This is a genomic window from Streptomyces sp. NPDC059201 (assembly GCF_042754585.1).
Taxonomy (GTDB): Bacteria; Actinomycetota; Actinomycetes; order Streptomycetales; family Streptomycetaceae; genus Streptomyces.
The window spans coordinates 110,285-221,258 of sequence record NZ_JBHZBB010000013.1 but is presented as its reverse complement, the minus strand read 5'-3'; the positions used below and the strand labels follow the sequence as shown (position 1 = coordinate 221,258).

109 protein-coding genes and 2 pseudogenes (2 of these 111 cut by a window edge) are annotated in these 110,974 nt (G+C 73.7%); 55 read left to right on the top strand and 56 right to left on the bottom strand.

Translation table 11 applies throughout. The features are described 5' to 3' along the window. On the top strand, nt 1–853 hold the 3' portion of the coding sequence (locus ACFXMG_RS33575; protein ID WP_383828632.1) for a hypothetical protein. The gene continues 560 nt to the left of window position 1, outside the view; the window shows 853 of its 1,413 coding nt (coding positions 561–1,413); the start codon falls outside the window, past its left edge; the stop codon is at nt 851–853. Between the two features lie 43 nt (nt 854–896). Here ACFXMG_RS33575 and ACFXMG_RS33570 read toward each other — a convergent pair whose 3' ends face one another. Next, entirely contained in the window at nt 897–1,220 is a 324-nt protein-coding gene (locus tag ACFXMG_RS33570; protein ID WP_383828634.1) for a GH32 C-terminal domain-containing protein, read from the bottom strand. Here ACFXMG_RS33570 and ACFXMG_RS33565 point away from each other — a divergent pair. Then, nucleotides 1,162–1,551: pseudogene (locus ACFXMG_RS33565) on the top strand (substrate-binding domain-containing protein); the annotation flags it as partial. The gene ACFXMG_RS33570 and the pseudogene ACFXMG_RS33565 overlap by 59 nt on opposite strands. Nucleotides 1,552–1,596: 45 nt before the next feature. Here ACFXMG_RS33565 and ACFXMG_RS33560 read toward each other — a convergent pair. Next, nucleotides 1,597–2,130: a MarR family winged helix-turn-helix transcriptional regulator gene (locus tag ACFXMG_RS33560; protein WP_383828636.1), complete on the bottom strand. Its 534-nt coding sequence runs from the start codon at nt 2,128–2,130 to the stop codon at nt 1,597–1,599. Between the two features lie 95 nt (nt 2,131–2,225). On the opposite strand from ACFXMG_RS33560, the gene ACFXMG_RS33555 reads away from it, so the two are divergent. Further along, complete coding sequence (locus tag ACFXMG_RS33555) at nt 2,226–2,684, top strand: SgcJ/EcaC family oxidoreductase (RefSeq protein WP_383828638.1); 459 nt, start codon at nt 2,226–2,228, stop codon at nt 2,682–2,684. Here ACFXMG_RS33555 and ACFXMG_RS33550 read toward each other — a convergent pair. Further along, nucleotides 2,644–3,525, bottom strand: coding sequence for an alpha/beta fold hydrolase (locus ACFXMG_RS33550; protein WP_383828640.1), 882 nt, complete (start codon nt 3,523–3,525; stop codon nt 2,644–2,646). The two genes, ACFXMG_RS33555 and ACFXMG_RS33550, sit on opposite strands and share 41 nt — an antisense overlap. Before the next feature lie 86 nt (nt 3,526–3,611). Here ACFXMG_RS33550 and ACFXMG_RS33545 point away from each other — a divergent pair, with 86 nt between their 5' ends. Then, nucleotides 3,612–4,088 (top strand): MarR family winged helix-turn-helix transcriptional regulator, encoded by a 477-nt coding sequence (locus ACFXMG_RS33545; RefSeq protein WP_383828645.1) that lies wholly within the window; start codon nt 3,612–3,614, stop codon nt 4,086–4,088. Here the strand turns inward: ACFXMG_RS33545 and ACFXMG_RS33540 are convergent. Continuing rightward, nucleotides 4,063–4,686, bottom strand: coding sequence for a hypothetical protein (locus tag ACFXMG_RS33540; protein ID WP_384119998.1), 624 nt, complete (start codon nt 4,684–4,686; stop codon nt 4,063–4,065). The genes ACFXMG_RS33545 and ACFXMG_RS33540 overlap by 26 nt on opposite strands. Between ACFXMG_RS33540 and ACFXMG_RS33535 the strand changes: the two genes are divergently transcribed. Next, nucleotides 4,679–5,149, top strand: a complete 471-nt coding sequence (locus tag ACFXMG_RS33535) for a MerR family transcriptional regulator (protein WP_383828649.1) — start codon at nt 4,679–4,681, stop codon at nt 5,147–5,149. The genes ACFXMG_RS33540 and ACFXMG_RS33535 overlap by 8 nt on opposite strands. Nucleotides 5,150–5,173: 24 nt before the next feature. Here the strand turns inward: ACFXMG_RS33535 and ACFXMG_RS33530 are convergent. Further along, nucleotides 5,174–5,284 (bottom strand): annotated as a pseudogene (locus tag ACFXMG_RS33530) (IS630 family transposase); the annotation flags it as partial. A 68-nt stretch (nt 5,285–5,352) separates the two neighbouring features. Between ACFXMG_RS33530 and ACFXMG_RS33525 the strand changes: the two are divergent. Both ACFXMG_RS33525 and ACFXMG_RS33520 read left to right on the top strand, forming a co-directional pair. After that, nucleotides 5,353–5,760: a hypothetical protein gene (locus ACFXMG_RS33525; protein WP_383828642.1), complete on the top strand. Its 408-nt coding sequence runs from the start codon at nt 5,353–5,355 to the stop codon at nt 5,758–5,760. A gap of 501 nt (nt 5,761–6,261) precedes the next feature. Continuing rightward, a complete protein-coding gene (locus ACFXMG_RS33520) occupies nt 6,262–6,546 on the top strand; it encodes a cupin domain-containing protein (protein ID WP_383831060.1) in 285 nt (94 codons plus the stop codon). A gap of 134 nt (nt 6,547–6,680) precedes the next feature. Here the strand turns inward: ACFXMG_RS33520 and ACFXMG_RS33515 are convergent, their stop codons facing one another. Both ACFXMG_RS33515 and ACFXMG_RS33510 read right to left on the bottom strand, forming a co-directional pair. Next, nucleotides 6,681–7,055, bottom strand: coding sequence for a PRC-barrel domain-containing protein (locus ACFXMG_RS33515; RefSeq protein WP_383831057.1), 375 nt, complete (start codon nt 7,053–7,055; stop codon nt 6,681–6,683). 67 nt (nt 7,056–7,122) lie between these two features. After that, nucleotides 7,123–7,347: a DUF6458 family protein gene (locus ACFXMG_RS33510; protein ID WP_383831054.1), complete on the bottom strand. Its 225-nt coding sequence runs from the start codon at nt 7,345–7,347 to the stop codon at nt 7,123–7,125. A gap of 305 nt (nt 7,348–7,652) precedes the next feature. Here ACFXMG_RS33510 and ACFXMG_RS33505 point away from each other — a divergent pair, with 305 nt between their 5' ends. Beyond that, entirely contained in the window at nt 7,653–7,796 is a 144-nt protein-coding gene (locus ACFXMG_RS33505) for a hypothetical protein (RefSeq protein WP_383831051.1), read from the top strand. 202 nt (nt 7,797–7,998) lie between these two features. On the opposite strand, the gene ACFXMG_RS33500 is transcribed toward ACFXMG_RS33505, so the two are convergent. From ACFXMG_RS33500 to ACFXMG_RS33485, 4 genes are all read right to left on the bottom strand, one after another. Continuing rightward, entirely contained in the window at nt 7,999–8,394 is a 396-nt protein-coding gene (locus ACFXMG_RS33500; protein ID WP_383818480.1) for a hypothetical protein, read from the bottom strand. Nucleotides 8,395–9,194: 800 nt separating this feature from the next. After that, nucleotides 9,195–9,749, bottom strand: a complete 555-nt coding sequence (locus tag ACFXMG_RS33495) for a hypothetical protein (RefSeq protein WP_383818478.1) — start codon at nt 9,747–9,749, stop codon at nt 9,195–9,197. A gap of 447 nt (nt 9,750–10,196) precedes the next feature. Continuing rightward, entirely contained in the window at nt 10,197–11,426 is a 1,230-nt protein-coding gene (locus ACFXMG_RS33490) for a glycosyltransferase (RefSeq protein ID WP_383818477.1), read from the bottom strand. 49 nt (nt 11,427–11,475) lie between these two features. Next, on the bottom strand, nt 11,476–12,354 hold the full coding sequence (locus ACFXMG_RS33485; protein ID WP_383818475.1) for a LysR family transcriptional regulator: 879 nt from the start codon (nt 12,352–12,354) through the stop codon (nt 11,476–11,478). Between the two features lie 126 nt (nt 12,355–12,480). Between ACFXMG_RS33485 and mgrA the strand changes: the two genes are divergently transcribed. Continuing rightward, nucleotides 12,481–13,473 carry an L-glyceraldehyde 3-phosphate reductase gene (gene mgrA, locus ACFXMG_RS33480; RefSeq protein ID WP_383818490.1) on the top strand — a complete coding sequence of 331 codons (993 nt, stop codon included), beginning with the start codon at nt 12,481–12,483 and terminating at the stop codon, nt 13,471–13,473. 37 nt (nt 13,474–13,510) lie between these two features. Here mgrA and ACFXMG_RS33475 read toward each other — a convergent pair whose 3' ends face one another. Next, nucleotides 13,511–13,933: a subtilase-type protease inhibitor gene (locus tag ACFXMG_RS33475; protein ID WP_383818473.1), complete on the bottom strand. Its 423-nt coding sequence runs from the start codon at nt 13,931–13,933 to the stop codon at nt 13,511–13,513. Nucleotides 13,934–14,394: 461 nt separating this feature from the next. On the opposite strand from ACFXMG_RS33475, the gene panD reads away from it, so the two are divergent. The 3 genes from panD (at nt 14,395) to ACFXMG_RS33460 (ending at nt 17,093) form a co-directional block, all read left to right on the top strand. Then, on the top strand, nt 14,395–14,820 hold the full coding sequence (panD, locus tag ACFXMG_RS33470) for an aspartate 1-decarboxylase (protein WP_383818471.1): 426 nt from the start codon (nt 14,395–14,397) through the stop codon (nt 14,818–14,820). Between the two features lie 25 nt (nt 14,821–14,845). Beyond that, nucleotides 14,846–15,205 (top strand): GNAT family N-acetyltransferase, encoded by a 360-nt coding sequence (locus tag ACFXMG_RS33465; RefSeq protein ID WP_383818470.1) that lies wholly within the window; start codon nt 14,846–14,848, stop codon nt 15,203–15,205. A gap of 418 nt (nt 15,206–15,623) precedes the next feature. Next, complete coding sequence (locus ACFXMG_RS33460; RefSeq protein WP_383818468.1) at nt 15,624–17,093, top strand: transglycosylase family protein; 1,470 nt, start codon at nt 15,624–15,626, stop codon at nt 17,091–17,093. Here ACFXMG_RS33460 and ACFXMG_RS33455 read toward each other — a convergent pair. Next, nucleotides 16,974–18,005 carry a DMT family transporter gene (locus ACFXMG_RS33455; protein WP_383818466.1) on the bottom strand — a complete coding sequence of 344 codons (1,032 nt, stop codon included), beginning with the start codon at nt 18,003–18,005 and terminating at the stop codon, nt 16,974–16,976. The genes ACFXMG_RS33460 and ACFXMG_RS33455 overlap by 120 nt on opposite strands. A 315-nt stretch (nt 18,006–18,320) precedes the next feature. Between ACFXMG_RS33455 and ACFXMG_RS33450 the strand changes: the two genes are divergently transcribed. The 4 genes from ACFXMG_RS33450 to ACFXMG_RS33435 all read left to right on the top strand — a co-directional run bounded on the left by ACFXMG_RS33450 (nt 18,321) and on the right by ACFXMG_RS33435 (nt 21,084). Further along, complete coding sequence (locus ACFXMG_RS33450; protein WP_383818464.1) at nt 18,321–19,094, top strand: IucA/IucC family C-terminal-domain containing protein; 774 nt, start codon at nt 18,321–18,323, stop codon at nt 19,092–19,094. A 67-nt stretch (nt 19,095–19,161) separates the two neighbouring features. Next, nucleotides 19,162–20,637, top strand: a complete 1,476-nt coding sequence (locus ACFXMG_RS33445; RefSeq protein ID WP_383818462.1) for an SDR family NAD(P)-dependent oxidoreductase — start codon at nt 19,162–19,164, stop codon at nt 20,635–20,637. A 125-nt stretch (nt 20,638–20,762) separates the two neighbouring features. Further along, nucleotides 20,763–20,891 (top strand): hypothetical protein, encoded by a 129-nt coding sequence (locus ACFXMG_RS33440; RefSeq protein ID WP_383818460.1) that lies wholly within the window; start codon nt 20,763–20,765, stop codon nt 20,889–20,891. Nucleotides 20,892–20,913: 22 nt separating this feature from the next. Further along, a complete protein-coding gene (locus ACFXMG_RS33435) occupies nt 20,914–21,084 on the top strand; it encodes a hypothetical protein (protein WP_383818459.1) in 171 nt (56 codons plus the stop codon). Between the two features lie 121 nt (nt 21,085–21,205). Here the strand turns inward: ACFXMG_RS33435 and ACFXMG_RS33430 are convergent, their stop codons facing one another. Genes ACFXMG_RS33430 through ACFXMG_RS33420 form a run of 3 tightly spaced genes read right to left on the bottom strand, consistent with a single transcriptional unit; the run spans nt 21,206 to nt 24,073 of the window. After that, nucleotides 21,206–22,615 carry a lipase maturation factor family protein gene (locus ACFXMG_RS33430; RefSeq protein WP_383818457.1) on the bottom strand — a complete coding sequence of 470 codons (1,410 nt, stop codon included), beginning with the start codon at nt 22,613–22,615 and terminating at the stop codon, nt 21,206–21,208. A 22-nt stretch (nt 22,616–22,637) separates the two neighbouring features. After that, nucleotides 22,638–23,180 (bottom strand): DUF1990 family protein, encoded by a 543-nt coding sequence (locus tag ACFXMG_RS33425; protein WP_383818455.1) that lies wholly within the window; start codon nt 23,178–23,180, stop codon nt 22,638–22,640. After that, a complete protein-coding gene (locus ACFXMG_RS33420) occupies nt 23,177–24,073 on the bottom strand; it encodes a YndJ family protein (RefSeq protein ID WP_383818453.1) in 897 nt (298 codons plus the stop codon). Before ACFXMG_RS33420 ends, ACFXMG_RS33425 begins: the two co-directional genes overlap by 4 nt. A 203-nt stretch (nt 24,074–24,276) precedes the next feature. On the opposite strand from ACFXMG_RS33420, the gene ACFXMG_RS33415 reads away from it, so the two are divergent. The 7 genes from ACFXMG_RS33415 to ACFXMG_RS33385 all read left to right on the top strand — a co-directional run bounded on the left by ACFXMG_RS33415 (nt 24,277) and on the right by ACFXMG_RS33385 (nt 32,912). Beyond that, entirely contained in the window at nt 24,277–25,608 is a 1,332-nt protein-coding gene (locus tag ACFXMG_RS33415) for a DUF6777 domain-containing protein (protein ID WP_383818451.1), read from the top strand. 48 nt (nt 25,609–25,656) lie between these two features. Beyond that, nucleotides 25,657–27,741, top strand: coding sequence for a SpoIIE family protein phosphatase (locus ACFXMG_RS33410; RefSeq protein WP_383818449.1), 2,085 nt, complete (start codon nt 25,657–25,659; stop codon nt 27,739–27,741). Between the two features lie 74 nt (nt 27,742–27,815). Continuing rightward, nucleotides 27,816–28,688 (top strand): Fpg/Nei family DNA glycosylase, encoded by an 873-nt coding sequence (locus ACFXMG_RS33405; protein WP_383818447.1) that lies wholly within the window; start codon nt 27,816–27,818, stop codon nt 28,686–28,688. Nucleotides 28,689–28,698: 10 nt separating this feature from the next. Next, the gene (locus tag ACFXMG_RS33400; protein WP_383818445.1) at nt 28,699–29,454 is read left to right on the top strand and encodes a LytR/AlgR family response regulator transcription factor; all 756 of its coding nucleotides are present in this window, start codon (nt 28,699–28,701) and stop codon (nt 29,452–29,454) included. 76 nt (nt 29,455–29,530) lie between these two features. Beyond that, nucleotides 29,531–29,914 carry a hypothetical protein gene (locus ACFXMG_RS33395; RefSeq protein WP_383818443.1) on the top strand — a complete coding sequence of 128 codons (384 nt, stop codon included), beginning with the start codon at nt 29,531–29,533 and terminating at the stop codon, nt 29,912–29,914. A gap of 20 nt (nt 29,915–29,934) precedes the next feature. Further along, nucleotides 29,935–31,704, top strand: a complete 1,770-nt coding sequence (locus tag ACFXMG_RS33390; RefSeq protein WP_383818441.1) for a cation acetate symporter — start codon at nt 29,935–29,937, stop codon at nt 31,702–31,704. Next, a complete protein-coding gene (locus ACFXMG_RS33385; protein ID WP_383818439.1) occupies nt 31,701–32,912 on the top strand; it encodes a histidine kinase in 1,212 nt (403 codons plus the stop codon). The genes ACFXMG_RS33390 and ACFXMG_RS33385 overlap by 4 nt, the downstream gene beginning before the upstream one ends. A 4-nt stretch (nt 32,913–32,916) precedes the next feature. On the opposite strand, the gene ACFXMG_RS33380 is transcribed toward ACFXMG_RS33385, so the two are convergent. The 4 genes from ACFXMG_RS33380 to ACFXMG_RS33365 form a co-directional block, all read right to left on the bottom strand. Next, a complete protein-coding gene (locus ACFXMG_RS33380) occupies nt 32,917–33,390 on the bottom strand; it encodes a hypothetical protein (RefSeq protein ID WP_383818438.1) in 474 nt (157 codons plus the stop codon). Nucleotides 33,391–33,484: 94 nt separating this feature from the next. After that, the gene (locus ACFXMG_RS33375; RefSeq protein ID WP_383818437.1) at nt 33,485–34,057 is read right to left on the bottom strand and encodes a hypothetical protein; all 573 of its coding nucleotides are present in this window, start codon (nt 34,055–34,057) and stop codon (nt 33,485–33,487) included. 83 nt (nt 34,058–34,140) lie between these two features. Further along, nucleotides 34,141–34,554, bottom strand: coding sequence for a PaaI family thioesterase (locus ACFXMG_RS33370; protein WP_383818489.1), 414 nt, complete (start codon nt 34,552–34,554; stop codon nt 34,141–34,143). Between the two features lie 25 nt (nt 34,555–34,579). After that, a complete protein-coding gene (locus ACFXMG_RS33365) occupies nt 34,580–35,137 on the bottom strand; it encodes a sigma-70 family RNA polymerase sigma factor (protein WP_383818488.1) in 558 nt (185 codons plus the stop codon). A gap of 350 nt (nt 35,138–35,487) precedes the next feature. On the opposite strand from ACFXMG_RS33365, the gene ACFXMG_RS33360 reads away from it, so the two are divergent. Further along, entirely contained in the window at nt 35,488–36,729 is a 1,242-nt protein-coding gene (locus tag ACFXMG_RS33360) for a CapA family protein (RefSeq protein ID WP_383818435.1), read from the top strand. A gap of 13 nt (nt 36,730–36,742) precedes the next feature. Here ACFXMG_RS33360 and ACFXMG_RS33355 read toward each other — a convergent pair whose 3' ends face one another. Then, entirely contained in the window at nt 36,743–37,225 is a 483-nt protein-coding gene (locus tag ACFXMG_RS33355; protein WP_383818433.1) for a universal stress protein, read from the bottom strand. Between the two features lie 69 nt (nt 37,226–37,294). Here ACFXMG_RS33355 and ACFXMG_RS33350 point away from each other — a divergent pair, with 69 nt between their 5' ends. Beyond that, nucleotides 37,295–38,167 (top strand): polysaccharide deacetylase family protein, encoded by an 873-nt coding sequence (locus ACFXMG_RS33350; protein WP_383818431.1) that lies wholly within the window; start codon nt 37,295–37,297, stop codon nt 38,165–38,167. A gap of 222 nt (nt 38,168–38,389) precedes the next feature. Beyond that, a complete protein-coding gene (locus ACFXMG_RS33345; RefSeq protein ID WP_383818429.1) occupies nt 38,390–39,670 on the top strand; it encodes an extracellular solute-binding protein in 1,281 nt (426 codons plus the stop codon). A 64-nt stretch (nt 39,671–39,734) separates the two neighbouring features. Here ACFXMG_RS33345 and ACFXMG_RS33340 read toward each other — a convergent pair whose 3' ends face one another. Continuing rightward, the gene (locus ACFXMG_RS33340; RefSeq protein ID WP_383818428.1) at nt 39,735–40,397 is read right to left on the bottom strand and encodes a class F sortase; all 663 of its coding nucleotides are present in this window, start codon (nt 40,395–40,397) and stop codon (nt 39,735–39,737) included. A 469-nt stretch (nt 40,398–40,866) separates the two neighbouring features. On the opposite strand from ACFXMG_RS33340, the gene ACFXMG_RS33335 reads away from it, so the two are divergent. Next, nucleotides 40,867–41,352 (top strand): hypothetical protein, encoded by a 486-nt coding sequence (locus tag ACFXMG_RS33335; RefSeq protein ID WP_383818427.1) that lies wholly within the window; start codon nt 40,867–40,869, stop codon nt 41,350–41,352. A gap of 74 nt (nt 41,353–41,426) precedes the next feature. Here the strand turns inward: ACFXMG_RS33335 and ACFXMG_RS33330 are convergent, their stop codons facing one another. From ACFXMG_RS33330 to ACFXMG_RS33320, 3 genes are all read right to left on the bottom strand, one after another. After that, complete coding sequence (locus tag ACFXMG_RS33330) at nt 41,427–41,987, bottom strand: hypothetical protein (protein WP_383818426.1); 561 nt, start codon at nt 41,985–41,987, stop codon at nt 41,427–41,429. A gap of 164 nt (nt 41,988–42,151) precedes the next feature. Continuing rightward, on the bottom strand, nt 42,152–42,916 hold the full coding sequence (locus tag ACFXMG_RS33325) for a hypothetical protein (protein ID WP_383818424.1): 765 nt from the start codon (nt 42,914–42,916) through the stop codon (nt 42,152–42,154). Between the two features lie 85 nt (nt 42,917–43,001). After that, a complete protein-coding gene (locus ACFXMG_RS33320; protein ID WP_384903034.1) occupies nt 43,002–43,643 on the bottom strand; it encodes a hypothetical protein in 642 nt (213 codons plus the stop codon). Between the two features lie 554 nt (nt 43,644–44,197). Here ACFXMG_RS33320 and ACFXMG_RS33315 point away from each other — a divergent pair. Together ACFXMG_RS33315 and ACFXMG_RS33310 are read left to right on the top strand one after the other, a co-directional pair. Beyond that, a complete protein-coding gene (locus ACFXMG_RS33315) occupies nt 44,198–45,010 on the top strand; it encodes an SAM-dependent methyltransferase (RefSeq protein WP_383818421.1) in 813 nt (270 codons plus the stop codon). After that, nucleotides 45,007–47,190 carry a putative bifunctional diguanylate cyclase/phosphodiesterase gene (locus tag ACFXMG_RS33310; protein ID WP_383818420.1) on the top strand — a complete coding sequence of 728 codons (2,184 nt, stop codon included), beginning with the start codon at nt 45,007–45,009 and terminating at the stop codon, nt 47,188–47,190. Before ACFXMG_RS33315 ends, ACFXMG_RS33310 begins: the two co-directional genes overlap by 4 nt. Before the next feature lie 143 nt (nt 47,191–47,333). Here ACFXMG_RS33310 and ACFXMG_RS33305 read toward each other — a convergent pair whose 3' ends face one another. From ACFXMG_RS33305 to ACFXMG_RS33290, 4 genes are all read right to left on the bottom strand, one after another. Continuing rightward, nucleotides 47,334–49,508 carry a hypothetical protein gene (locus tag ACFXMG_RS33305; RefSeq protein WP_383818418.1) on the bottom strand — a complete coding sequence of 725 codons (2,175 nt, stop codon included), beginning with the start codon at nt 49,506–49,508 and terminating at the stop codon, nt 47,334–47,336. Between the two features lie 86 nt (nt 49,509–49,594). Next, a complete protein-coding gene (locus ACFXMG_RS33300; protein WP_383818486.1) occupies nt 49,595–51,424 on the bottom strand; it encodes an NAD-binding protein in 1,830 nt (609 codons plus the stop codon). A gap of 51 nt (nt 51,425–51,475) precedes the next feature. Further along, complete coding sequence (locus tag ACFXMG_RS33295) at nt 51,476–52,714, bottom strand: cation:proton antiporter (protein ID WP_383818416.1); 1,239 nt, start codon at nt 52,712–52,714, stop codon at nt 51,476–51,478. 3 nt (nt 52,715–52,717) lie between these two features. Further along, a complete protein-coding gene (locus ACFXMG_RS33290) occupies nt 52,718–53,188 on the bottom strand; it encodes a cation:proton antiporter regulatory subunit (protein ID WP_383818484.1) in 471 nt (156 codons plus the stop codon). Nucleotides 53,189–53,446: 258 nt separating this feature from the next. On the opposite strand from ACFXMG_RS33290, the gene ACFXMG_RS33285 reads away from it, so the two are divergent. Together ACFXMG_RS33285 and ACFXMG_RS33280 are read left to right on the top strand one after the other, a co-directional pair. Next, nucleotides 53,447–54,490 carry a HAMP domain-containing sensor histidine kinase gene (locus tag ACFXMG_RS33285; protein WP_383818414.1) on the top strand — a complete coding sequence of 348 codons (1,044 nt, stop codon included), beginning with the start codon at nt 53,447–53,449 and terminating at the stop codon, nt 54,488–54,490. Continuing rightward, entirely contained in the window at nt 54,487–55,155 is a 669-nt protein-coding gene (locus ACFXMG_RS33280) for a response regulator (RefSeq protein WP_383818412.1), read from the top strand. The genes ACFXMG_RS33285 and ACFXMG_RS33280 overlap by 4 nt, the downstream gene beginning before the upstream one ends. 39 nt (nt 55,156–55,194) lie before the next feature. On the opposite strand, the gene ACFXMG_RS33275 is transcribed toward ACFXMG_RS33280, so the two are convergent. Continuing rightward, nucleotides 55,195–56,100 (bottom strand): LysR family transcriptional regulator, encoded by a 906-nt coding sequence (locus ACFXMG_RS33275; RefSeq protein WP_383818411.1) that lies wholly within the window; start codon nt 56,098–56,100, stop codon nt 55,195–55,197. Nucleotides 56,101–56,299: 199 nt separating this feature from the next. Between ACFXMG_RS33275 and ACFXMG_RS33270 the strand changes: the two genes are divergently transcribed. From ACFXMG_RS33270 to ACFXMG_RS33255, 4 genes are all read left to right on the top strand, one after another. Continuing rightward, complete coding sequence (locus ACFXMG_RS33270) at nt 56,300–56,926, top strand: succinate dehydrogenase (RefSeq protein WP_383818483.1); 627 nt, start codon at nt 56,300–56,302, stop codon at nt 56,924–56,926. Nucleotides 56,927–56,928: 2 nt separating this feature from the next. Next, nucleotides 56,929–58,869 carry a fumarate reductase/succinate dehydrogenase flavoprotein subunit gene (locus ACFXMG_RS33265; protein WP_383818409.1) on the top strand — a complete coding sequence of 647 codons (1,941 nt, stop codon included), beginning with the start codon at nt 56,929–56,931 and terminating at the stop codon, nt 58,867–58,869. Further along, nucleotides 58,866–59,609, top strand: coding sequence for a succinate dehydrogenase/fumarate reductase iron-sulfur subunit (locus tag ACFXMG_RS33260; protein WP_383818408.1), 744 nt, complete (start codon nt 58,866–58,868; stop codon nt 59,607–59,609). Before ACFXMG_RS33265 ends, ACFXMG_RS33260 begins: the two co-directional genes overlap by 4 nt. A gap of 80 nt (nt 59,610–59,689) precedes the next feature. After that, nucleotides 59,690–60,370 carry a DUF5701 family protein gene (locus ACFXMG_RS33255; protein WP_383818407.1) on the top strand — a complete coding sequence of 227 codons (681 nt, stop codon included), beginning with the start codon at nt 59,690–59,692 and terminating at the stop codon, nt 60,368–60,370. On the opposite strand, the gene ACFXMG_RS33250 is transcribed toward ACFXMG_RS33255, so the two are convergent. The 12 genes from ACFXMG_RS33250 to ACFXMG_RS33195 form a co-directional block, all read right to left on the bottom strand. Next, nucleotides 60,367–62,787, bottom strand: coding sequence for an ATP-binding cassette domain-containing protein (locus tag ACFXMG_RS33250; protein WP_383818405.1), 2,421 nt, complete (start codon nt 62,785–62,787; stop codon nt 60,367–60,369). The genes ACFXMG_RS33255 and ACFXMG_RS33250 overlap by 4 nt on opposite strands. Before the next feature lie 88 nt (nt 62,788–62,875). Next, the gene (locus ACFXMG_RS33245) at nt 62,876–64,402 is read right to left on the bottom strand and encodes a long-chain fatty acid--CoA ligase (RefSeq protein ID WP_383818404.1); all 1,527 of its coding nucleotides are present in this window, start codon (nt 64,400–64,402) and stop codon (nt 62,876–62,878) included. Nucleotides 64,403–64,440: 38 nt separating this feature from the next. Further along, entirely contained in the window at nt 64,441–64,836 is a 396-nt protein-coding gene (locus ACFXMG_RS33240; RefSeq protein WP_383818402.1) for a PaaI family thioesterase, read from the bottom strand. Continuing rightward, nucleotides 64,833–65,519, bottom strand: coding sequence for a 4'-phosphopantetheinyl transferase (locus ACFXMG_RS33235; protein ID WP_383818400.1), 687 nt, complete (start codon nt 65,517–65,519; stop codon nt 64,833–64,835). The genes ACFXMG_RS33240 and ACFXMG_RS33235 overlap by 4 nt, the downstream gene beginning before the upstream one ends. Beyond that, on the bottom strand, nt 65,519–66,916 hold the full coding sequence (locus ACFXMG_RS33230; RefSeq protein ID WP_383818398.1) for an MFS transporter: 1,398 nt from the start codon (nt 66,914–66,916) through the stop codon (nt 65,519–65,521). Before ACFXMG_RS33230 ends, ACFXMG_RS33235 begins: the two co-directional genes overlap by 1 nt. Next, the gene (locus ACFXMG_RS33225) at nt 66,874–67,761 is read right to left on the bottom strand and encodes an alpha/beta fold hydrolase (protein WP_383818397.1); all 888 of its coding nucleotides are present in this window, start codon (nt 67,759–67,761) and stop codon (nt 66,874–66,876) included. Before ACFXMG_RS33225 ends, ACFXMG_RS33230 begins: the two co-directional genes overlap by 43 nt. Next, nucleotides 67,758–68,702 carry a beta-ketoacyl-ACP synthase 3 gene (locus tag ACFXMG_RS33220; protein WP_383818395.1) on the bottom strand — a complete coding sequence of 315 codons (945 nt, stop codon included), beginning with the start codon at nt 68,700–68,702 and terminating at the stop codon, nt 67,758–67,760. The genes ACFXMG_RS33225 and ACFXMG_RS33220 overlap by 4 nt, the downstream gene beginning before the upstream one ends. Further along, nucleotides 68,699–69,535 (bottom strand): enoyl-ACP reductase FabI, encoded by an 837-nt coding sequence (fabI, locus tag ACFXMG_RS33215; RefSeq protein WP_383818393.1) that lies wholly within the window; start codon nt 69,533–69,535, stop codon nt 68,699–68,701. Before fabI ends, ACFXMG_RS33220 begins: the two co-directional genes overlap by 4 nt. Then, nucleotides 69,535–70,761, bottom strand: coding sequence for a beta-ketoacyl-[acyl-carrier-protein] synthase family protein (locus ACFXMG_RS33210; RefSeq protein WP_383818391.1), 1,227 nt, complete (start codon nt 70,759–70,761; stop codon nt 69,535–69,537). Before ACFXMG_RS33210 ends, fabI begins: the two co-directional genes overlap by 1 nt. Continuing rightward, complete coding sequence (locus ACFXMG_RS33205) at nt 70,758–71,012, bottom strand: acyl carrier protein (protein WP_383818389.1); 255 nt, start codon at nt 71,010–71,012, stop codon at nt 70,758–70,760. The genes ACFXMG_RS33210 and ACFXMG_RS33205 overlap by 4 nt, the downstream gene beginning before the upstream one ends. Before the next feature lie 49 nt (nt 71,013–71,061). Continuing rightward, on the bottom strand, nt 71,062–72,183 hold the full coding sequence (locus ACFXMG_RS33200) for a radical SAM protein (protein WP_383818387.1): 1,122 nt from the start codon (nt 72,181–72,183) through the stop codon (nt 71,062–71,064). Nucleotides 72,184–72,221: 38 nt separating this feature from the next. Further along, entirely contained in the window at nt 72,222–72,935 is a 714-nt protein-coding gene (locus ACFXMG_RS33195; protein WP_383818385.1) for a Phenylacetic acid catabolic protein, read from the bottom strand. A 582-nt stretch (nt 72,936–73,517) separates the two neighbouring features. Here ACFXMG_RS33195 and ACFXMG_RS33190 point away from each other — a divergent pair. The 11 genes from ACFXMG_RS33190 to ACFXMG_RS33140 all read left to right on the top strand — a co-directional run bounded on the left by ACFXMG_RS33190 (nt 73,518) and on the right by ACFXMG_RS33140 (nt 88,276). Further along, on the top strand, nt 73,518–73,772 hold the full coding sequence (locus ACFXMG_RS33190; protein WP_383818383.1) for a phosphopantetheine-binding protein: 255 nt from the start codon (nt 73,518–73,520) through the stop codon (nt 73,770–73,772). A 52-nt stretch (nt 73,773–73,824) separates the two neighbouring features. After that, the gene (locus tag ACFXMG_RS33185; RefSeq protein ID WP_383818382.1) at nt 73,825–74,988 is read left to right on the top strand and encodes a cytochrome P450; all 1,164 of its coding nucleotides are present in this window, start codon (nt 73,825–73,827) and stop codon (nt 74,986–74,988) included. Continuing rightward, nucleotides 74,985–79,331: an amino acid adenylation domain-containing protein gene (locus tag ACFXMG_RS33180; protein ID WP_383818381.1), complete on the top strand. Its 4,347-nt coding sequence runs from the start codon at nt 74,985–74,987 to the stop codon at nt 79,329–79,331. The genes ACFXMG_RS33185 and ACFXMG_RS33180 overlap by 4 nt, the downstream gene beginning before the upstream one ends. Then, nucleotides 79,328–80,569, top strand: coding sequence for a hypothetical protein (locus ACFXMG_RS33175; RefSeq protein WP_383818380.1), 1,242 nt, complete (start codon nt 79,328–79,330; stop codon nt 80,567–80,569). Before ACFXMG_RS33180 ends, ACFXMG_RS33175 begins: the two co-directional genes overlap by 4 nt. After that, a complete protein-coding gene (locus tag ACFXMG_RS33170; protein ID WP_383818378.1) occupies nt 80,554–81,837 on the top strand; it encodes a trans-sulfuration enzyme family protein in 1,284 nt (427 codons plus the stop codon). Before ACFXMG_RS33175 ends, ACFXMG_RS33170 begins: the two co-directional genes overlap by 16 nt. A gap of 43 nt (nt 81,838–81,880) precedes the next feature. Then, complete coding sequence (locus ACFXMG_RS33165) at nt 81,881–83,107, top strand: OsmC family protein (protein WP_383818376.1); 1,227 nt, start codon at nt 81,881–81,883, stop codon at nt 83,105–83,107. Next, on the top strand, nt 83,104–84,657 hold the full coding sequence (locus ACFXMG_RS33160; protein ID WP_383818375.1) for an AMP-binding protein: 1,554 nt from the start codon (nt 83,104–83,106) through the stop codon (nt 84,655–84,657). Before ACFXMG_RS33165 ends, ACFXMG_RS33160 begins: the two co-directional genes overlap by 4 nt. Further along, the gene (locus ACFXMG_RS33155) at nt 84,654–85,589 is read left to right on the top strand and encodes a 3-oxoacyl-[acyl-carrier-protein] synthase III C-terminal domain-containing protein (protein ID WP_383818374.1); all 936 of its coding nucleotides are present in this window, start codon (nt 84,654–84,656) and stop codon (nt 85,587–85,589) included. The genes ACFXMG_RS33160 and ACFXMG_RS33155 overlap by 4 nt, the downstream gene beginning before the upstream one ends. Next, a complete protein-coding gene (locus ACFXMG_RS33150; protein ID WP_383818373.1) occupies nt 85,586–86,560 on the top strand; it encodes a 3-oxoacyl-[acyl-carrier-protein] synthase III C-terminal domain-containing protein in 975 nt (324 codons plus the stop codon). Before ACFXMG_RS33155 ends, ACFXMG_RS33150 begins: the two co-directional genes overlap by 4 nt. A gap of 97 nt (nt 86,561–86,657) precedes the next feature. After that, complete coding sequence (locus ACFXMG_RS33145) at nt 86,658–87,872, top strand: cytochrome P450 (RefSeq protein ID WP_383818371.1); 1,215 nt, start codon at nt 86,658–86,660, stop codon at nt 87,870–87,872. Beyond that, complete coding sequence (locus ACFXMG_RS33140) at nt 87,869–88,276, top strand: hypothetical protein (protein WP_383818369.1); 408 nt, start codon at nt 87,869–87,871, stop codon at nt 88,274–88,276. Before ACFXMG_RS33145 ends, ACFXMG_RS33140 begins: the two co-directional genes overlap by 4 nt. On the opposite strand, the gene ACFXMG_RS33135 is transcribed toward ACFXMG_RS33140, so the two are convergent. The 6 genes from ACFXMG_RS33135 to ACFXMG_RS33110 all read right to left on the bottom strand — a co-directional run bounded on the left by ACFXMG_RS33135 (nt 88,244) and on the right by ACFXMG_RS33110 (nt 95,817). Beyond that, nucleotides 88,244–89,545 carry an MFS transporter gene (locus tag ACFXMG_RS33135; RefSeq protein WP_383818368.1) on the bottom strand — a complete coding sequence of 434 codons (1,302 nt, stop codon included), beginning with the start codon at nt 89,543–89,545 and terminating at the stop codon, nt 88,244–88,246. The two genes, ACFXMG_RS33140 and ACFXMG_RS33135, sit on opposite strands and share 33 nt — an antisense overlap. A 100-nt stretch (nt 89,546–89,645) precedes the next feature. Further along, the gene (locus ACFXMG_RS33130) at nt 89,646–90,917 is read right to left on the bottom strand and encodes an ATP-grasp domain-containing protein (protein ID WP_383818366.1); all 1,272 of its coding nucleotides are present in this window, start codon (nt 90,915–90,917) and stop codon (nt 89,646–89,648) included. Next, on the bottom strand, nt 90,914–92,155 hold the full coding sequence (locus tag ACFXMG_RS33125) for a cytochrome P450 (protein ID WP_383818364.1): 1,242 nt from the start codon (nt 92,153–92,155) through the stop codon (nt 90,914–90,916). The genes ACFXMG_RS33130 and ACFXMG_RS33125 overlap by 4 nt, the downstream gene beginning before the upstream one ends. Then, nucleotides 92,152–92,940, bottom strand: coding sequence for a thioesterase II family protein (locus ACFXMG_RS33120; RefSeq protein ID WP_383818362.1), 789 nt, complete (start codon nt 92,938–92,940; stop codon nt 92,152–92,154). Before ACFXMG_RS33120 ends, ACFXMG_RS33125 begins: the two co-directional genes overlap by 4 nt. Continuing rightward, entirely contained in the window at nt 92,940–93,980 is a 1,041-nt protein-coding gene (locus ACFXMG_RS33115) for a methyltransferase (RefSeq protein WP_383818361.1), read from the bottom strand. Before ACFXMG_RS33115 ends, ACFXMG_RS33120 begins: the two co-directional genes overlap by 1 nt. 31 nt (nt 93,981–94,011) lie before the next feature. Next, complete coding sequence (locus tag ACFXMG_RS33110; RefSeq protein ID WP_383818360.1) at nt 94,012–95,817, bottom strand: amino acid adenylation domain-containing protein; 1,806 nt, start codon at nt 95,815–95,817, stop codon at nt 94,012–94,014. A 456-nt stretch (nt 95,818–96,273) separates the two neighbouring features. On the opposite strand from ACFXMG_RS33110, the gene ACFXMG_RS33105 reads away from it, so the two are divergent. The 4 genes from ACFXMG_RS33105 to ACFXMG_RS33090 are packed head-to-tail and all read left to right on the top strand — an operon-like array spanning nt 96,274 to nt 98,977. Continuing rightward, nucleotides 96,274–96,951, top strand: coding sequence for a 2OG-Fe dioxygenase family protein (locus tag ACFXMG_RS33105; protein WP_383818359.1), 678 nt, complete (start codon nt 96,274–96,276; stop codon nt 96,949–96,951). Continuing rightward, the gene (locus ACFXMG_RS33100; RefSeq protein WP_383818357.1) at nt 96,945–98,261 is read left to right on the top strand and encodes an acetyl-CoA carboxylase biotin carboxylase subunit family protein; all 1,317 of its coding nucleotides are present in this window, start codon (nt 96,945–96,947) and stop codon (nt 98,259–98,261) included. Before ACFXMG_RS33105 ends, ACFXMG_RS33100 begins: the two co-directional genes overlap by 7 nt. Beyond that, nucleotides 98,258–98,479, top strand: a complete 222-nt coding sequence (locus ACFXMG_RS33095; RefSeq protein ID WP_383818356.1) for an MbtH family protein — start codon at nt 98,258–98,260, stop codon at nt 98,477–98,479. Before ACFXMG_RS33100 ends, ACFXMG_RS33095 begins: the two co-directional genes overlap by 4 nt. A gap of 9 nt (nt 98,480–98,488) precedes the next feature. Continuing rightward, nucleotides 98,489–98,977, top strand: coding sequence for a hypothetical protein (locus ACFXMG_RS33090; protein ID WP_383818355.1), 489 nt, complete (start codon nt 98,489–98,491; stop codon nt 98,975–98,977). A gap of 59 nt (nt 98,978–99,036) precedes the next feature. Here ACFXMG_RS33090 and ACFXMG_RS33085 read toward each other — a convergent pair whose 3' ends face one another. Further along, a complete protein-coding gene (locus ACFXMG_RS33085) occupies nt 99,037–99,255 on the bottom strand; it encodes a dodecin (protein ID WP_383818353.1) in 219 nt (72 codons plus the stop codon). A 277-nt stretch (nt 99,256–99,532) separates the two neighbouring features. Between ACFXMG_RS33085 and ACFXMG_RS33080 the strand changes: the two genes are divergently transcribed. The 3 genes from ACFXMG_RS33080 to ACFXMG_RS33070 all read left to right on the top strand — a co-directional run bounded on the left by ACFXMG_RS33080 (nt 99,533) and on the right by ACFXMG_RS33070 (nt 102,819). Continuing rightward, nucleotides 99,533–100,783: an extracellular solute-binding protein gene (locus ACFXMG_RS33080; RefSeq protein ID WP_383818352.1), complete on the top strand. Its 1,251-nt coding sequence runs from the start codon at nt 99,533–99,535 to the stop codon at nt 100,781–100,783. A 183-nt stretch (nt 100,784–100,966) separates the two neighbouring features. Further along, entirely contained in the window at nt 100,967–101,815 is an 849-nt protein-coding gene (locus ACFXMG_RS33075) for a GNAT family N-acetyltransferase (protein ID WP_383818350.1), read from the top strand. Next, on the top strand, nt 101,812–102,819 hold the full coding sequence (locus tag ACFXMG_RS33070; protein WP_383818348.1) for a lysophospholipid acyltransferase family protein: 1,008 nt from the start codon (nt 101,812–101,814) through the stop codon (nt 102,817–102,819). Before ACFXMG_RS33075 ends, ACFXMG_RS33070 begins: the two co-directional genes overlap by 4 nt. Here ACFXMG_RS33070 and egtD read toward each other — a convergent pair. From egtD to egtA, 4 genes are read right to left on the bottom strand one after another with little or no spacing between them, the layout of a single operon-like run. Continuing rightward, nucleotides 102,714–103,679: an L-histidine N(alpha)-methyltransferase gene (gene egtD / locus ACFXMG_RS33065; protein WP_383818347.1), complete on the bottom strand. Its 966-nt coding sequence runs from the start codon at nt 103,677–103,679 to the stop codon at nt 102,714–102,716. The two genes, ACFXMG_RS33070 and egtD, sit on opposite strands and share 106 nt — an antisense overlap. After that, the gene (gene egtC, locus ACFXMG_RS33060) at nt 103,676–104,428 is read right to left on the bottom strand and encodes an ergothioneine biosynthesis protein EgtC (RefSeq protein WP_383818345.1); all 753 of its coding nucleotides are present in this window, start codon (nt 104,426–104,428) and stop codon (nt 103,676–103,678) included. The genes egtD and egtC overlap by 4 nt, the downstream gene beginning before the upstream one ends. Next, nucleotides 104,428–105,783 carry an ergothioneine biosynthesis protein EgtB gene (egtB, locus tag ACFXMG_RS33055; protein ID WP_383818481.1) on the bottom strand — a complete coding sequence of 452 codons (1,356 nt, stop codon included), beginning with the start codon at nt 105,781–105,783 and terminating at the stop codon, nt 104,428–104,430. The genes egtC and egtB overlap by 1 nt, the downstream gene beginning before the upstream one ends. Before the next feature lie 14 nt (nt 105,784–105,797). Further along, nucleotides 105,798–107,057, bottom strand: coding sequence for an ergothioneine biosynthesis glutamate--cysteine ligase EgtA (gene egtA, locus ACFXMG_RS33050; RefSeq protein WP_383818343.1), 1,260 nt, complete (start codon nt 107,055–107,057; stop codon nt 105,798–105,800). A 212-nt stretch (nt 107,058–107,269) separates the two neighbouring features. On the opposite strand from egtA, the gene ACFXMG_RS33045 reads away from it, so the two are divergent. Continuing rightward, nucleotides 107,270–108,112: a TIGR02452 family protein gene (locus ACFXMG_RS33045; RefSeq protein WP_383818341.1), complete on the top strand. Its 843-nt coding sequence runs from the start codon at nt 107,270–107,272 to the stop codon at nt 108,110–108,112. 88 nt (nt 108,113–108,200) lie between these two features. Further along, nucleotides 108,201–108,371, top strand: a complete 171-nt coding sequence (locus tag ACFXMG_RS33040) for a hypothetical protein (RefSeq protein ID WP_383818340.1) — start codon at nt 108,201–108,203, stop codon at nt 108,369–108,371. 129 nt (nt 108,372–108,500) lie between these two features. On the opposite strand, the gene ACFXMG_RS33035 is transcribed toward ACFXMG_RS33040, so the two are convergent. From ACFXMG_RS33035 to ACFXMG_RS33025, 3 genes are all read right to left on the bottom strand, one after another. Further along, nucleotides 108,501–109,922: a flotillin family protein gene (locus ACFXMG_RS33035; protein WP_383827342.1), complete on the bottom strand. Its 1,422-nt coding sequence runs from the start codon at nt 109,920–109,922 to the stop codon at nt 108,501–108,503. Nucleotides 109,923–110,016: 94 nt separating this feature from the next. Continuing rightward, complete coding sequence (locus ACFXMG_RS33030) at nt 110,017–110,220, bottom strand: hypothetical protein (protein ID WP_383827345.1); 204 nt, start codon at nt 110,218–110,220, stop codon at nt 110,017–110,019. Between the two features lie 90 nt (nt 110,221–110,310). Further along, nucleotides 110,311–110,974: the 3' portion of an MFS transporter gene (locus ACFXMG_RS33025; protein ID WP_383827340.1), read on the bottom strand. The gene runs 632 nt beyond the window's last position; 664 of the gene's 1,296 nt are visible here — the last part of the coding sequence; the start codon falls outside the window, past its right edge; its stop codon occupies nt 110,311–110,313.

Below are 110,974 nucleotides of genomic sequence, written 5' to 3'. Positions count from 1 at the left end.
GAACGCGCTCGTCGGCAAGCTCCGCGCCAACCAGCACAACGACGGCGGCTGGACCTTCCAGAAGGTCGAGGGCAACCCCACCGGCCTCGCCTCCGCGAGCGACATCGACATGACGGGCGCCGCCCTCGCCGCCCTCTGCGTCTCGGGCGTGCCGAACACCGATGCCGACGTCGTGGAGGCCAAGACCTTCCTCAAGGGCAAGCTGGTCGACATCACGGGCGCGTTCAACTCCCTCTACGGCGTCAACACCAGCTCCAACGGCTGGGGCGTCGCCGGTCTGAACGCCTGCGGCATCGACCCGCAGTCCGCCGACTTCACCACGCCCAGCGGCAAGACGCCGGTCGACTTCCTCATCGCCAACCAGTACAAGCCCGCCGGCGGCTTCAAGTACAAGCCCACGGACACCAGCCCCTCGGCCTACTCGTCGATCGACGCCCTGCGCGCCGTCGCCGGCGGCGGCTTCACCTCCGCCCCGCCCGTCCCGGTCACCCCCGGCGCGCCCCAGTGGGTCGCCCAGTCCGCCTTCACCTCCGGCACCGCCACCAAACTGGCCCTCACGGTCGACGACGGCGCCGGCAACCTCAAGGTCTGCTCGGTCGCCCTCACCCCCACGGGCACGACGACCACCCTGGGCGCAGTCCTCGACGCCGCCCTCACCGCAAGCACCCCCTCCGCCTGCGTCACCGGCCTCACCCCGTCCTCCGGAACGGGCACCATCACCACCCTCAACGCCAAGGCCAACAGCGGACCGAACACCTGGAAGGCAAGCGTCGACGGCTCCACCTTCACCTCGGCCACCCGCGAGAAGCCCATCGCCATCGGCGACACGATCGCCCTGCGCTGGGGCGCGTAGCGTCCTGGGCGGCATCAACAGGCGGGCTCAGGCGGTCAGTTGCTCAGGCGGCCTGTTGCGGTACGGCCGCACTGCCGGACGGTGGCGCTGCCCAGGCGGGCCGCGCCGCCTTCCGCGAAGAGTTGGATGCCGTCAGCGGGGCGCGGTGGAAGTCCACTGCGCCCGAGCGCGTCCGGTCGACGTACAGCTCCTGGGTCTTCCTGTCGTAGCCGATGACGGTCTCCTCGCCTTCGCCGGTGCGCACCTTGAATCCGAAGCGCTCGGCGTCGGCGAGGGCGAACGTGGCGCAACCGCTTCCTCGGAACCGTCGGGCGCCGCGCGCGGCCGGGCTGCCGGTGGTGTTCCTCGACTGCGTGGTCAGCTCCAACCGTACGGGCGTCCACGAGGGCGTCGCGCACCTCGTCGCCCGAGGCCACCGCCGGATCGGTTTCGTCGGAGACCTGCCCGCCAAGCGCTACACCCAGCGCGAGCGGCTCGCCGGCTACAAGTCGGCGCTCGCCGAAGCCGGCCTGCCCTACGACCGCACCCTGGTGACCGGCGCCCGCAACCAGGCCGGGGCCGCCGCCGAGACTACCCCCCTCCTGAACCTCCCGAACCGCACCCGCGCCCGAACCGTCATGGTCCCCACCCACCTGGTCGTCCGAGGCTCTAGCGAACTCCCACCCCACCCGGCGAAGCGGACACCGGCCGGAGGCTGACCGGCGAAGCCCCTGCTCAGAAGGGGTTACGGGGACCGGCCCCGGTCACTCGCTCGCCGAAGCCCCGGGGGCCGCGCCGTCCGCCTTCGGTTTCGGTTTCCGGCCCGGGCGGCGGTGGCGTGCGGCGGCGGCGCGGATCTCCTCGGTGGCCGCGCGGTAGGCGGGGGCGGCGCGGGTGAAGTAGTCGAAGAGGAGGGCGCGCTGTTCGGGCGTGTAGTGGTCGAGGACCTCGGCGACGCGGCGGCGGGCGGGTGCGACGACGTCCTCGATGTCGGGGAAGGTCTCGGCCGACGCTTCGACCATGACCCGCCTCCGGTCCGCCGGGTCCGTGGCGCGGCGTACGTAGCCGGCCTTCTCCAGGCGGTCGATCAGCCGGGTCGTGGCTCCGGTGGTCAGCCCGGTCCGGCCGGCGAGGTCGCCGGAGGTGACGCGACCGGCGAGCGTGATCAGGCTGAGCGCGTACCACTCGGTGGGCTGTAGCCCCGCCGCCTCCGCCCCGGCCATCGCGTGCAGCCCCACGGCGTCCAGGTACTCGCGGAAGATCACGTGCGGATCGGTGGGCGGCGTCTCGTTTGCCATCGTCCCGGGTTCCTCTTACGGTTATATCTGCATGCATGCAGATAATGCACTGAAGCAGGTTCTGCTTCAGCTTAGCGAACGGAAGGACGGGCGGCATGACCGCACAGAACCAGAAGGCCGAGATCAGCGCGGTGATGGACCGCCTCGACGACGCGTGGGCCCGCCACGACGCCGACGCCTACGGCGCGCTGTTCACCGAGGACGCCACGTACGTCACCTTCGTCGGCACGTACTACAGCGGCCGCGCCGACATCGTGGAGAGCCATCGCGCGCTCTTCTCGAAGTTCCTCAAGAACACCCGGCTCGCCGGCGAGATCACCGACATCCGCTTCTACGGCCCGGACGCCGCGGTGGTCACGGGTCGCGGCGACACCTACAAGGGCGGAACGTGGCCGAAGGCGTCGAAGCTGTCCAAGGTGCAGACCACTACCCTCGTCCGCGAGGCCGACGGACAGTGGCGCATCGCCGCGTTCCAGAACACCCAGCGCAAGCCGCTCATGGAAGCCGTCTCGTTCAGGACCGCGCCGGGCCTGATCCCCGCCGCCCGGAAGTAGGCGGGCCGTCCGCCAGGAAGTCGGCGATCCGCCGGTTCGTCGCGGCGGTCAGGGCGGTGGGCATGGCGAAGTGGGTGAGTTCGGCGAGTGTCTCGATCCGCGCGTCCGGTACGGCTGCGCGGGCGCGGGCCGCGACCTTGGCGGCGTCGTGCGCGCCACTGCGCCCGGCGAGAAGGACCAGGAGCGGACCGCTCAGCGCCGTAGGGTCGGGCCGGCGGCCGACGACCGGCTTCCGGCTCGCGAAGTCGGAGGCGGCCAAGGCGTACAGCTCCTTCCAGCCCAGGTCGGTGTCGGTCCCGGCGGTCTCGTGGTCCAGGTAGGCGCGTGCGCGGGCCCGCGTCGGGCGGAGCAGGACCGGCAGCGAACGCAGCAGAAACCCGGGACGGAAGCCGGCGAAGCACTGCGTCGGGTCGAGCAGAACGAGCCGATCGACCCGCCGCGTGGCGTGCAGGGCGTAGGTCAGGGCGATCCAGGCGCCGTACGAGTGCCCCACCAGATGCGCGCGGGACACGCCGAGGCTGCCGAGCAGCACATCCAGCCAGGCCATCAGATCGGCGGTCGTCCGCAGCGGCCGCCCGCCGGGCACGCTACGCCCGGCGTCGCCCACGATGTCGACGGCCAGCACCCTCCGGTGCGCGCCGAGAGCCGGGGCGTTGGAGAACCAGACGGCCCCGGTGGAACCACCGCCATGGAGAAGGACGACGGGCGTGGCGCCGGAGGGCCCGTAGGCATGGACCCGGGTGGTCCCGTACGGGGTGGGCACGTCGATCTCGTCGGCACCACGGGGCCAGCGGGCGAGCAGAGCGTCGTAAGCGGCGAAGAACTCTTCGGAAGAGGACACGGTGAACCCCCAGTGGAATCGTCTCGTTGACCGAGTATCTCGCTCGGCGAGATACTTGCCCAGTGAGCGACGACACCATCCCCGCGATGCGCCTGATCCACCTCCTGCGCGCCGTCACGGTGGAACTCGACCTGAGAGGCGCGGAGTTCGCCTCCCGCAACGGCCTGCACCCCACCGACGTGCGAGCCCTCATCCACCTCCTCGACGCCCACCGAGCGGCCACCGACGTCACCCCAGGGCGCCTGGGCGCAGCCCTACGCCTCAACTCGGCCGGCACCACGGCCTTGCTCGACCGCCTGGAACGCCTGGGCCTGATCCATCGAGCCCGCGACGAACACGACCGCAGGCGCGTCGTTCTGACGGTCCAGCAGAAAGCGCTAGAACTGGGCCAGTCCTTCTTCGGCCCGCTCATCACCCACCTGGTTGAGGCGTCCGAGGACTTCACCCCAGCTGAACTAACCGTGGTAAAGCGCTACTTGACGGCAGCCCTACAAGCAGCCACTCCCGGCGATGAATCGGAGACGACGTCGTATGAGGTCACGAAGCGTGTGTCACCTTCTTGAAGACTTCGAACACGGCCAGGTAGTTCTTGCCGCTGTAGCCCTCGGCGATCGCCTGCTCGGTGAGGGTTGAGTCCAGCCGCGAGGGCCTGAACCAGTTGAGTGCGAGATCGGCGAACGTGACCGCCGAGACGTTCGCCGACCCGACCAGCGCGGTGGCGTGCAGAAAGCCGTTCATGGTCGCGTACATCATGTCGAGCAGTGCCGCGTTGTACAGCACCGCCAGCCTGGGGTCGGAGCCGAGGTACCGGGGGGCGCCCATGGACGCCAGCGTCACCCGATGCTTGTCGAAGACATCCTGTGAACCGCTGTAGAGGAAGACGGAGTCAGGCTGCCCGACGAGCGGCGGCGGCAGCGTGATCGCGCCGTCCAAATAGGCGGCGCCTCGCTCGGTTGCCCAACTGACCGCTGCGTGCGCCTCGTTCGGGGTACCGGAGTTGAGGTTCACCAGTGCGCGGCCCTTCAAGGCGTCACCAGCGGAGTCGAGGACCGCGTACATGGTCTCGTAGTCCTTCAGGTACGTGATCGTGACAGGGCTCGCGGACACCGCCTCGGCGACGGTGCCCGCGCGGTGGACGCCCTTGGTGACGAGGCTGCGTATGGGGGAGTTCTCTCGGCGGACCGGGGTCAGCCAACGCCTGCTGCGCTCTTACGAGGAGCAGGGGCTGCTCAAGCCCTCGCGGCGGCCCAGCGGATATCGCGAGTTCGCGGAAGAGGACATCGCCACAGTGCGGGGCATCCGCATGCTGCTCGGCGCCGGTCTCAACACCGCCACGATCGCCGAACTAATGCCGCCCTGCATGGTCGACGACGGGCAGACCCTGGCGCCGGCCTGTTCTGGCATGTTGCCCGACCTGAACCGGGAACGTGAACGCATCGACGAGGCCGTGGCCGGCCTGCTGGCCGCACGGGACACGCTGGACGCCGTCATCGCCGCCACGGCGCCGACCGGAGGCGACGATCCGGAAGCCTGCTACGCGGCCGGTGCCGCAAAGACGCCCGGCGACGCCACTGCGGAACCGCTCGGCATCGGGTCTGACCAGCACCGGATCAGGCGACGCTGACCCTGTTCACGACGGCGCGAAGGCGCCTTCCTCGTGGAGCAGAGCGCGTAGGCCCTCGTGGCCGATGTCGTCGACCACCCCCTCGGCGACCAGGAAGTCCGCCGGCTTGGTCGGACTCCAGGCCGAGAACGGGACCAGGACCCGGATGGCGCGTCACTCCACAACGGGGCGAACGTCGCCTGATGCGGCACTAGAGTCCGGCCATGGTGAATCAGAGCCCTGAGGCATGGGAGGCATTGCTCGACTCCGCGAGCGAGGAGGTGGCGACCATCGCGCGGCGGGCGCGTGAAGTGGTACGGAAGGCGGTGCCCGACGCGGTGGAGGAAGTCGACACCTCCGCCCGACTCCTGGCGTTCACGTTCGCGCCCGGAACGTACAAGGGCATCGTCACCGGCCTCATCCTCCACTCCCAGCACGTGAACCTCCAGTTCGGCGAGGGAGTGGAACTGGCGGCACACGACCCCGACGGACTTCTCACCGGCACGGGGAAGAAGGCCCGGCACGTCAAACTCCGCGACCCCCAAGCCCCGGAGGACCCACGCGTGGTGCGACTGGTACGGGCGGCCGCCACCCGCCGGCGAGACCAGCTGACGACCGGAACCGAGGACTGAGAGCCCCTCTGACGGGTCACGGCCAACCGTCTGCATGCTGACACCCATGGCGTTGGACGTGAAGGGCGCCCGGGTGAGGAGATACACCACGTCTCCGGCAAGACGCGGACGAGAGCGGGGACAGCTCGGGCGCACCTGGCGAAGAGTCGCTCCGGGCGACAGCCGTCATGCTCGCCGCCGAGGCGGAACCCGGAGGATTCGGAGAGGGTTCTCGGCTGTCCCGCCCGCCAGGGCGGGCTGTCCGTGCGGCGTGCGGGCGGCCCGCGCCTCGTGGAGGCGCGGGCCGCACACGGTGGCCGCCGACCCACGGCAAGGGGGGGAACCGCGGATCGTCCGGCGTGAGCGTGTCCCTTCGCTCGACACCCGCCTGCCCCGCCTTCCGGGATCCATGCCACCCGGTCCGGTTTCGCCCGGGGCGGGCCGGGCGGCTAGCCTGCCGCGCGGGGGCGTCGGCGGCTCGTCCCCGGCGCCCGGAGACCGCGACGCCGAAAGGAGCGCCCCGTGACCACCACGGCCCGCGCGAGCATCCAGCACGAGGACGACCGGACCCGAGTGACCCGCTGGGACTTCGAACCCGGTCAGTCCACCGGCCGCCACGTCCACGCGTACGACTACGTCGTCGTCCCCGTCACCGACGGGCGGACCCGGGTGGTCGGCGCCGACGGCACGGTCAGCGTCTCCGAGCTCCGGGCGGGCGAGTCCTACGCCCGCCCGGCGGGCGGCGAACACGAGGTCGTCAACGCGGGCACCGCTCCGCTCGCCTTCGTGGAGATCGAGCTGAAGTAACCGCGGAGGCGTACTCCGGACGACGTCCCCGGACAGGGGACCGCCCCGCGACGGGAGGGGGCCCGTGCGGGGCGGTCGCCAGGCCGACGGCGCGTGGCGTGGGGGGTGGGGGGTGGCCGCGGACCGGCGGCCGGTCAGAGGCGGCCCGCGCCTCCCGGGAAGGGCCAGGACATGTGGTAGTACTGGGCGATCTCCTCACGGTACTGGCGGTCCGCGAGGTGCTTGTCGGAGACGAACTCGGGCGAGTCCTTCACCTGTTCCTTCGACAGGGCGAGATGGAGGGTCTGTTCCTCCAGGTCGACGCGGGTCACGGCCCGCGCCGGGATGAGCACCTCCTTGCCGAAGATCCATACGCCCGTGTCGACGACGAGGTAGGAGTCGTCCACCTCGTCGGAGTGCTTGTCCACCTTGCCGATGTGCCCGTCGCACGCCTCGACGCGCCATCCGGTGAGGTCGGTACCCGCCAGGTGGCCGGAGTCCGTGCTGTAGGACCACAGATGTTCGGTCATCGCTGTCACTCCTCTGTCGCGTGTCGCGTTGTTCGTACAGGGCGTGGCACCCGCCGTGGGGGACGCCTCAGAGCAGGCCACGACGGTCGTCGTCGGTGGCCGTGGGCGCCACCGGCGGGACCACCAGCCGGCGGCGGCGCAGAACGCTGGTGTACACGGCGGTCCCGAGCAGGCCGACGCCCATCAGGATCAGGCCGACCAGATCGAGGTCGACCGCTTCGAGCTCCCAGTCGGACGCGAACGTGAGGATGGCGCCGACGGCGATCATGATGATGAACAGTCCCAGACCCATGGTTGTTCGCTCCTCCCTGTGGGTTGGACAGTGTCCGCGTACCCGGCACTCCTGAGACCATTCCGCATTCCTCGGAGACGCAGCCGACTCCCGGCCCGTCGGCAGAGGGCCGGCCTCCCCGCGAACGACCGCCCGGAGTCCCTTGCCTGACGACTGGTCGGAGCACGGAGGGTGTGAGACGGCGGCCTCGGGCAACACGGAGTGTCAGGACACGGAAGGCGCGGGCACCCCCGCGGCAACCGTCCCGTGCGGCAACCGTCCCCTGCGGCAACCGTCCCGCCCGTTCGACATCGGAGGAGAATCCCATGACCGCACTGCTGGCCCGCATCAAGCGACTCGCCCGCAGCCCTCAGGGCCGCGGCGCGGCGGCGTCCCTTCGTCGGGCCGCCGCCGACCCGGGCAGGCGCGCCCAGGCGCGCCGCCTGCTGGGCAGGCTGCGCCACCGCTGACACCGCTGACACCTGCTCGCCCGGCCCGAAGACCGGACAGCCGACGCCACAGCCGACGCCACAGCCGACGCCCCGCGCGAGAGACCGCGCGGGGCGTCGGCGTGTGCGTGCGGACTCGGGGTCGGACATGCCGCCGGCCCGGCGGTGCGGGCCGCGAGGCCGATCGCACCGCCGGGCACGGGAGAGGGGGGCGTCCGGTACGTCAGGTGGACAACAGGCGCTGGAACAGCGCGCGGTACTGGCAGAGGGCGAGGCGCAGGCTCTCGGTGTCGGCCTCCAGCCCCTGGCTCCACTGGCCCTCCAGGGTCTGCCGGTGCCGGGCGAAGGTGTCCGTCAGGGAATTCATCACGTCACCGACGAGGGCGTCGGCGGCATGGACCGCCTGGCGGGGGTCGTCGACGAACCTGCCCTGGACCTCGTGCCAGCGGCGCATGAACTCCCCTTCCTCCGCCGGGCCGAGCAGGTCGGGGATCCCCTCCGCCTCCATCCCGGCGCCACTGTCCGGACGGCCCTGGGGCCGCTCCTGCGGGGCAGGCGCGGCGTGTCGCCCGTGACCGCCGTGGGTGGTGGACGCCGGGTCCGGAGGCGCGGAGGGCATGGGCGGAGGGCCGGCGGAAGGTGTCCGCTGGGCCGGGACCTGTGGGGACGCGGGGGGCGGGGTGCTTCCGGGACCGGCGGGCCAGGGCTGATCGAGCCGATGCCCGTCGGGTCGTGCCTGGTCCGGCCGCGGCCCGCCCGGCTCGGGCCGGGCGTAAGGGTTTCCGCCCGGCTGGGGTCGTTCATGCCGCGGCCCGCCCTGCTGAGGTCGTTCACGCCACGGCCCGCCCTGCGAAGGCCGATCGGGCTGCGGCTTCTCCTGCTCAGGCCGATCGGGCCGAGGCTTCTCCTGCTCAGGCCGGCCGTGCTGCGGCGGGGTCGGTGCGACCGTCGGACTGCCCGGGGCCGCCGAACGGGTCGTGGGGCCCGACGGCGTGGGCGGTACGGAGGACGGGGCCTGAGGCGCGGCCTGCCGACGCCTGTCCGCCTCCTCCGTTCCGGGCTGCCTGGGCGGGGTCGGCGCGACCGTCGGACTGCCCGGGGCCGCCGAACGGGTCGTGCGGCCCGAAGGCGTGGGCGGGACGGAGGACGCGGCCTGTCGACGCCTGTCCGCCTCCCCCGTTGGGCTGGGCGGGGTCGGCGCGACCGTCGGGCTGTGGTCCGGCGCCGGCTTCCCGTCGCCACCGGTCGGTGCGAGCCCGGGGCGGCGAGAGCCGGTTCGGTCCTGTCCGGTCCGCGGCTCGGGGCGGTTCTCCGACCGGTCGGGGTACTCGCCCGTCGGGTCCGCGTAGTGTCGTCGACCCGGTGCCCGGGTCGTGCGCTCGGGCGTCTCGTGGTGTCGCATCTCTCCTGCCTTCCGCGTCAGGACCGGCGGGTGCCGGTCGGCTCGCCGTCGGCGAGCAGGTCGTCGAAGAGGGTGCGGTAGCGCATCATCGCGCCCCTCAACTGTTCGGTCGTGGCGGCGTTGTGGGTGCTCATCGCGTGGACCTCCAGGGCCGCGCGGTAGTCCTCCAGGGTGCGGCCGTGTCGCACGGACAGGTCGCGCAGCCGCTGTTCGTAGCCCTCGTCGGGGTAACCCCGGTCGCGCATCAGGGCCGCCACGAGTTCGTCGGCGTCGTGGACGGCGCCCTCGGGCCGGTCCACGAACTCCTCCTGGACGCGCATCCACCGTCGCGCGTACTGCTCCCGTGCCTCACCAGGCACCGGCTTGATCTCCAGGTCGGCGAAGCGGCGTTCGCGGGCGTCCAGTTCCTGTTCCGCGGCCCGTCTGCTGCCGGTCGCCTCGACGGCCCGTTCGTACTCGGGCCCGAAGCGGTCGCGCAGTCGCGCCCGCCGTCGGCGGTCCACCGCCACGCCGGCGGCGAACCCGCCCACGACGACGACCGCGACGACGACCAGGACGATTCCGGTCGACATCGGCTCTCACCCTTTCGCGTTCTCCGTCCGAGTCGCGCTCTTCCGTCCCGGCCCCCTCAAGGGCCCGGAACTCATGGAGGTCCGCGTGCCCCCCACTCCGGAACGCAAACCGGGCATCAGGGACGGGCGCCGGGTCGGCAGGGGAAAGACAGGTGTGGGGGTGGGGGTGAAGCGCGGGTGGGCGACCGCCCGCCTCGCCCTGGACGGCGCGACGGCCCCCGCGCCCGTACCGGTACATGACGGGAGGCGCACCGGGGCCGGCCGGTGACCGGCGGCGAAGGGCGGCCTGGTGCCTGCGGTCACCGGTCAGCCGGTCAGCCGCTCAGCCGGCAGCCGGTCAGCCGGTCGGCCGGTCACCGGTCAGCCGGTCAGCCGCTCAGCCGGCAGCCGGTCAGCCGGTCAGCCGGTCAGGCGGTCAGTCGGTCAGCCGGTCAGTCGGTCAGCCGGTCAGTCGGTCAGCCGGGCGAGCGCGGCCAGCACCGGTGCCACGCCGTCCTCCCTGGCGAGGTCCTCGGCCAGCGCGCGGGCGCGCGTGGTGTGGGAGCCGTCCTGCGTCGCCCGGCGCAGGGCCTCGGCCAGGGCGCCCGCGGTCAGCCGGCGCAGCGGCACCGCACCGGGCGAGGTGCCCAGGGCGGTCAGCCGGGACGCCCAGAACGCCGCGTCGAACTGGACCGGCACCGGGACGGAGGGCACGCCGGCCCGCAGGACGGCGCCGGTGGTGCCCGCTCCCGCGTGGTGGACGACGGCGGCGGTCCTGGGGAACAGCAGGGAGTGCGGCACCTCGCCGACGGTCAGGAGGTCGTCGCCCCGGGCGGCCAGGCCCGCCCAGCCGCTCTGCACGATCCCGCGCACCCTCGCCGCCCGCAGGGCGGTGACGATGTCGCGGCTCAGCCGCTCGGGGTCGGGGACGGTGGCGCTGCCCAGGCCGACGAAGACCGGCGGGGGCCCGGCGGCGAGGAAGTCCTCCAGCTCTCCGGGAAGGCGGGCGCCGGGTGTCTCGTGGGGCCACCAGTACCCCGACACCTCAAGGCCCGCGGGCCAGTCCCGGGGGCGGGGGACGACGCGTTCGCTGTAGCCGTGGAGCACCGGCCGAGGCCGACGCCGGGACCGGCTCGGCGCCACGAGCCCGTGCCGCCGGGGCAGGGAGCGTACGGCGTCGGAGAACATCAGCTCCACCGACATCATGACGGCCCGTCCGCTCAGCCTGTTCCCCACGGCGCCCAGGGGCCGGGTTCCGAGGACGGGGGCGGGGAACTCGGCGGTCGGGTGGAGCGGTTGGAGGTGCAGTCCCAGGGCGGGTACCGACAGGGCGTCCGCGAGGGCGTACCCGAGCGGGCCCAGTGCCCCGCCGACGAGCAGGACCTCGCCCTCGCGCGCCGCCGCCACGAGCGTCCCGGTCATCTCGTCGACCGCTCGGTGGGCCATCGACGCCAGCCGTACGAGCTTGCCGGCGCCGGTCCTCGCGTTGTGGAGCCGCGACCCGCGCGCGGAGTGCAGCTCGGCGCGGGGGTCCACCGGAAGCGCGCGGAACCGCACCCCGGACCCCGCTACCAGCGGCTCGAACACGCCGTGCGTGGCCAGGGTCACCTCGTGCCCGGCCCGTACGAGACCGGCACCCAGACCCGTGTACGGCGCGACGTCGCCGCGCGACCCCGCCGTCATCATCACGATGCGCACGCCGCCAGTCTGCCCCGCCCGGGACGCGACCACGCGCGGGACCTGCCCTTCAGGACCGTTCGAGGATCGCCATCAGGGCGCGGGCGGCGGGGCTGGTGGCCTGCGGGGGCGGCAGCAGCGCGACCGTCTCGTAGACGGTGTCGGGCACGCCCTTCACGGGCAGGGCGCGCAGGGTCTCGCGCTTCTGCCGGAAGTGGCGGGGGACGGCCGCCACGCCCAGGTTCTCGTCGACCAGGTCGAGCAGGCTGTGGACGTCGTTGACCTCCAGCGCCACCTTGCGCCGGACGCCGGCGGCGGCGAAGGCGGCGTCGGTGGCCCGGCGGGGTCCCCAGTCGGGGTGGAAGTCGACGAAGACCTCCGCGGCGAGGTCGGCGGGCGCGAGGGGCGCCCCGGCCGTCGCGAGCGGGTGCCCGGGGTGGCACAGCAGGGTCATCGGCTCGGTGGCGAGCGGTACGGCGCGCAGCTGGTCGGAGTCGGCGCACGTGCGGTAGGCGAAGGCCAGGTCGAGACGCCCGCCGGAGACCTCCTCGGCCAGGTCGAGGGAGGCGGACTGGCGCAGCCGGATCTCCACGTCCGGGTGCCGCCGGTGGAACGCGGCCAGAAGTCCCGCCGCGTACACGCCGGCGACGCACTGCTCGGTGCCCAGCGTCAGGGTGCCGCGCAGCACGCCCTGCACGGCGGCCACCGCCTCCCGCGCGGTCCGCACCTGGGTCAGGATCCGCTCGGCCTCCCCCAGCAGCGCCCGTCCGGCCTCCGTCAGGGTCACCTGGCGGGTGGTCCGTACGAACAGGGGGGCGCGCAGCTCGCGCTCCAGCGCCCGGACGGACGCGGACAGGCCGGACTGGGAGACCATCAGGCGTTCGGCGGCCCGGGTGAAGTGCCGTTCCTCGGCGACGGCGACGAAGTGCTGGAGGTGGCGCAGTTCCATGATTGAGAAGCGTATCCACTGAATCCCATCGGATTCTCCTGTTGGACCGATGGCGACGGGTGGGTGCAGATTGGTTCGGGTCCGGCCCCTCGGGCGGCCGGCACCCCTCGACCTCATGGAGCCGTGTTGTACGCCGCACACCCCGACCGTTACGCCCACATGCCCTACCGCCGCGCCGGGAACAGCGGCCTCAAGCTGCCCGCGCTGTCGCTGGGCCTCTGGCACAACTTCGGCCCCGACCGTACGGCGGAGGGTCAGCGGGCCATCCTGCGCCGCGCCTTCGACCTCGGGATCACCCACTTCGACCTGGCGAACAACTACGGCCCGCCGCCCGGCGCCGCCGAGTCCGCCCTCGGCGCGGTCCTCGCGACGGACTTCGCGCCGCACCGCGACGAGCTGGTCGTCTCCACCAAGGCCGGGTACCTGATGTGGCCGGGCCCGTACGGCGAGTGGGGATCGCGCAAGTACCTCCTGTCGTCGCTGGACCAGAGCCTGACGCGCCTCGGCCTGGAGTACGTGGACGTCTTCTACTCGCACCGCTTCGACCCGGAGACTCCCCTGGAGGAGACGATGGGCGCCCTGCACTCGGCGGTCCAGCAGGGCAAGGCGCTCTACGTCGGCGTCTCCAACTACTCGGCCGAGCAGACCCGCGAGGCCGCCCGCATCCTGGGTGAGCTGGGCACCCCGCTCCTCATCCACCAGCCGCGCTACTCGATGCTCGACCGGCGCCCGGAGTCCGAGGGACTGCTGGACGCGCTCGACGACCTGCGGGTCGGCTCCATCGCCTACTCCCCGCTGGAGCAGGGTCTGCTCACCGGGCGCTACCTGGACGGCATCCCCGAGGACTCCCGGGCCGCGAGCGACAGCCCCTTCCTGCGGCGGGACGCCGTCACCGAGGACCTGGTGGACCGGCTGCGCGCCCTGAACGCCCTCGCCGAGGACCGCGGCCAGACCCTGGCGCAGCTCGCCCTGGCGTGGGTGCTGCGCGGGGGGCGGGTGACCTCGGCCCTGATCGGCGCGAGCAGCACCCGCCAGCTCGACGACAACGTGGCCGCCCTCGCGAACCTCGACTTCGACGCCGAGGAGCTGGCCCGCGTCGACGCCCTGGTCGGCCCATGAGCGGGCGGGGCCGATGCCCCGCCCCTCGGTCCGCCCGTCAGAACGCGAACACGCCGTTGCCCCTCAGCGTGACGGACATGGCGCAGGTGTTGGAGAACGTGTGCCGCCAGCTGACGCGCTTGCCCTGCCACACGCCGTCCACGGAGACGGTGATCGGGTCGTAGTGCAGAGGACAGAGGCGGTCCGGCGAGGGGGCGGCCAGCAGGCGGTCGAGGGAGCCGGAGGTGGCGGCGAGCGCCGCGCAGGCGGCCTGGGGGTCGGGGTGGGTGCCCTGAGCCGTCGGTGCGCAGCTGAGGGTGGACGCCCGGACCACCGTGGCCGCCCGCTCGTCGCCCTGGGCGACGGTCAGCACGAGGGCCGAGGGGGCGTACAGGCTGTCCGGCGCGGCCTCCGCCACGCCGGCGGTGCCGGCGAGGACGAGGAGGGCGGAGGCGGATAAGGCGGCGATGCGGTGACGCACGACAGGATGCTCCTTCGAAGAAGAGGTATCTCGCAGAGAATCTCCACGAGTTAGAGGTTCAACGTCGCGGATCCTGCCGTAAACGAAGGTCGATCACACCTCGATGGCCTACTTAAGGACAAGTCCGCCGACGCACGGCTACCGACCGAACGTTCTGCCTGTTCGACATGGTGACGGTTCCTCGCGGGCGCCCCGGCGCAGGCCCGCCGCCCGGGGGCGCGAGCCCGGAATCCCGGGCCCGCGCTCCCGCTCCGGGCGTCCGGTGTTTACCTTCCGTGCATCGAAGATGACCGATTGCCATCACTTTTGAACCCGCTCTGCGAGGGTGACGGTGATCACGAGGGCTCTTGAGCGCGTGCTGCGTAGGCTGGCTGCCTGAACCCGCGACTCGTCGTAGGGTGTGGAAACAGCCCTTGACCTGCAAAAACGCAGGCAGGGAGCCTATCTCCTGGAGTGCCTCCATGATGCGTACGATGTTTAAGTCCAAGATCCACCGGGCCACCGTCACCCAGGCTGACCTGCACTACGTCGGCTCTGTGACCGTCGATGCCGATCTGCTGGATGCCGCCGATCTGTTGCCGGGTGAGCTCGTGCATATCGTCGACATCACCAACGGGGCTCGCCTGGAGACGTACGTCATCGAGGGGGAGCGGGGGTCCGGGGTCATCGGGATCAACGGTGCCGCCGCTCATCTGGTTCACCCCGGGGACCTGGTCATTCTCATCAGTTACGGCCAGATGGACGATGCCGAGGCGCGTGCGTACGTGCCGCGTGTGGTGCATGTCGACGGTGAGAACCGCATCGTAGAGCTGGGTGCCGATGCCTCGGCGCCCGTGCCGGGGAGTGACACGGTGCGGCCGCCGCACGCGGTGCCGGCGGTCTTCTGAGGTTCTGAGGTGAGGAGTGGGCGGTATGGCGGAGCAGCGGGCGGTCGAGCCGGTCATGCGGGACGTGCGGGAGGCGGGGCGGCTTGAGGCGTACGTCGGTGACGCGTTCGCCGGGGTGATCGTCTACTTCGCGCTGGACGAGGAGCCGCACGCGCTCGTCGCCGTCCACACGGTCGTCGACGCCGACCACGAGGGGCGGGGGATCGCGGGCGCGCTCGTCCGCGAGTTCTACGCCATCGCCGCCCGCGAGGGCGTCCCCGTCGTGCCGCTCTGCCCGTACGCCGCCAAGTGGGCCGAGCGGCATCCGGAGGAGGCTCCACCGGCGCCCGCCGAGGTGGTGCGTGCGGCGAAGCGGCAGCTGGCCGCCACTCCCGGGCTGTGGTGAGCGGGTCACCGCGCGTGCGGCTCCGAGGGGCGCGCGCGGTGCCACTCTGGTAGGGAGGGGAGACCGAGGGGGGCCGTCGACCGGGAGGTCCGTCATGACCCATCCGTATCCCGACCCAGTGCCGCCCTCGCCCATCCCGCCGCCGGTGCCCACGCGGCCGCCGGTGCCGCCGCCGAACCCGGTGCCCGTGCCGCCCGATCCCGCCCCGCCCGGGCCTCCGCAGCCCGGCGGGCCCGTACCGGCCCCCGAACCGCAGCCGCAGCCCGGCCCCGCCGGATCCGGCGGCGGAACGGCGTAGGCGCCAACGGCCCGGTGACGTACGGGAGTCCACCTCCGTGGCGGACTTCCGCATCCGGCTTGTCACACAGTGTGCGACCCCCGTAACTTGGACCGCTGTCGCTGTGTTCTAGGGGGGCCCATGGCCGGACGTCACCGCCGCCACCAGCCGAGCCGGATAAACCGCGCCTCGCTCACCGTCACCGCAGGAGGGGCCGGCCTCGCGCTGCCGCTCGTCGGCGCGGGCGCCGCCCAGGCGGCCTCGCTCGACGTCTGGGAGAAGGTCGCGAAGTGCGAGTCCTCCTCCAACTGGCGGATCAACACCGGGAACGGCTACTTCGGCGGCCTCCAGTTCAGCCAGTCCACCTGGGTCGCCTACGGCGGCCCCGAGTTCGCGCCCCGCGCCGACCTCGCCTCCAAGGACCAGCAGATCGCCGTCGCCGAGCGGGTCCTCAAGGGCCAGGGCCCCGGCGCCTGGCCCACCTGCGGCAGCCGCGCCGGACTCGCCCGCGGCGGCCCCGCGCCGGACGTCTCCAGGAGCGGCAGCGGCGGCAGCGACGTAAAGACCGCCTCGCTGCCCGCGCAGCGCGCGTTACCGCAGGAACCGGCCCCCAAGCCCGGTCCGACGACCGTCCCCACCGTCCGCGAGATGTACACCGTCACGCCCGGCGACTCGCTCTCCGCCATCGCCCGCGACGAGCGGGTCCGCGGCGGCTGGCAGCGCCTGTACGAGATCAACCGCAAGGTCGTCGGCGACGACCCCGACCTGATCCGGCCCGGCCAGCGCCTCACCCTGCGGATCGCCGCCCCGCCGCGCCCCGCCGCCACGCCGACCGCCCGCCCGACGACCCCGCGCCTGCCCGCCGCCAAGCCGCCCACCACCCCGAAGCTCCCGGCCGCCCAGGCACCCGCCGTGAAGCCGCCCGCCGTCCGGACACCCACGCCGAGGCCCCCGGCGACCCAGCCGCCCGCCGTGAAGCCCCCGGCGGTCAAGACCGCCGCGCACCAGCCCACGACCAAGCCGGCGGCCAAGCCCGCCGCCAAGCCCCCGGTCAAGCAGGCCCAGAAGCCGCAGAACAAGCCGCAGGACAAGCCGGCGGACCGGCCCCAGGCCAAGCCGAAGCCGAAGCCGCAGGCCACTCAGGAGAGCAGGCCGAAGCCCAAGCCCCAGAGCAAGCCCAAGCCCAAGCCAGCCGAGGCCCGCGAGGACCGGTACTCGGCCCCCGTCTCCGCCGACACCGGCACCCGCTACGGCAAGCCCGGCTCGTCCTGGTCCAGCGGCTACCACACCGGCGTCGACTTCCCCGTGCCCACCGGCACCACCGTCAAGTCCGTCTCCGACGGGAAGATCGTCTCCGCCGGGTGGGGCGGCGCGTACGGGTACCAGATCGTCGTCCGCCACGACGACGGCCGCTACAGCCAGTACGCCCACCTCTCCGCCGTCTCCGTCCGCGAGGGGCAGCGCGTCACCGGCGGCCAGCGCATCGGGCGCTCAGGCTCGACCGGCAACAGCTCGGGGCCGCACCTCCACTTCGAGGTGCGGACGGGTCCCGGGTACGGCTCCGACATCGACCCCCTCGCCTACCTCAGGGCCCGCGGGGTCTCCATCTGACCCGGCTGACCCGCCTGACACCGGCCCACCCGACGCCGACCCGCCTGAAACCGACCCGCCCGGCGCCGAGGGCCCGTCCGCGCCGGGGCGGGCCAGCCGGTCCAGGGTCAGCTCGATCAGGCCGCCCGCCGCGACCGCGCCGCAGACCAGCGCGGCGACCGTGCCGGCCGCCCCGTACCGGAAGCCCTCGCCGAAGAGGGTGAGGCCGACGGTGGCGGCCACCACGGGGTTGACGACCGTGACCGTGGCGAGCGGAGCGGCGAGCCCGGCGCCACGGTAGGACGCCTGGGACAGCAGCAGTCCGGTGATCGCCAGCGCCGACAGGACCAGCACGGAGCCCCACTCCGCGAACGGCGCGTCCGCCGTCCACTCCTCCGCGACCGCCTTGGTGAAGACCGAGGCCACCCCGAAGGCCACACCCGCGGCCGCGGCCAGCGCCACCGCGCGCAGCGCGGACCGCCCGGCGAGCCGCGCCAGCAGGAACAGCGCCACCACCGCCGCGGCGGTGACCGTGGCCAGCAGCCAGCGCTCCCGGGCGTCGGGGACGAGGCCCTCGCCGCCGCCGGTCACGCTGAGCAGACCGGCGAGCCCGGCCGTGGCCATCAGCGCCCCGTGCCAGGCCCGCCGCCCCGCCCGGCGGCGTACGAACAGGGCGGCCATCGGCAGCGCGAACACGATCGTCAGGGCGCCCAGCGGCTGCACCACACTCAGCGGCCCGTAGGCGAGGGCGGCCACATGCAGCGTCGCGCCCAGCCCGTTGAGCAGCACGGAGCCCCACCAGACCGGATTGCGCAGCGGCGCGTAGGCCGGCCCGCCGGCGGTCGCGGCGACCCGTTCCTGCACGATCGCCGCGCCCGCGTACGCGACCGCGGAGACCAGCGAGAGGACGACGGACAGCAGCAGGGGACTCATACATTCCACGATCGCTCGCCCGACCGCTCCCGTCGTCAGACCAGGGAACGCCTTCGCCGGTACCGCCGACGCAGTACGCGCCCGTCCCGTACAACCGGAGTCGTACGCCACCGCAGGTCACAGCGGGTGGAACCAGGGCGAACCGGGCTCGCGAAGCGGTACCGGCACCGCCCGCCGGCCGGGCCCGAGCGGCAAACCCGAGCCAGTCGCCGGGCCGGCCGGTCCACTTTGGCCCGGAAGATCGTCCGGGCCGCTCCGGGATACCGTGGGGCCGCGCCGCCGGGCCGTACCGGCGGGTGAACCCGAGGGGGATCGGTGGAGCCCGACGAGAGCACGGTCGCACCCCTGGGCGGCTTCTTCGCCCTGCGGACCTCCCCGCCGCCCACCGGCGGCGACCACCGCCCCCTCGCCCGCCTCTACGCGGGCGCGGGCACAGGCACGGGCGCGTGCGCGCGCGAAGACAAGGGCGAGGGCCCGGCCGGTGACGCACCCCTCCACGCGCGCGTGGACCGGGTCGTCGCCCGGCTCGACGCGCGCGAGCGGCGCGTCGGCGCCTCCGTCGCCCACCTGGGGCTCGCCGCCCGCCTCTGGTCGACGGCGCTCGGCCCCGCCGCCCTCTCCGGGCGCTTCCCCGTCCTCGACCCCGCCGAGCTGTACTGGGACCCGGCCCTCACCTCCCCGGACGACCTCTGGTGGGCGGGCGCCGACACCCGCCCGGGCACCGTCGCCGCCCTCCGCGAGGCCGTCCAGGAGGCGCACCTCGTCCCGCTGCACGCGGCCTTCGCGCGCGACGGGCGGATCTCGCCCCGGCTGCTGTGGGGCAACGCGGGCTCGGCGCTCGCCGGGGCCCTGCGCGAGCTGACCCGCTGGGCCCGCGCCCACGACCGGCCCGAGGCCGCCGAGCGGGCCGCCGCCCTCGTCCAGGGCCTCCTCGACCACCCGGACCTCGCCGGCACCGTCCGCGGCCCCGCCCTGCGCCGTACCAGTTGCTGCCTCTACTACCGCTGCCCCTCCGGCGGCCTCTGCGGCGACTGTGTGTTCGACCACGCCCCGGGAACGGGTTTGGAGCGGCGGCCCCCGGCTCCGTAAAGTTGACTCTTCGGAACCCACGGCGGCAGCACGCCCGCCCGCGAGCGATCGAGGAACGACGAAGGCCATGACGGTGACTGAAGAAACCCAGGTGTACGGGCCGGGCATCGACCCCGAGCGCCTGGCCGTCTGCCTGAGCGTGCTCGACGAGCTCGACAAGATCGACGTCGACCACCCGGACGCCATCGCCGTCCGCCGTGCCACGGCGGGCATCTACCGCACGGTCAAGCAGCGCCGCCGCCAGGACCGCCGGGCCGCCAAGACGGCCCACGACCGGTCCGTCACCGAGGCGACCGCGACCGGCTCCGCCCAGCGCATCGACGACGAGACCGAGGGCATCCTGCCCTCCTCCGTCACCGAGGCCGGCAAGATCGCGGGCATACTCCAGCGCCCCCGGTCCTGCTACACCTGCAAGACCCGGTACGTCGAGGTCGACTACTTCTACCACCAGCTCTGCCAGGACTGCGCGGCCCTGAACCGCTCCAAGCGGGACGTCCGCGCCGACCTCACCGGCAAGCGCGCCCTGCTCACCGGCGGGCGCGCCAAGATCGGCATGTACATCGCGCTGCGGCTGCTGCGCGACGGCGCGCACACCACGATCACCACCCGCTTCCCCAAGGACGCCATCCGCCGCTTCAAGGCGATGGAGGACTCGGCGGAGTGGATCCACCGCCTGGAGGTCGTCGGCATCGACCTGCGCGACCCGGCCCAGGCCGTGGCGCTCGCCGAGCAGGTCTCCGCGGCGGGCCCGCTGGACATCCTGATCAACAACGCCACCCAGACCGTGCGCCGCCTGCCCTCCGCGTACGCGGCGCTGGTCGACGGCGAGACCGCGCCGCTGCCGGCCGGCGAACTGCCCGCCCACCACGTCATCGGCGCCTTCAACTCCGGCGCCGTCGACGGCCTCGCCGCGCTGCCCGTCGGCACCAGCGGCCTCGACGCCCAGAAGGTCGCCGACCTCGCGCTCGTCGCGGGCAATGCGAGCCTGGAGCGGCACCAGGCCGGCACGGCGATCGACGCGGGCGGCCTGCTGCCCGACGTGGTGGACTCCAACACGTGGGTGCAGACCATCGACCAGATCTCCCCGGTGGAGCTCCTGGAGACCCAGCTCTGCAACTACACCTCGCCGTTCATCCTGATCAGCGCCCTGCGCCCGTCGATGGCCGAGGCCGCCGCCAAGGCCGCGAGCGGCCGGGCGTACGTCGTCAACGTCTCCGCCATGGAGGGGGTCTTCTCCCGCGGCTACAAGGGCGCCGGGCACCCGAACACCAACGCCGCGAAGGCCGCCATGAACATGGTGACCCGGACCAGCGCGCAGGAGATGTTCGAGGCCGACAAGATCCTCATGACCTCGGTCGACACCGGCTGGATCACCGACGAGCGCCCGCACTTCGAGAAGCTGCGGCTCGCCGAGGCGGGCTTCCACGCCCCGCTCGACCTGGTCGACGGCGCGGCCCGCGTCTACGACCCGGTCGTCCGCGGCGAGGCCGGCGAGGACCTGTACGGCGTCTTCATGAAGGACTACGCCCCCGGCAAGTGGTAGTCCCTCCCCGCCCGCCGTCACGAGCGCCCTTCCCTCCAGGAAGGGCGCTCTTTCGGTCTCCGTCACCCGAACGCGTCACACTTTGGAGCCCGGTAGAGCGCGGGCGCGCTCATTTGGTTACTCTGATGTCCACGGTCGGCCACCGGAGCGACACACCGCTCCACGGCCGTCCAGGGGACTGGCCACTCACCTCGGCCGCGGTCCCGCCCAAGAACGGCGCCACCGCGACCGAACGGCCCTACGTCCTCACCTGAACGCGACACAAAGGAGTGCGCGGTGACACCCGAACTGACGAAGCAGGAACCGCTGCCCGCGGAACCCACCGAACGGCAGCGGCGCAACGGCGAGCTGGGAAGCCTTGAGGTCTGGGCCCGCTCGGCCCCGATCCGGCTCGCGGGCTACGAGGACGACCTCGCGGAGCCCCACATCCTGCCGGGCATCGACTGACCGCTGCCCTCGACGTAAGGCGTCGTCCCCCGGCCGCACCGGCGCGGCCCGTACGACCCCGGTGCCCCCGCTCCCTCCCGGAGCGGGGGCACCGTCGCGTCCGGATCAGGGTCTGCGCGGCTCACCCCCGCAGCCGGACCGGCGGCAGGTACTCGCGCAGGAGCCGGCGCTGCCACCACGCGCCGGTCGTCCGCAGTTCGCGCCAGGTGGAGAAGCGGTAGCGGTAGAGGCGGGCGCGGACGTGGGTCGGCGGGGCGTCCGGGAACGGGTTGTGCGCGAGGAGGCGCAGGGTGTCCCGGTCTCCGGCGAGCAGCCGCTCCACGAAGGGCCCGAACCACTCGCGCGCGTAGCCGGGGGAGAGCGCCGCGAACCACATGAGCCAGTCCAGCCGCAGGTGGTACGGGGCGAACTGGCGGGGGAGCCGGCGGGGGTCGCCGGGCTTGCCCTTGAAGCCGTACTCCCGCCACTTTGTGTCCGGGCCGGGGACCTCGTCCGCGGTGCCCTCCACGACGATCTCGTCGCGCACGCGGCCGACCGTGCCGAAAGCTCCGTAGGTGTTGACCAGGTGGAAGGGGTCGTACGAGCGGTTCATGGCCTGGTGGCGGGAGAGCAGGTTGCGGACGGGGCGGTGGCTGCGGACGAGGACCAGGACGGTGAGGGCGACGACCAGGGCCGCGTACCAGAGCGGCGGGTCGGGGCGCGGGTGGTCGCCGGAGAACGCGGAGAGGTCGAGGACGGAGGCGGCGAGGACGATCGTGAGCCAGTTCAGCCACGCGAAGTTGCCGGAGAGCACCAGCCACAGCTGGGTGACGATCATCAGCCCGGCCGCGACCGTGGCCACCGGCTGCGGGGTGAAGAGGAGGAAGGGCACGCCGAGCTGGACGACGTGGTTGGCGGCCGCCTCGACGCGGTGCAGCGGGCGGGGGAGCCGGTGGAAGAACCAGCTCAGCGGGCCGGGCATGGGCTGGGTCTCGTGGTGGTGGCAGAGGCACGTCAGCTTCCGCCAGCAGGCGTCGCCGCGGATCTTGATGAGGCCCGCGCCGAACTCGACGCGGAAGAGCAGCCAGCGGAGCAGGAGGAGGACGAGGAGGGGCGGGGCGACGTCGTCGTTGCCGAGGAAGACCGCGAGGAAGCCGGTCTCCAGGAGCAGCGACTCCCAGCCGAAGGCGTACCAGGTCTGGCCGACGTTCACGATCGACAGGTAGAGGACCCAGAGCAGCAGCCAGAACGCCATCGCGGCGGCGAGCGGCACCGCGTCCCCCGCCCCGGCGGCGAGCGCCACCGCGAGGGCGGCGCCCGACCAGGCGACCGCCGCGAACAGGCGGTCCGAGTAGCGCCAGTGGAAGAGCGACGGCGAGCGGAGCGGGGTGGTGCGGCGCAGATACTCCGGTACGGGAGTCATGCCGCGCTCGCCGATGAGCGCGCGGAACTGGAGCGCGGCGGACAGGAACGCCACGCAGTACAGCACCGCCAGACCGCGCTGGAAGACGGTCCGGCCCAGCCACAGCTCGGGCGCGGTGAACCACTCCATCGCCTCCAGTATCGGCCCGGGGTCAGCCCGTGGCGACGAGCCGCGCGAGGACGCCGCCGAGCCGGCGGGCGTAGGCGCGCTGGAGGAGGGGGACCAGCGGTCCGGCGAGCCGGGTGTACCAGGCGGCGGGCCGGCTGAAGGCGGTCACGGTGAAGCGGACCGTGCCGTCGGGCTCCAGCTCCACGAGGAAGGACTCCTCGCCGCTCTCCGGATGCCCGGTGAGGGTGCCGTACGCGAAGCCGGCGAGGCGCTCCCCCTCGGGGAGCCAGATGACCTGGCACGGGACGCCGATCGCGAGCGGGCCTATGCCGAGCGCGACCTCCAGGGTGACGCCGGGGGCCGCGCGGTCGGCGGCGGAGCGGACGCGGGCGCCGGAGGCGCGGTGCATCCGCCAGGTGGTGACGGCCTCGGCGGCGGTCAGGAAGGCGGCGTGGCCGTGGCCGACGGGTGTGCTGTGGCGCAGGTGGTGGTAGCCGGCGGGGAGGGCGTCCGGGGTGCGGGTGGCGCCGGTCTCGCGGTAGGTGAGGGTGCGGCGCGGGGTCGCGTCGCCGAGGATGCGGGTCATGCCGGGAGCTCCGTTCGCGGAAGGGGGGCGGGGTGGCGGGGGCCGGTGGCGCGGAGCCGGCGGTGGGCGAGCAGAGCGCAGACGGCGAAGCCGAGCGCGTTGCCCAGGCCGTGGGTCGCGGCCATCCAGGTCAGCGTGGGGTGCGGCAGCCCGGTCGCCTCGCCCAGCGCCCACCAGAGCGCGAGCGCCATGGTGACGGCGAGGACGAGGGCCGAGACGCCGAGCAGGGTCCGGGTCGCGCGGTCGGCGGCGAGCCCGCGCCGCTCGCGCAGGGTCAGCACCGAGACGGCGGCCATGCCGGTGGTGAGGACGACGGCTCCGGCGAGTTCGGTCCAGTCGTCGACGAAGTAGCCGACGAGGACGAGCAGGGTGCCGGCGGGCACGCTGAGCGCGGCGGTCCTGGCCAGGGCGCCCTCGCCGGGCCCGCCGTCCGGGGCGGAGGTCCGGCAGAGCAGCCCGGCGACCAGGGCGGCGGCGAAGCCGGCGAAGTGGAAGTGGGGCACGGCCAGCGCCAGCAGGTCGAGTTCGAAGCCGAAGAGCGGGTACGCGGCCCGCTCGGCGACGAGCGCGAGCCCGGCGACGGACGGCGAGACGAGCGCGGTGAGGACGGCGATCTCGGCCGGGCGGAGCGAGCGGGTCAGGGTGAGGCGGGCCGGGGCCTGGAGGGCGAGCGCCAGGGTGGCGAGCGCGTAGCAGGCGGCGAGCGCGGTCGCGGTGCCGGAGCGCGGGAGCCAGAGCGAGACCGCGCCGGGCAGCGCGAGCAGCGGCCAGGCCCGCCGCAGCAGGTCCCAGCCGGGCGGCCGGGGCCCCTCGACGAGACCGAGCCCGGTCGGCACGACCCAGAGCATCCCGATCGTCACGACCGGAACCACGAAGGCCGACAACGTGGTCATGTGGCGTCCACCCCCCGACTGAAAAACCGACTTGAACGTGTTCAACGGTGACGGGACCGAGCGTAGAGCCTCTCTTGAACGTGTTCAAGTCCGCCGTGGGTGCCGGGTCCGCCGCCCGGTCGGACGCTCTCCGCTTGCACCCCGTCACCGGCTGCGACAGAACAGGAGGAACCCATCCGTGACGACCGACCGGGAGAAGCAACGTGCGCCCCACGCAGCGCCGGACGCGGAGCAACCCCGCCGCCGTCCGCCCAGCCCCCGGAGCCGCCCGCAGCCAGGGCCGCACCGCCCTCGCCGCGACGCTCGGCGCCGCCCTGTTCCTCGCCGGCTGCTCCTCCGGCGGAACCGGCGGCGCCGCCGGCCGGGCCGCGATCGGCGCCGCCCACGAGGTGCACCTCCAGCCGGTCGCCGCCCAGGGCCCCGACCCCTTCACGGCCTCCACCGCGCGCGGCGCCGGGCTGCGTACCCTCCAGGAACCGGAGCCCGGGGCCGAGCCCGTCAGCGCCCCCGGCGTCCGCGAGGTCACCGGCTCCGCCCCCGGCCTCTACGGCGGCACCCGCGCCGAGGGCAGCTGCGACGTCGAGCAGCAGGTCGCCTACCTCGCCGCCGAACCCGCCAAGCTCCGCGCCTTCGCCGAGGCCGCCGGCATCCCCGAGGGCGGCGTCGCCGACTGGCTCCGCGACCTCACCCCCGTCCTGCTGCGCGCCGACACCCGGGTCACCAACCACGGCTTCCGGGAGGGCCGGGCCTCCGCCTTCCAGTCCGTCCTCCAGGCCGGCACCGCCGTCCTCGTCGACCCCTACGGCGCCCCGCGCGTCCGCTGCGCCTGTGGCAACCCGCTCCGTACGCCCGTCAGCGTGTCCGGCGCCGTCCACCACGGCGACCAGTGGACCGGCTTCGACCCCGACCGCGTGATCATCGTCAAGCCCACGACCACCGTCGTCACCAGCCTGGTCATCGTGAACGTCTCCGACGACAGCTGGATCGAGCGGAAGTCCGGCAGCGACGGCGACCAGGACCGCAAGCCCGACACCGTCCCCGACTGCGACCCCGACACCTGCGCCCTCAGCGACCCCGTCACCCCGGACACCGACAGCCCGGACCCCGACGCCCCGGAGAGCACCACCCCGAAGCCCCCGACGGAGCGCCCGACGACCCCCGACACCCCGGCGGCACCCGACACCCCCGCCGTACCGGACGCCCCCACGACGCCTGACGCCCCCACGACGCCGGACGGGCCGACGACGCCCGACGCCCCCACGACCCCGGACGCGCCGGTCACCCCCGACGGGCCCGTCAGCCCCGACGTACCGACGCCGGACGCGCCCGCCGACCCGTACGCCGAACCGCCGGCGGACCCGTACACCGACCCTTACGCCGAGCCGCCCGCCGACCCGTACACGGACCCGTACACCGATCCGTACACGGACCCCTACGCCGACCCCTACGCCGACCCCGACGGCGGCTATCCGCTGCCCGAGGACCTGCTCCCCGTCGAGCCGGGGCCCGCCCAGCCCGATACGTTCGAAGGCTGAAAGATCTTCGTGGTGCGCGAGGAACCCGCTGGCCCTAGCGTGGCCCCCATGAGTGTGGGCAGCGGGGGAGCGGACACGGCGGGCCGGCCGGACACGGCACCGGCCCCGGGCGGCGCGGCGGCGCCGATCCTCAGCGCGTTCGGAGCCGCCTTCCGCATGGGCGGCTTCGACTGGGACCTGCTCACCGGCACCATGGAGATGGACGAGGCCGCCCTCGACGTCTTCGACATCGAGCCCCACGAGTACGACGGGCGCCCCGAGAGCCTCGGCAGCCGGGTCCTGTCCGACGAGGGCCGGCAGCTCGACACCCTCGTCGCCCAGGCCCTCAAGGACGGCAGCGACCAGTACGGGGCGTACTTCCGCATCCGCCGCCGCGACGGCTCCCACCAGTGGACCCACACCCAGGGCATCGTCCACCGGGACCCCGACGGCCGCCCCGTGCGCATCGTCGGCGTCCTGCGCGACGCCACCCACGAGCTCACCGAGTCCGCCGCCCGCCTCGGCCTGGACGAGGGCCGCCGGCAGCGCGCCGGGGTCGTCGAGGGCACCACCGCCGCCCTCGCCTACGCCCGCACCGTCCAGGACGTCATCGACCTCCTCAACGACTCGCACGCCCTGGAGCACTTCGGCGCCGCCAGCCTCGTCATGGGCCTGCTGGAGGCCGGCCGGATCCACCTCGTCGCCGAGGGGCCCGACGGAGCCTTCGTGCCCGGCACCCGCTTCACCCGGGTGGACGAGCCGTACCCGATGAGCGAGGTCATCCGCACCCTGCGGCCCCGCTTCATCGACACCGCCGAGGACTTCGCCGCCTCCTTCCCCGTCCTGTGGCCGCACATCAGCGGCCTCGGCATCACCGCCGCCGCCTATCTCCCGCTCATCGCCCAGGCCCGCCCCATCGGCGCCCTCGGCCTGCTCTACAGCGACCGCACCGGCTTCAGCGAGGACGAGCGGACGCTCCTCGTCGCGCTCGGCAGCAGCATCGCCCAGAGCCTCCAGCGGGCCATGCTCTACGAGCAGGAGCACGACCTCGCCGAGGGGCTCCAGCAGGCGATGCTGCCCCGCCGGATCCCCGACGCGCCCGGCGCCCAGATAGCCGTCCGCTACCGCTCCGCCCGCCTCGGCCGGGACATCGGCGGGGACTGGTACGACGTCATCCCGCTCCCCGGCGGCCGGGTCGGCGCCGTCATCGGCGACGTCCAGGGCCACGACACCCACGCCGCCGCCGTCATGGGCCAGCTGCGGATCGTGCTGCGCGCCTACGCCGCCGAGGGCCACACCCCCGCCACCGTCATGGCCCGGGCCTCCGTCTTCCTGCACGAGCTCGACACCGAGCGCTTCGCCACCTGCACCTACGCCGAGGCCGACCCCGGCACCGGCGTCGTCCAGGTCGTCCGCGCGGGCCACGTCGACCCGCTGGTCCGCGAGGCCGACGGCACCTGCCACCGGATCCCCGTCGAGGGCGGGCTGCCGCTCGGCCTCTCCGCCGAGTTCGGCCGGCTCGACTACCCCGTCACCACCCTGGAGCTCGATCCCGGCCAGACCCTGATGCTCTACACCGACGGCCTCGTCGAGAAGCCCGGCGCCGACCTCGACGAGGGCCTCGAATGGCTCGCCTCGCTCGTCCGGCGCGGCCCCTCCGACCTCCAGGAACTCGCCGACCTCCTCTGCGAGGTCGTCGCCGAGCGCGGCGGCGAGGACGACGTCGCCATCCTGCTGCTGCGCCGCCTCGGGGCGTACGCCCCCAGCGGCGGCCGCTTCCGCCAGCACGTCGCCCAGAGCGACCCCGAGGCCCTCAGCGCCGCCCGCCACATGATCCGGGCCGCCGTCCGCGCCTGGGGTGCCGGCTCCCGCGCCGACGAGATCGAGCTGGTCGCCGACGAGCTGATGACCAACGCCCTCATGCACACCGACGGCGGCGCCATCGTCACCCTGCGGATCCTGCCGGGCACCGCACGGCGGCTGCGCGTCGAGGTCGAGGACCGCTCCAGCGCCCTGCCCCGCCGCCGCGAGGCCGGAGAGGCGGGCGTCTCCGGCCGGGGCCTCCTCCTCGTCGACCAGCTCTCCGACAGCTGGGGCGTGGAGTCCCGGGGCGGCGGCAAGTGCGTGTGGTGCGAGTTCGCCGTCACCGACTGACCCGTGGGTGAGGGGCGCGGTGGCGCGCCCCGGTCCGCCGCGCGGGTCGCGTCGCCGTGCGGCAGGGTGGTGGCATGCCCGAACTGCCCGAGGTGGAAGCCCTGCGCGAGTTCCTCGGCGAGCACCTGGTCGGCAAGGAGTTCGCCCGGGTGCTGCCCGTCGCGATCAGCGTCCTCAAGACGTACGACCCCCCGCTCGGCGCGCTCGACGGCGCCGAGGTCACCGGCGTCGGCCGGCACGGCAAGTGGCTCGACATCACCGCAGCCACCGGGGACGGGCCGCTCCACCTCCTCATCCACCTCGCCCGCGCCGGCTGGCTCCGCTGGCAGGACCCGCTGCCCTCCGGACCGCCCAAGCCCGGCAAGGGCGCGCTCGCCCTGCGCGCCGCGCTCACCGGCGGCGACGGCTTCGACCTCACCGAGGCCGGCACCACCAAGCGCCTCGCCGTCCACCTCGTCCACGACCCCCACGAGGTCCCCGGCGTCGCCCGCCTCGGCCCCGACCCGCTCGCCGAGGACTTCGGCCCCGACGCCTTCGCCGCGCTCCTCGCCGGAGAACGCCGCCAGATCAAGGGCGCCCTGCGCGACCAGAGCCTCCTCGCCGGCATCGGCAACGCCTACAGCGACGAGATCCTGCACGCCGCCCGGATGTCCCCCTTCAAACCCACCGCCACCCTCACCCCCGACGACACCGCCGCCCTCTACGCGGCCATGCGGACCACCCTCACCGAAGCCGTCGCCCGCTCCCACGGCCTCGCCGCGGGCAGACTCAAGGCCGAGAAGAAGAGCGGCCTCCGCGTCCACGGCCGCACCGGCGAACCCTGCCCCGTCTGCGGCGACACCATCCGCGAGGTCAGCTTCTCGGACTCCTCCCTCCAGTACTGCCCCACCTGCCAGACCGGCGGCAAGGTCCTCGCCGACCGGCGGATGTCCCGGCTGCTCAAGTAGGCTCCCGCGCATGCTGCGCGTACTGGCCGTCGACGACGAGGAACCGGCCCTCGGGGAACTCCTCTACCTGCTGCGCGCCGACCCCCGGGTCAGGACCGCCGAGGGCGCCGGCGACGCGACCGCCGCGCTGCGCAGGATCGGGCGCGCGCTCGACTCCGGGCCGGACGGCGAGGAGACCGTCGACGTCGTCTTCCTCGACATCCACATGCCCGGCCTCACCGGTCTCGACGTCGCCCGGCTGCTCGCCGGCTTCGCCCGCCCGCCGCTCGTCGTCTTCGTCACCGCCCACGAGGGCTTCGCGCTCACCGCCTTCGACCTCAAGGCCGTCGACTACGTGCTCAAGCCCGTCCGCCGCGAACGGCTCGCCGAGGCCGTCCGCCGCGTCCACGAGCTCGTGCACGCCAGCGCCGCGCCCGCGCCGACCGCCGCCGCGCCCGAGCAGATCCCCGTCGAACTCGGCGGCGTCACCCGCTTCGTCAGCGTCGACGACATCGCGTACGTCGAGGCCCACGGCGACTACGCCCGCCTCCACACCGACCACGGCAGCCACCTCGTCCGCATCCCGCTCTCCACCCTGGAGGAGCGCTGGGCCGACCGCGGCTTCGTCCGCATCCACCGCAGCCACCTCGTCGCCCTCGGGCGCGTCGACGAGCTCCGCCTCGACGGCGGCGCCACCTCCGTCCGGGTCGGCTCCACCGACCTCGCCGTCAGCCGCCGCCACGCCCGCCACCTCCGTGACCTGCTGATGCGCCGCGCCGGCGGCTGACCGGCCACCCCTACCCGCGCCCCGCCCCTTCCGCTTACACTCCACGGGCCCACCCGCCCGTCAGAGAGCGACGCCGATGCCGGAGCACCTTCAGCCGCGCCGGCCGCGGCGCGAGACCGTCACCCACGCCTCCGCCCTCGGCGACCGGCCCGGCCCGGCGCTCCGGCCCCGCCCCCTGCACCCGCCCGCCCGGTCCGAGATCGACGAGCAGACCACCCTCGGGCACACCTACGTCCGCTCCCTGATGCGCAGCCAGCTCCGCGCCGCCCTCACCGCGCTCGGCGCCCTCGCCCTGCTCGTCGGCACGCTCCCGCTGCTGCTCGCGCTGCCCGCCCCCGAGGCCCTGGTGTGGGCGGTCCTCGGCGTCGGCGTGTACCCCGTCGTCTGGGCCGTCGCCCACTGGTACGTCCGCCGGGCGGAGCGCAACGAGCGCGACTTCACCGGCCTCGTCGAGCGCTGAGGACCGGTGGACCGCCCCGCATGAACCAGACCTACGCGGTCGCCGCCGTCACCGCCGTCGTCCTCGCCACCGTCCTCATCGGCGCCCTCGGCCTGCGCGTCTCCCGCACCACCTCCGACTTCTACGTCGCCTCCCGGACCGCCGGGCCCCGGCTCAACGCGGCCGCCATCAGCGGCGAGTACCTCTCCGCCGCCTCCTTCCTCGGCATCGCAGGACTCGTCCTCGTCCAGGGCCCGGCCATGCTCTGGTACCCGGTCGGCTACACCGCCGGCTACCTCGTGCTGCTGGTCCTCGTCGCCGCCCCGCTGCGCCGCTCCGGCGCGTACACCCTCTCCGACTTCGCCGAGGCCCGGCTCGAATCCCCGCAGGTCAGAAGGCTCGCCAGCCTCTTCGTCGTCGGCATCGGCTGGCTGTACCTGCTGCCGCAGCTCCAGGGAGCGGGGCTGACCCTGGAGATCCTCACCGGCGCCCCCGACTGGGTCGGCGGCCTGCTCGTCGCCGTCGTCGTCACCGGCACGGTCGCGGCGGGCGGGATGCGCAGCATCACCTTCGTGCAGGCGTTCCAGTACTGGCTGAAGCTCACCGCCCTGCTGGTCCCCGCCTTCTTCCTGGTGGCCGCCTGGTACGGGGACGGGGCGCCCCGGGCTCGCTTCGACGCGCCCGCCGTGCTCCGCGAGCACACCGTCGTCCGGGTCGGCGACACCGTACGCATCGGGCTCGACGCCCCGCTCACCCTCACCGTCACCGGCACGGTCGACGCCGTCCGGTACGAGGAACGGGCCGTGACCCTCGCACCCGGCACCCACCACGTGAAGGGCGGCACCGTGCTCGCCCTCCCGCCCGGCACCCCCGTCCCCGAGCGGCGCGCCGACGGCGCCGATCCTCTCGGTTGGTCCCAGCCGCTGGCCGGTGGCCGCGACGGGCACCAGCTGTACGCCACGTACGGACTGATCCTCGCCACCTTCCTCGGCACCATGGGCCTGCCGCACGTCGCCGTCCGCTTCTACACCAGCCCGCACGGGCGGGCCGCCCGCCGCACCACCCTCGTCGTCCTCGGCCTGATCAGCGCCTTCTACCTGCTGCCCGCGCTCTACGGGGCCCTCGGGCGGGTCTACGCCCCCGAGCTCGCCCTCACCGGTTCCGCCGACGCCGCCGTGCTCGTCCTGCCCGACCGGATCGTCGGCGGCGCGCTCGGCGACGTCCTCGGGGCCTTCCTCGCCGGCGGCGCCTTCGCCGCCTTCCTCTCGACCGCCTCGGGGCTCACCATGTCCGTCGCCGGCGTCCTCGCGCAGGACGTGCTGCCCTCCCGCGCGGTCCGGCACTTCCGGCTCGCGACGCTGCTCGCCACCGCCGTCCCGCTCGCCGTCGGCGTCGCCGCCTCCAAGGTGCCGGTCGCCGACGCCGTCGGGCTCGCCTTCGCCGTCTCCGCCTCCTCCTTCTGCCCGCTTCTCGTCCTCGGCATCTGGTGGCGGCGGCTCACCCCGCCCGGCGCGGCCGCCGGCCTCCTCCTCGGCGGCGGATCCGCCCTCGCCGCCGTGATGGCCACCCGCGCCGGGCTGGCCCCGGCGGGCTGGCCGCACACGCTGATGGCCTGGCCCGCCGTCTGGTCCGTCCCGCTCGGCTTCCTCACGATGATCCTGGTCTCGCTCGCCACCCCGCGCAGCGTCCCGGCCGGCACGGCGGCGACCCTCGCCCGGCTGCACCTGCCGGAGGAGTTCACCGCCCCGGGGGAGTTCACCGCCCCCGGGGCGTTCACCACCCCCGTACCCGCCCAGGAGGCACGCCGGTGAGCGGCATCGCGTGGGCGGCGGCGAGCGCCGCCGGAGCCGTCCTCCTCGCCGCCGGGGTCGTCCTCGGCCGGCTCACCGCCCGGCGCGGCGCCCGCTCCGCCGACCTCGACCTCGGCACCCCCGTCGAACGGGCCACCTTCCACACCCTGCACACCGCCTCGCTCGCCGCGCCGCCGCTGCGCGCCGGGCTGACCGAGGAGACCGCGCACCGGGCGGCCCGCCCGCTGCGCTCGCTGCTCGGCACCGAGGCCCTCTGCCTCACCGACGGGTCGGCCGTCCTCGCGTGGGACGGGCCCGGCGAGGCGCACCACCACGCGGGCGTGCCCGGTCTGGCCGCCGCGACCCTGGAGACCGGCCGCAGCCGCTCCGCGCCCACCGGGTGCGCGGACCCCGGCTGCGAGCTGCGCTGGGCGGTGACCGCCCCGCTCACCGGCGAGGAGGGGGTCCTCGGCGCGCTGGTCGCCTACGGGCCCCGGGAGTCGGCGGTGCTCGTCCGGGCCGCGACCGAGGTGGCCCGCTGGGTCTCGGTCCAGCTGGAACTGGCCGAGCTCGACCGCTCCCGGACCCGGATGGTGGAGGCGGAGATCCGCGCGCTGCGCGCCCAGATCTCCCCGCACTTCATCTTCAACTCCCTCGCCGCGATCGCCTCGTTCGTCCGCACCGACCCCGAGCGGGCCCGGGACCTCCTCCTGGAGTTCGCGGACTTCACCCGCTACTCCTTCAGGAGGCACGGCGAGTTCGCCCAGCTCGCCGACGAACTGCGGGCGATCGAGCAGTACTTGGCGCTGGCCGGGGCCCGCTTCGGCGACCGGCTCAAGGTGACGCTCCAGATCGCACCCGAGGTGCTGCCGGTCGCGCTGCCCTTCCTCTGCCTCCAGCCGCTGGTGGAGAACGCGGTCAAGCACGGGCTCCAGGACCGGGAGCGGGGCTGCCGGGTCACCATCGCCGCGCGGGACGCGGGCTCCGAGGCGGTGGTGACCGTCGAGGACGACGGCGTCGGCATGGACCCCGAGCGGCTGCGGGCGGTGCTGCGCGGCGAGCACCCGGGCGGCTCCGGCATCGGCCTGTCCAACGTCGACGAGCGGCTGCGCCAGGTGTACGGGCCGGAGCACGGCCTCGTCATCGAGACCGGCGTCGGCGCAGGGATGAAGGTGACCGCGCGCTTCCCCAAGTACCGTCCGGGGGTGCATCCTTCGCCCGCGCGGTGACGGATCAGGAGAGCCACACGGCGAGATGGGCGAGCGGCAGCCCCAACTGCCAGGCGGGCAGCCAGGTACGGGCCGCCTCGTCCACCAGGAGTCCTGTCCCGGCCCCGGGCACGCCGTCCAGGTCGGTGGCGTGCACCCAGGTCTCCCGCAGCGCCCGCCAGGCGTCCCGGGCGAGCGCCAGGTCGGCGCCGTCGGGGTCCTCGGCCTCCGCCGCGGCGAGCCGTTCCTCCACCCAGTCGGGCCAGCCCGCCTCGTGCGCGGTGAGGCGCAGCCACTCGTCGGCCGCGGGCTCCCCGGACAGGTGGACCGTGAGCGCCAGGGCCCGCAGGGAGGCGCGGTGCTCCAGCGAGCCGGGCTCGGCGAGGCCGGCCGCGGTCAGGTACTGGTCGGCCAGGTACTCGGCGCACAGCCAGGCCATCGGAACGGCCAGGCCCCCGCCGCTCCTGCGGCCGGCGCCGTTCGTGCTCTCGGGCGGCAACGCTCCCACCTTCTCCCGGACGTTCGGGGCCCGCGGTTCTCGGGACCCCGAGCAGAGCCTCCTCCGCTCGGGGCCTCCGCGTGGACCGCTTTACTCAACTCGCCGGTGTGGTTTCGGATACGTTCCCCGGCCGGATCGGTGCGGACGGGTCTTCTGCGCCGGACGGTACGGGTGGGGCGGACGGGGCGGGGGCCGGAGCGGGAGCCGGAGTCGAAGCCGGGGCGGGAGCCGGGGCCGAGGCCGGGGCCGGGGCCGGGCGGCGTCGGACGAGCGAGGCGAGCGCGGTGGCGCCGACGACGAGCGCGAGCGACCGGAGGGGCAGGACGGCGCCGAAGGAGTCGTCCAGGCCGTCGATCCCGTTCCAGACGGCGGTGATCCACCCCGCGCTCCCCACCAGCACCGTCGCCCCCAGCCTCCGCTCCCCGCTCAGCCGCATCCCGGCCCAGAGCACGAGCGGCATGACCAGCGAAGTGTTGACCAGCGCGGTCGTGAAGACCTGCGCGGTGCCGTACCCGGTCGGCGACCCCAAGGCGGCGGACGCCTCGGCGACGAGCGCGAAGCGCAGCGTGTCGGAGAGGACGAGGTGCGCGGCCGCGACCGCGAGCGCGGTGACGACGACGGCCTTGAACAGACGGGGGAGGGCGGGGGTGTGGGGTCGTGAAGCCATGGACGCGACTATACGCACTGCGTATACATCGAGTGCATAGACCCTCGGCGGCCACTCGACCCCTTCCGTCGGGCAGGCGGGTGTTAGCCCAGCAGAGCGTAGACCGCGGTCGCGTGGGCGGCCGGTTCGGCCGTGCCCTCGGCGGTCATGGTGATGTCGGCGAAGGCCATCCGGCGGCCGAGCTTGGTGAGCCGGGCGCGGATCAGGACGTCGGCGCCGAGGACCGCCCGCTGGAAGCTGGTGGACTGCTGGACGGTCGTCATGGGGACGAAGCCGCCGCGGGCCGCGGAGACGGCGATCACCGTGGCCGTGTCGGCGGCGGCCATCAGGGCCTGGCCCGAGAGGCCGCCGCCCTCCCGGGCCAGCCGGTCGGACCAGGGGAGCCGGAGGACGGCCTCGTGGCCGTCGACGGAGTCGACCGTGAGCCCCAGGTCCAGGACCCACGGGGCGAAGTGGTCGGCGAGGATCTTCTCGGCCGCGGCGGGCGTCAGCGGCACGGCGGTGTCGGGGAGCGTCACGGCGTCATTGTGCGGCCGCGGTCCGGGGCCGGGCAACGGCGCCGCGGCGCGGCCGGTAACCGGGCAGCGAGCGGCCCAGCTGCCGAAGGGCGTAGTGCGAACGGGACTTGACCGTGCCGGCCGGGATCCCGAGGTCGACGGCGGCCTCGTTGACGGTGAGCCCGTGGAAGTAGAGGCGGACCAGCACCGCGCGGTGCTCCGGGCTCAGTTCCCGTACCGCCGCCCGGACGTCGAGCGCGGCCTCGGCCGACTCGGTGGCGTCCGAGGGATCGGGGGTCACGGCGAGCACCCCGTCGCCGATCTCGGCCGGGCGGGCCAGCCGGGAGCGGCGGGCGTCGATGGCGAGCCGGCGGGCCACGGTGAAGAGCCAGGGCCGCATGGAGTCGTACGCGCCGCTGAACGCCTCGGGGTGGAGCCAGGCCCGGACCAGGGTCTCCTGGACCAGGTCCTCGGCGCGCTGGCGGTCGCCGTAGGTCAGCCCCAGCAGGAAGGAGAGCAGCGCGGAGCCGTGCTCCCGCTGGAGCTCCTGGAGCGTCCGCTCGTCGGTCGTCACCGCCGTCATCACCGTCGCCGTAGCCGTCGTCACCGCCGGCGCCGTTGCCGTCGTCATGGTTGCCACCCTTCCCCGCCCGCTCCGCGGTTCGTCGTCCGCGCCGTATACGAACCCATCCGGGCGGGAGGGGACAGGGAACGGACAACGGTCTGCGACGAACGGTCGTAACGAGCGGCGAATGGCACGGCGAGCGGTCGGGCGGCGGGTAGGCGGCGGTCAGGCGGCCGGTCGGACGGCGGTCATGCGTCCGATCCGGTGGGGTTCTCGGCCCCCGGCGGCCCGGTCCCTTGACTGGGGGCCGCCCGGGAGATGAATTCGGCAGAACAGATGTTCTTCCGATGATCGGGGTGGCAGTCCTCATGACCACAGGACCGAGAGGTACCGGATCGAGCCGCACGCGCGGCCGGGCCGCCCGGGCCGGCTCCACCGCCGTCGCCGGCGCCCTGCTCGCCGTCGTCGCCGCGTGCAGCCAGAGCGGCCCCGGCGGCGGCTCCCCGGCCCCCGGCGGCTCGCCCGGCCCGCCCGGCGGCTCCACCGCGCCCCGCCCGGCCGCCCCGGCCCCGAAGCCGGCCGGCTTCACGCTGGTGGCCTCCGGCGACGTCCTCCCGCACGACTCGATCATCCGCCGCGCCGCCGCCGACGCGAGCGACGGCGGCTACGACTTCCGCCCCATGTTCGCCGGGGTGAAACCGGTCGTCTCCCGCGCCGACCTCGCGATCTGCCACATGGAGACCGTGTACGGGAAGGACGGCGGGCCCTACACCGGCTACCCCGCCTTCAAGTCCCCGCCCGAGGTCGCGACCGCGCTCAAGGCCACCGGCTACGACTCCTGCTCCACCGCCTCCAACCACACCCTCGACGACGGCGCCGCCGGTCTCGGCCGCACCCTCGACGCCCTCGACGCGGCGGGCGTGAAGCACGCGGGCTCGGCCCGCACCGCCGCCGAGGCGGCCCGCCCCACGCTGCTCAAGGCGGGCGGCGCGACCGTCGCCCAGCTCGCGTACACCTACGACACCAACGGCTACCCGCTCCCGGCGGGGCAGCCCTGGGCGGTGAACCTGCTCGACGAGCAGAAGGTGCTCGCCGACGCCCGTGCGGCCCGCGCCGCCGGCGCCGACGTCGTCGTGGTCAGCGTCCACTGGGGCAGCGAGTGGCAGACCGCGCCCGACGAGCGGCAGCTCTCGCTCGCCCGCTCCCTCACCGCCTCCCGCACCGGGGGCCGCCCCGACATCGACCTCATCGTCGGGACCCACGCCCACGTGCCCCAGGCGTACGAGAAGGTCAACGGCACCTGGGTGATCTACGGGATGGGCGACCAGATCGCCGGCGACATGATCAACCACCAGGGCGTCTTCGACCCGCGCGGCAACCAGGGCAGCATCGGCCGCTTCACCTTCGCCCCGCCGAAGAAGCCCGGCGGGCGCTGGGAGGTCACCAAGGCCGAGTTCGTGCCCCAGTGGTTCGACACCGGACGCGGCCGGGTGGTCAACCTCGGCGCCGCCGACGGCTCCGACCCGCGCCACCCCGGCATCCGCGAGACGATCCGCCAGGTCGTCCTCGGCCGGGGCGCCGACAAGGACGGCCTGACCATGGGCAAGTGAGGAGGCCGGCCGGTCAGGGGACGACCGTGACCGGCCAGCGGCCCGCCTTCACCAGCCGCACGGCCACCGAGCCGACGAAACGGTGCCCGGCCGACTCCGAGGCGCCCACCACCACGGCGTCCGCCGTCAGTTCCTCCGCCGCGCGCACCAGCCCCGCGTACGCGTCGCCCTTGAAGGTGCGGAACTCCCAGCGCACCCGCCACAGGTCCTTGACCCTCTCGGCCGACGCGCGGATCTCCTCGGCCAGCTCCTCCGCGATCTCCTCGGTGGTCCCCGTCACCGGGGCGCCCAGCGAGGCGCCGGCCGCGATCAGCGGCTGTACGTAGACCAGCGCGAGCAGCGCGTTCTGCCGGCGGGCCAGACCGGCCGCGTACGCCGCCGCCCGCAGGGACGAGGACGAGCCGTCGACCCCGGCCATGATCACCTTGGGGCCGTCGGTGCCCCGTTCGAACCGCTCGGCCCGCTGTTCGCTCACCCTTCGAGGGTATCGGCCCATCGGGTGCAATCGGACGGCGGCCCGGTGTCGGTGAGGGGGCCGCGACCCTCCCCGTACGAACCATTGGTCATGAAAAACGATCAGCAGATCACCGGCCGGAGGTCGGTGCTGCGGCTCGCCGCCGCGCTCGGCGTCACCGTCACGGCCGGCGCGCTCGCCGCCGAACGGCTCGGGGCCTTCGACGGCCCACCCGAAGGCCCCGCCGCCGCGTCCCGGCGCCCGCCCGGCGCCGGGGGGCCAGCCGCCGGACCGCCCGCCGCCGCGCCCCGGCTGCGCCCCTCCGCGTACCGGCTCCAGCCCATGACCGCGTACGCCCCCGCCGTACGGCCCCGGGCCATGCCGCCGGTCCGGCAGCGGCCCTTCCTCTCGCTCACCGGCGTCGGCCGCTCCATGGTGCTCACCTTCGACGACGGCCCCGACCCCCGCTACACGCCCGCCATCCTGGCCACCCTGCGGCGGTACGACTGCCGGGCGATGTTCTTCGTCTGCGGGGAGATGGCGGTCGAGAACCAGGACCTGCTGCGGGAGATGGCCGACGACGGGCACGTGGTCGGCAACCACTCCTGGTCGCACCCGCTGGTGCCGAAGCTCCGGCCCTCCCGCATCCGCGACGAACTCGGCTCCACCAGCGAGGTGGTGGAGCGGACGCTGGGCGCCGCGCCGCTCTGGTACCGGGCCCCGTACGGCGCCTGGAACCGGCACTCCTTCGAGATCGGCGCCGAACTGGGCATGGAACCGCTCGCCTGGTCCGTGGACACCCTCGACTGGAAGGAGCCCGGCAGCGACACCATCGTCCGCCGGGTCCTCGACGGCGCGGGGCCCGGCGTCATCGTCCTGTCGCACGACGCCGGCGGGAACCGCTCCCAGAGCGTCGCCGCGCTCCGCCGCTACCTGCCCGCGCTCCTGGAGGACGGCTACACGATCGCCCTGCCGCGGCGCTGACGGCGGTGTTCCGGTCCGCGAACGACCGGACCGTCCGAACCGGCCCCCACCCCTCCCGGCCCGGACCGGGAGGGGTGCGGTCCGGACCATCGTCTGGTCGAAGACACCAGGCCCGGGCCGCGTGGTTGGAGCAAGGGCCACAACCTGCCTGAGCAGGGCGCCATATGCCCCGAGCCAAGGCAGAATTCCGGTCGCACTGTCCAAAAGCAAAGAGGAACATCCGTGCGACCAAGACTCTTCGGCGCGACCGCCTCCGTGGCCGCACTCGGCCTGCTGGGCTCTCTCGTCACCGCCTGCGGCTCCTCCGCGGACGGCGACGGGACGACACTGCGCCTCGTGGCCGCCGAGTACGGCACCAGCCCGGCGAACAGCTCGCAGGCGTACTGGGACAAGCTGACCGCCGCCTTCACCGCCGCCCACCCCGGCAAGAAGGTCGAGGTCACGCTCTACCCGTGGGACGACGTCGACCGCGAGGTCACCCGGCTGGTCGACGAGGGCAACGCCCCGGACGTGGCCCTGATGGGCGCCTACTCCGACTTCGCGGCGCAGGGCCGCCTCTACGCCGCCGGAGAGCTGCTGTCGATCAGGGCGGAGGCCAACTTCCTGCCGCCGCTCGCCGAGGCGGGCCGGGTCGACAACGCCCTCTACGGCCTGCCGTTCGTGGCCAGCAGCCGGCTGCTGTTCTACAACGAGGAGCTGTTCGACGAGGCCGGCGCGGAGCCGCCGCGCACCTGGGCCGACCTCAAGGACGCGGCCGGCAAGCTGAAGAAGGAGGGCGTGACCTACCCGTACGCCCTGCCGCTGGGTCCCGAGGAGGCGCACGCCGAGACCCTGATCTGGCTGCTGAGCAACGGGGGCGGATACGCGGGCCGCTACGGCGGCTACAGCATCGCCTCCGAGCAGAACACCCAGACCTTCCGCTGGATCAAGGACAACCTGATCACGCCCGGCCTGACCGGTCCGGTCCCGCCGGGCGAACTCAACCGGCGGGACGCCTTCACCGCCTTCCTGCGCGGCCAGGTGGGCATGCTCAACGGCTATCCGTCGCTCCTGCACGAGGCCAGGGCCAAGGGCATCAAGGTCGGCACGCTCAGCATGCCGGTCTCCGGAAACCTGCCGGACGGGCAGGTGCCTCCGGCGGCGGGCGTCGCCGACTGGATGATGGCCTTCAAGCGGGACGGCAACCGCGAACTGGTCGGCTCCTTCCTGGAGTTCGTCTACGAGGACAAGAACCTCAACGAGTTCGCCGACCGCTACCACCTGCTGCCCTCGACGGTCTCGGCGAACCAGGAGTCCAAGGGCGCGGCGGCGGACCCCGGCGACAGCCAGTTCCTCGACGCCCTGCGCGGCGCCGAGCTCTACCCGGTCAACGAACCCTCGTGGCTCCAGGTCAGCAACACCATCAAACGGAACATCGGCAAGGCCGTCGCCCCCTCCGCCGACCCCCAGGCCGTCCTGAACGACATCGCCCGCGACGTCCAGGAGATGACGAAGAAGTCCTAGGGAAGCCCACCCGGCACGCCCCGCCCCGCCCGTCCGTGCGGCCGGGCGGGGCGGGGCGCGCCGCTCAGCGGGAGCCGACCATCCGCGCGTAGACGACGACGTTGCCGTCGTAGCCGTTCGCCCGGGTGTAGCCGCCGCCGCAGGTGATCACCCGCAGCTCCGGGTGGCCGGTGTCGCCGTAGACCTGCGGGCCGGGGAAGTCCTGCTTGGAGTAGACCTCGACGCCGTAGATCTCGAAGACCGCCACTCGTCCGTCGTACCGCTCGACCTCGACGTGCTGGCCCTTCTCCAGGGCGCCGAGACCGTAGAAGACCGCCGGGCCGCTGTTGTTGTCCACGTGCCCGACGATCACCGCCGTGCCGCGCTGGCCGGGCGCGATGCCGTTCTGGTACCAGCCCGCCAGGTTGCGGTCCTGCGGGGGAGGGGCCGCCACCCAGCCGTCCGGGTCGAGCCCCACGTCCATCACCGGGGCCGCCACGTCGATCGCCGGGATGCGGACCCGCGACGCGGGCGCGAAGGGCAGCGCCTGGAGGCCCGCGGACGCCTCCGCGGGCGGCGGGACCACCGGACGCGCCACCGGACGGGCCGCGGCGGCCGGCTGCGGGGGGCCTCCCGCGAGGTCCACGCCGTTGCGCATCATCGCGAGTCCGGACAGCATGGCGAGGGCCAGGACGCCCCAGGGTTGTCGTCTCCTGCGCTCAGGGACGCGGAAGTCCTTCGGGGGCATGGTTCTCCCTTCGTGGCGACGTGTGAACGGTAAGGGCGCCCGCGCACCCCTGCGCTCCGGGCGGCCCGAACGGGTAGCCCACCCCCGCCGTACGGGTGGCGACGCGCCGAGGGCGCCTCCGGCGGGAGGCCGCGGGGTGGGACGGCGGGAGCCGGCGGGAGCCGATGGGAGCCGACGGGATCCGATGCCCCGTCAGAAGCTCCGCGGACGCGGGCCTCCGGGAGCCGCTGGGCGGCCCGGGTGACAGGGCGCTGACCCATCCGAGTACTCGTCGGACAATCGTTTCGCGCGCCCCTGACCTGCGGTTGTGACCTCCGGCGCAACTCGATCGGCGGCACGGGCGCTCACCGGACCGGCCCAGCGCCGAGGTGCAGGGCGGTGCCCGAGTTGTGATGGTTCGTCATGGAAGGCGTACTCGTCGAATCTCCCGGAGCACCGCTTCGGGGCGTCTTCCTCTGGAGGTTCAACCATGCGTGCTGCACGCACTCTGGCGGTGACCGCCACCGCGTTCGCGGCGGTCGCCCTGGCCGCGCCACTCGCCGCCGCCACCAACGGTCCCAGCAACGTCCAAGTCAACCCCTTCGACGTCCACGCGGGGTCGACGATCACGGTCACGGTCAAGGGCTGCGGTCACGGCGGCACCGTCACGTCCAACGCCTTCCCGGAGACCCACCTCTCGGTCAACTCCAACGGCCTGTCCAGCGCCATCGCCCGGGTCTACAACAACGCCACGCCCGGCAACTACAACCTGGCCGTCAAGTGCAGCGACAACTCCAAGGTCGTCACGCACCCGTTCCGCGTGCTCGCGGGCCGCGGCGCCCTGGGTGGTCTCGGCGGTTCGCTGGCGCCCAGCTCCACCGAGATGGCCGTCGGCGGCAGCCTGGTCGCCGCCGCCGCGCTCGGCGGCGGCGTCTTCGTCCTCCGTCGCCGCCGCATGTCCGGCACGGGCGCCTGACCGGTCGAACCTCCCTGTCGGCCTGCTGTGCCCGCCGCCCCCGCGTTCCGCAAGGGACCCGGGGGCGGCGGGCTTCAGTGCCGGCGGTCGCTGTGCCGGCGCCGGATCACGTACGCCGTGCCGGCGCCCGCGACGAGCACCAGAGCCGTACCGGCCGCCACCAGCCCCGGCTCGACACCGCTCTGCGAGCCGCCGAGACCGCCCTGCACACCGCGCGGGGTGAGCAGCACCGTCGAGCGGGCGGTGGGCGACAGCGTGGCCAGACCGCTGATGGTCAGGTCCACGGTGTCCTGCACGCCGCCCGAGCAGTTGAACGCCACCGTGTACACGGCGCCGCGCTTGGCGTCCGCGTCCACGGTGGCGGTGACGGTCGAACCGGGTGCGATCTGGACGGTGTCGAAGATGCCCGCCGTCGCCGTCGCCGTGCTGGAGCAGCCGGGGGCGCTGAGCGTCACCCGGCCTCCGGGGGCGACGAGCGAGGGGGAGACGACGAAATCGCCCGGGGCCTTGGCACCCCGCACCCGCGGGTTCGGCGCGGGCGCACCGTCGGCCGCGTGGGCGACGGTGACGGGGGCGGCCAGGGCGAGGACGGCCGCCCCCAGCAGGGCGGTGGACGACGCACGTATCGCGCGCATGGTGATTCCTCCGGGTCCCGAGGGCCGGCCGCGGCGGAGTGGCCGCGAGGAGCCTGCGTGCACCTCGTTGCCCGAAACGCTAGGAGCGCACTATCACAGCCGCGATCCCAGACGTGCGAATGGGTCACCGATGTCCCCCGGGCGGCCCAGTCCGGCCCCCGCCGTCAGCCGGTGACCTGCGGGAACAGCGCGGTGAACGGCCCGGCCGTGGCGGCCAGACCGCGGCCGAACGGCGCGTCGAAGTCCCAGATGAGGAAGAGCAGGAAGGCGATCAGGGCGCTGTAGAGGCCCGCGAGCAGCACTTCGCGCCCGGTGCGCCGGATCTGGAGGGTGAAGATGAGCCCCACCGAGACCAGGGCGCCGATGATCAGGCCGAACCAGACGACGCCCGGCATGGTCTCCCCGGCGCTCTGGCCGCGGGCTCCGCGCGCGTCGTCGGCGACCATCACCTGGTCGACCAGCGGCTGGTACGCCTGGCCCTCGAAGTCGTTGGCGGGCTGGTAGTCGGTCACGCCGCGGCGCACCTTCTGGAGCAGGGCGTCGCCCTCCGCGCTGGTCTCGCCCTCCTCCGCCATGTGCGCGAACTCCTCGTTCACCACGTAGTCGACGTACGCGTCGACGTCGGCGCGGATCTGGGTGCGGACCAGCACCGGGTAGACCTCGACGCGTTCGGAGATCTCGTGCATGGCCTGCGCCTCCTGGCGCACCACCTCCTGGGCGGAGCCGCGCGCCTCCCACACGCCGGCGATGGCGAGGCCGAGGACGATCGCGTAGATCACGCCGATCATCATCGTCATGTACTCGATGACGTCGGGGGTCTCGCTGGGGTCGTCGTCCTCGGGGATCCGGCGGTGGTTGATGACGACGATGGTCAGGACGACGGCGCAGGCGGCGGCCATCGCCAGGGTCAGGACGAGCCATTCGGACATGGTTCTTCGGTCTTCCTCACGGGAGTTCGGGGTCGTTCGGGGGAGCTCGGCAGAGCTCGGGGGATTCGTGGGGCGCGGGGCCGGATCAGCGGGAGCGCGGGCGCAGGATCGCGGTGGCGATGACGGCGGGCGCGGTGATCAGGAGCATCGTGGTGACGGGTGACGAGGAGCGCTTCGGCTGGGGCCGGGAGGCCCGCTGGTAGTGGGGCAGCGCGACCGGGCTCGCGGGCGCCGGGCGCGGCGCGGCCGACGGGCTCGGCGGCGGGGCCGGCGGCGCGGGGGCCGGCGGTTCCTCGGGCGGCGCCGGGGTGGTGGGCGCGGGGGAGGGCGGTGCCGGGGCGGCCGGCCGCGGTGCCGGGGTGGTGGCGGGCGGCCGTACGGGGGAGGGCGCGGGCGGCAGCGCGGGCGCGGGCGCCGGAGCGGGTGCCGGTCCGGGAAGGAGGGGCGGGGGTTGCGGCAGGGGCCGCGCGGGCGGCTTCGGAGGCGCCGGCGGCTTCGGGGGCTCGGGCGGTTCCGGCCGGGGCGGCGGCGATGTTTTCGGCGGGGTCGGCTTCGGCGGCGGCGAGCAGGAGCCCGGGCCGACGACCGCCACCGAGGTGTGCGAGCCGTTCGGCCCGACCGTGGCGAAGGCGCAGGAGTCGGCGGCCGCCGGGACGGGCGCGGCGAGCAGCCACACCAGTCCGGCGGCCGCCAGCGACCGCGTGAGGGGTGATCCGTACAGAGACACGCCGACGAGCTTGAACACATGGACGCCGAACCGGGGCCCGAATGCGGCCTGATTCCCCGGATGGTGGGGATCTTCGGATGCGCGGTTTGACGTTTCGCCGCCGACGGACCGATTCCGGGCGGGGATCGGGCCGCTCTCAGAGGTGTGGACGGGGGGTGTGAAGGGGCATGGAATGGCCGACGGGTGTCATCACGCGGCCCGTTCGGAAGAACTGTCCGGTTGTCGCCCTGTCGCGGTGACGCCCGGAGGGTGTGTGCTCCGCGGGTGTACGGGTCCCGGGCCGCCGACCACCGAGGTACGGGCGGTGCGCGGGCCGCGCGAGGGGCCCGCGACAGAGGCCCGGAAAGCCGACGCACGATCATATGCACGTGAAAGTGCACGGCCTGAAGGCGTGAACTCTTCGTTCCGCACGCACGTGCCAAAGGCGTGTGACCAAGAACGGACCGCGAATTTCCGTTTCTACTCGCTCTCTCGGCGGGCGATCAGTAGCCTCACCTCGAACACGGCCGCGAACACGGGGCCGCATCCCCCATGGCGACTTGTTGGAGACATTGATGGAGCGTCCCGCCTGGGCTCCGCCGGGTATCGACATCTCGGTACCGAGCGTGTCCCGTATGTACGACTTCTATCTGGGCGGCTCGCACAATTTCGAAGTGGACCGGGAAGCGGCCCGCAAGGCCATGGAGTTCCTGCCGGGTCTCCCCAAGATCATGCAGGCGAACCGGGCGTTCATGCGCCGCGCCGTCCGCTTCGCCGTCGACAACGACGTCACCCAGTTCCTCGACATCGGCTCCGGCATACCGACCTTCGGCAACGTGCACGAGGTCGCCCAAGCCGCCGACCCGGCCGCCCGGATCGTCTACGTCGACCACGACCCCGTCGCCGTCGCCCACAGCCGGGCCGTCCTGGAGGACGTCGACCACGCCCTCGTCGTCCCCGCCGACCTCCGCAAGCCGGCCGACATCCTGCACAGCCCCGAGGTCACCGGACTGCTCGACCTCGACCGGCCCGTCGCCCTGCTCCTCGTCGCCGTCCTGCACTTCCTGGAGGACGCCGACCGCCCGCACGAGGCCGTCACCGAACTCCTCGACGCGCTCGCCCCCGGCAGCCTCCTGGTCCTCACCCACGCCTCCTACGAGGGCATCCCCGTGGACGAGGAGCGCGCCAGCGGCACCGTCGACGTCTACCGCAGCACCCGCAACCCGCTGGTGATGCGCTCCCGGGACGAGATCGCCCGCTTCTTCGACGGCACGGAGTTCGTCGAGCCCGGCCTCGTCTCCATGCCCCTGTGGCGGCCGGACACCCCGGCCGAGGAGGAGGATCCGTACGCCTTCTCCGGGTTCGCGGGCGTGGGGCGCAAGGCGTGAAGGTGCCGTCGCAGCCGTCCGGGCACACCGCGGAAGCCGACGGCCCGGAAGACAGACTCAGGCGGTTCGTCACCATCTGGAGCCGGGCCATCTTCCCGGTGACCGCCACCTCCCTCACCCGCGCCGAGTTCGAGGTCCACCTCCTCCCGCTCGCCCGCCTGCTGTGCGACGCGCTGCTCGCCCGGCCCTTCGACACCGCCCCCGCCCAGCGGGCGGGCACCGGCCTCGTCGACGCCCACTGCACCGACCCCGACGCGCTCGGCCGCAGCCTCGGCGTCGTCGACTCGTACCTCGTCCTCTACTGCGGTACGGACCCCGAGCTCGCCGCCGAGGAACTGCGGGCCCGCTGCGCCCGCCTCCAGCACGCCATGGCCACCGGCTACGCCACGGCCCTGCGCGAGCGGACCCGCGCCGAGCAGGAGGCCATCGCCCGCTCCGCGCTCTCCGCCCGCAGCGCCGCCGAGATCGCCCTGCACGCCACCGAGAGCCGCTTCCGGGCCGTCTTCGACGGAGCCGCCATCGGCATCGGCATCTCCGACCTCGACGGGCGCATCGTCGAGATCAACGACACCATGACCCGCATGTTCGGCGGCGTCGAGGCCCACGTCCGCAACCGCAACGTCAGCGAGTGGGTCCACCCCGAGGACGGGCCGCACGTCTGGCGGCTCTACGAGGAGCTGGTGCGCGGCGAGCGCGAGCAGTACCGGGTGGAGAAGCCGTACTACCGGGGCGACGGCACGGTCCTGTGGACCAACCTCACCGTCTCCCTCCTCCGCGACGCCGAGGGCCTCCCCCAGTACCAGCTGGCGCTCATGGAGGACATCACCGAACGGCGCCTGCTCCACCTGCGCCTGCGGTACGAGGCCACCCACGACGCCCTCACCGGGCTGCCCAACCGGACGCTGTTCTTCGAGCGCCTGGAGAAGGCCCTGGCCCCCGCCACGGCCGGCGAGGACGGCCGCTTCGGCCTCTGCTACCTGGACCTCGACGGCTTCAAGGCCATCAACGACAGCCTCGGCCACTCCGTCGGCGACCGGCTCCTCGTCGAGGTCGCCGACCGGCTCCAGGCGTGCGCCACCGGCCCCGGCGAGATGGTCGCCCGGCTCGGCGGCGACGAGTTCGTCGCCCTCACCACCAACCCGGGCACCGACGGCGAACGGGACGCGGCCGCGCTCGCCGACCGCATCCTCGCCGCCCTGGCCACCCCCGTCGGCGTCGACGGACGCGAACTGACCGTGCGCGGCAGCCTCGGCGTCGTCGAGGGACCCGCCGGCGAACGCACCGCCGCCGAGGTGCTGCGCAGCGCCGACATCACCATGTACCGGGCCAAGTCCGCCGGCGGCAACCGCTTCGAGCTCGCCGACCCCGAGGCCGACGCGCGCGCCATCACCCGGCACGGCCTCACCACCGCCCTGCCGACCGCCCTGGAACGCGGCGAGTTCTTCATCGAGTACCAGCCGCTCGTCCACCTCGACGACGGCAGCGTCCACGGCGCCGAGGCCCTCGTCCGCTGGAGCCACCCCCAGCACGGCGTCCTCGGCCCCGACCGCTTCATCCCCCTCGCCGAGGACACCGGACTCATCGTGCCGCTCGGCCGCTGGGTCCTCCAGGAGGCCGTACGCCAGGCCCGCTCCTGGCACCTCGACGACCCCGGGACCACGACCCCGCTCCGTATCAACGTCAACCTGTCGCCGACCCAGCTCCACCACCCCCGGCTGGTCGCCGACACCGTCGACGTCCTGGAACGCGCCGGCCTCGCGCCGGGCGCGCTCTGCCTGGAGGTCACCGAGTCCGCCCTGATCGGCGCGGACGAAGACCTCCTCAAGCCCCTGCGCCAACTCGCCGAGATGGGCGTCGACATCGCCCTCGACGACTTCGGCACCGGCTACTCCAACCTCGCCAACCTGCGCCGCCTCCCCGTGAGCGTCCTCAAGCTCGACCGCTCCTTCACCCGGGGCATGCAGCAGCACCCGGTGGACCCCGTCGACCTGAAGATCGTCGAAGGCATCGTCTCGCTGGCCCACAGCCTCGAACTCGCCGTCACCGTGGAGGGCGTGGAGACCGCAGCCCAGGCCGAACGCCTCCGCGAACTCGGCTGCGACACCGCCCAGGGCTGGTACTACGCCCGCCCCGGCGCCCCGGACCGCATCCACTCGCTGGTCCTCGCCGACGCGGTGTGAGCACACGGGTGTGGGCCCGGTCCTCAGGAGGACCGGGCCCACACCGGTGAAGCGAATGGGGGCGAGGAAAGCGAAGGGACTATGTCATCAGAAGTATGAGAAGGAAGCCCCTTCATGGCCTCGCCCCGGAACGACCGTAACACTCAGGCGGGGATCAGGTCGCGCAGATTTTCCGGCGTGACCACCCGGGAGTCCGGAGCCAACCCCTCGGGCCGGTCGAGACCCAGGTACGTCACCGGCTCCTCCGGCACCGCGCCGCCGGACCACTCCGTGACCTCGGCCCCCGACTCCCGCAGCAACTCGACGATGTGACGCACCGTCACGGGAGTGTGCTCGACCACCCCGCGCAGCAGGACCGCCAGCGACACCCGGTGGTCCTCGACGCGGTTGGCCGCCGGCGTGCCCCGCAGGCACAGGTGGAGCCAGTGCGCGTGCCACCGCCCCTCCTCGTCCCGCCGGAAGGCCACCGGCAGCGCCACCCGCCCCGGCCCGCGCAGCTCCGACTTCATCCGGACCGTGCGCGGCTCGAAGGGACGCCCGCCCTGCTCGCCCTCCCGGAGCATGTACCCGAAGAAGGACTCGGCGACCTGCTCGAAGTCCTCGCCCGCGTACACGTGCACGTGCGGCACCACGAACGTGCCGCGCACCGCGCCGAGCCGCAGCTCGATGAACTCCGAAGCGCCGTCAGGGGCTTCGGTCACATCCCCGGAGTGCCGGCCCTCCACCGTGGTCAGCTCGGTGTACGACAGCCAGGAGATCGTCGCGTACCGCTCGTCGAGGAGCAGCGCCGACAGGTCCAGGTCGGTCCTGTGCCGCGTCTCCTTCCAGTACATGAAGAACCGCAGCAGCTCGCCGTCGACCGCGGAGACCGAGCCGCGCGGCAGCACGCCGAACCCGCCCGACGAGGCCCGGCCGCTCAGCGGCAGCGCCACGTCCAGGATCCCCGGGTCGACCAGCACGCGGCCCGCCGCGGGAAGCCGCCGCCGGGTCTCCCCGTCGAGCAGCGCGAGGAGCCGCCGCTGGACGTCCCTCGGCAGGTCCTGGCGGGTGTCCGCCGTCACCCACGCGCTGCCGTTCCGGTTCACGAACAGGCGCCGGGGAGCGCCCGACCGGTCGTGCCGGTTCAGCAGGTGCTCCCACACCGACAGCACCACCCGGCCCGCCACCAGCGGCGCCGCGCGCTCCGCCGCCGTGAGCACCGCCTCCCGCCTGGCCTCGTCCGCCGCCGTCCGCAGCAGCCGGTCCAGGGCCCGGAAGAGCCGCCCGGGCGCCGCCGCCAGCAGCTCCACCGCCCCCGGCACGTCGTCACGGGCGAGCAGCGCCTCCACCCGGGAGTCCAGCGACGGCGCCCGCACCTCGCCCCGGGCCACCGCGAACACCTCCGCCGCGTGCGGCCACGCCGGGTACTCGTGCGGATGCAGCCGCTCCCCGAGCCGCTTCCACGCCTCCCGGTACTGCCCCACGTCGGCCAGCTTCTCCGGAGCCGCCGCCACGACCGCGTCCAGGCCCGCGAGGAGGGCTCGCCGCCGGGGGCGGGACAGAGCGCGGAAGCGGGTGCGCTCGCGGAGTGTCACGTCGCCGTCCGACAGGGCGCACGCCAAGCGCAGCACGTCCGTGACCGTGTCGAGCAGCGGCGCGGCACCGGTCCGCAGCCGGGCCGCGTTGACCACGGCGCGGTTCTCCCGGACCGGGATCTCGGTGGGCTGCGGACCGTCCGCGCAGTGCGCGGCGAGCACCGCCACATCGGCCAGGTGCTCGTCGCCCAGAGGGGTGACGGAACCGGCCAACGACACGTACAGCGTGCTGAGTTCCTCCCCGAAGGGGCCGCCGAGGTGCAGGACGGTCAGCCGGTCGCCGCTCGCGGGGGTCAACTCCGCGTGTGCGGCGAGCAGTTCTTCGTACGTGTGCTGGTATCGGCCGTACGTGGGCAGCGTCAGCAGGTTCAGGACCCCGGCGCTCAGCTGCGCCTCGACCTCCTCCCGGGCCTCGGGGTCGTCGAGCGCCTTCAGGACGCACGACAGCCAGAACTCGGCCGTGTCGGGGACGTTGGCCGGGAAGTCGAGGAAGTAGCTGTTGTGCTGTACGTGGTCCCCGACGCGCTCGCGGACCGCTTCCAGCGCCCACCGGGCCAGTTCGACGACGGTCTCGGCGGACCGGCCGGACAGCTCCCTCAGCAGCGGGGAGGAGAGGGCGAACCCCGCCGTCCTCAGCGCGGCGTCGAACTGGAGGGCGGCGGCGGAGCCGTCCCCGGCGGGACCGGAGGGGGCGGGGAGGCGGAGGGTGTGCCGGACGAGCAGACGTTCGAGAGCGTGGTCCATCCCCTGATGCTCGCAGCCCGCCCGACGGGTCCGCACGCGGATTTCGGGCGGGCGCCGGGCGCCGCTGCGGGGTGGGCTGCGGGTGGTCAGGCGGGGTGGCCGGTTCCCTGGGGCGGTACGGAGGCCGGCGCCTCCGGTCCCGCGAGCAGCTCCGGGAGCCCCGAGCGGGTCGCCGCCACGACCACGCGGTCGCCGGGGCGGAGCACGTAACCGGGGTGGAGGTCCCAGAGGAGCGCGGGCGGTTCGTCCCCCTCGTTGCCGCCCGTGTCCGTGCCCGTGTCCGTGCCGGTGTCGAGGGCCAGGACGCGCCAGGCGCCGGGGCGGAACGCCTCCGCGACCGTGCGGCCCTCCAGGTGGCGCAGGCCCGCGACCTCGATCGCGGCGAAGAGGAGGACGCGGCGCTCCACCGGTATGGCGCCCAGGATCTGACGGCCCATCATCGCCGCCGCGAAGGCCGGGGCCGAGAGGGTGGAGACGCTGCGGCTGCGGGTGAGGGCGTCCGGGTGGGCGGCGCGGAGGGTGCGGTAGACGGTGGTCGCGAAGTCGTCGTCGTACAGGCGGAGGGCGACCAGGAGGTCAGGCGCGAGGGTGCGGGCCGCGAGTACCGCCTCCAGGTTGGTGGTGTCGGAGCTGGTCAGGGCGAGGAGGGCGTGCGCGCGGTGGACCTTGGCCGCCTCCAGGACGCCCTCCTGGGTGACGTCGCCGAGGACGACGGGGACGCGCAGGCGGCGGGCGTGCGGGATGCCGCGTGCCTCCGGGTCCTCCTCCACGCACACCACCGGCACGCCGAGGTCGCGGAGGCGGACGAGGACGCGCGTGCCGATCCGGCCGAGGCCGAGCAGCACCACGTGGTCGTCGATGCCGCGCGGCGGGCGACGGAGCGCGGCGGCGCTGCGGTACGCGCCCAGCGCCTCCAGGGTGCCCGCGATGAGGAGGGGCAGCAGGGCGAGGCCCAGGAGTCCGGCGAGGAGCTGGAGCACCTGGCGTGCCGTCTCCTCGCCGACGGCGGGGTCGCCGATGGCGAAGAGGTCGAGGAGGGTCAAGTAGGCGGCGTGGAGGGGGTGTTCGTCGGTGGCGAGGATGGCGGCGGCGGTGAGGGCGGTGACGCCCGCGACGACGCCCGCGAGCGCCCAGCGCAGGCGGGGCGACAGGAGTTCGCGCGGCGAGGCGCCGCGGCTCTCGCGGCGGCGGGGGAGGGCCGGTTCGCGGCCGATTGCCTCCAGGACCACCGTGCCGCGCCCGGCCGCCGCCCGTACCTCGGCGTCGTCCGGCAGCAGCCGGGGCGCGAGGCCGCCGCTGCGGTCGGACCCGTCCGCGCCGGCCGGGTCGGCGCTGGTGGACGACAGCAGGGCGAGTGTCGCCAGGCCGGGCTCGGCGAGGGCGTCCGGATCCTCCGGCAGCCGCTCGGCGGCCCGCAGCAGCAGCCCGTCGGCCTGGACGACCTTCCGCGTCCCGGCGACGGCGGTGGCCGCGAGCGCGGGGGCGGCGGTGTCCGCGTCCGAGAGCACGATCGTGGCGGCGTCACGCGGCACGGTCCCGGTCCCGGTGTCGGTCCCGTTGCCTGTGCCGGCGCCGGTGAGTTGTTCGCCCGCGCGGTCCAGCAGGTCGGCCATCCGGTGGCCGAGGTTGCGGTTGTACATGCGCAGCACCAGCCGGACGTCCGGGGCGAGCCGGCGGGCCAGGAACGCGGCCCGCATGTTGACCTCGTCGTCCTCGTACAGCAGCGCGAGCGCCTCCGCGTCGCGTAACCCGGCCTGGAGCAGGGTCCGTTCGTCGGGCGCGGCGCCCTCCACGTACCGGACGCGGTCCTCGTGGCCGCCGGGTCCCGGCGTGACGAGGACGACGTCCCGGCGGTAGACCTCGGCCAGTTCCGTGGCGAGCCGGTGCGCGAGCGCGTCGTCCCCGAGGACGAGCATGGCCGGTCCGGCCGCGGTGTTCCGCGGTGCCTCCCCCATGGCGGTCTCCGCTCAGTGTTCGTGACGGACGGGTTCGGCGAGCGGCAGGCGTTCCTCGACGGGCCCGGGGCCGGGCTCCGGTTCGGGGCGGCGGCGCCGCGCGGTGATCCAGGTGGCGACGGGCTCCGTGTAGCGGGCGGTGAGCGGGCCGACGACGACCAGGATGAGGACGTACGCGGTGGCCAGCGGGCCCAGTGAGGGCTCGATGCCCGCCGAGACGGCGAGGCCCGCGATGACGATGGAGAACTCGCCGCGCGCCACCAGCGTACCGCCGGCCCGCCAGGAGCCCTTCGCGGAGATGCCGTTGCGGCGCGCCGCCCAGTACCCGGTGGCGATCTTCGTGCCGGCCGTGACGACGGCGAGCGCGAGCGCGGGCAGCAGCACCGGCGGGATGCTCGCCGGGTCGGTGTGCAGTCCGAAGAAGACGAAGAACACGGCGGCGAACAGGTCCCGCAGCGGGCTCAGCAGGTGGTGCGCGCCCTCCGCGACCTCGCCGGACAGCGCGATGCCGACGAGGAACGCGCCGACGGCGGCGGAGACCTGGAGCTGCTGCGCGATGCCCGCGACGAGCAGTGTGAGCCCGAGCACCACCAGGAGCAGCTTCTCCGGGTCGTCGCTGGACACGAAGCGCGAGATCACCCGCCCGTACCGCACGGCGACGAACAGCACGAGCCCGGCGACCCCGAGCGCGATGGCGAGCGTGGCACTGCCGGCCGCGAGCCCGGCCCCGGCGAGGAGCGCGGTGACGATCGGCAGGTACACCGCCATCGCGAGGTCTTCCAATACCAGGATGCTCAGCACCACCGGCGTCTCCCGGTTGCCGAGCCGCCCCAGGTCCCCGAGCACCTTGGCGATGACCCCGGACGACGAGATCCACGTGACCCCCGCCAGCACCACCGCCGCCACCGGCCCCCACCCGAGCAGCAACGCCATCGCCGCCCCGGGCAGCGCGTTCAGCGCCCCGTCGACGAGCCCCGCCGGGTACTGCGTCTTCAGATTGGTGACCAGATCGGTCGCCGTGTACTCCAGACCGAGCATCAGGAGCAGCAGGATGACCCCGATCTCGGCCCCGATGGCGACGAACTCCTCACTCGCCCCCAGCGGCAACAGCCCCCCTTCCCCGAACGCGAGACCGGCCAGGAGGTACAGCGGTATGGGCGAGAACTTCAACCGCCCGGCCATCCGGCCGAGCAGCCCGAGACCGAGGATGATCGCTCCGAACTCGATGAGAAATACGGCGGACGAATGCACCGATCACTCCCTTCCGAGGATAGTGGCGGCGGCGTCGACGCCTTCGTGGGTGCCGATGACGATGAGGGTGTCTCCGCCGGCCAGGCGGAAGGTGGGGCCGGGGGAGGGGACGGCGTCGGCGCGGCGGAGGACGGCGACGATGGAGACGCCGGTCTCGGTGCGCATGCGGGTCTCGCCGAGGGTGCGGCCGTTCCAGTGGGAGGCGGAGGAGAGTTCGATGCGTTCGGCGACCAGGCCGAGTTCGGTGGTGTGGAGGAGGTTGGGGCTGTGGTGGGCCGGCATCAGGGCGTCGATGAAGGCGGTGGACTCGCCGGCGGTGAGGTGCAGGGACTGAAGGCAGGCGTCGGGGTCGTCGGAGCGGTAGACGTTCACCGTGCGGGTGCCGTCGCGGTGGGCGATCACCGACAGGTGCCGGTGTTCCCGGGTGGTGAGGTCGTACTGGACGCCGATGCCTGGCAACGGCGTCGAGCTCATCCGTGAAGTGGGCACGGCCCGGACTCCTCGTGTCGTCAAGTGCGTGAGCGCGCGGCGAGGAGGCCGGTGCCCCTCCGCACGGGCGGACGGTCCGGGGCCGCGGCCGGAACATGGTGCCATCTCCGGGGGCCTTCGCACATGGGTGCCGGCACGGATGGACAGGACCCCGGCCGGCCCGGAGGATGGGACGGCGAATAGGCTTCCGCGCAGGTCAGGTGGGTGTGACCGCCGGTGGGCGGAGGCAGGGAGAGCGGGACGGTGTCACTGTACGGACGGATCTTCCTCCTCAACGCCGCCGTCCTGGTCCTCGCCGCCGGACTCCTCCTGGGACCCGTCACGGTCTCCACCCCGGTCCTCCTCGGCGAGGCGATCGTCGTCGTCTGCGGGCTCGTCCTGATGCTCGTCCTCAACGCCGTGCTGCTGCGCGTCGGCCTCGCCCCGCTCGGGCGGCTCGGGCGCGCCATGGCGACGGCCGACCTCCTCAAGCCGGGGACCAGGGCCGAGGTCACCGGCCGCGGCGAGATCGCCGACCTGACCGCCGCCTTCAACGCCATGCTGGACCGGCTGGAGGCCGAGCGGGCCACCAGCAGCGGCCGCGTCCTCACCGCGCAGGAGGCCGAGCGGCAGCGGATCGCCCGCGAGCTCCACGACGAGGTCGGCCAGACCCTCACCGCCGTCCTCCTCCAGCTCAAGCACACCGCCGACCACGCCCCCGTGGAGCTCAGGGAGGACCTGCGGCAGGCGCAGGAGACCACCCGGGCCGGTCTGGAGGAGATCCGCCGGATCGCCCGCCGCCTGCGCCCCGGGGTCCTGGAGGAGCTGGGCCTGCACAGCGCGCTCCGCTCCCTCGCCGGGGAGCTCTCCACCCCGGGCCTCCGGGTGACCACGCACCTCGCCCCGGGCGCGGAGCCGCTCGACCCCGCGACGGAACTCGTCGTCTACCGGGTCGCCCAGGAGAGCCTCACCAACGCGGCCCGGCACGCGGGCGCGGGCCACGTCGAGCTGCGTCTCGGCCCGGCGCCGGACGGCCGCACCCGCCTCCTCGTCCGCGACGACGGGCGGGGCACGGGCGGCGCCGCCGAGGGCGCGGGCATCGGCGGCATGCGCGAGCGCGCCCTGCTGGTCGGCGCCGAGCTGAACGTCGGTCCTGGGGAGGGCGGGGCCGGGGTCGGGGCCGGGGCCGGGGTCGGCGGCGGTGGCACGGTGGTACGCCTCGACCTGCCGGCCCGGCGGACCGCGACCCCGTCCTTCCTCACCCCGCCCGCAACCCCGCCCGCACCGACTTCTGGACACGAGCGATGACCTCCCCCGTACGCCCGCCCGCCCGGATCCTCCTCGTCGACGACCACGCGCTGGTACGGCGCGGGGTGCGGCTGATCCTCGACGCCGAGCCGGACCTGGAGGTCGTCGCGGAGGCGGGGGACGGGGCCGGGGCCGTCGCCGCGGCCCGGGGCGACGAGGCGCTCGACCTGGCCGTCCTGGACATCGCGATGCCCCGGATGACCGGGCTCCAGGCGGCGCGCGAGCTCGCCCGGCTCCGGCCCGGGCTGCGGATCCTGATGCTGACCATGTACGACAACGAGGAGTACTTCTTCGAGGCGCTGCGGGCCGGCGCCAACGGGTACGTGCCGAAGTCCGTCGCCGACCGGGACCTGGTGGAGGCGTGCCGCTCGGCGCTGCGCGACGAACCGTTCATCTACCCGGGCGCGGAGACCGCCCTGATCCGCAGCTACCTGGACCGGGCGCGGTCGGGCGCGGGGCTGCCGGAGCGGCCGGTCACCGAGCGGGAGGAGGAGATACTGAAGCTGGTCGCGGAGGGGCACACCTCCAAGGAGATCGGCGACCTGCTCTTCATCAGCCCGAAGACGGTGGAGCGGCACCGCGCCAACATCCTCCAGAAGCTCGGGCTGCGCGACCGGCTGGAGCTGACCCGGTACGCGATCCGGGTGGGGCTCATCGAGCCCTGAGCCGCCGGTAGGCCAGGTTCCGGTCAGGCCAGGTCCCGGTCAGGCCAGGTCCGGCCCGGTCTTCCCGCGCCGTGACGCCATCAGCAGCTTCTGGAGCTCGCGCGCGGCCCTCGGCGGCGCGACGTCGCTGCGGTGGGCCAGGGCGATCGTGCGGCGCAGGCCGGGGCGGGCGAGGGCGGTGACGCGCAGGTCGCGGCCGGCGCGGGAGGCGACCATGGCGGGGACGACGGCGAGTCCGAGCCCGGCCCGTACGAATCCGAGGACCGCGTCCAGCTCGCCGCCCTCCACCGTGAACGTGGGCTCGAAGCCGGCCGCGCGGCAGGCGCCCACGGTCAGTTCCCGCAGGTCGTAGCCGTGCCGGAACATCACCAGCGGCTGCTCGCGCAGATCGGTGATCCGCACCGGGCGGCGCGGCGGCGGGGCGGAGGCGGCCGAGACGACGACCAGGTCCTCGCGCAGCAGCTCCACCGTGGTCAGCGCCGGGGAGGGGGTGGGCAGCGGCAGCACCACGAGCGCCAGGTCCAGGGAGCCGCGGGCCAGCTCCCGCACCAGGTCGTGCGAGCCGCCCTCCTCGATGAGCAGCTCGATCCCGGGGTGCAGGTCGTGGAAGGTGCGCAGCACGTCGGGGAGGAGGCCGGTGCAGAGGCTGGGGGTCGCGCCGAGCCGCACCCGGCCGCGCTTGAGCTGGGCCAGCTCCTGGACCTCGCGGCGGGCGGTCTCGGTGTCGGCGAGGATGCGGCGGGCCAGCGGGAGGAGGGACTCGCCGGCGTCGGTGAGCGCGATGTTGCCCCGGGCCCGGCTGAACAGTTCCGCGCCCAGCTCCTGCTCCAGCGCCTTGATCTGCTGGGAGAGCGAGGGCTGCGAGACGTGGACGCGTTCGGCGGCCCGGGTGAAGTGGCGGGTCTCGGCGACGGCCACGAAGTAGAGGAGCTGCTGGAACTGCATGGATCCCAGCCTAAGGCAAAGGCATAGCTATAGCCTATGGAGATCAGCTGGACCATGTCTTGGACCTCTCGGGTCCTTCGGCCCTAGCGTCGTGTGCATGGCTCTGGCACCCAGCAAGGACACGGCGGCGCCCGCCCGCCCGCCGTCCCGCACCCCGTCCCGCGGCTTCTGGTCGTCGACCATCGGCAAGAAGACCGTGATGGCCGTGAGCGGCCTGATCATGCTCGCGTACCTCGTCGCGCACGTGGCCGGCAACCTCAAGGTCTTCTTCGGCCCGGAGGAGTTCAACGGCTACGCCCACTGGCTGCGCGTCATGGGCGCCCCGATCCTGCACCACGAGTGGGGGCTGTGGCTGGCCCGGATCGTGCTCCTCGCCGCCGTCGGCGCGCACGCCGTCTCCGCGTACCAGCTCAGCCGGCGCGACATCAAGGCCCGCCCCACCCCCTACGCCCACAAGCGCAAGGGTTCCTCCTACGCCACCCGCACCATGCGCTGGGGCGGGATCATCCTCGGCCTCTTCATCGTGTGGCACGTCCTCGACCTCACCACCGGGACCGTCCACCCCGGCGGCTTCGAGGAGGGCAAGCCCTACCAGAACGTCATCGACACCTTCTCGACCTGGTACGGCAACGTCATCTACATCGTCGCCATGCTCGCCGTCGGACTCCACGTCCGGCACGGCTTCTGGAGCGCCGCCCAGACCCTCGGCGTCGGCAGCGCCCGGCGCGAACGCGCCCTGCGCCTCGCCGCGAACGCCCTCGCGCTCGCCCTGACCGCGGGCTTCATCGCCGTCCCCGTCGGCGTCATGACCGGAGTGGTGAACTGACCATGAGCTACCTCGACTTCCGCACCGGCGAGCCGATCGCCGACACCAAGGCCCCGGCCGGCCCGATCGCCGAGCGGTGGGACACCCGCCGCTTCGAGGCGAAGCTGGTCAACCCCGCCAACCGGCGCAAGCACCGGATCATCGTGGTCGGCACCGGCCTCGCCGGCGGCTCCGCGGGCGCCACCCTCGCCGAACAGGGCTACCACGTCGTCCAGTTCTGCTTCCAGGACTCGCCGCGCCGCGCCCACTCGATCGCCGCCCAGGGCGGCATCAACGCCGCCAAGAACTACCGCAACGACGGCGACTCCATCCACCGCCTCTTCTACGACACCGTCAAGGGCGGCGACTTCCGCGCCCGCGAGTCCAACGTCCACCGGCTCGCGCAGATCTCCGTCGAGATCATCGACCAGTGCGTCGCCCAGGGCGTCCCCTTCGCCCGCGAGTACGGCGGACTCCTCGACACCCGCTCCTTCGGCGGCGTCCAGGTCTCCCGCACTTTCTACGCCCGCGGCCAGACCGGCCAGCAGCTCCTCCTCGGCGCCTACCAGGCGCTGTCCCGGCAGATCGCCGCCGGGAACGTCGAGTTGCACGCCCGTACGGAGATGCTCGACCTGATCGTCGTCGACGGGCGCGCCCGGGGGATCGTCGCCCGCGACCTGATCACCGGCGAGATCTCCACCCACTACGCGGACGCCGTCGTCCTCGCCAGCGGCGGCTACGGCAACGTCTTCTACCTCTCCACCAACGCGATGAACTCCAACGCCACCGCCGTCTGGCGGGCCCACCGGCGCGGCGCGTACTTCGCCAACCCCTGCTTCACCCAGATCCACCCCACCTGCATCCCGCGCACCGGCGACCACCAGTCCAAGCTGACCCTGATGAGCGAGTCGCTCCGCAACGACGGACGCATCTGGGTCCCCAAGGCCAAGGGCGACACCCGCCCCGCCGCGGAGATCCCCGAGGACGAGCGCGACTACTACCTGGAGCGGATCTACCCCTCCTTCGGCAACCTCGTCCCCCGAGACATCGCCTCCCGCGCCGCGAAGAACGTCTGCGACGAGGGCAGGGGCGTCGGACCCGGCGGCCAGGGCGTCTACCTGGACTTCGCCGATGCCATCGCCCGGATGGGCCGCGCCGCCGTCGAGGCCAAGTACGGCAACCTCTTCGACATGTACGCGCGGATCACCGCGGAGAACCCGTACGAGGTCCCCATGCGGATCTACCCCGCCGTGCACTACACGATGGGCGGACTCTGGGTCGACTACGACCTCCAGACCACCGTCCCCGGCCTCTTCGCCATCGGCGAGGCCAACTTCTCCGACCACGGCGCCAACCGGCTCGGCGCCTCCGCCCTCATGCAGGGCCTCGCCGACGGCTACTTCGTCCTGCCCGCCACCATCAACGACTACCTCGCCCGCCACCCGAAGTCCGAACCCGTCACCGACGCCCACCCGGCCGTCCGCGAGGCGCTGGCCGAGACCGAGGACCGGCTGAACCTCCTCCTCGCCGTCGACGGCGACCGCACCCCCGACTCCTTCCACCGCGAACTCGGCGAGGTCATGTGGGAGTTCTGCGGCATGGCCCGCACCACCGAGGGACTGCGCACCGCGCTCCGCCGCATCCCCGAGATCCGCGAGGAGTTCTGGCGCCGCATCAAGGTCCCCGGCAGCGGCGAGGAGTTCAACCAGTCGCTGGAGAAGGCCAACCGGATCGTCGACTACCTCGAACTCGCCGAGCTGATGTGCCTCGACGCCCTGAACCGCGAGGAGTCCTGCGGCGGCCACTTCCGCGAGGAGTCCCAGACCCCGGACGGCGAGGCCGCCCGCCACGACGAGGAGTTCTCGTACGCGGCCGCCTGGGAGTTCACCCCGGACGCCCCCGTCCTCCACAAGGAGGAGCTGTCCTTCGAGTACGTCCACCCCACCCAGCGGAGCTACGCATGAAGCTCAACCTGCGCGTCTGGCGCCAGAAGAACACCGTCGCCGAAGGCGCCATGGTCACCTACGAGGTGGACGGCGTCTCCCCGGACATGTCCTTCCTGGAGATGCTCGACACCCTCAACGAGGACCTCATCCTGCGCGGCGAGGACCCCGTCGCCTTCGACCACGACTGCCGCGAGGGCATCTGCGGCGCGTGCAGCCTCGTCATCGACGGCGACGCCCACGGCCCCGAGCGGACCACCACCTGCCAGCTCCACATGCGCTCCTTCCACGACGGCGACACCATCGACGTCGAGCCGTGGCGCGCCTCCGCCTTCCCGGTCGTCAAGGACCTCGTCGTCGACCGCACCGCCTTCGACCGGATCATCCAGGCCGGCGGCTACGTCACCGCCCCCACCGGCGCCGCGCCCGAGGCCCACGCGACCGCCGTGCCGAAGGCGGCGGCGGACTCCGCCTTCGAGCACGCCGAGTGCATCGGCTGCGGCGCCTGCGTCGCCGCCTGCCCCAACGGCTCGGCGATGCTCTTCACCTCCGCCAAGATCAACCACCTGAACGTGCTGCCCCAGGGCGCGCCCGAGCGCGAGACCCGGGTCCTCGACATGGTCGCCCAGATGGACGCCGAGGGCTTCGGCGGCTGCACCCTCACCGGCGAGTGCGCCACCGCCTGCCCGAAGGGCATCCCGCTGCCGTCGATCACCGCCATGAACAAGGAGTGGCTGCGGGCCCGGCGCAAGGTGAAGTGAGAAATTCTCCGTACGCCGGGAACAAAGCGCCGGCCCGGGGCGTTCTCCCCGGGCCGACGCCAACCCGACCGAGGAGAGCCTTGCCCGACGCGCCGACCACCGCCGTTCCCACCGACGCCGACCGCGACCCGTTCCCGCTGCCCCCGCTCACCGACCAGGCCGAGCGGCTGATCGAGCTGGGCGTGCCCGCCCTCACCGGCATCGACGCCGGTGAGCTGCGCGCCTACGCCGAGAAGGCCGCCGCCGACGCCCCGGCCGGGGCGCTGCTCGCCGTCCACCCGGACGCCGCGCCCGCCTCCGTCCTCGGCCCGCTGCTCCGCCTCGCGGACAAGCCCGGATTCATCGTGGTCGACATGACCGACGTGGACAGCTTCACCCCGCAGGGCGTGGAGCTGCCCGACGGGCCCTTCTACCTGGTCCACGGCGTGGACCGGGGCGACCACATGAGCAACTGGAGCCCCGAGGAGGCCCTGCCGGCGCTCGGCGGGGCCGGGCGGACGCCGCTCGTCCTCACCGAGGGCATCCACTGGCTGCTCCAGCGGCCCGACGTCCTGGAGCGCAACCAGTGCTTCATGACGATCGGTTCGCGCCTGCGCAAGCCCAACGGCAGCTTCGACGCCCGCACCCCGGCGATCTGGATCAGCAACGGCACGGGGCGGGACGGCAAGGAGCGCAAGGGCGCGCCCAAGGTCGGCTGGTGCTGGTGGAACAACCGGCACACCTGGCTCGGCTTCGGCTCGACCACCGGCCGGAACGGCTAGCCAGGGCCGCGTACGGTCCCCAGGGCCCGGGCCAGATACGGCGCGGTGCGGCTCTCCGCCGCCCGCGCCACCCGGGCCGGGGGGCCCTCGGCGACGATCCGGCCGCCGGCCTCGCCGCCGCCGGGGCCGAGGTCGACCACCCAGTCCGCCCCGGCCGCCACGTCCATGTCGTGCTCGACGACGACCACCGTGTGCCCGCCGTCCACCAGGCCGCGCAACTGGCGGACCAGGACCTCGACATCGGCCGGGTGCAGGCCGGTGGTCGGCTCGTCGAGGACGTACAGGGTGTGCGCGCGGCGCGGGCGCTGGAGTTCGGAGGCGAGCTTGATGCGCTGGGCCTCGCCGCCGGACAGTTCGGTGGCGGGCTGGCCGAGCCGCAGATAGCCGAGGCCGACGTCGAGGAGGGTGGTCAGGCTGCGGGCCGCGGCGGGGACGTCCGCGAAGAAATCTGCCGCCGACTCCACGGTCAGATCGAGGACTTCGGAGATCGTCAGGCCGCGCAGCCGCACCTGGAGGGTCTCGGGGTTGTACCGGGCGCCGTGGCAGTCCGGGCAGGGCGCGTACGTGCTCGGCAGGAACAGCAGCTCCACCGAGACGAACCCCTCGCCCTGGCAGGTCTCGCAGCGGCCCCCGGGCACGTTGAACGAGAAGCGTCCGACCTTGTAGCCGCGGGCCCGGGCCTCCTCGGTCTCCGCGAAGAGCTTGCGCACGACGTCGAACAGGCCGGTGTACGTGGCCAGGTTGGAGCGCGGGGTGCGGCCGATCGGCTTCTGATCCACCGTCACCGTCCTTCCCTCGCCGTCGCCTTCCCCTTCTCTGGTGAGCGCGCCGACGAGGGTTGACTTGCCCGAGCCCGAGACGCCGGTGACGGCGGTGAGGGCGCCCCTCGGGAAGGCGGCGTCCACGCCGTGGAGGTTGTGCCGGGTGACGGGCCCGGTGCGCAGCCACCGCTCCGGGGCGAACTCGGGCCGTACGGGCACGGGGGCGCGGTCGAAGAGGAAGCGGCGGGTGGCCGACTCCGCCACCTGGGCGAGGAGTTCGGGCGGTCCGCTGTGCAGGACGCGGCCGCCGTGCTCCCCGGCGTGCGGGCCGACGTCGACGAGCCAGTCGGCGTGCCGGACGACGTCGAGGTGGTGCTCGACGACGAAGACCGTGTTGCCGGCCGCCTTCAGCCGGTCGAGGACCACGAGGAGGGCCTCGGTGTCGGCCGGGTGCAGTCCGGCGGACGGCTCGTCGAGCACGTACACGACGCCGAAGAGTCCGGCGCGGAGCTGGGTGGCGAGCCGCAGCCGCTGGAGCTCCCCGCTGGACAGGGTGGGGGTCGTGCGGTCCAGGCCCAGGTAGCCGAGGCCGAGTTCGGTGACCGTGGCGATCCGGGCCAGCAGGTCCTCGGCGAGGACCCGGGCGGTCTCCGGGCCGCCGGGCGCGGCGGCCGGGGCCAGCACCTCGGCCAGGGCCGTCAGGGGCAGCGCCGCCAGCTCGGCGATGGTCCGGCCGGCGAACGTGACGGCCATCGCCTCGGGGCGCAGCCGGCTGCCGCCGCACACCGGGCAGGGGGCGCTGGTGAGGAAGCGTTCCGCCCGGGCCCGCAGCGCGGTGCTCTTCGACTCGGAGTAGGTGCGCAGGACGAGCCGCCGCGCGCCGGTGTACGTGCCCTGGTAGGGGCGCTGGATCCGGCCGGCCTCGCGGACCGGGTGCACGGTGACGACGGGCTGCTCGTCGGTGAAGAGGATCCACTCCCGGTCCTTCGGATCCAGCTCGCGCCAGGGCCGGTCGACGTCGTGGCCGAGGGCGTCGAGGACGTCCCGGAGGTTCTTGCCCTGCCAGGCGCCGGGCCAGGACGCGACGGCGCCCTCCCGGATGGACAGGCCGGGGTCGGGGACGAGCAGCTCCTCGCTGGTCTCGTGGATCCGGCCCAGGCCGTGGCAGGAGGGGCAGGCGCCGGCCGCCGTGTTGGGGGAGAAGGCGTCGGAGTCGAGGCGGGGCGCCCCGGCCGGGTAGTCGCCGGCGCGGGAGTAGAGCATCCGCAGCGAGTTCGACAGCGTGGTGACCGTGCCGACGGAGGAGCGGGCGCTCGGGGCGGCGCGGCGCTGTTCGAGCGAGACGGCCGGGGGCAGTCCGGTGATCTCGCGGACCTTCGGCGCGCCGACCTGGTGGATGAGCCGGCGGGCGTAGGGCGCGACGGACTCGAAGTAGCGGCGCTGGGCCTCGGCGTAGACGGTGCCGAAGGCGAGGGAGGACTTCCCGGAGCCGGAGACGCCGGTGAAGACGGTGAGGGTGTCGCGGGGGATGTCGACGTCCACGTCCCGGAGGTTGTGTTCGCGGGCGCCGCGGACACGGACGTACGGGTCATGACCGGAGACGTGCGGGTCATGGCCGGAGACCTGCGGGTCATGACTGGATACTGGATCCTGCATTCGGAGATTTTATCCAATATCCCCTTCGCTGCCCGTCCGGGGCGCACCCCCGGACGGGCGGCGGCGGACGGGCGGCGAAGGCCCCCGGTCAGGACAGGACGTGCGCCGGGACCTCTATCGCGCGCTTGAGGATCTTGCCGGTCGCGCCCTTCGGCAGGGCGTCGGCGGTCCAGACGACGCGCGGGTACTTGAAGGCGGCGACCTGGGCGCGGACGAACTCGCGCAGCTCGTCCGGGGTGGCCTCCGCGCCGGCCCGGAGGACCACGGCGGCGGCCACCTCCTCGCCGTGCGTGGGGTGCGGCACGCCGATCACGGCCGCCTCGGCGACGGCGGGGTGCTGGTACAGCACCTCCTCCACCTCCCGGGGGTAGACGTTGAACCCGCCCCGCAGGATGACGTCCTTGCTCCGGTCCACGATGCGGAAGTCGCCCACGGCGTCCCGCGTCCCGAGGTCCCCGGTGTGCAGCCAGCCGTCCCGGACCGCCGCCGCGGTGGCCTCGGGCCGCCGCCAGTAGCCCTTCATCACGTTGTGCCCCCGGATGACGATCTCGCCGATCTCGCCGTCCGGCACCTCCGCGCCCTCCTTGTCGACCACCCGCATCTCCACCCCGTCGATGGGACAGCCGATGGTGCCCGGCACGCGCGGCCGGTCGCTGCGGTTGATGCAGGCCAGCGGCGAGGACTCGGAGAGGCCGTAGCCCTCCAGGACGGCGCACCCGAAGTCCGCCTGGAAGCCGTTCAGCACCTCCACGGGCAGGGGCGAGCCGCCGCTCACGCACACCCGCAGTGACGACACGTCGTGCGCGGCCCGGTCCTCCAGGCCCAGCATCAGCGTGTACATGGTCGGCACGCCCAGGAAGACCGTCACCCGGTCCTGCTCGATCACCGACAGGGCGCGGGCCGGGTCGAAGCGCGGCAGCAGGGTGAGGCAGGCACCGACGGCCACGGCGCAGTTGAGGCCGACGACCTGGCCGAAGGAGTGGAACAGCGGCAGCCCGCCGAAGGTGACGTCGTCCGGGCCGAGCCCCAGCACCTTGACGGCCTCGTCGATGTTGCGGCGCACATTGGTGTGGGTGAGCTCGGCGCCCTTCGGCTGTCCCGTCGTCCCGGAGGTGTAGAGGATCACCGCCGTGTCCTCGGCCGTCCGGTCCGTGGTGAAGGCGCCCGGCTCGTGGCCCCGCAGCAGTTCGGTGAAGGCCGCCGGGTCCACCCCGAGGTGGCGGGTGCCCGCGCGCCGCGCCCCCTCCGCCGCCTCCCGGGAGCCCTCGTGCCAGGTGAACAGGAGGGTCGCCCCGGCGTCCTTCAGGCAGTGCTCCACCTCGCCGGCCTTGAGCAGCGGGTTCATCGGGACGACGATGCCGCCCGCGCGCAGGATGCCGTAATACAGCACGGCGAACACGGGGACGTTCGGCAGGAGGAGGGCGACGCGGTCGCCCGGCTCCAGGCCGAGCGAGCGCAGATAGGCGGCGGCGCGCGCGCTCAGCCCGTCGAGCGCGGCGAAGCTCAGCTCCTCGTCGTCGAGCCGGACGGCCGGCCGGTCCGGGAACAGCGCCGCGGTGGCGGGCAGGATCGCGGCCAGGTTGCCCTGGGCGGAGGCGGGGACGGCAGCGGTCATGGGTATCTCCCGGTGGTGGAGGGGCACGGGGCGCCGGCTCAGCGGACGGAGAACAGCAGGGTGGCCGTGGAGGCCAGCCGGGCGCCGGGGTCGAGGAGGTCGACCCGGACCTCGGCGTTGCGCTTGGCATGCTTGAGGAGGTGGGCCCGCGCGGTGAGGACACCGGGCGCGGGAGCGTCCAGATAGCTCAGGCTCGCGGACCGCAGCCTGATCGAACTCGCCGGACCCATGCGGTACTTGAGCAGCGCGTAGCCCGCCAGGTCGGCGAGCTGGAGCTGGTCGGGGCCGGAGACCGTGCCGCCCGGCCCGCGCCGCAGGAAGGCGGAGTCGACCGCCAGGGCCAGCGCGTCGGCGGAGACCGTGGTGACCCGGTGGTGCGGCCCGTGTTCGGGGAACTCGCCCCACATCAGCGCGTTCAGCTCGTCGACGGTCACCCCGCCTCCCCGGAACCGGACCCGGCCGTCACCGTGACCGCCGAGACCAGCAGCCCGTCGCGGGCCGCCCACCGGCCGTACAGCTCACCGGGGAGCGCGCTGCCCGCCGTGGGCCGCGCGATCCGGGCGCGGAAGCCGCCGGTGGCCGCGGACCAGGGTGGGTCCATGGTCACCGTGACGTCCTCGAAGCCCAGCCAGGACCCCATCACGGGGTACCACGCCTTGTAGACGGACTCCTTGGCGCTGAACAGCAGCCGGTCCCAGCGGACCTCCGGGTGCCGGGCGGCGTACGCGGACAGCCACTCCCGCTCGGCGCCGGAGGAGACGACCGGCAGCACGTCGGAGGGGAGCGGGCCGTTCGGCTCGGCGTCGATGCCCAGGGTCAGGACGTCCCGGTCGTGGGCGACCGCCGCCGCCCGGTATCCGGCGCAGTGGGTGATGCTGCCGACCGTCCCGGACGGCCACAGCGGCTCCCTCCGCTCGCCCCGGAGCAGCGGACCGGCGGGCAGCCCGAGGGTGGCGAGGGCGCGCCGGGCGCAGAGCCGGGCGGTGCCGAACTCGCTCCGCCTGCCCTGCCGGGCCGTGGCGACGAGGAGTTCCTCCTCGGGGAAGAGCGGGGCCGGTTCCCGGTCGTCGTACGCCTCGGAGCAGGCGACTCCGTCCGGCAGCAGGGTCTCCAGCATCAGGCGTCCCCTCCGGCCGGCGCCGGGTCCTTGCGGGCCTGGACGCGCGCGAGGGCGGCCGACACCGCCAGCATCGTCAGGCACACCCCGAGGGTGAGGCGGGTCCCGCCGGTGACGCCGAGCGCCGAGATCACCGCGCCGAAGACGGCCACGCCGAGCAGTCCGCCGACCTGGCGCATGACGCCGAGGAGCCCGCCGGCGGCGCCCGCGTGCGCCGGGTCGACCGCCTCCAGGAGCGCCGTGGTCATGGGCGGCGACGTCGCTCCCGCGCCCAGCCCGATCGGCAGGAAGAACAGCAGGACCAGGACCGGCGGCGCGCCGGGCCCGGCCACGAGCAGCGCCAGACAGCCGAGGGCTTCGAGGCCCTGGGACAGCGCCAGGATCCGCCAGGTGCCCAGCCGCGTCATCAGCTTCCCGGCGACCAGGTTGCCGACCAGGGTGAGGGCGGTCAGCGGGACGAACATCAGCCCCGTGACGAGCGGCCCGTGGTCCTGGAACTGCTGGAAGTACACGGTGAAGACGAAGACGATGCCGAAGAACGACGCGTTCATCACGAAGCCGGTGCCCACCGCCGTCAGCGCCCGCGCCGAGCGGACGAGCGTCGCGGGGACCACCGGGTGCGGCGCCCGCCGCTCGGCGAGGACGAAAGCGGCGGCGGCGAGCGCGAAGACGGCGAGCGCCCAGCGGCTGAGCGGCCCGTCCTCCACGATGGCGTACGTCAGCGAGGCCAGGCCGAGCGCGGCGGCCGCCTGCCCCGCGAGGTCGAGCGGCGCCGGGCGGGGCGTCGACGCCGGAGCCCGGCGCAGCGCCAGACCGAGGGCGCACAGGGGGACGTTGACCCAGAAGATCGCCTGCCAGCCGAGCCCGCTGGTCAGGACGCCGCCGACCACCGGCCCCGCGGAGACGGCGACGCCGCCGCTCATCGCCCAGAGCGTGATCCGGCGGGCGCGGGCCGCCGCGTCCGGCGCCGACTCCCGTACGAGGGCCAGCGAGGACGGCAGGATCAGCGCCGCGCCCAGCCCCTGGACCGCCCGGGCCGCGACCAGCCACGGCAGCGACGGGGCGAGCGCGCAGGCCACGGAGGCGGCGGCGAACAGGGCGAGACCGCCGCCGAGGGCCCGGACCGCGCCGATCCGGTCGGAGACCGCTCCCGAGGTCAGCAGCGAGGCGGCGAAGACCAGCACATAGGCGTTGACGACCCACTGGATGCCGCTGATGCCGCCGCCGACCGTCTCGCCGATCACCGGCGCGGCCACGTTGACCACGGTGCTGTCCAGCATGATCAGGAAGAAGCCCAGACAGGCGGGCGCGACCGCGAGGACGGAGCCGTACGGACGTCCCCCGTCCGGTTCGTCTACCGCGCGGAAGGCTGAGCTGCCACGACCTGGGACGCCCATGCGGTGATCCTCTCGATCAGTCCGTGGTGGTGCCGGATCCAGCGGAAGTGGTCCAGGGGACGCCCCTCCGCGTCGTCGCGGCCGTAGTGCCACCGGGTGACGGCGGCCTCCGGCATCTTGGCGCACAGATGGTCCACGGCGGCGGGCGGCGCGAGCGCGTCGCCCGCGACGTCCACCGCGAGCACCGGCAGCGTCACCCGCCCCAGGGCCCGTTCGTACGCCTCCGCCGCGCCGGGCACCTCGTAGCGGCCGGTACGGACCTGCCGGGCCCAGTCCCGGATCAGCCGGGCCGCCTCCCGCCCGGCGAAGCCCAGCCGTTCGCCCGGCCAGTGGCCGAGGAGCGCCGCCACCGCCGCGTACACCTGGCTGAGCAGGAGCCGGCGCGGACCGGCGACGGGGCCGAAGCAGCGGTACCAGGCCGAGCCGGAGGCGACCAGCACCACGCCCGCGAGCCGCGGCCGCAGCAGCCCGCAGTGGATCAGCCCGAGCTGGCCGCCCAGGCTGTGGCCGAGCAGCAGGACGGGCGCCTCGGGGAACGCGGTGGCGGTCTCGCGCAGGACGGCGCCGATGTCCTCCTCGACGATCTCCCGGTAGCCGAACCGGACTCCGCGCGTGGGCACGGGCCGGCTCTCGCCGTGCCCGCGCAGGTCGGTGGTGACCACGGTCATCCCCGCGCGGTGCAGCGCCCGTACGAGCGGCGTGTAGTTCCGTGCGGACATGCCCATCGCGGGCAGCACCACCATCACGGGCGCGGCGGGATCGTCCTGGGCGAGGGCGCGCACCGTGAACGTCGTGGACCCCGCGGTGGTGATCCGGGCGAGCACGGGGACGCGGGAGCCCTTCACGCGCCCTCCAGGCGCCAGCCGACCACTCCGGCGCCCCAGGTGATGCCGGCCCCGAAGGCGGCCACCCCGAGCAGTCCGGACGGGCCGAGCCGGCCCTCCTCGCGCGCGTGCGCCAGCGCGATCGGGATGGAGGCGGAGGAGGTGTTGGCCACCCGGTGCACGTTGAGGAAGAGCCGGTCCTCGGGGAAGCCGATCTCCTTGGCGACGGCGTGGATGATCCGGGCGTTCGCCTGGTGCGGGATGAACAGGTCCAGGTCGTCGCCGGTCAGTTCCTGGAGGGCCAGCACCTGGCGGGTGGCCTCGCTCATCCGCGCGACCGCGTGGACGAAGATCTCCCGGCCGTCCATCCGCAGCACCCGGTCGTGCCGGTCCGCGTAGAGCGCCGGGATGAGGTCGCCGTCGGAGCCGAGGACGAACCGGGGGGCCGGCGCGTCCGGCACGTCGGCCAGCAGCACCGCCCCGGCGCCGTCGCCGAGCAGGACCGCGGTGGAGCGGTCGTCCCGGTCGGCGATCCGGGTCAGCGCCTCGGCGCCGCAGACCAGTACGGACCCGGCGCGGCCCGACTCGATCAGGGCGGTCGCGTGGTCCAGCGCGTAGACGAACCCGGCGCAGGCGGCGTGCAGGTCGAACGCGGCGGCGTGGGGCATCCCGAGCCGCGAGGCCACCTCGACCGCGAGCCCGGGGGTGACCCGGTCCGGGGTGGTGGTGGCGACGATCAGCCGGGGGACGTCGCCGGGCTCCCGCCCGGCGGTCCGCAGGGCCTCGCGGCAGGCGTCCAGGGCGAGGTCGGCGAGGTGCCCGTCCTCGGCCATGAAGCGGCGCTCCTTGATGCCGGTCCGCCGGGTGATCCACGCGTCCGAGGTGTCGAGGTGGGTGAAGTGGCTGTTGGGCACCACGCGCTCGGGCAGCGCGGCACCGATGCCGACGATCGCGACGGTCATCGCTGGGCCTCCTGTGTCGGTCCCGCGGCCCCCGGGACCGCTCGGGGATTCCCCAGATGGACGGCGTGCATCCCGCCGTCGGCGTGCAGGATCTCCCCGGTGACGGTGGCGGAGAGGTCCGACAGCAGGAACAGCACCGGTCCGGTGAGCCGGGCGACGTCCGCCCGGTCCCAGCCGAGCGGCGCCTCGTCCTCCCAGCGGTCCGCGATCCGGTCGAAGGTGCTGATGCCGCACCCGGCGACGGTCTCCACCGGGCCGGCGGCGACGAGGTTGACGCGGATCCCCGACGAGCCGAGGTAGAGGGCGAGGTAGCGGCAGACCGAGCCCAGCGCCGCCTTGCTGACGCCCATCCAGTCGTAACCGGGCCAGGCCGCCGAGGAGTCGAAGTCGAGGCCGACGATGCTTCCCGTCCCCGGCCCCGTCGCCTTGGCGAGCAGGGGCGCGAGGGCCGTGGTCAGTGCGTGCAGCGAGTACGCGCTGGTGCGGAAGGCGAAGGTGGCGCTCTCGGCGTCGGCGGTGAGGAAGTTGCCGCTGATGGCGCTCTGCGGAGCCGCCGCGACGGCGTGGAGCACCCCGTCGAGCGAGCCCCACCGCCGCTCCAGCTCCCCGGACAGGAGCGTGAAGTCCTCGGGCCGGGTCACGTCGAGCTCCAGCACCTCGGTCGGGGCGGGCAGCGACGCGGCCGCCGCCTCGGTGATCCGCCGGGACCGGCCGAAGCCGGTCAGCAGGACCTCCGCCCCGGCCCTCTGGAGCGCCGCGGCGGTGTGCCAGGCGATGGAGTCCTCGTTGAGGACCCCGGTGACGAGATAGCGGCGTCCCGTGAAGTCGAGCATCAGTCCCTGCCTTTCCGCGCGCCGGGGGAGGCGAGCACGAGCGCCGCGTTGTGGCCGCCGAATCCGAACGAGGTGGAGAGGCCGAGCAGCGCCCGTCCCGGCCGGTCCACCGGCAGCCGCCGGGCCGTACGGATCAGGTCCAGCGCGCCGAGGCGCTCGTCCGGCTCGCGCAGTCCGGCCGTGGGCGGCGCGGTCGCGTGCCGGAGCGCCTGGAGCGTGGCGATGGCCTCCACCGCGCCCGCCGCGCCGAGCAGATGCCCGATCGCGGCCTTGCTCGACGAGAGCGGGACGGCGGGGAGCGCCGCGCCGAGCGCGGACCGCAGGGCCTCGCTCTCCAGCCGGTCGTTGAGGAGGGTGCCGGTGCCGTGCGCGTTGATGTAGGAGAGTTCCGCCGGTTCGGCGCCGGCCGCCGCCAGGGCGAGGGAGACGGCTGCCGCGGCGCTCCGGCCGCCGGGTTCGGGGGCGGTGAGGTGGTGGGCGTCCGAGGTCGCGCCGTAGCCGAGGACCGAGCCGAGCGGCTCGGCGCCGCGCCGGGCGGCGCCGGCGGCGGTCTCCAGGACCAGCACCCCGGCCCCCTCGCCCAGGAGGAAGCCGTCGCGGTTCCGGTCGAAGGGCACGGAGGTGCCGGTGGGGGAGAGCGCCCCGGCGTTGCGGAAGGCGGCGGCGACGAGCCGGGAGGTGGTCGACTCCGCGCCGCCGACGACGACGGCGTCCGCCGCCCCGGCGGCCAGCAGCCGCATCCCCGTGCCGACGGCCTGGGCGCCGCTGCTGCACGCGGACGTGACGCACAGCGACTCGCCGGTGAGGCCGTAGACCATCGAGAGGTGGGCGGAGGCCGCGTTGGCCATCATCGACGGCACCATGAACGGCGAGACGTACTCGTCGCCCTGCTCGGCGAGCACCCCGTGCTGCCCCTCGAAGCTCGACGTGCCACCGAGACCGCAGCCGATGACCGTGGCGACGCGCTCGGGGGCGTACGGCAGCGAGCCCGCCTTCCAGCCGGCCTGCGCCAGCGCCTCCCCGGCCGCGACGAGGGCGAGCTGGGTGAACCGGTCGGTGCGGCGGACCTGCTGGCGGGTGAGGTGGTCGCCGGGGCGGAAGTCCGCGCAGTACCCCGTGCCGTCGACCACACCGCTCTCGCCCGCCACCGCCCGCCGGTGCAGGACATCGGCACCGACGCCGAGGGGGGTGACCGCCCCGACGCCGGTGACCACCGCTGTGGTCATACGAGGCCGGCTCGCGTACAGCAGACGTCCAGGAGCTGCGCGAAGGTCTCGATGTCGTCGAAGTCCTTGGGCTTCACGGGGATGTTCAGCTCCCGCTTGATGGACTGGCTCAGCTCGACCATGTCGAGCGAGTCGACCTCCAGGTCGTCGAGCGCCGCCTCGGGGACGATGTCGGAGCGGTCGACCCCGAGCTCGATCAGGGCGTCGGTGACGAAGGTGGCGATGACGGTGCGGTCGATCACGTCGGACATGTGTCTCCTCGTCGGGAACAGGAGGGGCGGGCGGTGGGCGTGCGGCGGGTCAGGACGCGACCGTGCCGGCCTTGGTGGCGTGCAGCGGGGACCAGTGCCACTGCCGCCAGTAGCTCTCGGAGATGTCCAGCCACTCCTCCAGGCGCTGCTCGCTCTGGAGGAACCGGGAGGTGCTCACCATCAGCCAGCTGTAGACGGCCTGGCTGTCGCGGCAGCCGTTGCAGTCGCCGGAGGTGCAACAGAACTGGAGCGTCTCGTAGTCGGCGCCCCACGCGGCGAAGCCGGGGATCACCGGGTTGCCGTTGGCCACCCGGTCGGCGTGCGCCGGGAGGTCCACGCTGATGCTGGGGCACACGTCGTAGCCGAAGCGGCCGCCCCAGTGGGTGGTGCCGGTGATCAGCGTGCGGATGAAGTACGGGTGGCTGACCACGGCGTGCGGGTACAGGTCCCGGACCCGCAGCGCCTCGTCCAGGATCCGGCGCTCGTTCTCGATCTGGATCGGGTTCTCGGTGCCGTGCTCGCTGTAGAAGTTGAAGGTGACGATGTTGCCGTTCTCGGCGATCCTGCGCACGGTCGGCTCGATGTGCGCCACCCCGTCCTCGGAGAGGGCGAAGATGAACATGACCCGCGGGTCGTCCTTGTAGTGGGACAGCGCGGTGTCGAACAGCCCGCTGAACTTGGAGCCGTTGACCCGGATCGCCCGCAGGTCGTCGTCGAGCGGCCCGCCGCCGAAGATGCTGACGGCGATCGCGATCTCCTCGAAGCCCTGACGGGGCATCGGGCGGAGCCCGTTGGTGGAGATGGTGATGTACGGGAGGTGCTCGACGAACGCCTCGACGCGGCGCGGCACCAGCGTGGGCTCGCCGCCGATGAGCGTCGCCTGGTTGACGCCGTCCTCCTTGAGGCGGGTCGCGAACGCGCGGATCTTGTCGAGGTCGGAGAGCTCGCTCACGGCGGTGTCGAAGCCGCCCTCGAAGTACCAGCAGCCCTTGCAGCGGATGTTGCACGCGTTGGTCAGGTGCACCTCGCAGGACCGGACGGTACGCCCGAGCCGGCGGACGCGGTGCAGGCGCTCGGCCAGGTCCGGGCGGGCCGCCAGCAGGGCGGCGGTGCGCTCCTTGGCCTCTCTGCGGGTCGGCGGTCGCTCCGTGATCGTGACGTTCGTTGCCATGGACGTGGCTCCTGTGTCGTGGGGGACCTGATGGGCAGTCACTCGGGCAGGGTCAGACCGAGCTTCTGGACGCGGGGGGTGACCTTCTCCCGCCACAGGTCGCACGCCTCGCCGTTCGTGGTCTTGCGCAGCCCGAACTTGACGGCGAGCCGGGCCCGTTCGGAGCGGGGGCTGCCGAAGATCTTCACGAACGTCGGCCAGAGCCGGTCGAGCGCCTGCTGGAGCTCCACGCGGCCCTCCTCGGTCTGCGCGAGGTTGCGGCAGACGCGGGCGCCGTGGGCGATGTGCACCTTCTCGTCGAGGATGATCGTGCGCACGGCCTCGGCCCAGGGCTTGTAGCTGCTCTCCGCGAACTCGGAGATCATGACCATCGCGGTCTCTTCGCCGATGTAGGAGAAGATGCCGCGCTCGGCCCAGGTGGTACAGGTGTGCAGGGTCTGGTCGGCGAACATGGTCCGCTCGGCCAGGGTCTGGGTCTCCATGTAGGCGGTGTCCACACCGATGTTGGCGAGCACCGCCTTGCCCAGCTTGTAGTGGTCGTACTCCTCGACCGCGCGCTCGGCGCAGACCTGGCGCTCCTCGGCGTTGGGCGCCAGCGGCAGGAAGACCTGGATGTAGTCGTCGCCTCCGGAGAGCTCTCCCTCCGTGTTCACCATGATCTGGCGGAGGGCGATCTCGCGGTACTCCTCCGGCATGGCGAGGAATTCCTCCGGCGTTCGGACAACAACCGCTTCGCCATCCAAAAGGGACATGCCCATAAGGATCTACACCTCGTTCCGAATAGGTGGTACGGGCCGGCCGGCGGTCCTCGCGGAGCCGGTTCCGAGGCCAGGACGCGGCAATCCTTCGGTCGGGATCTGCTGGCTGGCAAGTGTTGTCTCAAAGGCGGCGGTGAAATCCGGCTGTAACGATTGGCCGGGGAGAGCCCCTCGCGAAAAGGGGACATAGGGGGATCAGGTGGGGGAGTGAAGGGGGTAAACAGGACTACCGGAGTATGGAACTCCTGTTCGCATGGTGGATGCTACTCGGCGGTTACCTGCCTCCTGGTGAAGAAACTGCCGCCCGGCGGGCCGGAGGGGTGAATTCCGGCGACCGGATTCGAGAACCGCCGAAAAATTCTTCACCGTTACGTTCGGTGGTCCTCTGGCTTCGGCGTTCAGCCGAAAACAGCGCGCGCGGGGAATTCGATCTTGACTGGTAGTCGTCTCCTGGCCAGGGTATGCCCGGGTTCACCCACCGGGACTCAGTCAATTGCAGCTGTTCAAGCCAGCCGGCCCGTCCGAAAAACCACTGGTGGATTGGCGAGCCGACGCCCGTAGACGGTTTGGAGTGCCATGAACGTGATCACCCGGGACACCTTCGACCAGGAGTTCCGCGCCTTCCTGTCGACTTTCGATCTCGACGTCGATCCGGCCACCGTCACGGCCGACGACAACCTCTTCGACCAGGGAGTGCTGGATTCCTTCAGCGTCCTCAAGGTGATCGTCCTCGTGGAGCGGCTGCGCGGCGAACCCGTCGACCTGGAGAACGCCGGGATCGAGTCCTTCGCCTCGATCTCGACCATCTACGAGAGCTTCCTCGCCCGCTGATGGGCTGTCACCGCGTGAGGAGCCCTCACCGCGCCGCGCCCGAGGGGGCGGCATGAGGAGCATCGCCTTCCTCGCCCCCGACTTCCTCGCCAACCCCTGGCCCGGGTACGCCCGCTTCCGCGAGGAGCGCCCGGTCTGGTGGTCCGACGAGATCCGGATGTTCTGCGTCTTCCGCCACCGGGACATCCGCGCCTGCCTCACCGGAGCGGACTACACCGTCGAGTACCCCTTCCGGGTCAGCCGCCAGGTCTTCGGCGAGACCCTGCTCGACCTCGACGGGCCCCGCCACCAGCGGCTGCGCCGCCCGCTCGCCGGGCTCCTGCTCGGCCAGCGCGACAACGTCGGCTTCCGCGCCGCCGCCGAACAGCGGGCCCGTACGGCCGTGGCCGCGCTGTCCCCGGACGCCGTGCTCGACATGGTGGCCGGCCCCGCCCGCGCCGTACCGCTCACCGCGACCGCCGCCTTCCTCGGCATCCCCGCCGAACGGCACGACTGGCTCCTGCACACGGTGGAGTACCTCGTCGGCCATCTCGATGGCAGCAGCGGGGACTTCGCCCGCGCCTCCGCGCTCCGGGCCGAACTGGAGGCGTACCTCCTGGAGTTGATCTCCGACGGGGCGCCCGCCCGGTCCATGCTCGCGGAGGTCCACGGCTGGGTGCGCGACGGCGAGATCACGGACCGCGAGGCCGTCGGCCTCGCCACCCTCACCCTCGCCGCCGGCTTCGAGACCTCCACCGGACTGATCTCCAACACCCTGCACTGCCTCGCCCGCTTCCCCGAGCACGCGGCCCCGGCCGCCGCCGACGGCGGGCGCCTGCGGGCGTTCCTCAAGGAGACGCTCCGCTGGGAGCCACCCCAGCACGACACCGTCAGGTTCGCCCGGCGCGACACCACCCTCGCCGGCGTGCCCGTGCCGGCGGGCAGCGCCCTCAAACTCATGCTGGCCAGCGGAAACCGGGACGCCGACGTCTTCGAGCACCCCGAGGAGTTCCGGCCCGACCGGTCCACCCACGGCTCGCTGACCTTCGGACACGGATCCCACTCCTGCCTCGGCACCCACATCGCGCTCGACGTGGCCGAGGCGTTCATCGGGGCCCTGCTGGCCCGCTTCCCCGGGCTGCGCGCGGTGGACGACCCCCTGCCGCCGATCACCGGCTCGACCTTCCGCAGGCCGCGGGCGCTGCGGATGTGGCTGGGGCACGAAGGAGAGTCATGACTGTTCTCGAAGCACCCGAGGCCGGAGCCGACCGGACGCGGCGACTGGCCGAACTGTGGCGCGCGGCACTCGAGATCGACGCGGCCGAGTCCGCCGCGGGCTCCTTCTTCGAGCTCGGCGGCTACTCCCTGCTCGCGCTCTCCCTCGCCGAGGAGATCGGCCGGGAGTTCGGCGTCGCCGCGCCCCGCACCCTCGTGTTCGAGTACGACTCGCTCGACCGTCTCGCGGAGTGGCTGGAGACGGCGGCGCCGGCGGCCGGCCACGACTCAGAGGCGCCTGAGGCATCCGCGGCCCCCGCCGCCCCGGCGGCCGTACGACCCGCCACCGAGCGCTTCCCGCTCAGCCGGCTCCAGCAGGCGTACCTCATCGGCGAGCACAGCGGACTGCCCCTCTCGGGCCCCGCCGTCTTCCACGAGGAGTACGCCTCCGAGCCGATCGACGTCGCCGCCCTCCGCACCGCCCTGACCGCCCTCGCCGAGCGCCACGCCATGCTCCGCGCCCGCTTCCACGAGGACGGCACCCAGAGCGCCGGCCCCCTCGCCGGAGCCTGCCCCGTGGAGTACCGCGACCTCACCGGCCTGACGCCCGAGGACGCCGAACGGGCCCTGCGGGACAGCCTGGCCGAGCTGCGCGCCGAGCAGCCCGCGCCGGAGTCCGGCATCAACCTCCGGCTGCGGGTCCTCGACCTCGGGCCCCTCCACCGCGTCCAGGTCTGGGGCCGCCTCCTCGTCTTCGACGGCCAGTCCGGCACCGTCTTCGCCGACGAGCTGCGCACCCTGCTCGACGGCGGATCCCTGGAGCCGCTGGAGTACGACTACGCCTCCTACCGGCACGCGGTCGAGGCCGAGCGGGGCACCGAGGCCCACGCGGCGGCCCGCGCGTACTGGACCGAGCGCGCCGGCCGGCTGCCCGCCTCGCCCGTGCTGCCCCTGCGCCACACCCGGGACGCCACGGACGACGGCGCGGTCACCCGCCGCTCCTTCCTTCTGCCCGCCGAGGAGTGGGAGCGCTTCGGCGCCCACGTCCGCGCCCACGGCCTCACCCCGGCCACCGCCCTCGGCGCCGCGTTCTGCGAGATCCTGGGCCACTGGTCCAAGGACCAGCACTTCGTCCTCAACGTCATGTACGGCGAACGCCGCCCCTACCACCCCCAGGTGGACCGGGTGGTGGGCAACTTCTCCAGCACCCTCCTCCTGGAGCGCGGCCCCCGCACCCCCGGCGGCACCTTCGCCGAGCGGGCCGCCGCACTGCGCGACCGCCTCCACGAGGGCCTGGAGCACGGCATCCTCAGCGGCGTCGAGGTCCTCCGCGAGGCCAACCGCAGCTCCCGCCGCCTCGACGGCGTCGCCGCGGTCGTCTTCGCCCCCGTCCTCGGCCCCGGCACCGAGGGCGGCGTCTTCCTCGAACGGCTCGGCTGGCGCCGCGTCCACGGCGGCGTGCACACCCCTCAAGTCGCCTTCGACCACCAGGTGTTCGAGCTCTCCACCGGCCTCCTCGTCAACTGGGACACCCTCGACGGACGCTTCCCGGACGGCCTGGTCGACGAGATGTTCCGCGCCTACCGTGAGCTGCTCACCGAATTGGCCTCGTCCCCGCAGGCGTGGAAGCGTCCCTCGTTCGACCTCACCCCGCCCGGCGGCCCGGCCCCCCGGCGTACCGCCAACGCCACCCGCGCGCCCCGCACCCCCGCCACCCTCCACGGACTCTTCCGTGCGCGGCTCGCCGAGGACCCCGCAAGGCCCGCCGTCCTCAGCGGCACCCACACGGTCACCTACGCCCAACTCGACGCCCACGCACGGTCCGTGGCCGACGCGCTCGCCGCCGCAGGACACGCACCGGGGGAGCCCGTCGGCGTCGTCGCGGCCAGGGACTGGCGGCAGGTCGCCGCGCTCCTCGGCGTCCTCTACCACGGCGGCGCCTACGTCCCCCTCGCCCCCGACTGGCCCGACCGGCGGCACCGCCAGGTCATCGAGCGGGCCGGCCTGCGCACCGTGCTCGCCGCCCCCGGCTTCCTCGCCGGCACGCCCGGACGCCCCACCGTGGTCGACCTCGCGGAGGCGCTCGCCCCCGCGCCCGGCGACCGGAGCGGCGAGCCCCTCCCCGTGCCCGAGGACCCGGAAGCCCTGGCGTACGTCCTCTTCACCTCGGGCACCACCGGCGAGCCGAAGGGGGTGATGATCCGCCACGAGAGCGCGGCGAACACCCTCCGCGACCTCAACCGCCGCTGCGGCGTCGGCCCCGACGACCGGCTGCTCATGGTCTCCGAGTACACCTTCGACCTCTCCGTGTACGACGTCTTCGGCGCGTTCGCGGCGGGCGCGGCCGTCATCGCCGCCGACGTCCCCCGGGGCGAGATCGGCGAGCTGTACCGCCTCGCCGAAGGGCTCGGCGCCACCGTCTGGAACAGCGTGCCCGCCTACTTCGGCCTCCTCGCCGACTACGTGCGCAGCGGCGGCCACGCCCCCCTCGGCTCCCTCCGGCACGTCCTGCTCAGCGGCGACTGGGTGCCGCTCAACGTCACGGACGACCTGGCAGGCGTCGCCCCCGGCGCCCGCTGCCTCGCCCTGGGCGGCGCCACCGAGGCGTCCGTCTGGTCCAACGCCCAGGAGATCCCGCGCGGCGGACTCCCCGCCGAGTGGAGCTCCGTGCCCTACGGGCGCCCCCTGGAGAACCAGTACTACGCCGTCCTGGACGACGAGCTCGCCGACCGGCCCGACTGGGTGCCCGGCGAGCTGTACATCGGAGGCCGGGGCCTGGCCGACGGCTACCTCAACGCGCCGGAGACCACCGCCCGGGCCTTCCTCACCCGGCCCGGCACCGGCGAACGGCTCTACCGCACCGGCGACTGGGGCCGCTACTGGCCCGACGGCACCCTGGAGTTCCTCGGCCGCGAGGACCAGCAGACCAAGGTCAACGGCTTCCGGGTCGAACTCGGCGAGATCGAGACCCACCTCCTCGCCTGCCCGGGCGTCGCCGAGGCGATCGTCCTGGCCGAGCCCTCCGCCGGCGGCAGCTCCCTCGTCGCCCACCTCGTCGCCCACCCCGGCACGGACGGGGACGAACTCACCGACCGGGCACGCCGGTTGCTGCGCGAAGCCCTCCCGCCCCAGCTCGTGCCGCGCGGCTACCGCCTGCACCCCCGGCTGCCGCTGACCGACAACGGCAAGGTCGACCGGGCCGCGCTGGCCGGGACCACCGGCTCCGCCCCGCGCTCCGCCCGCCCCGGCCGGCTGCCCGCCGCCTCCGGCGCCGGGGCCGTCGTCCTCCGGCTCTGGGCCGAACTCCTCGGCCCGGCCACCCCCGAGTCCGACTTCTTCGACCAGGGCGGTGACTCCCTCACGGCCGCCCGCATGATGAACCGGCTCGAAGCCGAGCTCGGCATCCGCCTCCCGCTCACCGCCCTGTACGAGGCGGCCACCCCCGCCGGACTCGCCGCACTCCTCGACGAGGCCGCCGAAGCCGCCGAAGTCGCAGAGACCACGCGCGCCACCGGGACCGCCACCAGCCCCCGTACCGCCGCCCTCCCCTGCCTCAGCAGGCTCTCCGCCGCCTCGGGACCGCCCCTCGTCCTGATCCACCCGGTCGGCGGCGACGTCCTCTGCTACCGCCCGCTGCTCACCCGCCTCGCCCGTACGTACACGGTGTGGGGAGTGCGCGCCCCCGGCACCCTCGGCGAACGCCCCCCGCTGGACTCCGTCACCGCGCTCGCCCGGGAGTACGCCGCCGAGCTGCGCCCCCTGTTCGCCGACGGAGCGCCGGTACGGCTCGCGGGCTGGTCCTTCGGGTCCTTCGTCGCCCACGAGACCGCCCGGCTGCTCACCACCGGCGCCGGTGCGGCGGCCCGCGCCGACGTGGTGATGCTGGACCCGTGGCTCGCCGCCCCGGACACCACCGCCGGCGAGGCGGAACTCATCCGGTCCTTCTTCTTCAACCTCTCCGGCGGCAGGGCCGGCGTCCCGGCGGAACCGCTCGCCGGGCTCACCGGCGAGGCGGCCCTCGCCCGCGCCCTGGAACTGGCCACCGCCGCCCACCCGGCGCTCGGCTCGCTGACCTCCGGCAGCCTGCGCACCCTGTACGCCCTCTACCGGGCGCACAGCGACGCGCTCGCCGGACACCGCTTCTGCTCGGCCGAGGCCGTCCGCACCCACGTCCTGGAGGCCGAGGACGGCCTGGGCGGCCCCGCCTCCCGCTACCTGCGCCCGCTGAGCACGGTGCGGGACGCGGGCGGCGCGCCGGTGGCCCACTCCGTGCACCGGGTGCCGGGCGACCACTTCTCGATCGTCGCCGAGGAGCGGGCCGACCTGGTCGCCGGACTGATCCTCGGGAGCGTGAGCGGCCGGTGACGGACCACCACTGTCAGGTCGTCGGCTTCGGCGCCGCGGCCCTGGGCATCCCGCTCGCGGCCGACCGGGCCGGGCGCCTCGGCCGGCTGTCCCGCGCGGGCCTGTGCTTCCTGGACGCGGCGCCCGACCGGGAGCGGCTGCTGGCCTCCCGCTTCCCGTACGCCATCCACTCCAATTCCCGGGCCGGCGACTTCCTCGAAGGCGTCCGGCCGGACGGGGCCCTCGGCCCGGCCCTGCGCATGCCGGCCGGCCGGGAGCTCGGCCTGTCCGCCGACGAGCCGGTCCCGCTGCGGCTGGTGGGGCGCTTCCTCAACGACGTCTCCACCGTCCTGGAGGAGCGGGTGCTGCCGCACCCGGCCGTACTGCTCGGCGCGCGGGTCGCGGAGCTCCGCCGCGAGGAGGACGGCGGCTGGACGAGCCTCGCCGCCGACGGGCGGGAGCTGGCGACCTCCGCCACGGTCGTCCTGGCCACCGGAGCGTGGGAGGACACCGCCCGCACGGCCTACGAACTCGGCGTGGCGCCCGAGCGGGTCGTCGGCTCCGCCGAACTCCTCACCGGCGCGCTCGACCGGGCCGCCACCGTGCTCCGCGGCGGTGGCCGGATCGTCGTCGTCGGCGCCTCGCACAGCGGCTTCGCCACGGTCGAACTCCTCCTGGAACGGCTCGGCCACCGCGTCACGGCCGGCGCCATCACCGTCGTCCACCGCTCGCTGGCCCTGTCGTACGACAGCATGACGCGGGTCCGCGCGGAGGGCTCCCTGCCCGGCCAGACCCTGACGGTCTGTCCGGACAGCGGCCGGGTCAACCGGTTCAGCGGGCTGCGCGGCCGCAGCCGGCAGATGTGCCAGCGCGTCATCCGGGGCCTCGAACCACGGGTCCGGCTGTGCGCCGCGGGCAGCCCGGAGGCCCGGCGCGCGGCCGCCGACTCCGCGCTCCTCGTGCACGCCACCGGCTACCGGACGGCCGAGGTGCCGCTGCGCACCGCCTCCGGCGACCCGATCCCGGTGGGGGCGCGGCGCGGCACCACCGTCGTGGACGACGGCTGCCGCGTGCTCTCCCCGGACGGCGAGCCGGTCCCCGGGGTGTACGCCCTCGGGCTCGGCTACCCCCGCACCGGTGACGACGGCGTCGGCCGGGTCGGCATCAACCTCTTCCATGGCACCGACGCGGAGCGCGTCGTCATGGGACTGACCACCGCACGCGACAACGAAAGGGCACCCTCATGGCAAGGGCGATAGGCAACACCCCGGGCTCCAGCGAGGAGCACCAGTGGACGAACAGCCTGGAGCGCGGCCGCGTCCCCGGCCCCCGGCTGCCGCAGCAGACCGTGGTGGACAGCACCGGCCCGAGCACCCGCAGCGTCCACGCCGGCACGTACGTCGACCCGATCACCGGCGCCGTCGGCACCCCGATCTTCCAGAGCAGCACCTTCGTCTTCTCCGAGGACACCTACAAGGCGTTCGACCAGGGCCACATCCGCGACGTGGCCATCTACGGCCGCTACGGCTCCCCGAACCAGTGGGCCGTCCAGGAGAAGATCGCCGCCCTTGAGAACGGCGAGAGCGCGCTGCTCTTCTCCTCCGGCATGGCGGCGATCACCACCGCCCTGCTCGCGCTGACGAACCACGGCGGACACATCGTCAGTTCCCGTGACGTGTACGGCGGTACGTATAACCTGCTGCGCGAGGACATGCACCAGCTGGGCCGCACCGTGACGTTCGTCGACCCCACGGACATCGCGGAGATCCGCGCGGCCGTCCGGGACGAGACGCAGGTGCTCTTCTTCGAGACCCTGACGAACCCGCTGCTCAAGGCCGTCCCGCTGATCGAGCTCGGCCAACTGGCCGAGGAGCTGGACCTGTTGCTCGTCATCGACAACACCTTCCTCACCCCGCTCTACGCCCGCCCGCTCGAACACGGCGCGCACATCGTCATCCACAGCTGTACGAAGTACCTCAACGGGCACAGCGACGTGACGGCCGGCGTGGCCACCGGGCCGCGCAAGTACGTGGACCGGCTGTGGAGCCAGATGCTGAAGTTCGGCGGCTCGCTCGACGCGATGATGTGCTTCCTCCTGGAGCGCGGCCTGAAGACCCTGGTGCCGCGCATGCGCGCGCACTCCGAGAACGGCAACGCCGTCGCCGCCTTCCTCGCGCAGCACCCCGCCGTGCGCAAGGTCCACCACCCCTCGCTGCCCGACTACCCCTACAAGGACCTGTTCGCCTTCAGCCCCGACGCCTGGGGCGGCATGGTCAGCTTCGAGGTCGTCTCCGGCGACGAGGGCGCCCTGCGCCTCCTCGACCGGCTCCGCCTGCCGGTGGTCGCCACCAGCCTCGGCGGCGTGGAGTCCCTCGTCAGCCTGCCGTTCAACACCTCGCACAGCGTCCTGACCGAGCGCCAGCGCCGGGAGGTCGGCATCGAGCCCGGCCTCGTCCGCTTCTCCGCCGGCATCGAGGACACCGCGGACCTGATCGCCGACCTGGACCAGGCACTGAACGGTCTGTGAGCACCCGCACCACCCCCGCAGAGACGGCGAACAGGAGAGCAGCATGCGCAACGGACTGAACATCAGCGGAGTGTCGGAACTCATCCACGAGATCCGGGAGAAGCCCGCGGAGGCACTGATCGACTTCCGGGTCACCGGACACCCCGCCCGGGACGGCGTCGCCACCCACGTGCGCACCGCCCGGCACGGCTCGGTGCGGATGGCCCGCGGCTTCCGCGTCGACCAGCTGTCCCACCGTACGCGGGCCGACGACGAGGCGGTCCCCGTCACGGGCCGGATCGACCCGCTCACCAGCCCGTACGAGTCGGCGCTCGCCGCCCTCGGCGCGTGCGCGCTGATCACCCACATCAACGGCTTCACCGGGCGCGGAGTCGCCCTCGACGAGGTCGAGCTGACCGCTCGGGCCGAGCTCTCCCTCGACGCCTCCGGGCACGCCGCGCCCGGCGCCGGCCTCACCGGGCTCGCCTGGCGCTGCACCGTGGCCTGCGGCGCCGCGGACGACGTGGTCCAGGGCGTCAACCGCCTCGTGACCGCCTTCAGCCCGAACCACCGGGTCTTCCTCGACGAGGCCGACCTCGCCCTCAGGGCGCTCGTCACCCGCGGCGACGGCAGCCAGGAGATCCTCACCCTGCCGTACGCGCCCGGCCCCGCCCCCGCCCCTTCCCCGGACGGCGACACCGCGCACCGGGCCCTCTTCGAGGTGCGGCTGCGCTGGGAGTACGGCACCGAGGTCCACGCCCGTACCTCGCTGGAGCACGACGGGACCCGCCGCGAGGCCACCTCCGTCCTCGTCGTCGACCAGTCCAAGCAGATGCTCGGCATCGGCAAGGGCCCCAACCCCCAGGAACTGCTCCTCTCCGCCGTCTGCGGCGAACTCCTCGGCCTCGTCCGCGAGGAGACCGCCCGCACCGGCACCGCGATCGGCGAGCTGCACGTCAGCAGCGGCGGCCGGCTCGACATCCGCGGCATGCAGAACGTGCTCCGCGAGGTCCCCAGCCGCTTCCACAACCTCGGCTTCGATCTGGCGCTCACCAGCGACGCCGGGGCGGACGAGCTGACCGCCCTCCTCACCGCCGCGCTCGACCGCTCCGTCCTCCTCGCCACCCTCGCCCGGCCCAACGCCATCGCCATCGAACTCGGCCGCCCGGGCGCGCCGGACACCACGTACCTCAGCGGCACCGAGGCCGCCGAGGCGTTCCGCGACGAACTGTCCCGCCAGCAGCAGGAGGCCGCCCGCGCGGCGGAGGCCGCCGCCTCCGGCGCCGAGTGACGGCCGGCGAGCCCGGCCTCTTCCACACGTATCTGCTGCGCGCGGGCCGCGACACCCCCGACGCGCCCGCCCTCGTCCACCGCGACCAGGAGTGGAGCCACGGCCTGCTCGCCGAGCGGGTGGCGGCCCTGGCCGACGTCCTGCACGGGCACGGGCTGCGCGCGGGCGAGCGGATCGCCCTGGAGTTCGGCCCGTGTCCCGAGGCGGTGGCGCTGGAGATCGCCGCCGCCTCCCTGGGGCTCGTCTTCGTCCCGATCGGGCCCGACCTGCCGGCGGAACGCAAGGCCAACATCGTGCGCAGGACCGGCCCCCGCGCGCACATCACCCCGCCCGGCCGCACCCCGCCGGACACCCCGGGGACGGCCACCGGGACGCTCACCCCCGACGGCCTCCTGGAGCTGACCGGCGCCGGGCGGCCCCCGGGGGAGCGCCACGCGCCGCGCCCCTCCGACCCGCTGTACATCGTCTTCACCTCGGGCTCCACCGGCGAACCCAAGGGCATCGTGATGAGCCACGGCGCCGTCGTCTCCTTCTACGAGGGCTTCAGCGGGTTCGGCGTACGCCCGGGAGTCCGGCTGGGCAGCGCCTCGCCGCTCCAGTTCGACTTCTCCCTGCTCGACCTCGGCCTCGCGCTCGGCGCGGGCGGCTGCCTCGTCCAGGTCCCCGCCCTGCTCCTCCAGCAGCCCCAGGGCCTCGCCGCCCACCTCCGGCGCCACCGCGTCGAGCAGATGAACGGCGTGCCCTCCATCTGGCGCGGCGTCCTCGACGCCGGGGAGGCCGGCCTGCTCGCCGACACCCCGCTCGACACGATCCTGTACGCCGGCGAGGGCTTCCCCCTGCACGGCCTCCAGGAACTGCGCCGCGCGCTGCCCGGGGCGCGGCTCATCAACGGCTTCGGCCACTCCGAGTCGATCGCCTGCGCCTGGAAGGTCCTCCCCGGGGCCGTCCCCCACCGCGAGGGCCGCGTGCCCTTCGGCACCCGCGCCATCGACGGCATGCGGATGTACCTCGTCCGCGCCGACGGCACCCCGGAGGACCGGCCCGGCGAGGTCGCCGAGCTGTACATCGAGGGCGACGCGCTCTTCGACGGCTACTGGCAGGACCCGGAGACCACCGCGGCGGCGCTCGTACCGAGCCCCCTGGGCACCGGCCGGCTCGCCTTCCGCTCCGGAGACCTCGCCTCCCGCGACGAGCACGGCGAGTTCTACTTCCACGCGCGCAAGGACAGCCAGGTCAAGATCCGCGGCAACCGCGTCGAACTGGAGGAGATCGACGCCTGCCTGCTGGGGCACCCCGCCGTCGACCTCTCCGCGACCATCGTCAGCGGAAGCGGTAGCGGCGGATCGATCGTCACCTTCGTCCGCCCCAGCGCAGCCGCGCCCGACGGACTCGCCGACGCTGGACTCGCCGACGAACTGCGCCGGCACGCCGTGCGGCACCTGCCCCGGTACATGGTGCCCAGCAGGTTCCGCGTCGTCGATGAGATCCCCCTGACCAGCAACGGAAAGACGGACCGCCACGAGATGGCACGACGTTGGGAGGGCAGATGACCGCCGTCCACCTGAGCGGACTCAGCCGCCGGCACGGCACCTGGCACGACCTGGACCGGCTCGTCGACACCGGGGCGGCCGACGCCCCGGCCGTCACCCGGCTGCGCCGAGGAGGGCTCGCCCGGTACGCCGTCCACGAGGGCCCGCCCAGCGGCCTCTACGCCGACTGCCTCGCCGAGACCCTCGACCGCACCGGACTCGCGCCCTCCGAGGTCCACGCGGTGCTGTTCTTCTCCTCCACCTTCTCCGCCTACGAGGACCACGCCGACCTCGCCGCGCTCTGCGCCCGGTTCGGGATCCGCGACGCCTTCCCCCTCGGCATGTACCTGGGCCAGTGCACCAACTTCTCCTCCGCCCTCACCGTCGCCCAGGGACTCGTCGCCACCCAGGACGTCGACAACGTGCTGCTGCTGGGCGTCGACGTCCTCGACGACGGACGCGCCGCCCGCGTCCTCCCCGGCGACGTCTCCGTCTTCAGCGACACCGCCGTCTGCTGCCTCGTCTCGCGCGGAAGGACCGACGGGTACGTGGTCGAGCGCGTCGAGCACCGCTACCGGCCCGAACTCCACGCCCTCCACCCGCAGCGCGACCTGCTGCCCTACATCGACGGCTTCACCGGAGCCCTCTCGGGAGCCGTCGAGAAGCTCGCCAAGACGACCGGGCGCGCCACCGGCGACTACACGAAGCTCGTCCTGGCCAACCACGCCCGGCCCGTGCTCCGCAACTTCGCCGCCACCCTCGGCATCCCCTTCGACCGGGTCCCGACCGACGGCATCGGCACGCTCGGGCACTGCTTCGCCTACGACCAGCTGATCACCCTCAGCGAGCTCGCCGAACGGGGGGAGACCGCGCCGGGCGACGCCCTCCTCGCCATCGGCGTCGGCGCCAACTACTTCTACAGCGCCACCTCCTTCCTCCGCTGCGAGGCATGACCATGACCAGCACCCCCTCACAGGCCGGCAGCACCGGCATCGGCCTCGGCGGGCTCGGCTACGCCATCGGCGACTCCCTCCCGATCGAGAAGGCGGTCCCGGAGGACACCCCCGCCGAGCTGCTCGACAAGCTGCGCGCCCACGGCTTCGTCCACTGCTCGGTCGCCCAGGAGACACCGGCCGGCCTCGCGGCCCGCTCCGTCGCCGAGTCCCTCGCCGTCTCCGGCGTCGACCCGGCCCGCGTCGACGCCGTGCTCTACGGCACGTGCAGCTACTGGGGCGAGGGGCAGCCCCCGCCCGGCGACCCGGCCGCCCTGACCCGCACCCTCGCCCGCGTCGTCCTCGAACCCCTCGGCCTCGGGCACGCCGTCCTCTCCCTGGTGGGGCTCGCCGAGTCCGGCAACACCGGCTCGGTCCTCCGGCTCGCCCAGGCCCTGGTCGCCGCCGGGGTCCACCGCACGGTGCTGTGCGTGAGCAGCGACGCCGTGCCGCCCCTGCCCGGCGAGTACCGCGCGATGCCCAACGCGGTCACCGTCAACGGCGACGGCGCCGCCTCCTGCCTGGTCTCCTCGGAGTTCCCGGGGGAGTTCCGCCTCGACTCCACCGTCCAGCACTCCAGCGCCGCCATGCGCGGCCTGGTCAAGGGCGAGGGGCTGCGCAAGCACCTGGAGATCGTCAAGGGCGTCCGCGCCTGCCGCGCCGCCCTCGACACGCCCCCCGGCGGCTTCGCCCGGATGGTCTCGAACCACTATTCGGCCCCAGTCCTCGCGGAGTTCGCCGCCCTGGCCGACGTGGCGCCGGAACGCCTCCACACCGCCAACATCGCCCGCCTCGGGCACTGCTTCGCGGCCGACACCCTCATCGACCTCGCCGACCTGCACCGCGAGGGCCTGATCGGGCCAGGGGAGGCCGTCCTGATGCTCACCACGGGCCCGTCCACCTGGGGCATGACGGCGGTACGCGCCCGCTGACGCCCCGTACCCGCCCTCTCGTACCTCCTCCGGTACGCCCCCGTACCCCCCTTCGTACGGCTTCCCCGCCCGCTTCCACCGACAGGAGATCACCGCGATGGAGATCACGCCGGAGTTCCTCCGCGACCCCTACCCCGTCTACCAGCGGATGCGGGAGACGGGCCGGATGCACCTGAGCTCCGCCAACACGGGGCGCACCTGGTTCCTCCCCCACCACGCCGACATCCGCACCGCGCTCCGCGACGAGAGATTCTCCGCCTCCCGCAAGGCCGGCGGCTTCGTCAACCAGTTCCCGGCCGAGGTGCGCCCCGAGTTCGCCCGCTTCAACGAGGCCATCAGCCGCTGGATCGTGCTCCACGACCAGCCCGAACACCGCCAGCTGCGCCAGCTCATGCAGCAGGGGTTCACCCGCCGGCTCATCACCACCATGGAACCCAAGATCCAGCGGGTCTGCGACGACCTCATCGACGCCTTCGTCAAGCGCGGCACCACCGAGTTCATGGCCGACTACGCCCACCCCTTCCCCGCCAAGGTGATCGCCGAGATGCTCGGCGTGAACCCGGAGGACTACCCGGCCTTCGTCCGCTGGTCGGAGGACCTGCTCAACTTCGCCGGCTCGCTGCGCCCCACCCTGGAGATGTTCCGCGCCGCGCAGGACGGCCTCCTCGCGATGATGGACTACTTCGCCCAGCTGCTCCCCGAGCGGCGGGCGAACCCCGGCGACGACCTGGTCAGCCTGCTGCTCAGCGCCGAGAGCGAGGGCGAGTGGATGACGGCCGAGCAGGTGCTCGCGAACTGCACCCAGATCATCGTCGCCGGGCACGAGACGACCCGTAACCTCGTCGCCAACGGCGTGGAGCTGCTGCTCCGCTACCCCGAACAGCGGGAGCTCCTCCAGGCGCGGCCGGAGCTGATGCCCAGCGCGGTGCGTGAGATCATGCGCTTCGAGAGCCCGCTCCAGTTCATCCGGCGGGTGGCCCGGGAGGACTTCGCGTTCGGCGGCGCCGAGGTGCGCGAGGGCGATGGGCTGGTGCTGATGCTCGGCTCGGCGAACAGGGACCCCGAGGCGTTCGAGGACCCCGACACCTTCGACCTCACCCGCAACCCCACCGGCCATCTCGCCTTCGGCTGGGGCCCGCACGTCTGCGTCGGCGCCGCGCTGGCCGAGCTGGAGGGCCAGGTGTCGTTCCGGACGCTCCTGGACCGGCTCCCCGGCCTGGCGCTGCGGGTGCCGGAGCCCGAGCGCATCCTCAACCCGATGCTGCGGGGCTTCGCCGCCCTCGACCTGGGCTTCGGGGAGTCCGCCGCGTGAGCGCCGCCGAGCCCGTGGGGACGGAGCGGGGCGGAGCGAACGGCCGCCCCTTCGCCCGGGCCGCGGCGGCCGCGGCCGAGGCGCTGGACCGCGCGGGGGTCGCGCCCGCCGACGTCGAGCTGCTGCTCGTGGCGACCGACGCCTTCCCCGCGTACGACGCCCATCCCTCCGGTGGACACGCCCTCCTCGACGGCGCGTTCAACGCGGGCGTGCTGCGGGAGTTCGACGAGGCGACCGGCCTGACCCACGCCGTACCGATCGCCCTGACACCGGCCCCCGGCGCCCCCGCGGACACCCCCGTCCGGTACGCGGAGGCGCTGCTGGCCGCGGAGGGCGGGCGGACCGCGCTGGTCGTCACGGTCCTGGGCACGTCAGCCGTCGACGCGCGGGTCCTCGTCCGCTGACCGGGGGCCGCCGGCCGTGGCGCGCTCGGCGACGGGCTCCGCGTCCCCGGACGCGGGGTTCAGCCCCCGCATCCCGAGGTGGGCACAGGCGGCGGAGGCCAGACCCGCGGCGGCGCACATCAGCCACACGCCGTCGCCGTAGTGCCGCCAGACCGCCTCCCCGAGGACCGTGCCCAGCGCCGAGCCGAGACCGAACACGGCCTGGGAGGTGCCGATGTACCGTCCCTTCACCCGCCGCGGAGCGGTCGCCGGGTAGGCGAACATCGTCGGCCCGTTGGTCATCAGACCGCTGACGAACACGACCGTGGCCAGCAGGACGACGACCGTGGACCCCGACGCCAGGCCGTAGCCCGCCATGCCGAGCGTCATCAGCACGGTCCCTCCGGCGGCGACCCGGTGCGCGGGCCGCCCCTTCACCCGGGCGGTGACCGCCAGTTCGCAGGTGATGAGGACCGTGGAGGAGAGGGCGAGGGCGATGCTGTACGTGGACGTGAGCCCGTCCGCGTCCAGCTCCAGGGGCAGCGCGACCGTGTACTGCACGTACACGATCGCCATGAGGGCCATCGCCGCCAGGTAGAGCACGAACCTGACGTCGCGGACCATGCCGCCGTAGACGCCGCGCGGGGCACCGGCTGTGTCCGGGACCGGTTCGGCCTCCCTCGCGGGGCCGGCCCCGCGAGGGAGTACGGCCAGGGCCAGGAGCGCGTAGAGCAGCGCCGTCGCGCCGTCGAACCAGAACAGCAGGTCCCAGTCGACCGTGATCAGCCAGAAGGCGATCAGCGGCCCCAGCGCCGCACCGACGTTGATCGCGATGCGGAACATGGAGAACGCCATCACCCGGTGCTCTTCCGGCATCAGGTCGCTCAGCATGGTCGAGGCGGCCGGCCGGTACGCCTGCGTGATGGCGCCCGTCAGCGCCGTCACCGCGATCAGGAGCGGCGCCTGGCCCGGCCGGCTCAGCAGCGGCACGCAGCTCACGAGCAGCGCCGAACCGGCCATGGAGGCGGCGATGGTGGTGCGCGCCCCGAGGCGGTGCGTCAGCTCCCCGCCCGCCAGCGTCCCCACCACCGCGCCCAGGCTGTACGCGCCGAGGGCGATCCCGGCGAGCGACGCCCCCAGGCCCTTGTGCACCAGGTAGAGCACCAGGAACGTCTGGAGGAAGGCCCCCATCTGGTTGAGGAGGGCGCCACCGAGGAGGTAGCGGGCCGCCAACGGCGCGGCCCTCAGTGCCGGGAGGACCTGAGGGCCCTGGTCGACCGGCGCGGACATGGGCTTCCTGCCTTTCACTCGCGGGGGAGACGACGGGCCCCAGCGGTACGGGCCTCAGCAGTACGGGCCTCAGTGGGTACGAGCGCCGGCGCGCCGGGGCTCAGCGGGACGGGCGTACCTTGACCTCGACGCGCCGTAGGGCCTCCCGGGCCCGCCGTTCGGCCTCCTCGGGCGTGGGGGCCGTGGCCATGACGACACCGGCGCGGTCCCAGGAACTGCGTACCGCGCGGGTCTCGTCGCCGGGCGCCACGGTCACCCGGCAGAAGACGACCCCCGGCAGCGCGGCGGCCTCCTCGGTGCCGTGGACGCTCTCGACCACGCCCTCGTCCACGTCCAGGAACCGGATGGCGACGGCCTGTCCGGCCCGTTCGGGGAACGGGCCCGCGGGGCCCTCGCCGAGCATCAGGGTCCAGAAACCGCGGACGAACGGCGTGCGGTAGGCCCGCTCGATCGCGTCCATGATGCCGTCCCCTGCCCAGCGCCCGGCGCACTCCACCAAGTGGGGCGTGCCGTCGCGGACGATCCACTCGCAGTGCGTGATCCCGGTGCCGAAGCCGACCGCGCGCAGCACGCGCGCGGTCGACTCGCGGAGCAGGTCGCCCACCGCGTCGGGGACGGCGGCGGGGACCAGGTGCCCGATCTCCACCGGCCGGGGCCCCGGGAAGAGGCTCTTGGCCGTGATGTTCGCGAAGACCGGGACGCCCGCGTCGACCAGCGTCTCGACGCTGTACTCGCTGCCGCGGACGTACTCCTCGACCAGCATGCGCAGCGGGACCGGTCGGTCGGGGACGTACACGCCCTCGTCCTGGAGGGCGCACTCCCGCCAGCTCTCGGCGACCTCCCCGGCGGAGTACAGGATCCTGGTGCCCACCGACGCCTGCCGGTTGGCGGGCTTGAGGATCACCGGGCCGGGGTGGGAGGCCATGAACGCGGCGACCTCCTCCGGGCCCCCGACCTCCTGGGAGGCGGGGTTCGGGACGCCGGCCGCCCGGGTCACCTTGCGCAGGAGCGCCTTGTCCCGGAAGAGCTGGACGGCGCCGAACCCCGCGCCCGGCAGGCCGTACCGCTCGGCGAGCCGGGCCGCGAACGGGGTGCCGTACTCCTGGATGGCGGCCACGGCGGCGGGCCGCGGACCGCCGTGGAGGGCGAAGAACGCGTCGGCGGCGCCGGCCGTCTGGTACTCCCACTCGACGAGCTCCGCGACCACCGGCGTACCGGCGATCGCGTCCCGGACGCCGCGCTTGCGGACGACGTCCGGTTCCTCGATCAGGATCACCGAGCGGTCCGGCCGGAACTCCGCGAGCGACTCCAGGGCCGCCGGGACGAAGCCGACGACCAGCACGGGGCGCTCCGCCCCGCTCTCCCCCCTCACGCCCGGTCCCGGGGGACCAGCCGGACCGGGAGGTGTTCGATGCCGCCGATGAGGTTGGACCGCATGCGCCGCACCTCACCGGTGGGTTCGGCGCGCGCCACCCGCTGTCTGAGCACGTCGAAGAAGGTGTTCAGCTCCGTGGTGGCGAGCGCCGAGCCGATGCAGAAGTGACTGCCGTAGGCGAAGGTGAGGTTGCGGTTCACCTCGCGCCGCCCGATGTCGAACCGCTCCGGGTCCTCGAAGACGGTCTCGTCGCGATTGCCGGACGCCAGCCACAGGGCGACCATGTCGCCCGCCCTGATCCGGCGTCCCGCCAGCTCCGTGTCCCGGGTGGCGGTGCGCAGGACGTGCATGGCGGGCGTCGTCCAGCGCAGGATCTCCTGCACCGCGGTCGGCAGCACCTCCGGCTCCTCCTGGAGCCGGCGCCACTGCTCGGGGTGCTCGATGAGCGCGAGCAGGCCGCCGATGGTGGCGTGCCGGGTGGTCTCGTTGCCGCCGGAGATCAGGCCGTTGCAGTTGAGGATGATCTCCTCCTCGGTCAGCGGCCTGCCGTCGATCCGGCCGTGCACGAGCGCGCTGATGATGTCCTCCTGCGGCTCCTTCCTGCGCAGCCGCATCAGCTCGTCGTAGTAGAGGAAGAGGTCGGTGTGGGCCGTCGCCACCCGCTGCTCCTGCTCGGGACCGTGGTCCCCGCCCACGCCGAAGGCGGTCATCGTGCGGGACAGCATGAAGTCCCAGTCGGCGCGCGGCACGCCGAGCATGTCGCAGATCACCGACAGCGGCAGCCGGGCCGCGACCTCGGTGAAGTCGACCGAGTCCTGCCCGAGGGCGGCCTCGATGACCTCGACCGAGATCGTCCGCATGGTCTCCTCCAGGCGGAGCACCATGCGCGGGGTGAAGGCCGAGCTGACGACCCGCCGGATCATGCCGTGCAGCGGCGGGTCGGTGATGACCATCATCTTGCCGGTGGCGGCGGCGGTCGCCACCGGATCGGCGTCGAGCCGCATCCCGCCCGTGGAGCTGAAGGTGCCGGCGTCGGCCAGCACCTGCGTGATCAGCTCGTACGAGAGGACGGCCCAGAAGGTCGAGCCGTCCGCCCGCCGCACCTCGCACACCGGCTCCTCGCGCCGCAGCCGGGCCAGCACCGGGCCCGCCTCGCCCCGCTGGTGGAGCAGCGGGTCGGACAGGTCCGGCACCGGCGGCCGGGCGGCCGCGGTCTCCTCCGTGACCGGGTTCACCGTCCGCCACCCCCGTCCGTGGACGCGGCGGCGAACATCGGGAGCCGGTTCCGCAGCGCGTCGAGGAGCTCCGGCAGGCGGTCCTGGAGGTAGAAGTGACCGCCGGGGAAGACGTCCACGGTCGCGCCGGCGGCGGTGAGCTCGCCCCAGCGGGCCGCCATGTCGGCCGGCGCGCCGGGGTCGGCGTCCCCGGTGAAGACCGCGACGGGCACCTCCAGCGGACCGCGCTCGGTGTACGTGTACGTCTCGCAGGCCGTGAAGTCGTCCCGCAGCACCGGCAGCACCAGTTCGAGCAGGGTCGGGTTCTCCAGGATCACCGCCGGAGTGCCCTCCAGGCCGGCGACGTGGGCCAGGAACTCCTCCTCGGGCAGGGTGTGCACCGAGCCGGCCGGGCGCACGTGCGGCGGCAGGTAGCCGGAGACGGCGAGGTGCGCGGGCGGCCGCCCGGCCGCGGTGAGCGCGTGGCTGAGGTCGTAGGCGAGCAGCGCGCCCATGCTGTGCCCGAAGAAGGCGTACGGCCGCCCGCCGGCCCGCTCCAGGAGGGGTCCGGCGAGCCGCTCGGTGAGCGCCGCGATGGACCGCTCGGCGGGCTCGGCGAGCCGCCCCTCACGGCCGGGCAGCTGTACGGGGACGATCTCGACGGCCGGGCCGAGGAGCCGCTGCCAGTCCCGGTACGCGGACGCGCCGCCGCCCCCGTGGTGCAGGCAGAACAGCAGCGGCGACGTGGCGTCGGCGGGCCCCGCGGGGTAGGGGAACCAGGCGGCGGCCGTGTCCGGGGCGCCCATCAGCGGCTCGCGAGGAACAGCCGGCCGGTGGGGAAGCCGAGCTCGACGACCTCCACCGAGCTGAAGCCGGCGGCGAGCAGCTTGTCCTGCCACTCCTGCTCGGTGAGCAGCTTCCGCTTCATGAACTGGCGGTGGTAGTAGGTGACGATGGCGCTGAAGGCCCGCTCGCGGGGGTTGCGCAGGTAGGGGACGGCGTCCGTGATGGCCATGACGCCGCCGGGGCGCAGCGCCTCGCGGCACTGGGCGAGGACCTGGTCGGCGACGTGCTCCTCCTCCGGCATCATGTCGTGGAAGACGAAGCCGGCGTGGATGACGTCGGCGCCGGCGAGCGGGCCGGGGTCCGTGGCGACGGACTGGATGGGCGCCTCGACGACGGTGAGGCGGCTGCCGACGCCCTCCTGGACGGCGGCCTTCTCGGCGGCGCGACAGGAGGCCGGGTCGAGGTCGAGCCCGACGGCGGTGGAGTCGGGGAACGCCTGGAGCACCTCGATGAGCAGGCGGCAGGTGCCCGCGCCGAGGTCCACGATGTGGCCCGGTTCGAGGCGGAAGATGGCGTCGAGCGCGGCGGGGTAGAACGCCTCGGCGCCCATCCACTGCGAGCTGATGGCGACCTGGCGGCCGTCCCGGGTGTAGGCGCCGGTGGGCTTGCCCTGGTCGGTCAGGTAGGCGCGGGCGTTCTCGATGAACGGGCGGTTCGCGTTCATCGTCCAGGACAGGTAGCCCGCCTGGTGCTGGATGCGGGCGTAGTCCGCCGCCGTACGGAACCGGGCGGAGGGTCCTTCGGTGGCCGCGTCGGGCACGGCGTCGATGATGCCGGCCGACTCCAGGGCCTCCAGGTAGCCGGCGACGCCCTCCTCGGGGAGGTCGGTGACGGCGGCGATCTCCCCGACGGTGAACTCCTCGCCCACGGTGATGGCGTCCGTGATGCCGAGCCGGTCGCCCATCTCCATCAGCGCCGCGGCGGCGGCGAGGGCGGGGGCGGGGCCACTGGCCTCGATCTCGGCGTCGAGGCTGCGCACGGTGTTCCTGTCGAATGTCACGTTCTTCGTCCTCTCTGGAGACACGCCCGAACTAGGAGAGTTCGGCGGCCAGTTCGTCGATGGTGGGGTGCAGGTAGAGGGTGCGGGCGGAGACCTCCGCGCCCAACTCCCGGCGCAGCGCGGCGATCAGCTGCGCGGCGAGCAGCGAGTGCCCGCCCAGGGCGAAGAAGTCGTCCTGGACGCCGACCGGTTCGACGCCCAGGACCTCGCCCCACAGGCCCGCAAGGCGCTCTTCGAGCGGGGTGCGGGGCAGGACCAGGGGCGTGCTCAGGCCGCGGGCGACCCGGGTGGCGGCGGGGAGGGCCTTGCGGTCGACCTTGCCGTTGCGGTTGAGCGGGAGTTCGGTCCTGAGCAGGACGGCCCAGGGGACCAGGTGGGGCGCCAGTTCGGCGCTGAGGGCCTCGCGGAGCCGGGTGCCGAGCTCCGCCGCGCCGTTCTCCGCGCCCTCCGGGGGGACGGCCCCGGGCTCGGGGAGCACGTACGCGAGGAGCCGCTTGCTCCCCGAGGCGTCGGCCTGCGGGACGACGACCGCGTCGCGCACCTCCGGGTGGCGGGTGAGTGCGGCCTCGACCTGGCCGGGTTCGACGCGGAAGCCACGGATCTTGACCTGCTGGTCGGCGCGCCCGAGGAACTCGACGAGACCGTCGGGCCGCCTGCGGACGAGATCGCCGGTGCGGTACATCACGGCGCCGGGCTCGGGCGCGTGGGGATCGGCCACGAACCGTTCGGCGGTGGCTCCCGGCCGCCCGACGTAGCCCAGGGCGAGGCCGTCGCCGGAGGTGTACAGCTCCCCGGGCTCCCCGTCGGGCACCGGGCGCAGGTCCGCGTCGAGGATCGAGATCCGGGTGCCCTTGATGGCGCGGCCGATCGGCACGGACTCGTCCGCGGCGGGCGGGGTGCGGGTGGTCCAGCAGGTGGTGAAGGAGGTGTTCTCGGTGGGCCCGTAGCCGTTGGTGAACAGCAGCTCGGGGTAGGCGGCCATGAGCCGGCGCACATGGCCGGGCGAGGCGACGTCGCCTCCGGTCAGGACGTGGCGCACGCCCTCGAAGGCGTCGAGGTGCTGGGTCACCATCTGGTGGAACAGACCGGTGGTGAGCAGCAGGACGGTGACGCCCTCCTGCTGGATCTCCTTCGCGAGCCGGTCCAGTTCGACGGTCCGGGCGGTGTGGACCACCACCCGGGCACCGTTCACCAGCGGGCCCCAGATCTCGATGGTGGAGGCGTCGAAGGCGACCGGGGCGAGTTCGAGGAAGACGTCCTCGGCGCCGATGTCGATCCAGTCCGGCGTGTAGAGGAGGCGCGCGACGGCCCGGTGGGGGACGCCGACGCCCTTGGGTTCGCCGGTGGACCCGGAGGTGTAGCTCACGTAGGCGAGCCGGTCGGGGTGGCCGGCCGGCAGGTCGGCGCCGGACTCCGGCCGCCGCTCGGGTCCGTCGGGGGACGGCATGCCGAGCACCCGGCAGTGCGGGGGAACCCGGTCGTCCCGCGGCTCCTCGGCGACGACGACCTCGACGCCCGCGTCCTCCAGGAGGTGGGCGCACCGGCCGTCGGGCTCGCCGGGGTCGACGACCAGGTAGGCGGCGCCCGCCTGGAGCACGGCGAGCAGGGTGACGACGAGCGCGGCGGAGCGGTGGGCCAGCACGCCGACGACGTCGCCGGGCTCCACCCCCCGGTCGCGCAGCTCCCGGGCGAAGTCCTCGGCCCGGGACTGGAGCCGGCCGTACGTCAGGGTCTCGGTCCCGCACACGACGGCCGGCCGGTGCGGGTGCGCGGCGGCCTGCCGGGCCACCTTCTCGTGGATGCAGAGCGGGGGTTTTCCGGGCTCGTAACCATCCAAGGCGGATGCGATCCTTTCGCTTTTCCGCGGCGCGCCGCGGATGCACGGAATTGCAGGCGGGAGGGGCGGATCTACGGCACGCCCCCAGAAGCTCTTGTCCGGATCATAGGGGCCGATGGCCGAGGAGTGTCAGTTCATTCTGGCCAAGATCCACAGCCGACCTCAGGGGTGTACATGGCCGATTTCTCGCCCGGCCGGCGCCGGTGACTCATGCGGTACATCCGTTTGTGGGGCATTCCTGCCCCGACTACCGGATCTCGGATGCCGATAATCGAATGCTTTCCTGTCCTGTTCTTTCTCTTCCCGAGGTTTCCCATGGGAAGGCAAAAAATGGAACATTTAATTCCGAGGGAGCGGTGACTGGCACGTCAGACACCTGTTGACCTGCCGTCCGGGCGCGTGCTTTGCTGATCGAAAAGACGTGTCGCGCCCCTGGTGGGCATCGAGGAGGAAAGAATGCGTTATTGCCTGCACAGCTCGATCGGCTACATATCGGACGCCATGATCGAGAGCTATGCAGAATTGCCGCTCGATCAATTCCTCAAGGAGGGCGACACATTCCGCTACCGGGCATTCGGCCGGGCCGCGATCAAGGGTGACTCGATCGAATGGCTCACCGACCTCTCCTTCTTCCAGGCCAAGAAGATCAATCACTACGCCGGCGGTTTCACCCGGCAGGCCATCCCGCTGGGCCCGGCCGCCCAGGAATTCACCGAGCGGCTGGTGCGCGACCCGCGGACGCGTGAACTCCTGAACGCCGAGGAGTTCGAGATCAACTGTCACCAGATCCGTATCGTCGCCACCGACGACGAGGTCGGCCTCCCGGTCCCCGAGGGCTTCCACCGCGACGGCTACGACCTGGTCTCCGCCACCTGCATCGCGTACGGCAACATGTCCGGCGGCATCTCCCTGGTCCGCGAGGCCAAGGTCGACGGCGTGGAGAGCGACGACGGCGACATGCTGTTCGAGCGGGTGATGACCCCCGGCGAGACCCTGTACTTCGCCGACGAGCACGTCGTCCACTACGTCACGCCCATCACCCCGAAGATCCCGGGCCGGCCCGCCTACCGGGACGTGGTCGTCACCACCTACGACGTCAGCGGACGCGGTGGCCTGGCGGACGAGGAATGCTGAACCGCTCCGCCGCCGCGCGCAACGGCGGCCGCTACCTGCTGCTGCTCGGAGCCGACATCCCCCTGCGGGAGCGGGCCGTCGTCTCGGCGCTGCGCAGCTATCCGGGCCCCGTCCTCGGCATGAGCACCACCCCGGCGGCGCCCCTGACGAACCGTTTCTTCGATCATGTGCTCAGGGCCGACTACTACGACGCCGAAGAGGCCCTCGCGGCGGTCGTGGCCTTCGAGAAGGAGACCGGACTGCGGCCCGACGCCGTCGTGCCGGTCATCGAGATGACCGTGCACGTGTCCGTCGCCCTCGCCCGCCACTACGACCTGCCGACGCTCTCCGAGGACTGCCTGGCCCTGGTCAGGGACAAGCACGCGATGAAGCTGGCGTTCGAGCGGGCCGGAGTGCCCTGCGCGCGGCACCGCACCTTCGCCACCCTGGACGAACTGCGGGACGCCGCCGCCGAACTCGGGCTGCCACTCGTCCTCAAGCCCCGCGACTTCGCCGGCAACGTCGGCACCGTCCTCGTCTCCTCGGCGGACGAGCTCCCCGCGGCCTTCGCCTACTGCCGCGGCGGACTCCTGGAGGTCGCCCCCACCTACGACTTCGCCGACGGCCGCTACCAGGCGGAGGAGTTCGTCGCCGCGCCCCACGAGGTCTCCGTGGAGGTCGCCCACCTCGGCGGGGAGCGGGCCGTGCTCGCCGTGACGGACAAGTCCAAGGCCGGCGCCCCCTACTTCTCCGAGATGGGCCAGCTGGTGCCCAGCGCCGAGACGCACAACGAGGCCCTGCGCCAGGTGGCGCTCGACGCGTGCGAGGCCCTGCTCATCGACCGGGGCGTCGCCCATGTGGAGGTCCTGGTCGACGGCGACCGGCTCAGCGTGGTCGAGGTCGCCGCCCGGCCCGGCGGCGACGGCATCATGGACCTCGTCGAACGGGTCTACGGCTACAGCCCGTACGACGTCCACATCGCCTCGTACCACGGCTCGGTCGACCGGCTCCCGGACTTCCCCGACACCCCGCTGGGCATCGGCGCGACGGCCTTCCTCAAGACCCCGCCCGGGACGGTCACCGAGGTCCGGCCGCTGCCCGCGACCACCGGCCGGGAGACCACCCTCCACCCCACCGCCAGGGCCGGGGACCGCTCCCGCAGCGACGGCTCCTACATGGCCCGCGCCGGGATCCTGGAGTGCTACGCGGACGGCGCCGGGCACGACCCGCGCGCCTTCCGCGCCGAGGTGGACGCCCTGGCGAGGACCCGCGCCGACCAGATCTTCACGGTGGAACCCGTACCGCCGAGCGACGAGGGAGACCCGCGATGACCAACCCGTTCGACGACGCGGACGGCACCGACGAGGCCGATGGCCGCTTCGTGGTGCTCGCGAACCACGAGGGCCGGTACTCGCTCTGGCCGGCCCGGATCGACGTCCCCCACGGCTGGACGCGGGTCTTCGGCGCCTCCGACCGCGCCTCCTGCCTCGCCCACGTCGAGGCCCACGGGAGGGACATGACCGCGGCGGCTGTCGGTGGCCGCTCCTAGGCTGGCCGTGTGACAGGAGACATCCGGCCGCTGGCCGTGTTCGACCTCGACGGCACGCTCGCCGACACCGCCCACCGGCAGCACCACCTGGAGCGCAGGCCCCGGGACTGGGACGCCTTCTTCGGCGCGGCGCCCGCCGACCCGCCGCTGGCCGAGGGCGTGGCCCTGTGCAGGTCGGCGGCCGAGGAGTGCGAGGTGGTCTATCTGACCGGGCGCCCGGAGCGCTGCCGGCGGGACACGCTGGCCTGGCTGACCGCCCAGGGACTCCCCGAGGGGCCGCTGCACATGCGGCGGCACCGCGACTTCCGGCCGGCGCGGGTGACCAAGGTGGAGATCCTGCGGCGGCTCGGCGAGGGCCGCGGGATCCGGATGCTCGTGGACGACGACGCGCTCGTCTGCGACGCCGCCGAGGCGGCCGGCTTCCGGGTCGTACGCGCCCACTGGGCCACCCCCTCCGAGGCGCTGAGGGAGGCCCAGGAACGCGACGGCCGGACCTGATCCGCCGCCCCCGGCCGCCGGCGGGCGCCGGAGCGTGCGCCCGCGTGCCGCCGTACGGGTCAGGCGGCGCCGTCGTCCAGCCGGAAGCCGACCTTGAGGCCGACCTGGTAGTGCTCGATCCGGCCGTCCACCAGGTGCCCGCGCACCTGCGTGACCTCGAACCAGTCGAGGCCGCGGAGCGTCTGCGAGGCGCGCTCGATGCCGTTGCGGATGGCCTGGTCGACGCCCTCGGTGGAGGTGCCGACGATCTCGGTGACGCGGTAGGTGTGGTTCGACATGGGGGCCGGACTCCTCTCGTACGGTCCCTCCACCGTGCCCCAGGGAGGGGCACCGCGCGACACGGCGGGAGCGGCGCCGCCCCCTTCGCCCGTTCCCGTGGGTAACGGTGCCGATTGCCCCGCCCGATCCGGGAACGAGATGGTCAAGGACTTGACCACTCGGTTGGTCCAGACCAGAATCCAGGCCACATACCCGCGCGAACAACCCGTTCGGTCCCCCCACGTCGGGTCAGCCCCCCTTGCCGCACCGCCGTGTGCTGAACCGAAGGTGACCTCCGTGAAGAACCGCTTGCTCGCATGCCCGCTGGCTGCCGCCACCGCACTCGCCCTCGCGGGCTGCGGGCTGTTGCCCGGGACCGGGGGCCAGACGCGCACGGTCGACCTGTGGCTCATGCGGGACAGCGTCAGCGAGGACTTCCTGAAGCGCTTCACCCAGGCGTACGAGGACGAGCACGACGACATCGAGCTCAACGTCACCATCCAGGACTGGACCGGCATCGGCAAGAAGGTCACCGAGGCCGTCAAGGGCGACGGCGGACCGGACCTCATCGAGGTCGGCAACACCCAGGTCGCCCAGTACGCCGACACCGGCCGGCTCTACGACCTCACCCTGGAGTCGGTCCGCGACCTCGGCAGCGAGGACTGGCTGCCCGGTCTCGCCGAGCCCGGCAGCCTCGGCGGCTCCCAGTACGGCATCCCCTGGTACGCCGCCAACCGCATCGTCATCTACAACAAGGACCTCTTCGACGAGGCCGGCGTCACCGAGCCGCCCGCCACGCGCGCGGAGTGGCTGAGCACCACCGAGAAGCTCAACCGCCAGGGCTCCCAGGGCATCTACCTGGCGGGCCAGGACTGGTACACCCTCGCCGGCTTCATCTGGGACGAGGGCGGCGAGCTCGCCGTCGACCGGGGCGGCGAGTGGACCGGCGCCCTCGACAGCCCCGAGGCCCTGCGCGGCATGGACTTCTACAAGGAGCTCCAGTCCCTGGGCTCCGGCCCCAAGAACGCCGACGAGCAGAACCCGCCGCAGGCCGAGGTCTTCGCCCGCGGCGACGTCGCGCAGATCGTGGCCACCCCCAGCGCCGTCGCCGCCATCCTCAAGGCCAACCCGGCCCTCCAGGACAAGCTCGGCTACTTCACCATCCCCGGCAAGAAGGCCGGCACCCCCTGCGCGGTCTTCACCGGCGGCTCCGACCTGATCATCCCGGAGAACGCCCCCGACCGCAGCGCCGCCCTCGACGTCGTCAAGGCGCTGGCGGGCGAGAAGTGGCAGACCGAGCTCGCCCGGGCCATGGGCTACGTGCCCAACAAGAAGGGCCTCGCCTCCGTCGTCTCCGGCCAGGAGGCCACCGCCGCGATGGCCGCCGGCGCCGCCAACGGCCGCGCCACCCCCAACTCCCCGCAGTGGGCCGACGTCGAGGGCGACAACCCCATCAAGCCCTTCATGACCGCCGTCCTGGAAGGCGAGGACCCCAAGAAGGCCGCCCGCACCGCCTCGGAAGCCATCACCGAGACCCTCTCCGAGTAGGCCGCCCAGGCCGTCGCGGCGCCTCCCCACGGGGGGCGCCGCGGAGCATTCAGCCTTCCCACACCCGCGATCCCCCGGACGGTCATGTCGAATCCAGCCGACGGCGGAAGAAACGAGGGGCCGGACCGCACCGCTCGCGGACCGGCGTGACCCCTTCACTTCCGTACGCCGGAGGAGACCGCCATGCCCGCCCTCTCGCACGCGTTCGCCGACTCCACCGCCCCCGCCGTCCCCGTGCCGGCCGGCATCCAGCCCCCCGTGGCGCTCCCCGCACAGCCCGGACCGGGCGGACCGCAGCCCGCGCCCCGCTACGTCGTGGGACTCGCCCGCCACCAGGACGACGTCCGCGCCGCCCAGCGCCTGCGCCACCTGGTCTTCGCCGGCGAGATGGGCGCCCGCCTCGACGGCCCCGAGCCGGGCCTCGACACCGACGCCTTCGACGCCCACTGCGACCACCTCCTGGTCCGCGAGGAGACCACCGGCGAGGTCGTCGGCACCTACCGGATCCTGCCGCCCGAGCGGGCCGCCGCGGCCGGGCGCCTCTACTCGGAGACCGAGTTCGACCTCACCCGGCTCGCCCCGATCCGCCACGACCTCGTCGAGGTCGGCCGCTCCTGCGTCCACCCCGCCCACCGCAACGGCGCCGTCATCGCCCTCATCTGGGCCGGCCTCGCCCGCTACATGACCACCACAGGACACGAGTGGCTGGCCGGCTGCTGCTCCGTCCCGCTCGCCGACGGCGGCGCCCTCGCCGCCGCCACCTGGGACACCGTCAAGGCCAGGCACCTCGCCCCCGAGGAGTACTGGGTCACCCCGCACAAGCTGTGGAACGCCGAGGGCGTCCGCCGCCCCGAGGGCCGCACCGAACTGCCCCCGCTGCTCCGCGGCTACGTCCGGCTCGGCGCCTGGGTCTGCGGCGCCCCCGCCCACGACCCCGACTTCGGCGTCGCCGACCTCTACGTGCTGCTCTCGCTCCGCCGGACGAACCCGCGCTACCTGCGCCACTTCCTCTCGCTCGTCCCGGCCTCGTGAACCGCGCCCTCACGCACCCCTCGCCGTGGCTCCCCACGGCACCCTGCACCCCGGGCCGGCACTGCGCGGCCCACCCGGACCCGGCGCCGAAGACGTTCCGGCCCGCGCCCGCGCCGCTCGCCTGCGCCCGGCTCGTGGCGGGGATCGCGGCCCTGGTCCTCGGGGTGGCGCTCCTCCCGGCGGCGGGCCTGCTGCCCGCCGCCGCGAGGCACCTCCTGGTACGGCTCTGGGTGCGGACGGTCCTGCGCGCCTTCGGCGTCCGGCTGACCGTCACCGGCGGCCGGCCCGCCGGCGGGCCCGCGCTCGTGGTCGCCAACCACGTCTCCTGGCTGGACATCCCCGTGGTCGCCGCGGTCCTGCCCGGCCGCATGGTCGCCAAGCGGGAGGTGCGCGGCTGGCCGGTGCTCGGCGCGCTGGCCGCCCTGGGCGGCACCCTCTTCATCGACCGCGACGGCCTGCGCCGGCTCCCCGGCACCGTGCGCGAGGTCGCGGGGGCCCTGGCGGCGGGCGGCCGGGTGACCGCCTTCCCGGAGGGGTCCACGTGGTGCGGGCGGGAGGGCGGGTGGTTCCGTCCGGCGCTCTTCCAGGCCGCCGTGGACACTGGATCCGATATCCAGCCGGTACGGATCGGCTACCGGCCGCACGGGGCGGCGGGGTACGTGGGGGAGGACCCGCTGGGCGCGTCGCTGTGGCGGGTCGTCCGGACACCGGGGCTCGCGGCCGACATCCGGATACTGGATCCGATATCCGCCATCCAGTATCCAGACCGCAGGCTCCTCGCCGCCGCCGCCCACCACGCCATCCACCCCGCGCCCCTACGCCCGACACCGGCCCCGCCGCGCCCCGCGCGGCCGCCCGCCCGGCTCCCCGCCGTCCCCCGGCAGCCCGCCCCCGCCGCCTACCGGGCCGTCGCCAGCGACAGCGCGAACCGGTCCTCGGCGTCCGTCCACCATCGCGCCAGCTCGAACCCCGCCGCCGCCAGCTCCGCCCGCACCCCCTCCTGACGGAACTTCGCCGACACCTCCGTCCGCAGCTCCTCGCCCGCCTCGAACGGCACCACCAGATCCAGGTCCGGGATCTTCACCGTCAGCGCGTGCCGGGCCCGCAGCCGCATCTCGATCCACTCCCGCTCCCGGTCCCACCGGGCCACGTGGTCGAAGTCCGCCGGATCGGCGTCGGCGCCCAGCTCCCGGTCGATCACGGCCAGCACGTTCTTGTTGAACTCCGCCGTCACCCCGGCCGCGTCGTCGTACGCGGCCACCAGGGTCGACTCGTCCTTCACCAGGTCGGTGCCGAGCAGGAAGGCGTCACCGGCCGCCGTCATCGACCGCACCGAGCCCAGGAACGCCCGCCGCTCCTCCGGCAGCAGATTGCCGATCGTGCCGCCCAGGAAGGCCACCAGCCGCGGCCCCGGCGTCTCCGGCAGCGCGATGCCCCGGGTGAAGTCGGCGACCAGCGCGTGCACCCGCAGCCCGGGACGGTCCGCGAGCAGCGCCTCCGCCGCCCCGGTCAGCGCCGACTCGCTCACGTCCACCGGCACGTACGCGGCCAGCCCTGGCAGCAGCGCGTCGATCAGGAACCGGGTCTTCTCCGACGAACCCGACCCCAGCTCCACCAGGGTCCGCGCCCCGGTCGCCGCCGCGATCTCCGGCGCCCGCGCCCTCAGGATCTCCCGCTCCGCCCGCGTCGGGTAGTACTCCGGCAGCCGGGTGATCTCGTCGAACAGCTCACTGCCGCGCGCGTCGTAGAACCACTTCGGCGGCAGCTCCTTCGGCGAGCGGGTCAGCCCGTGCAGCACGTCGGCGCGCAGGTCGGCGGCGGCCGCGTCCGGGGCGAGGGTACGGGTCAGCTGGAACATGCTCACGCGGACGACTCCTTGAGCGGGGTGAGGACGACATCGGCCCGGGAGGCGGTGACGAGCGTGTGCCCGGGCACCTCCCGCCAGCGCGGATCGTCGTCGTACGGTTCGGAGGCCACGACCACCCGGCCGTGACCCGACAGGCACCACAGACTGTTCCCCCACGCCGTCGCCGCGACCTGGTCGCCGTCGGTGAGCAGCAGATTGAGCCGCGCCTCGGGAGCGGCCTCGGCCGCCGCCAGGACCGTCCCGGCGAGCGCGTCCCCGGGACCCTGACCCGCCCGCAGGCGGTGCAGCACCAGCGCCCACAGCAGCGCCGAGTCGGTCCTCGCCTCCAGGTCGAGCAGTTCCGCCGCCGGAAGCGTCGCCGCCAGCGGGGTCAGGACCCCCGGCCACCCCGGCACCGCCCCGTTGTGGCTGAACAGCCACGGCCCGGAGGCGAACGGCGCAGCCGCCGCCTCCCCGTCCGCGCCCGGCAGCGTCGCCCCCCGCACCGCGCCGAGCACCGCCCCGCTCCGTACCACCCGGGCGAGGTCCAGGAAGGAGAGGTCGCCCCAGATCGGTCCGGTGCGCCGGTAGCGGGCCGGGACCGGGTCCCCGTCCGCGTACCAGCCGACGCCGAAGCCGTCCGCGTTCACCACCCCACTGCTCTGCGTACGCGGAGCCCACGCCTGGCGCAGCAGGCCGTGCGGCGGCCGGACGAGCAGCTCGCCGACGGCCACCGGGTCGCCCAGGTAGGCGAGGTGACGGCACATCAGTCGAGCTCCGCGGAGCGGGCGGTGCGGAAGCCCGCGAAGATCTGCCGCCGCACCGGATAGTCCCAGTTGCGGAACGTACCCCGGCAGGCCACCGCGTCCACCGCGAACGAACCGCCGCGCAGCACCTTGTACTCGGGGCCGAAGAACACCTCCGAGTACTCCTTGTACGGGAAGGGGCGGAAGCCCGGGTACGGCAGGAAGTCGCTCGCCGTCCACTCCCACACGTCACCGATCAGCTGCCGCACCCCGAGCGGCGAGGACCCCGCCGGGTAGCTCCCCGCCCGCGCGGGCCGCAGGTGCCGCTGGCCCAGGTTGGCGTGGTCCGGGCCCGGGTCCGCGTCGCCCCACGGATAGCGGCGGGAGCGGCCGGTCACCGGGTCGTGCCGCGCCGCCTTCTCCCACTCCGCCTCCGTCGGCAGCCGCCGCCCCGCCCAGCGGGCGTACGCGTCCGCCTCGTACCAGCTCACGTGGACCACGGGCTCGTCCTCCGGCACCGGTTCGGTCGTCCCGAACCGCCGGCGGAGCCACTGCCCGCCCTCCTGCCGCCAGAACAGCGGTGCCACGACGCCGTGTTCACGGATCTGCGCCCAGCCCTCCGGATGCCACCACCGTCGGTCGGTGTAGCCGCCGTCCGCCATGAACGCCAGATAGGAGCCGTTGGTGACCGGCGCCGTGTCGATGTGGAACGCGGACACGGTACGGGTGTGCGCCGGGCGCTCGTTGTCCAGCGCCCACGGCTCGTCCGAGGTGCCCATGGTGAACGGCCCGCCGGGCACGAGGACTTCGTCCGGCAGCGGACCCGAGGGGTGTACCGGCGGCGGGGGAGCGCTCAGCGCGGCCGGCCCCTTCCGCAGCTGATGGGTGATCAACATGGTCTCGTCGTGCTGCTGTTCGTGCTGGGCGATCATCCCGAAGGCGAAGCCCGCGTCGAGCAGTGGGCGCCCGTCCAGGCGCGCCCCGGCCAGCACGTCCAGCACCCGGGTCCGTACCTCGGCCGCGTACGCCCGGGCCTCGGCCGGCGGCAGCAGCGGCAGCGACGGACGCTCGGCGCGCGGGTGCGCGAAGGCGTCGTACAGCGGGTCGATCTCGGGCCGCAGCGCCTCCCGGCCCGCCACCTCCCGCCACAGCCACAGCTCTTCCTGGTTCCCGATGTGCGCCAGGTCCCAGACCAGCGGGGACATCAAGGGGGAGTGCTGGGTGGTGAGTTCGCCGTCCTCGACGCAGTCGGTGAGGAGGGCGGTACGGGCCCGGGCGACGGTCAGCGCCTCCAGGGCCCTGCTCCGCAGCGCCTCCGCGTCCGCCGTGGCCCCGGCGCCGGACGGCACCGAGGCCGTGGGGCCGTCGCCGGTCATGAGGTCGTCACCCGTCATGAGGTCATCACCTGGAGCTCGTCGGCCGGGCAGCCCCCGGGTTCCACGTACCGTTCCCGGAAGGCGTCGACGGCCTTCCGCACCCGCTCGCTCGCGCCGATCCGGCGCAGCGCGGGCCGGGCGGCGGCGAAGACCTCGACCGCCGCCGCGTGCAGCACCGGATCGGCGAGCCCGTCCCGGGCCGCGCGGATCCACAGCGGGCTGCGGGGCGCGCGTTCCGGCCCGGCCAGCTCCGCCAGCGGCCGTACCGCCCGGTACACCGCCTCGGCCGCCTCCGCGTCCTCGAAGACCGCGCTCGTCACCGCCACCGGCACCATCCAGCCGTCGGCGCCCGGCTGCGCGTCGATCATCCGCAGCTCCAGGTGGCCGCGCGGCCGGACCGGGGGGAAGAGCGTCGTCATGTGGTACCGCAGGTCCTCGGCGTCGGCCGGCCGGGGCAGGCCCGTCCGCAGCCACTCCCGGAAGGTCAGCCCCTCCGGCACCAGCCACGGGCCCTCCTCGGCGCGCACGCACAGCACCGGCGTGTCCAGGACGTGCGCGGTCCACTCCCGGCGCGGGTCCCCGTCCGCCGGCGGAGCCAGCGCCCGTACGGGGTCGAGGTCGGCCCACAGCGCCTGCCGGGTGGAGCGCCATCCGGTGCGGCGCCCGCCGTGCTGCGGCGAGTTGGCGAAGACCGCCACGAGCACCGCGCCGAAGAGGTGCGCCAGCTCCCAGCGGCGCAGATAGCCGAGCGGGCCCGGCTCCTCGAACCCCGCGTCCAGGCAGACCTGGACCGAGGCCGACTCGCACATCATGGCCCGGCCGGAGGGACCCGTCCGGCCCAGCGCGACCTCCATCGCGTCGTACCGCGGCTCGCGCAGCACCCGTTCGCGCGGCGCGTGCCAGGGGTCGACCCCGTACCCGCTCAGCGTCAGACCGAGCGGACCGAGCGCCCCGCGCACCGCCGTCAGGTCGGAGGAGAGCGAGTCGAGGCACTCCATCAGGGAGCCGGCCGGGAGCGAGCTGAGCTCCAGCTGCCCGCCGGGTTCGAAGGTGAGCGACGACACCAGCGGCAGGGACCGTACGGTGTCGAGCGCGGCCGCGAGGCGGGGCGGACGCACCGGCTCCCTGGGGTCGCGCAGATCGTGGACGAGCCACTCCAGCTCCGCGCCGACGGTCCGGGGCGGGCCGGTCTTGAAACAGATGCAGCGCAACAGGTCTTCCGCCGCCTCCTCGGTGAGGGGCGGCCCGCCGCGCGGGGTACCGCTGGGCGCCATCCGTGCACCTCCAGGTGCTGGTCGCGGAACCGTTCGGGAAGCCGCTGCCTTCCACCTAAAGCCACCGCCGGGCGGCGTGCAAGAGCGCCTCGGCGCCCCCACGCGCGCCCCCTGTGCCCCCGAACGTCCGTAAAACGCCCCTCGGGCCCACGGTGACCGGGGCGAGGGAAAACCGTTTGTCCCGGACACGCTGAAACGATCATCCTCAGGGCATGAGTGCACGACTGCGCGAGATCGCGCGGCAGACCGAGGCGATCGTCGCCGCGGGCTCCTACGCCGCCCCCGACGGGCGGACCGTCTCCCTCCGCGAGGACCTCGCGGCCGCCCTGGCCGGAACCCGTCTGTACGGCCCCGAGCCCGTCCCCGTCACCCCCGGAACCGGCCGCGCCGGCCGGATCGACGTCACCGGCGAGAGCAGCCTCGCCGCCGCCGGCCGGATGACCGCCGCCGACCCCGGCGGCCCGGTCGCCGTCCTGAACTTCGCCTCCGCCCGCAACCCCGGCGGCGGCTACCTCAACGGGGCCCAGGCACAGGAGGAGGCGCTCTGCCGCTCCTCCGCGCTCCACGCCACCCTGCTCCGCGCCCCCGCGTACTACGAGCACCACCGGAGCGACCGGGACACCTTCTACACCGACCGGGTGATCCACTCGCCCCGGGTCCCGGTCTTCCGCGACGACCGCGGCGCCCTGCTCGCCGCCCCCTTCACCGTCGGCTTCCTGACCTCGCCCGCCCCCAACGCCGGCGTCGTCCGCCGCAGCGCCCCCGAGCGGGCCCACCTGCTGCCCGCCGCCCTGGCCTCCCGCGCCGAGCGGGTCCTGGAGACGGCCGTCGCCGAGGGGTACCGCCGGATCGTCCTCGGCGCCTGGGGCTGCGGCGTCTTCCGCAACGACCCGGCCGACGTGGCCGGTGCCTTCGGAGCGCTGCTGACCGGTGACGGACGGTTCGCCGGCCACTTCGACGAGGTCGTCTTCGCCGTCCTGGACCGCGCCTCCGGGACCCCGACCCTCGCCGCCTTCCGGCGGGTCCTCGCCCAGACAGCCCGATCTGTCACGTAATGCGTGCTTCGTACCTCCGTGCGAGCCTGAAGGCACAGCAACCCGCGTCCGAGACGCGGCGGCGAGTCGTCGTACGGGAGGCAGCATCGTGGGCAGGAAACAGACCCGGGTGAACAAGGGCGCCCGTTCGGGCGGTCACGAGCACCGCGAGGCGGCGACTCCCAAGGAGAAGGGCGGCGCCACCTCCGCGAGCGAGTCGCCGCGACCCGTCATCGAGACGGCGTCCCACCGCCGGGAACGCAAGTTCGGCCACAACTGACCGGGAGACGGGGACCGCGACATCCCGGGGGAGACCGGGAGACGGGGACCGCGGGGAGAGCGGGGAACGGGCCGGGGCCCGGCGCCATCACGGCGCCGGGCCCCGGCTCGCGCACGTCCCGGACTCACCTCACGCGTCGTCGCCGACGGTGATCTCGACCGTCGTCACCTCCCCGTCCCCGCCCCGCGCGGCCGGTACGGCGGCGGCCGGCCGGCCCTCGCCGTTCGGGCCCATCGAGGCGAGCAGCTGACGGGCGAGGCCGAGCCCGGTCCCGCCCATGGTGAGCGCCTTGGCGAACATCTCCGCCATGCCGTCCGCGCCGTTCAGCAGGACCATCTGGTCCACGTTCCCGAAGGCGGAGGCGCCGGCCTCGACGATCTCCGGCCACCTCTCGGCGAGCTGCTGCGCGACCACGGCCTCCTGGTTCTCCGCGAGGGCCGCCGCCCGCGCCTTGATCGCCTCGGCCTCGGCCAGGCCCTTGGCCCGGGTGGCCTCGGCCACCGCGAGCCCCTTGGCGTGCGCCGCCGCGGCCTCGGCCTCACCGGTGACCCGGGTGGCCGTCGCCGTCGCCGCGCTCGCCAGCTCGGTCTCCCGCGCCTTGGCCTCGGCGGCCGAGATCCGGGCGTCGCGCTCGGCCTCGGCCAGCGTCCGCGTCTCGTACGCCATCGCGTCGGCCGGCTTGCGGACCTCCGCCTGGAGCTGCTGCTCCTTGCGGTGTCCCTCCAGCTCGGCGACCCGGGTCTCCTGGACGACCACCTCCTGGCGGGAGGCGGCCTCGGCGAGCGGACCGGCCTGCCGGGCCCGGGCGCTGGCCTGGTCCCGCTCGGCCTGGTAGCCGGCCTGGAGGATCTCGCTGTCGCGGGTCGCCTCCGACATCCGGGCCGCCGCCTGCTGTTCGGCCTCGGTCGCCCGCCGGTTGGCCTCCGCCTGCGCGATCCGGGCGTCGCGCTGGACGGCGGCCGCGTGCGGCGCGGCGAGGTTCTTGATGTAGCCGGTCGGGTCCTCGATCTCGTGGATCTGGAGCGAGTCGACGATCAGACCGAGCTTCTCCATCTCCGTGCCACAGGCCGAACGCGCCTGCCCGGTCAGCTTCTCCCGGTCACGGATCATGTCCTCCACGGTCAACCCGCCGACGATGGCGCGGAGATGACCGGCGAAGACGATGTGCACCCGCTCGCTCATCAGCTTCTGCTGGTCGAGGAAGCGGCGGGCCGCGTTGGCGATCGACACGAAGTCGTCGCCCACCTTGAAGATCACCACACCGCGGACCTTGAGCGGAATGCCCTGGTGGGTGACGCACTCGACGGACAGCTGGGTCTCGTTGAGGTCCAGCGACAGCTTCCGCACCGCCTGCACGCCGGGCACCACGAGGGTGCCGCGCCCGGTGACGATCCGGAACCCCATGCCGTCGCCGAGGCCCTCGTTCTTGTGGTTCGAACCGGAGATGATGAGCGCCTCGTTGGGTTCGGCGACGCGCCACATCATCTTGAACAGGACGATCAGGACGACGAACGCGCCGACGACGGCGCCCGCCACCATGCCGATGCCCATGGGCTGTGTCCCCCTTCACCGGAGCCGTGCGGACCCGGTGAAGGGAGTGTGCGCCCGGGACGGGCGGCGCTCAACCGTCCCGCCGGACGTCGTGTCAGACGTCGTACACGGCTGTGACATAGACGGTGCGCGGAGGGAGGTGTTCCACGACGGTCACCAGTGTGCCGACCCCGATCCGCTCCTTCGGCGACGCTGCGTACGCGAGGAAGTGCTCGGCTCCGCCCCGGATCCGCAGGATCACCTCGCCGACGAGTCCGGGCCCGATCGTCCCGGTCACGCGGCCGAGCAGTCCGATCATCGAGCTGTCCACAGACTCGTCCATGACCGAACGGTACGTCAGAACCCGCTCGTCCGGAGAGGGTTGGGCAGCCGCGGCGGATTCCGGTGATCAGCGCACCGAGCGGATCGGCCGGACCGCGAGCGCGCCCAGGACCGACAGGACGGCCGCGACGAGGAAGAGGGGCGTGTAGCCGCCGCCGATCGAGACCACCGCGGAGGCGACGAAGGGCGCCACGATCTGCGGGCCGGCGTTGGCCACGTTCAGGACGCCCATGTCGCGGGCCGCGTCCTCCGCCTTCGGCAGCACCATGGTCACCAGAGCCGTGTCCACCGCCATGTAGCAGCCGAAACCGAGGCCGTTGACGATCGAGAAGGCGAGCATCGCCGTCCAGCTCGTCGAGAGCGCCGGGATGAGCAGGGCGACGGCGGCAAGTCCGGCGGACGCGCCGACGAAGAGCTTGCGGCGGTCGAAGCGGTCCGACAGCCAGCCGCCGAGGACCGTGGAGACCACCATGGCCACGGAGTTGACCGGCATGAGGATGGCGACGGCCTCCTCCGCCGAGAGCCCGGCCGGCAGGTCGGTGTGGTCCTTGAGGATGTAGAGCTGGAACCCCGACACCGCGAAGTAGCCGAGCACGAGCAGCGCCCGCCCGATGAACGCCCAGCGGAAGTCGTGGTCCTTGAGCGCGCTGCCGAAGGCGGCGACCTGCGCCTTGACCGGCAGCGGCGGCTTGGCCGGCATCCGCTGCTCGCGGGCGCAGGCGGTGAAGACG

Bases quoted from the DNA above. Each gene is read 5' to 3' on its own strand.
- ACFXMG_RS33560 (WP_383828636.1), bottom strand. From the start codon at position 2,130: ATGGCAAACGAGACGCCGCCCACCGATCCGCACGTGATCTTCCGCGAG.
- ACFXMG_RS33555 (WP_383828638.1), top strand. From the start codon at position 2,226: ATGACCGCACAGAACCAGAAGGCCGAGATCAGCGCGGTGATGGACCGC.
- ACFXMG_RS33545 (WP_383828645.1), top strand. From the start codon at position 3,612: ATGCGCCTGATCCACCTCCTGCGCGCCGTCACGGTGGAACTCGACCTG.
- ACFXMG_RS33525 (WP_383828642.1), top strand. From the start codon at position 5,353: ATGGTGAATCAGAGCCCTGAGGCATGGGAGGCATTGCTCGACTCCGCG.
- ACFXMG_RS33515 (WP_383831057.1), bottom strand. From the start codon at position 7,055: ATGACCGAACATCTGTGGTCCTACAGCACGGACTCCGGCCACCTGGCG.
- ACFXMG_RS33510 (WP_383831054.1), bottom strand. From the start codon at position 7,347: ATGGGTCTGGGACTGTTCATCATCATGATCGCCGTCGGCGCCATCCTC.
- ACFXMG_RS33505 (WP_383831051.1), top strand. From the start codon at position 7,653: ATGACCGCACTGCTGGCCCGCATCAAGCGACTCGCCCGCAGCCCTCAG.
- ACFXMG_RS33500 (WP_383818480.1), bottom strand. From the start codon at position 8,394: ATGCCCTCCGCGCCTCCGGACCCGGCGTCCACCACCCACGGCGGTCAC.
- ACFXMG_RS33495 (WP_383818478.1), bottom strand. From the start codon at position 9,749: ATGTCGACCGGAATCGTCCTGGTCGTCGTCGCGGTCGTCGTCGTGGGC.
- ACFXMG_RS33485 (WP_383818475.1), bottom strand. From the start codon at position 12,354: ATGGAACTGCGCCACCTCCAGCACTTCGTCGCCGTCGCCGAGGAACGG.
- panD (WP_383818471.1), top strand. From the start codon at position 14,395: ATGATGCGTACGATGTTTAAGTCCAAGATCCACCGGGCCACCGTCACC.
- ACFXMG_RS33465 (WP_383818470.1), top strand. From the start codon at position 14,846: ATGGCGGAGCAGCGGGCGGTCGAGCCGGTCATGCGGGACGTGCGGGAG.
- ACFXMG_RS33460 (WP_383818468.1), top strand. From the start codon at position 15,624: ATGGCCGGACGTCACCGCCGCCACCAGCCGAGCCGGATAAACCGCGCC.
- ACFXMG_RS33455 (WP_383818466.1), bottom strand. From the start codon at position 18,005: ATGAGTCCCCTGCTGCTGTCCGTCGTCCTCTCGCTGGTCTCCGCGGTC.
- ACFXMG_RS33445 (WP_383818462.1), top strand. From the start codon at position 19,162: ATGACGGTGACTGAAGAAACCCAGGTGTACGGGCCGGGCATCGACCCC.
- ACFXMG_RS33440 (WP_383818460.1), top strand. From the start codon at position 20,763: ATGTCCACGGTCGGCCACCGGAGCGACACACCGCTCCACGGCCGTCCA.
- ACFXMG_RS33430 (WP_383818457.1), bottom strand. From the start codon at position 22,615: ATGGAGTGGTTCACCGCGCCCGAGCTGTGGCTGGGCCGGACCGTCTTC.
- ACFXMG_RS33425 (WP_383818455.1), bottom strand. From the start codon at position 23,180: ATGACCCGCATCCTCGGCGACGCGACCCCGCGCCGCACCCTCACCTAC.
- ACFXMG_RS33420 (WP_383818453.1), bottom strand. From the start codon at position 24,073: ATGACCACGTTGTCGGCCTTCGTGGTTCCGGTCGTGACGATCGGGATG.
- ACFXMG_RS33410 (WP_383818449.1), top strand. From the start codon at position 25,657: ATGAGTGTGGGCAGCGGGGGAGCGGACACGGCGGGCCGGCCGGACACG.
- ACFXMG_RS33405 (WP_383818447.1), top strand. From the start codon at position 27,816: ATGCCCGAACTGCCCGAGGTGGAAGCCCTGCGCGAGTTCCTCGGCGAG.
- ACFXMG_RS33400 (WP_383818445.1), top strand. From the start codon at position 28,699: ATGCTGCGCGTACTGGCCGTCGACGACGAGGAACCGGCCCTCGGGGAA.
- ACFXMG_RS33395 (WP_383818443.1), top strand. From the start codon at position 29,531: ATGCCGGAGCACCTTCAGCCGCGCCGGCCGCGGCGCGAGACCGTCACC.
- ACFXMG_RS33390 (WP_383818441.1), top strand. From the start codon at position 29,935: ATGAACCAGACCTACGCGGTCGCCGCCGTCACCGCCGTCGTCCTCGCC.
- ACFXMG_RS33375 (WP_383818437.1), bottom strand. From the start codon at position 34,057: ATGGCTTCACGACCCCACACCCCCGCCCTCCCCCGTCTGTTCAAGGCC.
- ACFXMG_RS33365 (WP_383818488.1), bottom strand. From the start codon at position 35,137: ATGACGGCGGTGACGACCGACGAGCGGACGCTCCAGGAGCTCCAGCGG.
- ACFXMG_RS33360 (WP_383818435.1), top strand. From the start codon at position 35,488: ATGACCACAGGACCGAGAGGTACCGGATCGAGCCGCACGCGCGGCCGG.
- ACFXMG_RS33355 (WP_383818433.1), bottom strand. From the start codon at position 37,225: ATGGGCCGATACCCTCGAAGGGTGAGCGAACAGCGGGCCGAGCGGTTC.
- ACFXMG_RS33350 (WP_383818431.1), top strand. From the start codon at position 37,295: ATGAAAAACGATCAGCAGATCACCGGCCGGAGGTCGGTGCTGCGGCTC.
- ACFXMG_RS33340 (WP_383818428.1), bottom strand. From the start codon at position 40,397: ATGCCCCCGAAGGACTTCCGCGTCCCTGAGCGCAGGAGACGACAACCC.
- ACFXMG_RS33335 (WP_383818427.1), top strand. From the start codon at position 40,867: ATGCGTGCTGCACGCACTCTGGCGGTGACCGCCACCGCGTTCGCGGCG.
- ACFXMG_RS33330 (WP_383818426.1), bottom strand. From the start codon at position 41,987: ATGCGCGCGATACGTGCGTCGTCCACCGCCCTGCTGGGGGCGGCCGTC.
- ACFXMG_RS33325 (WP_383818424.1), bottom strand. From the start codon at position 42,916: ATGTCCGAATGGCTCGTCCTGACCCTGGCGATGGCCGCCGCCTGCGCC.
- ACFXMG_RS33315 (WP_383818421.1), top strand. From the start codon at position 44,198: ATGGAGCGTCCCGCCTGGGCTCCGCCGGGTATCGACATCTCGGTACCG.
- ACFXMG_RS33305 (WP_383818418.1), bottom strand. From the start codon at position 49,508: ATGGACCACGCTCTCGAACGTCTGCTCGTCCGGCACACCCTCCGCCTC.
- ACFXMG_RS33300 (WP_383818486.1), bottom strand. From the start codon at position 51,424: ATGCTCGTCCTCGGGGACGACGCGCTCGCGCACCGGCTCGCCACGGAA.
- ACFXMG_RS33290 (WP_383818484.1), bottom strand. From the start codon at position 53,188: ATGAGCTCGACGCCGTTGCCAGGCATCGGCGTCCAGTACGACCTCACC.
- ACFXMG_RS33280 (WP_383818412.1), top strand. From the start codon at position 54,487: ATGACCTCCCCCGTACGCCCGCCCGCCCGGATCCTCCTCGTCGACGAC.
- ACFXMG_RS33275 (WP_383818411.1), bottom strand. From the start codon at position 56,100: ATGCAGTTCCAGCAGCTCCTCTACTTCGTGGCCGTCGCCGAGACCCGC.
- ACFXMG_RS33270 (WP_383818483.1), top strand. From the start codon at position 56,300: ATGGCCGTGAGCGGCCTGATCATGCTCGCGTACCTCGTCGCGCACGTG.
- ACFXMG_RS33265 (WP_383818409.1), top strand. From the start codon at position 56,929: ATGAGCTACCTCGACTTCCGCACCGGCGAGCCGATCGCCGACACCAAG.
- ACFXMG_RS33260 (WP_383818408.1), top strand. From the start codon at position 58,866: ATGAAGCTCAACCTGCGCGTCTGGCGCCAGAAGAACACCGTCGCCGAA.
- ACFXMG_RS33250 (WP_383818405.1), bottom strand. From the start codon at position 62,787: ATGCAGGATCCAGTATCCAGTCATGACCCGCAGGTCTCCGGCCATGAC.
- ACFXMG_RS33245 (WP_383818404.1), bottom strand. From the start codon at position 64,402: ATGACCGCTGCCGTCCCCGCCTCCGCCCAGGGCAACCTGGCCGCGATC.
- ACFXMG_RS33235 (WP_383818400.1), bottom strand. From the start codon at position 65,519: ATGCTGGAGACCCTGCTGCCGGACGGAGTCGCCTGCTCCGAGGCGTAC.
- ACFXMG_RS33230 (WP_383818398.1), bottom strand. From the start codon at position 66,916: ATGGGCGTCCCAGGTCGTGGCAGCTCAGCCTTCCGCGCGGTAGACGAA.
- ACFXMG_RS33220 (WP_383818395.1), bottom strand. From the start codon at position 68,702: ATGACCGTCGCGATCGTCGGCATCGGTGCCGCGCTGCCCGAGCGCGTG.
- fabI (WP_383818393.1), bottom strand. From the start codon at position 69,535: ATGCTCGACTTCACGGGACGCCGCTATCTCGTCACCGGGGTCCTCAAC.
- ACFXMG_RS33210 (WP_383818391.1), bottom strand. From the start codon at position 70,761: ATGACCACAGCGGTGGTCACCGGCGTCGGGGCGGTCACCCCCCTCGGC.
- ACFXMG_RS33205 (WP_383818389.1), bottom strand. From the start codon at position 71,012: ATGTCCGACGTGATCGACCGCACCGTCATCGCCACCTTCGTCACCGAC.
- ACFXMG_RS33200 (WP_383818387.1), bottom strand. From the start codon at position 72,183: ATGGCAACGAACGTCACGATCACGGAGCGACCGCCGACCCGCAGAGAG.
- ACFXMG_RS33195 (WP_383818385.1), bottom strand. From the start codon at position 72,935: ATGTCCCTTTTGGATGGCGAAGCGGTTGTTGTCCGAACGCCGGAGGAA.
- ACFXMG_RS33190 (WP_383818383.1), top strand. From the start codon at position 73,518: ATGAACGTGATCACCCGGGACACCTTCGACCAGGAGTTCCGCGCCTTC.
- ACFXMG_RS33185 (WP_383818382.1), top strand. From the start codon at position 73,825: ATGAGGAGCATCGCCTTCCTCGCCCCCGACTTCCTCGCCAACCCCTGG.
- ACFXMG_RS33180 (WP_383818381.1), top strand. From the start codon at position 74,985: ATGACTGTTCTCGAAGCACCCGAGGCCGGAGCCGACCGGACGCGGCGA.
- ACFXMG_RS33170 (WP_383818378.1), top strand. From the start codon at position 80,554: ATGGCAAGGGCGATAGGCAACACCCCGGGCTCCAGCGAGGAGCACCAG.
- ACFXMG_RS33165 (WP_383818376.1), top strand. From the start codon at position 81,881: ATGCGCAACGGACTGAACATCAGCGGAGTGTCGGAACTCATCCACGAG.
- ACFXMG_RS33155 (WP_383818374.1), top strand. From the start codon at position 84,654: ATGACCGCCGTCCACCTGAGCGGACTCAGCCGCCGGCACGGCACCTGG.
- ACFXMG_RS33150 (WP_383818373.1), top strand. From the start codon at position 85,586: ATGACCATGACCAGCACCCCCTCACAGGCCGGCAGCACCGGCATCGGC.
- ACFXMG_RS33145 (WP_383818371.1), top strand. From the start codon at position 86,658: ATGGAGATCACGCCGGAGTTCCTCCGCGACCCCTACCCCGTCTACCAG.
- ACFXMG_RS33135 (WP_383818368.1), bottom strand. From the start codon at position 89,545: ATGTCCGCGCCGGTCGACCAGGGCCCTCAGGTCCTCCCGGCACTGAGG.
- ACFXMG_RS33120 (WP_383818362.1), bottom strand. From the start codon at position 92,940: ATGGGCGCCCCGGACACGGCCGCCGCCTGGTTCCCCTACCCCGCGGGG.
- ACFXMG_RS33105 (WP_383818359.1), top strand. From the start codon at position 96,274: ATGCGTTATTGCCTGCACAGCTCGATCGGCTACATATCGGACGCCATG.
- ACFXMG_RS33100 (WP_383818357.1), top strand. From the start codon at position 96,945: ATGCTGAACCGCTCCGCCGCCGCGCGCAACGGCGGCCGCTACCTGCTG.
- ACFXMG_RS33095 (WP_383818356.1), top strand. From the start codon at position 98,258: ATGACCAACCCGTTCGACGACGCGGACGGCACCGACGAGGCCGATGGC.
- ACFXMG_RS33085 (WP_383818353.1), bottom strand. From the start codon at position 99,255: ATGTCGAACCACACCTACCGCGTCACCGAGATCGTCGGCACCTCCACC.
- ACFXMG_RS33075 (WP_383818350.1), top strand. From the start codon at position 100,967: ATGCCCGCCCTCTCGCACGCGTTCGCCGACTCCACCGCCCCCGCCGTC.
- egtC (WP_383818345.1), bottom strand. From the start codon at position 104,428: ATGTGCCGTCACCTCGCCTACCTGGGCGACCCGGTGGCCGTCGGCGAG.
- egtB (WP_383818481.1), bottom strand. From the start codon at position 105,783: ATGACCGGCGACGGCCCCACGGCCTCGGTGCCGTCCGGCGCCGGGGCC.
- egtA (WP_383818343.1), bottom strand. From the start codon at position 107,057: ATGGCGCCCAGCGGTACCCCGCGCGGCGGGCCGCCCCTCACCGAGGAG.
- ACFXMG_RS33045 (WP_383818341.1), top strand. From the start codon at position 107,270: ATGAGTGCACGACTGCGCGAGATCGCGCGGCAGACCGAGGCGATCGTC.
- ACFXMG_RS33035 (WP_383827342.1), bottom strand. From the start codon at position 109,922: ATGGGCATCGGCATGGTGGCGGGCGCCGTCGTCGGCGCGTTCGTCGTC.
- ACFXMG_RS33030 (WP_383827345.1), bottom strand. From the start codon at position 110,220: ATGATCGGACTGCTCGGCCGCGTGACCGGGACGATCGGGCCCGGACTC.